The organism is Nocardia terpenica (assembly GCF_013186535.1).
Taxonomy (GTDB): Bacteria; Actinomycetota; Actinomycetes; order Mycobacteriales; family Mycobacteriaceae; genus Nocardia; species Nocardia terpenica.
The window spans coordinates 1,586,366-1,700,691 of the sequence record NZ_JABMCZ010000003.1 but is presented as its reverse complement, the minus strand read 5'-3'; the positions used below and the strand labels follow the sequence as shown (position 1 = coordinate 1,700,691).

General features: G+C 68.1%; 110 protein-coding genes, 1 tRNA gene and 1 other RNA gene (2 of these 112 running past the window's edge). 44 read left to right on the top strand and 68 right to left on the bottom strand.

Going from position 1 to position 114,326, the window contains the following annotated elements:
* From HPY32_RS29490 to HPY32_RS29480, 3 genes are all read left to right on the top strand, one after another.
* Positions 1–591, top strand: the 3' portion of a protein-coding gene (locus HPY32_RS29490; RefSeq protein WP_067577676.1) for an SDR family NAD(P)-dependent oxidoreductase. The gene continues 189 nt to the left of window position 1, outside the view; the window shows 591 of its 780 coding nt (coding positions 190–780); the start codon falls outside the window, past its left edge; its stop codon occupies positions 589–591.
* A 501-nt stretch (positions 592–1,092) separates the two neighbouring features.
* On the top strand, positions 1,093–1,578 hold the full coding sequence (locus HPY32_RS29485; RefSeq protein ID WP_067577674.1) for a hypothetical protein: 486 nt from the start codon (positions 1,093–1,095) through the stop codon (positions 1,576–1,578).
* On the top strand, positions 1,578–2,750 hold the full coding sequence (locus tag HPY32_RS29480) for a DUF6545 domain-containing protein (protein WP_067577672.1): 1,173 nt from the start codon (positions 1,578–1,580) through the stop codon (positions 2,748–2,750). Before HPY32_RS29485 ends, HPY32_RS29480 begins: the two co-directional genes overlap by 1 nt.
* A 475-nt stretch (positions 2,751–3,225) precedes the next feature.
* Here the strand turns inward: HPY32_RS29480 and HPY32_RS29475 are convergent, their stop codons facing one another.
* Together HPY32_RS29475 and HPY32_RS29470 are read right to left on the bottom strand one after the other, a co-directional pair.
* Entirely contained in the window at positions 3,226–3,645 is a 420-nt protein-coding gene (locus HPY32_RS29475) for a hypothetical protein (protein WP_156673816.1), read from the bottom strand.
* Entirely contained in the window at positions 3,590–4,300 is a 711-nt protein-coding gene (locus HPY32_RS29470; RefSeq protein WP_067577669.1) for a helix-turn-helix domain-containing protein, read from the bottom strand. The genes HPY32_RS29475 and HPY32_RS29470 overlap by 56 nt, the downstream gene beginning before the upstream one ends.
* A 340-nt stretch (positions 4,301–4,640) precedes the next feature.
* Between HPY32_RS29470 and HPY32_RS29465 the strand changes: the two genes are divergently transcribed.
* Complete coding sequence (locus HPY32_RS29465; RefSeq protein ID WP_067577667.1) at positions 4,641–5,453, top strand: helix-turn-helix domain-containing protein; 813 nt, start codon at positions 4,641–4,643, stop codon at positions 5,451–5,453.
* A gap of 730 nt (positions 5,454–6,183) precedes the next feature.
* Here the strand turns inward: HPY32_RS29465 and HPY32_RS29460 are convergent.
* The 3 genes from HPY32_RS29460 to HPY32_RS29450 all read right to left on the bottom strand — a co-directional run bounded on the left by HPY32_RS29460 (position 6,184) and on the right by HPY32_RS29450 (position 10,186).
* Positions 6,184–6,897, bottom strand: a complete 714-nt coding sequence (locus HPY32_RS29460; protein WP_067577665.1) for a coiled-coil domain-containing protein — start codon at positions 6,895–6,897, stop codon at positions 6,184–6,186.
* Positions 6,898–7,236: 339 nt separating this feature from the next.
* Positions 7,237–8,496, bottom strand: a complete 1,260-nt coding sequence (locus HPY32_RS29455) for a tyrosine-type recombinase/integrase (protein WP_171983103.1) — start codon at positions 8,494–8,496, stop codon at positions 7,237–7,239.
* Positions 8,497–9,448: 952 nt separating this feature from the next.
* Positions 9,449–10,186: a GntR family transcriptional regulator gene (locus tag HPY32_RS29450; protein ID WP_067577661.1), complete on the bottom strand. Its 738-nt coding sequence runs from the start codon at positions 10,184–10,186 to the stop codon at positions 9,449–9,451.
* Between the two features lie 518 nt (positions 10,187–10,704).
* Between HPY32_RS29450 and HPY32_RS29445 the strand changes: the two genes are divergently transcribed.
* The 4 genes from HPY32_RS29445 to HPY32_RS29430 are packed head-to-tail and all read left to right on the top strand — an operon-like array spanning position 10,705 to position 14,152.
* A complete protein-coding gene (locus tag HPY32_RS29445; RefSeq protein WP_067577657.1) occupies positions 10,705–11,025 on the top strand; it encodes a hypothetical protein in 321 nt (106 codons plus the stop codon).
* Entirely contained in the window at positions 11,022–12,713 is a 1,692-nt protein-coding gene (locus HPY32_RS29440) for a replication initiator (protein WP_082870516.1), read from the top strand. The genes HPY32_RS29445 and HPY32_RS29440 overlap by 4 nt, the downstream gene beginning before the upstream one ends.
* Positions 12,714–12,722: 9 nt before the next feature.
* Positions 12,723–12,899: an excisionase family DNA-binding protein gene (locus HPY32_RS29435; RefSeq protein ID WP_156673815.1), complete on the top strand. Its 177-nt coding sequence runs from the start codon at positions 12,723–12,725 to the stop codon at positions 12,897–12,899.
* The gene (locus HPY32_RS29430) at positions 12,899–14,152 is read left to right on the top strand and encodes a tyrosine-type recombinase/integrase (RefSeq protein ID WP_082870514.1); all 1,254 of its coding nucleotides are present in this window, start codon (positions 12,899–12,901) and stop codon (positions 14,150–14,152) included. Before HPY32_RS29435 ends, HPY32_RS29430 begins: the two co-directional genes overlap by 1 nt.
* 61 nt (positions 14,153–14,213) lie before the next feature.
* On the opposite strand, the gene HPY32_RS29425 is transcribed toward HPY32_RS29430, so the two are convergent.
* Positions 14,214–14,289: transfer RNA gene (locus HPY32_RS29425), tRNA-Ala, on the bottom strand.
* 129 nt (positions 14,290–14,418) lie between these two features.
* Between HPY32_RS29425 and HPY32_RS29420 the strand changes: the two genes are divergently transcribed.
* Positions 14,419–15,873: a DUF222 domain-containing protein gene (locus HPY32_RS29420; RefSeq protein WP_067577651.1), complete on the top strand. Its 1,455-nt coding sequence runs from the start codon at positions 14,419–14,421 to the stop codon at positions 15,871–15,873.
* A gap of 41 nt (positions 15,874–15,914) precedes the next feature.
* Positions 15,915–16,151, top strand: a complete 237-nt coding sequence (locus HPY32_RS29415) for a hypothetical protein (protein WP_156673814.1) — start codon at positions 15,915–15,917, stop codon at positions 16,149–16,151.
* A gap of 94 nt (positions 16,152–16,245) precedes the next feature.
* Here the strand turns inward: HPY32_RS29415 and HPY32_RS29410 are convergent, their stop codons facing one another.
* The 6 genes from HPY32_RS29410 to HPY32_RS29385 all read right to left on the bottom strand — a co-directional run bounded on the left by HPY32_RS29410 (position 16,246) and on the right by HPY32_RS29385 (position 21,889).
* Positions 16,246–16,950, bottom strand: a complete 705-nt coding sequence (locus HPY32_RS29410) for a DsbA family protein (protein WP_067577647.1) — start codon at positions 16,948–16,950, stop codon at positions 16,246–16,248.
* 111 nt (positions 16,951–17,061) lie between these two features.
* Positions 17,062–18,285, bottom strand: a complete 1,224-nt coding sequence (locus HPY32_RS29405) for an MFS transporter (RefSeq protein ID WP_067577645.1) — start codon at positions 18,283–18,285, stop codon at positions 17,062–17,064.
* A gap of 998 nt (positions 18,286–19,283) precedes the next feature.
* Positions 19,284–20,921, bottom strand: coding sequence for a phosphoglucomutase (alpha-D-glucose-1,6-bisphosphate-dependent) (gene pgm / locus HPY32_RS29400; protein WP_067577643.1), 1,638 nt, complete (start codon positions 20,919–20,921; stop codon positions 19,284–19,286).
* Positions 20,922–20,968: 47 nt separating this feature from the next.
* Positions 20,969–21,106, bottom strand: coding sequence for a hypothetical protein (locus HPY32_RS29395; RefSeq protein ID WP_156673813.1), 138 nt, complete (start codon positions 21,104–21,106; stop codon positions 20,969–20,971).
* Positions 21,103–21,507: a DUF190 domain-containing protein gene (locus HPY32_RS29390; RefSeq protein WP_082870512.1), complete on the bottom strand. Its 405-nt coding sequence runs from the start codon at positions 21,505–21,507 to the stop codon at positions 21,103–21,105. Before HPY32_RS29390 ends, HPY32_RS29395 begins: the two co-directional genes overlap by 4 nt.
* Positions 21,500–21,889, bottom strand: coding sequence for a CrcB family protein (locus HPY32_RS29385; RefSeq protein WP_067577641.1), 390 nt, complete (start codon positions 21,887–21,889; stop codon positions 21,500–21,502). The genes HPY32_RS29390 and HPY32_RS29385 overlap by 8 nt, the downstream gene beginning before the upstream one ends.
* Before the next feature lie 400 nt (positions 21,890–22,289).
* On the opposite strand from HPY32_RS29385, the gene HPY32_RS29380 reads away from it, so the two are divergent.
* The gene (locus HPY32_RS29380) at positions 22,290–23,534 is read left to right on the top strand and encodes a lipase family protein (RefSeq protein ID WP_067577639.1); all 1,245 of its coding nucleotides are present in this window, start codon (positions 22,290–22,292) and stop codon (positions 23,532–23,534) included.
* 264 nt (positions 23,535–23,798) lie between these two features.
* Here the strand turns inward: HPY32_RS29380 and HPY32_RS29375 are convergent, their stop codons facing one another.
* Positions 23,799–25,301, bottom strand: coding sequence for an MFS transporter (locus HPY32_RS29375; protein WP_082870511.1), 1,503 nt, complete (start codon positions 25,299–25,301; stop codon positions 23,799–23,801).
* Positions 25,302–25,428: 127 nt separating this feature from the next.
* Between HPY32_RS29375 and HPY32_RS29370 the strand changes: the two genes are divergently transcribed.
* Complete coding sequence (locus tag HPY32_RS29370; protein WP_067577637.1) at positions 25,429–26,103, top strand: TetR/AcrR family transcriptional regulator; 675 nt, start codon at positions 25,429–25,431, stop codon at positions 26,101–26,103.
* A 180-nt stretch (positions 26,104–26,283) separates the two neighbouring features.
* Positions 26,284–27,582, top strand: coding sequence for a D-arabinono-1,4-lactone oxidase (locus HPY32_RS29365; RefSeq protein ID WP_067577635.1), 1,299 nt, complete (start codon positions 26,284–26,286; stop codon positions 27,580–27,582).
* A gap of 2 nt (positions 27,583–27,584) precedes the next feature.
* Here HPY32_RS29365 and HPY32_RS29360 read toward each other — a convergent pair whose 3' ends face one another.
* Genes HPY32_RS29360 through HPY32_RS29350 form a run of 3 tightly spaced genes read right to left on the bottom strand, consistent with a single transcriptional unit; the run spans position 27,585 to position 28,992 of the window.
* Positions 27,585–28,142, bottom strand: coding sequence for a hypothetical protein (locus tag HPY32_RS29360; RefSeq protein ID WP_067577633.1), 558 nt, complete (start codon positions 28,140–28,142; stop codon positions 27,585–27,587).
* Positions 28,139–28,672, bottom strand: a complete 534-nt coding sequence (locus tag HPY32_RS29355; protein ID WP_067577631.1) for a DUF6286 domain-containing protein — start codon at positions 28,670–28,672, stop codon at positions 28,139–28,141. Before HPY32_RS29355 ends, HPY32_RS29360 begins: the two co-directional genes overlap by 4 nt.
* A complete protein-coding gene (locus HPY32_RS29350; protein ID WP_067577629.1) occupies positions 28,669–28,992 on the bottom strand; it encodes a hypothetical protein in 324 nt (107 codons plus the stop codon). Before HPY32_RS29350 ends, HPY32_RS29355 begins: the two co-directional genes overlap by 4 nt.
* A gap of 278 nt (positions 28,993–29,270) precedes the next feature.
* On the opposite strand from HPY32_RS29350, the gene HPY32_RS29345 reads away from it, so the two are divergent.
* Positions 29,271–29,498, top strand: coding sequence for a hypothetical protein (locus tag HPY32_RS29345; protein ID WP_067577627.1), 228 nt, complete (start codon positions 29,271–29,273; stop codon positions 29,496–29,498).
* Positions 29,499–29,556: 58 nt separating this feature from the next.
* On the opposite strand, the gene HPY32_RS29340 is transcribed toward HPY32_RS29345, so the two are convergent.
* A complete protein-coding gene (locus tag HPY32_RS29340; RefSeq protein ID WP_231951517.1) occupies positions 29,557–30,882 on the bottom strand; it encodes an MFS transporter in 1,326 nt (441 codons plus the stop codon).
* A gap of 113 nt (positions 30,883–30,995) precedes the next feature.
* On the bottom strand, positions 30,996–31,817 hold the full coding sequence (locus HPY32_RS29335; protein WP_231951285.1) for a helix-turn-helix domain-containing protein: 822 nt from the start codon (positions 31,815–31,817) through the stop codon (positions 30,996–30,998).
* 103 nt (positions 31,818–31,920) lie between these two features.
* Between HPY32_RS29335 and HPY32_RS29330 the strand changes: the two genes are divergently transcribed.
* A complete protein-coding gene (locus HPY32_RS29330) occupies positions 31,921–32,460 on the top strand; it encodes a YceI family protein (protein ID WP_067577622.1) in 540 nt (179 codons plus the stop codon).
* A gap of 253 nt (positions 32,461–32,713) precedes the next feature.
* Here HPY32_RS29330 and HPY32_RS29325 read toward each other — a convergent pair whose 3' ends face one another.
* The gene (locus HPY32_RS29325; protein ID WP_067577620.1) at positions 32,714–33,571 is read right to left on the bottom strand and encodes a LuxR C-terminal-related transcriptional regulator; all 858 of its coding nucleotides are present in this window, start codon (positions 33,569–33,571) and stop codon (positions 32,714–32,716) included.
* Between the two features lie 57 nt (positions 33,572–33,628).
* Here HPY32_RS29325 and HPY32_RS29320 point away from each other — a divergent pair, with 57 nt between their 5' ends.
* The 4 genes from HPY32_RS29320 to HPY32_RS29305 all read left to right on the top strand — a co-directional run bounded on the left by HPY32_RS29320 (position 33,629) and on the right by HPY32_RS29305 (position 37,681).
* On the top strand, positions 33,629–35,290 hold the full coding sequence (locus HPY32_RS29320; RefSeq protein WP_067577617.1) for an AMP-binding protein: 1,662 nt from the start codon (positions 33,629–33,631) through the stop codon (positions 35,288–35,290).
* Positions 35,287–36,987 carry an AMP-binding protein gene (locus HPY32_RS29315; protein WP_067577616.1) on the top strand — a complete coding sequence of 567 codons (1,701 nt, stop codon included), beginning with the start codon at positions 35,287–35,289 and terminating at the stop codon, positions 36,985–36,987. Before HPY32_RS29320 ends, HPY32_RS29315 begins: the two co-directional genes overlap by 4 nt.
* A gap of 66 nt (positions 36,988–37,053) precedes the next feature.
* Positions 37,054–37,245 carry a hypothetical protein gene (locus HPY32_RS29310; RefSeq protein WP_067577614.1) on the top strand — a complete coding sequence of 64 codons (192 nt, stop codon included), beginning with the start codon at positions 37,054–37,056 and terminating at the stop codon, positions 37,243–37,245.
* Between the two features lie 55 nt (positions 37,246–37,300).
* Positions 37,301–37,681 (top strand): VOC family protein, encoded by a 381-nt coding sequence (locus tag HPY32_RS29305; RefSeq protein WP_067577612.1) that lies wholly within the window; start codon positions 37,301–37,303, stop codon positions 37,679–37,681.
* Here the strand turns inward: HPY32_RS29305 and HPY32_RS29300 are convergent.
* Complete coding sequence (locus HPY32_RS29300; RefSeq protein WP_067577610.1) at positions 37,663–38,388, bottom strand: helix-turn-helix domain-containing protein; 726 nt, start codon at positions 38,386–38,388, stop codon at positions 37,663–37,665. The genes HPY32_RS29305 and HPY32_RS29300 overlap by 19 nt on opposite strands.
* Before the next feature lie 107 nt (positions 38,389–38,495).
* On the opposite strand from HPY32_RS29300, the gene mscL reads away from it, so the two are divergent.
* Both mscL and HPY32_RS29290 read left to right on the top strand, forming a co-directional pair.
* Positions 38,496–38,903: a large conductance mechanosensitive channel protein MscL gene (gene mscL, locus HPY32_RS29295; RefSeq protein WP_067577608.1), complete on the top strand. Its 408-nt coding sequence runs from the start codon at positions 38,496–38,498 to the stop codon at positions 38,901–38,903.
* A 185-nt stretch (positions 38,904–39,088) separates the two neighbouring features.
* Positions 39,089–39,475: a hypothetical protein gene (locus tag HPY32_RS29290; RefSeq protein ID WP_156673812.1), complete on the top strand. Its 387-nt coding sequence runs from the start codon at positions 39,089–39,091 to the stop codon at positions 39,473–39,475.
* A gap of 173 nt (positions 39,476–39,648) precedes the next feature.
* Here HPY32_RS29290 and HPY32_RS29285 read toward each other — a convergent pair whose 3' ends face one another.
* The 3 genes from HPY32_RS29285 to HPY32_RS29275 all read right to left on the bottom strand — a co-directional run bounded on the left by HPY32_RS29285 (position 39,649) and on the right by HPY32_RS29275 (position 42,862).
* Positions 39,649–40,677, bottom strand: coding sequence for an LLM class flavin-dependent oxidoreductase (locus HPY32_RS29285; RefSeq protein WP_067577602.1), 1,029 nt, complete (start codon positions 40,675–40,677; stop codon positions 39,649–39,651).
* Positions 40,678–40,811: 134 nt separating this feature from the next.
* On the bottom strand, positions 40,812–42,206 hold the full coding sequence (locus tag HPY32_RS29280; RefSeq protein WP_082870510.1) for an MFS transporter: 1,395 nt from the start codon (positions 42,204–42,206) through the stop codon (positions 40,812–40,814).
* 74 nt (positions 42,207–42,280) lie between these two features.
* Entirely contained in the window at positions 42,281–42,862 is a 582-nt protein-coding gene (locus HPY32_RS29275; protein WP_067577601.1) for a TetR/AcrR family transcriptional regulator, read from the bottom strand.
* 119 nt (positions 42,863–42,981) lie between these two features.
* On the opposite strand from HPY32_RS29275, the gene HPY32_RS29270 reads away from it, so the two are divergent.
* Complete coding sequence (locus HPY32_RS29270; RefSeq protein WP_231951284.1) at positions 42,982–43,869, top strand: TIGR03621 family F420-dependent LLM class oxidoreductase; 888 nt, start codon at positions 42,982–42,984, stop codon at positions 43,867–43,869.
* On the opposite strand, the gene HPY32_RS29265 is transcribed toward HPY32_RS29270, so the two are convergent.
* The 9 genes from HPY32_RS29265 to hutH form a co-directional block, all read right to left on the bottom strand.
* Positions 43,809–44,261 carry a methyltransferase domain-containing protein gene (locus HPY32_RS29265; RefSeq protein ID WP_082870509.1) on the bottom strand — a complete coding sequence of 151 codons (453 nt, stop codon included), beginning with the start codon at positions 44,259–44,261 and terminating at the stop codon, positions 43,809–43,811. The genes HPY32_RS29270 and HPY32_RS29265 overlap by 61 nt on opposite strands.
* Positions 44,262–44,603: 342 nt before the next feature.
* Positions 44,604–45,269, bottom strand: coding sequence for an ArsR/SmtB family transcription factor (locus tag HPY32_RS29260; protein ID WP_067577600.1), 666 nt, complete (start codon positions 45,267–45,269; stop codon positions 44,604–44,606).
* A 222-nt stretch (positions 45,270–45,491) separates the two neighbouring features.
* Positions 45,492–46,262 (bottom strand): intradiol ring-cleavage dioxygenase, encoded by a 771-nt coding sequence (locus tag HPY32_RS29255; protein WP_156673811.1) that lies wholly within the window; start codon positions 46,260–46,262, stop codon positions 45,492–45,494.
* A 72-nt stretch (positions 46,263–46,334) separates the two neighbouring features.
* Positions 46,335–46,688: a nitroreductase/quinone reductase family protein gene (locus HPY32_RS44950; protein WP_231951283.1), complete on the bottom strand. Its 354-nt coding sequence runs from the start codon at positions 46,686–46,688 to the stop codon at positions 46,335–46,337.
* Positions 46,689–46,752: 64 nt separating this feature from the next.
* On the bottom strand, positions 46,753–47,913 hold the full coding sequence (gene hutI / locus HPY32_RS29245) for an imidazolonepropionase (protein ID WP_067584282.1): 1,161 nt from the start codon (positions 47,911–47,913) through the stop codon (positions 46,753–46,755).
* A 20-nt stretch (positions 47,914–47,933) separates the two neighbouring features.
* Complete coding sequence (locus HPY32_RS29240) at positions 47,934–49,232, bottom strand: formimidoylglutamate deiminase (RefSeq protein WP_082870508.1); 1,299 nt, start codon at positions 49,230–49,232, stop codon at positions 47,934–47,936.
* On the bottom strand, positions 49,229–50,428 hold the full coding sequence (locus HPY32_RS29235) for an allantoate amidohydrolase (RefSeq protein WP_067577594.1): 1,200 nt from the start codon (positions 50,426–50,428) through the stop codon (positions 49,229–49,231). Before HPY32_RS29235 ends, HPY32_RS29240 begins: the two co-directional genes overlap by 4 nt.
* Positions 50,429–50,596: 168 nt before the next feature.
* Positions 50,597–52,249, bottom strand: a complete 1,653-nt coding sequence (gene hutU, locus HPY32_RS29230; protein WP_309247551.1) for a urocanate hydratase — start codon at positions 52,247–52,249, stop codon at positions 50,597–50,599.
* Positions 52,246–53,793, bottom strand: coding sequence for a histidine ammonia-lyase (gene hutH / locus HPY32_RS29225; RefSeq protein ID WP_067577592.1), 1,548 nt, complete (start codon positions 53,791–53,793; stop codon positions 52,246–52,248). Before hutH ends, hutU begins: the two co-directional genes overlap by 4 nt.
* Positions 53,794–53,882: 89 nt before the next feature.
* Here hutH and HPY32_RS29220 point away from each other — a divergent pair, with 89 nt between their 5' ends.
* The 3 genes from HPY32_RS29220 (at position 53,883) to xylA (ending at position 57,034) form a co-directional block, all read left to right on the top strand.
* Positions 53,883–54,677 (top strand): IclR family transcriptional regulator, encoded by a 795-nt coding sequence (locus tag HPY32_RS29220; protein ID WP_067577591.1) that lies wholly within the window; start codon positions 53,883–53,885, stop codon positions 54,675–54,677.
* Positions 54,678–54,780: 103 nt separating this feature from the next.
* Entirely contained in the window at positions 54,781–55,677 is an 897-nt protein-coding gene (locus tag HPY32_RS29215; protein WP_067577589.1) for a PE-PPE domain-containing protein, read from the top strand.
* Positions 55,678–55,861: 184 nt separating this feature from the next.
* Positions 55,862–57,034 (top strand): xylose isomerase, encoded by a 1,173-nt coding sequence (xylA, locus tag HPY32_RS29210; RefSeq protein WP_067577587.1) that lies wholly within the window; start codon positions 55,862–55,864, stop codon positions 57,032–57,034.
* Between the two features lie 119 nt (positions 57,035–57,153).
* On the opposite strand, the gene HPY32_RS29205 is transcribed toward xylA, so the two are convergent.
* Complete coding sequence (locus tag HPY32_RS29205) at positions 57,154–57,747, bottom strand: TetR/AcrR family transcriptional regulator (RefSeq protein ID WP_067577585.1); 594 nt, start codon at positions 57,745–57,747, stop codon at positions 57,154–57,156.
* Positions 57,748–57,845: 98 nt separating this feature from the next.
* On the opposite strand from HPY32_RS29205, the gene HPY32_RS29200 reads away from it, so the two are divergent.
* Positions 57,846–58,280: a DoxX family protein gene (locus HPY32_RS29200; protein WP_067577583.1), complete on the top strand. Its 435-nt coding sequence runs from the start codon at positions 57,846–57,848 to the stop codon at positions 58,278–58,280.
* A 123-nt stretch (positions 58,281–58,403) separates the two neighbouring features.
* On the opposite strand, the gene HPY32_RS29195 is transcribed toward HPY32_RS29200, so the two are convergent.
* The 5 genes from HPY32_RS29195 to HPY32_RS29175 all read right to left on the bottom strand — a co-directional run bounded on the left by HPY32_RS29195 (position 58,404) and on the right by HPY32_RS29175 (position 63,589).
* Entirely contained in the window at positions 58,404–60,002 is a 1,599-nt protein-coding gene (locus HPY32_RS29195; RefSeq protein ID WP_067577582.1) for an amino acid adenylation domain-containing protein, read from the bottom strand.
* Between the two features lie 287 nt (positions 60,003–60,289).
* On the bottom strand, positions 60,290–61,693 hold the full coding sequence (locus HPY32_RS29190; protein WP_067584277.1) for an amidase: 1,404 nt from the start codon (positions 61,691–61,693) through the stop codon (positions 60,290–60,292).
* A 34-nt stretch (positions 61,694–61,727) separates the two neighbouring features.
* Complete coding sequence (locus HPY32_RS29185; RefSeq protein ID WP_067577580.1) at positions 61,728–62,504, bottom strand: ABC transporter permease; 777 nt, start codon at positions 62,502–62,504, stop codon at positions 61,728–61,730.
* Positions 62,501–63,229, bottom strand: a complete 729-nt coding sequence (locus HPY32_RS29180) for an ABC transporter ATP-binding protein (protein ID WP_082870506.1) — start codon at positions 63,227–63,229, stop codon at positions 62,501–62,503. Before HPY32_RS29180 ends, HPY32_RS29185 begins: the two co-directional genes overlap by 4 nt.
* 12 nt (positions 63,230–63,241) lie before the next feature.
* A complete protein-coding gene (locus HPY32_RS29175) occupies positions 63,242–63,589 on the bottom strand; it encodes an ArsR/SmtB family transcription factor (RefSeq protein WP_067577578.1) in 348 nt (115 codons plus the stop codon).
* Here HPY32_RS29175 and HPY32_RS29170 point away from each other — a divergent pair.
* Positions 63,578–64,969, top strand: a complete 1,392-nt coding sequence (locus tag HPY32_RS29170) for an MFS transporter (RefSeq protein ID WP_067577576.1) — start codon at positions 63,578–63,580, stop codon at positions 64,967–64,969. The genes HPY32_RS29175 and HPY32_RS29170 overlap by 12 nt on opposite strands.
* A 33-nt stretch (positions 64,970–65,002) precedes the next feature.
* On the opposite strand, the gene HPY32_RS29165 is transcribed toward HPY32_RS29170, so the two are convergent.
* Positions 65,003–68,476, bottom strand: a complete 3,474-nt coding sequence (locus tag HPY32_RS29165; protein WP_067577574.1) for a serine/threonine-protein kinase — start codon at positions 68,474–68,476, stop codon at positions 65,003–65,005.
* Between the two features lie 288 nt (positions 68,477–68,764).
* On the opposite strand from HPY32_RS29165, the gene HPY32_RS44945 reads away from it, so the two are divergent.
* Positions 68,765–69,631 (top strand): serine hydrolase, encoded by an 867-nt coding sequence (locus tag HPY32_RS44945; RefSeq protein WP_156673810.1) that lies wholly within the window; start codon positions 68,765–68,767, stop codon positions 69,629–69,631.
* A 20-nt stretch (positions 69,632–69,651) separates the two neighbouring features.
* Positions 69,652–70,083 carry a type II toxin-antitoxin system Rv0910 family toxin gene (locus HPY32_RS44940; protein ID WP_067577572.1) on the top strand — a complete coding sequence of 144 codons (432 nt, stop codon included), beginning with the start codon at positions 69,652–69,654 and terminating at the stop codon, positions 70,081–70,083.
* Positions 70,084–70,141: 58 nt separating this feature from the next.
* Here HPY32_RS44940 and HPY32_RS29150 read toward each other — a convergent pair whose 3' ends face one another.
* The 5 genes from HPY32_RS29150 to HPY32_RS29130 all read right to left on the bottom strand — a co-directional run bounded on the left by HPY32_RS29150 (position 70,142) and on the right by HPY32_RS29130 (position 74,386).
* On the bottom strand, positions 70,142–71,008 hold the full coding sequence (locus tag HPY32_RS29150) for a metal ABC transporter permease (RefSeq protein ID WP_231951281.1): 867 nt from the start codon (positions 71,006–71,008) through the stop codon (positions 70,142–70,144).
* Positions 71,005–71,910 (bottom strand): metal ABC transporter permease, encoded by a 906-nt coding sequence (locus HPY32_RS29145; RefSeq protein ID WP_067577570.1) that lies wholly within the window; start codon positions 71,908–71,910, stop codon positions 71,005–71,007. The genes HPY32_RS29150 and HPY32_RS29145 overlap by 4 nt, the downstream gene beginning before the upstream one ends.
* Positions 71,907–72,815 (bottom strand): metal ABC transporter ATP-binding protein, encoded by a 909-nt coding sequence (locus HPY32_RS29140; RefSeq protein ID WP_082870504.1) that lies wholly within the window; start codon positions 72,813–72,815, stop codon positions 71,907–71,909. The genes HPY32_RS29145 and HPY32_RS29140 overlap by 4 nt, the downstream gene beginning before the upstream one ends.
* Positions 72,816–73,748, bottom strand: coding sequence for a metal ABC transporter solute-binding protein, Zn/Mn family (locus tag HPY32_RS29135; protein WP_067577568.1), 933 nt, complete (start codon positions 73,746–73,748; stop codon positions 72,816–72,818).
* An 89-nt stretch (positions 73,749–73,837) separates the two neighbouring features.
* Positions 73,838–74,386 carry a hypothetical protein gene (locus HPY32_RS29130; protein ID WP_171983102.1) on the bottom strand — a complete coding sequence of 183 codons (549 nt, stop codon included), beginning with the start codon at positions 74,384–74,386 and terminating at the stop codon, positions 73,838–73,840.
* A gap of 504 nt (positions 74,387–74,890) precedes the next feature.
* Between HPY32_RS29130 and HPY32_RS29125 the strand changes: the two genes are divergently transcribed.
* The 3 genes from HPY32_RS29125 (at position 74,891) to HPY32_RS29115 (ending at position 76,017) form a co-directional block, all read left to right on the top strand.
* Positions 74,891–75,181, top strand: coding sequence for a ribbon-helix-helix domain-containing protein (locus tag HPY32_RS29125; protein WP_156673808.1), 291 nt, complete (start codon positions 74,891–74,893; stop codon positions 75,179–75,181).
* On the top strand, positions 75,178–75,486 hold the full coding sequence (locus HPY32_RS29120; protein ID WP_156673807.1) for a type II toxin-antitoxin system PemK/MazF family toxin: 309 nt from the start codon (positions 75,178–75,180) through the stop codon (positions 75,484–75,486). Before HPY32_RS29125 ends, HPY32_RS29120 begins: the two co-directional genes overlap by 4 nt.
* A 138-nt stretch (positions 75,487–75,624) precedes the next feature.
* A complete protein-coding gene (locus HPY32_RS29115) occupies positions 75,625–76,017 on the top strand; it encodes a helix-turn-helix domain-containing protein (RefSeq protein WP_156673806.1) in 393 nt (130 codons plus the stop codon).
* On the opposite strand, the gene HPY32_RS29110 is transcribed toward HPY32_RS29115, so the two are convergent.
* The 3 genes from HPY32_RS29110 to HPY32_RS46860 all read right to left on the bottom strand — a co-directional run bounded on the left by HPY32_RS29110 (position 76,010) and on the right by HPY32_RS46860 (position 79,342).
* Positions 76,010–77,800, bottom strand: a complete 1,791-nt coding sequence (locus tag HPY32_RS29110; protein ID WP_171983101.1) for a UvrD-helicase domain-containing protein — start codon at positions 77,798–77,800, stop codon at positions 76,010–76,012. The genes HPY32_RS29115 and HPY32_RS29110 overlap by 8 nt on opposite strands.
* Positions 77,790–78,089 (bottom strand): hypothetical protein, encoded by a 300-nt coding sequence (locus HPY32_RS29105; protein ID WP_156673804.1) that lies wholly within the window; start codon positions 78,087–78,089, stop codon positions 77,790–77,792. The genes HPY32_RS29110 and HPY32_RS29105 overlap by 11 nt, the downstream gene beginning before the upstream one ends.
* A gap of 180 nt (positions 78,090–78,269) precedes the next feature.
* Positions 78,270–79,342 (bottom strand): IS630 family transposase gene (locus HPY32_RS46860; protein ID WP_444939652.1). Its coding sequence is split into 2 segments (ribosomal slippage): positions 78,270–78,805 and positions 78,805–79,342, totalling 1,074 coding nucleotides; the frame shifts between segments, so codons are not numbered across the junction.
* Positions 79,343–79,462: 120 nt separating this feature from the next.
* Between HPY32_RS46860 and HPY32_RS29090 the strand changes: the two genes are divergently transcribed.
* Together HPY32_RS29090 and HPY32_RS29085 are read left to right on the top strand one after the other, a co-directional pair.
* Positions 79,463–79,654 (top strand): hypothetical protein, encoded by a 192-nt coding sequence (locus HPY32_RS29090; protein WP_067577557.1) that lies wholly within the window; start codon positions 79,463–79,465, stop codon positions 79,652–79,654.
* Positions 79,655–79,656: 2 nt separating this feature from the next.
* Positions 79,657–79,863, top strand: a complete 207-nt coding sequence (locus HPY32_RS29085) for a hypothetical protein (protein WP_067584254.1) — start codon at positions 79,657–79,659, stop codon at positions 79,861–79,863.
* Between the two features lie 559 nt (positions 79,864–80,422).
* On the opposite strand, the gene ssrA is transcribed toward HPY32_RS29085, so the two are convergent.
* The 11 genes from ssrA to prfB form a co-directional block, all read right to left on the bottom strand.
* Positions 80,423–80,793: a transfer-messenger RNA gene (ssrA, locus tag HPY32_RS29080) on the bottom strand.
* 136 nt (positions 80,794–80,929) lie between these two features.
* On the bottom strand, positions 80,930–81,793 hold the full coding sequence (locus tag HPY32_RS29075; protein ID WP_082870500.1) for a DMT family transporter: 864 nt from the start codon (positions 81,791–81,793) through the stop codon (positions 80,930–80,932).
* Entirely contained in the window at positions 81,790–82,263 is a 474-nt protein-coding gene (gene smpB, locus HPY32_RS29070; protein ID WP_067577553.1) for an SsrA-binding protein SmpB, read from the bottom strand. The genes HPY32_RS29075 and smpB overlap by 4 nt, the downstream gene beginning before the upstream one ends.
* A gap of 58 nt (positions 82,264–82,321) precedes the next feature.
* Positions 82,322–82,561 (bottom strand): WLR motif membrane protein, encoded by a 240-nt coding sequence (locus tag HPY32_RS29065; RefSeq protein ID WP_067577551.1) that lies wholly within the window; start codon positions 82,559–82,561, stop codon positions 82,322–82,324.
* A 4-nt stretch (positions 82,562–82,565) separates the two neighbouring features.
* A complete protein-coding gene (locus HPY32_RS29060) occupies positions 82,566–82,784 on the bottom strand; it encodes a WLR motif membrane protein (RefSeq protein ID WP_067577550.1) in 219 nt (72 codons plus the stop codon).
* Between the two features lie 562 nt (positions 82,785–83,346).
* On the bottom strand, positions 83,347–85,386 hold the full coding sequence (gene recQ, locus HPY32_RS29055) for a DNA helicase RecQ (RefSeq protein WP_216676556.1): 2,040 nt from the start codon (positions 85,384–85,386) through the stop codon (positions 83,347–83,349).
* A 90-nt stretch (positions 85,387–85,476) separates the two neighbouring features.
* Entirely contained in the window at positions 85,477–86,382 is a 906-nt protein-coding gene (gene ftsX, locus HPY32_RS29050; RefSeq protein WP_067577546.1) for a permease-like cell division protein FtsX, read from the bottom strand.
* Positions 86,382–87,071 carry a cell division ATP-binding protein FtsE gene (gene ftsE, locus HPY32_RS29045; RefSeq protein WP_067577540.1) on the bottom strand — a complete coding sequence of 230 codons (690 nt, stop codon included), beginning with the start codon at positions 87,069–87,071 and terminating at the stop codon, positions 86,382–86,384. The genes ftsX and ftsE overlap by 1 nt, the downstream gene beginning before the upstream one ends.
* Before the next feature lie 89 nt (positions 87,072–87,160).
* Positions 87,161–87,328 (bottom strand): Rv3103c transmembrane domain-containing protein, encoded by a 168-nt coding sequence (locus tag HPY32_RS46955; protein ID WP_195143508.1) that lies wholly within the window; start codon positions 87,326–87,328, stop codon positions 87,161–87,163.
* Positions 87,315–88,145 carry a mechanosensitive ion channel family protein gene (locus HPY32_RS29040; protein ID WP_067584248.1) on the bottom strand — a complete coding sequence of 277 codons (831 nt, stop codon included), beginning with the start codon at positions 88,143–88,145 and terminating at the stop codon, positions 87,315–87,317. Before HPY32_RS29040 ends, HPY32_RS46955 begins: the two co-directional genes overlap by 14 nt.
* 124 nt (positions 88,146–88,269) lie before the next feature.
* A complete protein-coding gene (prfB, locus tag HPY32_RS29035) occupies positions 88,270–89,385 on the bottom strand; it encodes a peptide chain release factor 2 (protein WP_067577539.1) in 1,116 nt (371 codons plus the stop codon).
* Between the two features lie 94 nt (positions 89,386–89,479).
* Here prfB and hisN point away from each other — a divergent pair, with 94 nt between their 5' ends.
* From hisN to HPY32_RS28995, 8 genes are all read left to right on the top strand, one after another.
* A complete protein-coding gene (hisN, locus tag HPY32_RS29030) occupies positions 89,480–90,265 on the top strand; it encodes a histidinol-phosphatase (RefSeq protein ID WP_067577537.1) in 786 nt (261 codons plus the stop codon).
* A gap of 607 nt (positions 90,266–90,872) precedes the next feature.
* A complete protein-coding gene (locus tag HPY32_RS29025) occupies positions 90,873–92,264 on the top strand; it encodes an acyl-CoA dehydrogenase family protein (protein ID WP_373686679.1) in 1,392 nt (463 codons plus the stop codon).
* Positions 92,265–92,294: 30 nt separating this feature from the next.
* Positions 92,295–93,533 carry an acyl-CoA dehydrogenase family protein gene (locus HPY32_RS29020; protein WP_067577533.1) on the top strand — a complete coding sequence of 413 codons (1,239 nt, stop codon included), beginning with the start codon at positions 92,295–92,297 and terminating at the stop codon, positions 93,531–93,533.
* A 483-nt stretch (positions 93,534–94,016) separates the two neighbouring features.
* Entirely contained in the window at positions 94,017–95,675 is a 1,659-nt protein-coding gene (locus HPY32_RS29015) for an acyl-CoA synthetase (protein ID WP_067577531.1), read from the top strand.
* A gap of 146 nt (positions 95,676–95,821) precedes the next feature.
* Complete coding sequence (locus HPY32_RS29010) at positions 95,822–97,483, top strand: acyl-CoA synthetase (RefSeq protein ID WP_067577528.1); 1,662 nt, start codon at positions 95,822–95,824, stop codon at positions 97,481–97,483.
* Positions 97,484–97,549: 66 nt separating this feature from the next.
* On the top strand, positions 97,550–98,128 hold the full coding sequence (locus HPY32_RS29005) for a hypothetical protein (protein WP_082870498.1): 579 nt from the start codon (positions 97,550–97,552) through the stop codon (positions 98,126–98,128).
* 82 nt (positions 98,129–98,210) lie between these two features.
* Positions 98,211–99,677 carry a PepSY-associated TM helix domain-containing protein gene (locus tag HPY32_RS29000; RefSeq protein ID WP_067577525.1) on the top strand — a complete coding sequence of 489 codons (1,467 nt, stop codon included), beginning with the start codon at positions 98,211–98,213 and terminating at the stop codon, positions 99,675–99,677.
* A gap of 180 nt (positions 99,678–99,857) precedes the next feature.
* Complete coding sequence (locus tag HPY32_RS28995; RefSeq protein WP_067577523.1) at positions 99,858–100,568, top strand: DUF8020 domain-containing protein; 711 nt, start codon at positions 99,858–99,860, stop codon at positions 100,566–100,568.
* Between the two features lie 12 nt (positions 100,569–100,580).
* Here HPY32_RS28995 and HPY32_RS28985 read toward each other — a convergent pair whose 3' ends face one another.
* Both HPY32_RS28985 and HPY32_RS28980 read right to left on the bottom strand, forming a co-directional pair.
* Positions 100,581–100,820: a hypothetical protein gene (locus HPY32_RS28985; RefSeq protein ID WP_067577522.1), complete on the bottom strand. Its 240-nt coding sequence runs from the start codon at positions 100,818–100,820 to the stop codon at positions 100,581–100,583.
* A gap of 12 nt (positions 100,821–100,832) precedes the next feature.
* Positions 100,833–102,572, bottom strand: a complete 1,740-nt coding sequence (locus HPY32_RS28980; protein WP_082870497.1) for a sodium:solute symporter family protein — start codon at positions 102,570–102,572, stop codon at positions 100,833–100,835.
* An 841-nt stretch (positions 102,573–103,413) separates the two neighbouring features.
* Between HPY32_RS28980 and HPY32_RS28975 the strand changes: the two genes are divergently transcribed.
* Together HPY32_RS28975 and HPY32_RS44035 are read left to right on the top strand one after the other, a co-directional pair.
* Positions 103,414–104,946 carry a GGDEF domain-containing protein gene (locus tag HPY32_RS28975; RefSeq protein WP_082870496.1) on the top strand — a complete coding sequence of 511 codons (1,533 nt, stop codon included), beginning with the start codon at positions 103,414–103,416 and terminating at the stop codon, positions 104,944–104,946.
* Positions 104,947–105,013: 67 nt separating this feature from the next.
* Positions 105,014–105,385, top strand: coding sequence for a hypothetical protein (locus tag HPY32_RS44035; RefSeq protein WP_216676388.1), 372 nt, complete (start codon positions 105,014–105,016; stop codon positions 105,383–105,385).
* On the opposite strand, the gene HPY32_RS28970 is transcribed toward HPY32_RS44035, so the two are convergent.
* The 8 genes from HPY32_RS28970 to dpgD form a co-directional block, all read right to left on the bottom strand.
* Positions 105,362–106,123 carry a DUF6319 family protein gene (locus tag HPY32_RS28970; RefSeq protein ID WP_067577520.1) on the bottom strand — a complete coding sequence of 254 codons (762 nt, stop codon included), beginning with the start codon at positions 106,121–106,123 and terminating at the stop codon, positions 105,362–105,364. The two genes, HPY32_RS44035 and HPY32_RS28970, sit on opposite strands and share 24 nt — an antisense overlap.
* Positions 106,124–106,455: 332 nt before the next feature.
* Positions 106,456–107,688, bottom strand: a complete 1,233-nt coding sequence (locus HPY32_RS28965; protein WP_067577518.1) for an oxygenase MpaB family protein — start codon at positions 107,686–107,688, stop codon at positions 106,456–106,458.
* Between the two features lie 49 nt (positions 107,689–107,737).
* Complete coding sequence (locus HPY32_RS28960; RefSeq protein ID WP_067577516.1) at positions 107,738–108,811, bottom strand: threonine aldolase family protein; 1,074 nt, start codon at positions 108,809–108,811, stop codon at positions 107,738–107,740.
* A 404-nt stretch (positions 108,812–109,215) separates the two neighbouring features.
* Positions 109,216–110,373 carry an MFS transporter gene (locus HPY32_RS45805; protein WP_171983099.1) on the bottom strand — a complete coding sequence of 386 codons (1,158 nt, stop codon included), beginning with the start codon at positions 110,371–110,373 and terminating at the stop codon, positions 109,216–109,218.
* Complete coding sequence (locus HPY32_RS28950) at positions 110,370–110,939, bottom strand: cytochrome b (RefSeq protein WP_067584236.1); 570 nt, start codon at positions 110,937–110,939, stop codon at positions 110,370–110,372. Before HPY32_RS28950 ends, HPY32_RS45805 begins: the two co-directional genes overlap by 4 nt.
* Positions 110,940–110,947: 8 nt before the next feature.
* A complete protein-coding gene (locus HPY32_RS28945) occupies positions 110,948–112,012 on the bottom strand; it encodes a catalase family peroxidase (protein ID WP_067577512.1) in 1,065 nt (354 codons plus the stop codon).
* Between the two features lie 28 nt (positions 112,013–112,040).
* The gene (locus HPY32_RS28940) at positions 112,041–113,861 is read right to left on the bottom strand and encodes a thiamine pyrophosphate-binding protein (RefSeq protein WP_067577510.1); all 1,821 of its coding nucleotides are present in this window, start codon (positions 113,859–113,861) and stop codon (positions 112,041–112,043) included.
* A gap of 33 nt (positions 113,862–113,894) precedes the next feature.
* A protein-coding gene (gene dpgD, locus HPY32_RS28935) for an enoyl-CoA-hydratase DpgD (RefSeq protein WP_067577508.1) crosses the window boundary here: on the bottom strand, positions 113,895–114,326 show its 3' portion. It continues 369 nt past the right edge of the window; 432 of the gene's 801 nt are visible here — the last part of the coding sequence; its start codon lies off the right edge, out of view; it ends in the stop codon at positions 113,895–113,897.

The following is a 114,326-nucleotide window of genomic DNA, read 5'->3' as shown; positions in this document are numbered from 1 at the left end:
GCCGCCGACGATCTGACGAAGCTGCTGGACGTGGCGGGCCCTGTCGATGTCCTGATCGCCAATGCAGGACTACCCGCAGGTGGTCATGTGCTCGATTTCAATGTTGCAGAGCTCGATGAAGCCATAGCCGTCAATCTGCGTGCACCCATCATGCTGGCGCGAGGTGTGGCCGAGTCCATGCGTGCGAGGCGACGTGGCCACATAGTGTTCATGGGATCCATCGGCGGTCGGGTCCCGTCGGGCGACACGACCGTTTACAACGCGACCAAGTTCGGCCTTCGCGGGTTCGCCCTGAGTATGCGTCAAGATTTGCACGGTAGTGGGGTCGGCGTTTCGCTGGTCGAACCCGGATTCGTCCGCGAGGCAGGCATGTTCGCCGACAGTGGTGCGCGCCTGCCGCCGTGGTTCCGCACGGTGTCACCGGAACAGGTTGCCGCCGCGGTGGTCCGCGCAACCCGAGACGATGTCGCCGAGATCGTTGTCGCCCCCTTCGACCTACGGCTGGGCGTCACCCTCGGAACACTCGCTCCAGCACTCGCTTCCCGTCTCCAGCCCCTGCTCGGTGTCCGGCTCGACCCACCGAAAACGTGATCGCAACCAACTCGCTGCCGAAATCACCCTGCGCCAAGCCTGGCCCACCGCTTCTGGAAGATGATCGACACAAATCCAGTGTCGTAGGCGCCAGCACTAGCCACCCGATACCGCGCGGCGGTCGGACCCAGCACAGCATGAGGGCAGTTCCGGGCCAGGCTCATCGAGGCACCGCAACCGAAAGATGCTGCGGCGTGGCTGTAGTCGCGGGCCAGGTCACCGAAAGCTCGACGTATCAACAGAATCCCTTGGTGCCGGTTGGCCGGTTCGGTTAATCTTCGTTGTAGCGTTCAGCTATCGCCCGCCGTTGGATAGCAGCCCTGACCTGTCGCACTCGGTCCCGTCTACCCGACGGCACTCGACGTCTTCGCACGCCCAGCGGTGGGCACACCATGCTGCCGCAGGGGATATCCATATGAAAGGGCTGTTCGGTTTCAACACTCGCCGATAGGCGGTGCGCGACAAGGCCGAAGCCCTCGCTCGAGCAGGGTAAGGAGTGACATGCGTCTGTGGCGAAAGGTTTCCACGCGCGCCAGGTTGCAGAGGCTGGTCGATCGCCTCGACGATGCCTTGCCCGAGGATTGGACAGCTGAGGAGCTTTTCTCATCGGTCGAGCGTCTGCGGGGCCGACGTATCGAGCGCATCGCACTACCGCCGAGCTCCCCCGTCGGTCTGTGCGGGATGTGGCTGGCCTACCGCGACTACGATCTTCTCTTCCTGCGGAAGTCGGATGACCCGCACGATACGTTCCACGAACTCGGGCACATGCTGCTCGATCATGGTCAAGACTCGCCGGTCGTGGGGCAGCTGGCGACCTTGCTGGCGGGGGTCGAGCTGAATTACAGCGCAGCCAAAGTCCGGGCCTTCCGCGGCGGATCCAGCTACGACACGCCAGACGAGTACGAGGCCGAGCTGTTCGCGACGATGGTACGGGCCAGGGTTCGGTCCGGTGGTCCGCGTCGTGACGGCATGCTCAAGGTGTTCTGATGTGGCCCGCCGACAAGTCCCCGTCCTATATCACTGTGTCGGCCCTCGTGTTCATCCTCGTTCTCGCCGTCATACGGATCGGGTTGGTCCGACGTGCATCTCAGGCTGATCACCTGATCAATATCATGGCGGGAATCGCGGCCGTCGGCGTACTTTTGCGTGAGCCGGCCGTAGCCCGTCAGTTGGCGAGGTTCACACCGGGCGGCCTGCCGACCATTTTCGACGCATGGCATTGGACAACCGTGATCTCGTGGGCGACGGCGTTCGGGTTGTGGCTGCTGCGAGAATACGGTCCCGTCCGATACCGCCCCAGATACAGGCTGGTGTTGGCAGGTTCGGCGGGTATCGGCATCGTATTGCTGGTCTTGAGCAGCCCGGCGCGATCGCGAGGAATATCTATCGCGGACTACGGGGGCTGGCGTTATGGCGCCTATATCGCGCTTCTATCGGTGCTGCCGATAGTGGTTTCCGCTCTGATGTCCCGGACTCTGCTTGCGCTACGACAGCGCGCAACCACACGGCACGAACGCGTCGTGGTCCGGATCTTGTTCATAGTTATAGCTCTGAGTGTGCTCCCCGTGAGCTCACTCATACTCTTCGCGACACTGAACACTGTGGGGTTCAACGTCGAGATCGTTCGGCAGATGTATCGCTTCACATCCGATGGATTGGCTTCGGGCGAGCCGCAGCTGCTGTTCTGTGCAATATTGGGCGCTTCCATCGTCCCTTCCTGCACCCGAGCAGTAATGTGTCAGATCCGATTGTTTCGATTGCGTTCCTTGTGGCGAGAGCTCACCGCCGCTGCGCCCGAAGTCGTCTTGTCACTGAAGTGGGCGGATCGGTGGGGTGCCTCACCGGCGGAGCGGGTGGAACGTCGGCGCATCGAGATACACGACGCCGCGGAGATAATCGCCCGATTCACGCAACCGCCGCCAGTCGCCATTGACGAATTGATCACAGCCACCGTTCGCTCCGAGGACCGGAAACAGACTCGCGACGTCCTCGCCTTGATCGAAGCAGCTCGATGTCTCAGCCGCAACGACATGCCCTTCACACAGCCAGCTCCGCACGGGATCGTTGTCCCCGACGAGGACGTATTGCGTCGGCTATGGTCGCCTGCAAAACGCATTTTGCGCGCAGCAACCCGCCTTCCGCAACCAGTCCGCGTCTGACCCGTCTCATCCGTTCCACGACTCGCGTGGGGACTTGCCGCTTCCGAGATCCGATCACCCAGGTACACAAGTCGACGAATTCGGACACCGGGAAGAATGAAGTGAAATGAGTCGCCGTGCCCGCTCGCTGTGCCGGGCGCAATCCGGCCAGCTACCGCTCTCGGGCGCCACCGACAACCTACGACTCACAGCCTTCCCTGGCGTGCCGGGGTGCGTCGCGCCCTTACTGTAAGACCGGAATAAAATAACCTCTCGCTCGATATCTGCATATATTTCAGTCACAGACTTCAGAAACTTGATTCGTTCACGCTTCAGTGCGGACAAGTTTCATCCCGACCTTCCGCTGAATAGCAGCGTTGACGGTCGGCGCAACAGCTCCGAGGGAACGCTGATTCGCACCCCAAAAGGTGCGACAATGCCGACACCGCAAACCGCTGTCCAGCACGCCCCCGCAATCCGCGGTGCACAGCCGAGGTCAGAGCACGGATGGCAGCGAGTCAGAGTGTGCGATCGGTGCGGAATCGGCGAGGATAGCGATGATGGCTTTGATGCTGTCCAGATCCAGATCGTGGATCCGTCCGGCCAGATGGTGCAGTCCACGGTCGCGGATGAGAATGAGCACTTGGATGACAAGGTCCAGCCTTGTGATCTCGGGACTGTCTTCGGCTCTCAGATAGCAGGAGTCGACACCGAATTCGGCGCACACGGCCTCGCTGATGTCGCCCGCCAGACCTGCCGATCGCCCCGCTCGCGCATCGAGGAGGATTTGCGGGCTGACCACCCTCCCGACACGTTGTGATATCGCGCGGGCGACCTCGTCGGTGCTGCGTTCAGGCTGATCACGCAGGTGACGTAATTCGAAGAGCCTGTTCAGTTTCGTCTCGAGTGACAGCATCGGCGTGCCCCTTTGTGCGCGTAGCAAACAAGTCCGCATAGCGAGCCTGTTGTTCTTGTGACAACTCACCGGCGTACCCGAGCAACCACCGGAGATACGTCAGCTCATCCTGATCCTGCGGATCGTCGGCGAGCGGCGTTCGCGCAAGATGGACAGCGAGCAGGGTCTTGATGAATTGATCGTCGTGGCCAGCAGTTCGCATGCCCTCCACCTGGGCGGTAACCCACGCCCGCAACAGGCGATCAACGCTGCGTCCGATCTTCTGCCGCAGTACCAGCATCCGTTCATCGCCGCTGCCGGTGGCGAGCTTACCCAGCTCTCCATCGGCCTCGAGCAACTCCAGCATCGATTGCAAGGGGAACAAAACCGGAAACTCTCCGGTCGGCAAGCGCGGCGCCGGGGGTGGTGCCGGCGTTTCGCGCTCGATCGGCGCCTGGTCGTAGCGGTACATGTTGTAGACCGAGCCGTCCAGGTAGCCGTACATATCGTCCAGCTTCGAACAGGTTCTCTTCCGGGGAACCGATTCCCCGCTCTCGATGTTCCGCAGCGACGTATGCGACAACCCGATCATCTCGGCCGCCTTGCGCTGAGAGAGCCCACGCGCGGCGCGCCGCTCCTCGAGCATGCGCCCGTAGACCACTGTTTTCGTCTGCACTGGTGTGACCATAGATGCCTCGCAGGCTGAACGTGGACAGGTCCGTGTCCAAGTTTCGTGTGCCCCGATGGTGTGTTCCGGTTCCGGACACGGCGACGATCGCCGACCTCGAACCGGTTTGCGGACACTCTCATACGGTAACACACCAGGTTCGTCACAAGGTTTCCAAAACTGTTGCGTTTGGCATGTTCAGGCGATAGTCTTCGATGCCCAGCCGGTTCCACCGCCTCCGAGGGCGTGACCTTCCCGACCGTGTGTCCCGATGCAGACCCTCCCCGGCGTCGCGCCCGGTGTCCAGCGAGCACAGCATCCAGGCTTGCAAACCTAGAGGAGGAGAAGTATGAACGGGGAGTCCGCCATCAAAGCACGTCACCGAGCCCGACGATCCCCTCGTCGCCTCCCCGTCGACATCCCGCAACTGTCGACGTTTCTGTGGCAGGTCCGCAACGACCGCGGGTTCACCCGGATACGGGCCTACCGGCGCACCGGCGTCAGCGAGTCCTACATCACGCAGATCGAACAAGGACACCGGACACCCAGCGCAGACATCGTCGAGCAGTTCATCGCCGGCTACGACATGGACCCCGCGCAGACTCGACATGTCCGCGAACTGCTCGCGCCCCCAGTCGAATTGCCCTGGCCTGACGAAATCCGTGACCGTCTGACCTCGCAACAGCTCCAGGTCATCGCTGACCTCAGCGACCGCGATGTCCCGGCTGTCTATATCGACCCGCTCTGGAACATCCTGGCAGTCAACGACGCCATGCGAGCGTTCATGCCCTCAATCGTGAAGTTCGGCAACATCGCACGCTGGTGGATCAGCCCGGATGCCCAGAAGCTGGTTCTCGGGTGGGACGACGAGCTCGACTACGTCGCCGCCTCGATGAAGCCCGCGATGGGTCGCTACCGCGAATCGCAGCAGACCGCGCTGCTTCTGCGCCACCTGCTCCGCAACAAGCGCTTCCGGCAGCGGTGGATCAGCAGCGCACGCATCTGCTACGGCCGCGCCCCCGACGACCACCTCGCCTGGCGCGACCTGCCCACCAACCGAACATACGAGGCCAGCATGCACCGAGCGGAAATCTCCGACGCCCAAGATGTGCTGCTGTGCGCGGCTTTCGTCAGCGCACGTGACGAATCGGAGACGCCATGACAAACGCACCGTTCCGGCTCGATAGTTCACAGTGTTCACGGCACCCTGCCGTACCCTCATCGGCGGGTTTGTTCACCGAACACTGCCGCAGGATGACCATGGTCCGAAATGGTCTCCCGCCCAGCCCCTGACAATCACGATCGCCCGGCCGCGGCGCCGGATGCCTCGCAGCTGCTGACGTACTCGGTCGCCGAAGGGGCGCGCATTCTCCGCAAGAGCGAGCGCTGGTATCGGCGTCAGCTCGCTGCCAGGTTTCTCCCCGGTCATCGAGCGGGACGGACCTGGTTTCTCACCGAGTCCGACATCGCCACCGCCCTCGACGTCACCCGGGTGCCGTCCACGGCCGCGCGTCGCACACCGCCGCAGCAGCCCACACGGCCGGCCCGCCGCCGCAACCGGCGCCGGGCCCGCCCAATCCCTCCGCAGAGTGCATCGACCTAGCGGACTCCTGCGGTGCCGAGTTGTCTCGCACCGCAGGAACGGCATGGCCCGGACCGATCGCGAAATGCCATGGGCGTGCGGACGGGCCATGCCACCCTCAGTTTCAGCCATCCGCACTCTCCACGACGCATCTTCGGCGCACTCATCCTGCTCGGCATTCCAGACAAGCCATATAGATCGAATGCTCCGGTCACTCTCGCGTGACGGAGCATTCGCGCGAGGCGGCAAGCACAGCACAATATCCCGCCGAGCCCAACCATGCCTCGCAGCTACGGCTATCGGGGTGGTTTCATCCAGATGCCTCTCCACGCTCTCGGCGACTAGGACTCACGATTGCCTCGAGCATCTCGCTGATCTGTTCGCGGTGTTCGCGCTCGGAGCGGTCGGCCATCGCGCGGGCCGCTGTGATCGCCCGGGCGAATTCGATGTCCCGCGCCTCTATCGCGTGGTGGTGTTGCTGGACCTGTTCGTCCAACCGTGAACGCAGACTGGCATTCTCGGACTCGAGGCGCTCTGCACGACGGTGGGCAGCGTCGCGTTCGGCCTCGGCGCGGGACTGCGCCATCCGTGCGCTATCGATGTGAGCCCTCATTTGCCGCAAGGTCGCCTCAGCCTTTCGCAAGCGCTGACTTCGGTCGGACTCGACCGCAGCGATCCTTCGCGCGGCGTCGGCCTCGACCTCTCGGCATCGGGACTCGACCTCCTCCAGCCGTGCGATGGCCTCCGCGGCTTGTTCTGCCGCGTCCTCGAGTGCCGCCGTCGCCAGATCTCTCAACTCGAGCGCTTCGGCCAGCTGAGCCTCGACTGTGGCCAGGGCTTTCTGCGCGTCTAGTCGCGCCTGTTGTTCGAGCGTGATCCGACGAGTTGTGTCGAGTTCGACCTGCTCGATGTGGCGATCGATACTGGCAGGATCGATGACGTCGGCCAGCGCAGTCGCTGCCTCCACTGCTGTGGAGGCAAACTCGCCCCGTAGTCGCTCCAGGCGCTCGACGAGACTCGCCACCGTAACGACACCGTCGGTGACCGGTCGCAGCGGAGGTCGAGCCGCCCTGTCGCCCTGGGATTCGGCGTGGTCGGCTCTGCGGCGAAACGCGGTCTGCGGATTGTGATCGGGATTCTCGCAGAACTCTGTCGGGCGTCCCCGGCTCCCCTTCGTGCGGGAAGCGGTGGGAGCAGTGCAACCTGGGAACTTGCATTGGGATCGGCTGCTTCCGTCGCCAGCCGTGTCGACAGCCTTCAGCATGCGAATTCCGTTTCATTCCATTGCATTTCATTCCGTTCCAGCAACAGGTATGAAACGAAATGGCCTCCGGAAACAGTGGTTGGCGGGGCAGTGCACAGCTCATGCGACATGGGCATCTCCTTCCGCCACCGCGCGCACCCGCGGCACCCACAGGCGGGCCTTCGCCGTCGAAGCTCGGCTGGCAGACCTCAAGACGTGACTGTAGTGAAGCTCGGTGACCCTGGTCGATTCGTGTCCGGCGTCACGAGAAACGACGATCAGGTCGTCGCCGCGCTGCAGCTTCCACGAGATCATGGTGTGCCGCAACGTATACGGAGTGATCCGCTTCGCCAGCAGCGAGTGCACTGCCTTCCGGTACGTGGCCAGAAGGAACTCCGGGTCGGCCCCCTCCCAGCGCGCATGCCGACCGAACGGACCGAAGTGGCCCTTGGCCAGCCCATCCAATCGGCGCAGGGCAGGCTGAAAGGCGCGCTCGTACAACACTGAAGCCGTCACCGGGGTTCCGATCTTGGTCTGGAACAGCAACTCGCTCGAGGCCCGGTTCAAATCGATGAGCGCCAGTGTCTCCAACGGCACGTTGACCACCCGAAACCCGTGCGCCGTCTTGGGTTCACCCAGCTTCCGGCGACTCCCAAAATCCTTCCACGCCTTGGTGATGCTCACATCACCGGTGCAGCGGTCGATATCGCCGACCCGCAGCGCGCTCACCTCACCAGGACGCGCCATCGACATCAGCGCGAACTCGCACTGAGGCCGCCAGCGCTCACCGACGAGCAGGTCGAACAACTCCCATTCCCGCTCCTCGAAGATATCGGCCTCCTGCATACGCCAGGCCGGCAACCGCGTTGTCGCACACGGGTTGTACCCGATCAACGGCACCGGCCGCCGCCCTGCGGCCGAGTTCATCGCACCGCTGAGGAATCCGTGCTTGTTGTGCACCGTTTTCGGCGCATTGCCCTGCTCCTCGCTCAGATGCACCACCCAGGCGGCATCCATCTCCGGGGTGAGCGCTTCGAGCGGGAAGCCCTGTCCGAAGAAGGGTGTGATGTCGTTGCGGATGTAGCTGCGATACTTGCGCTGCATGTACTCACCAGCACGGCAGATCTCATCGACGTAATGGGTCAGCCAGTCGCTCAGCAATACGACTTGTGACCGTGCACCACGCTGGAACTCGAGGACCTTCAATGCTTCGTTGATGCCGATCGAGTCCACGAGGTCGCAGAAGCGTTGCGCCTCCGCATATTCGTCGAAGGTTTCCGACGTGTGCCGACGCTTGTTGTTCTCGTCGCGATAGTAGAACGGCACTTGCCACGCGACCGTGCCATCCGTTGTGCGGGTTCGCGCTTGGGGAGTGAGCATAGGCAGCCTCCATTCGGGAAGCGCCATGAGCAGTGCGAATCTGTCGCTACAGTCGCATCATCGTCACACACATCGGGTGACCGAATCCAGCCATGGTCACACAGTGGTCACACAAGAACTGCGACCGAGACCAGATCATTGCCCTGAGCTGGAGATTAATGAGTGGAGCTAAGGGGACTCGAACCCCTGACCCCCACACTGCCAGGAGTGCGCGGAAGCCGTGACCAGGGCAAACGCATCGCCAAATTGCATGATGTCGAAGTGCCCCCGATGCTCGACTGTCGTCGTCGTTGTCGTCGGGGGTGTCGTCATGCCCTTCGCGGATAGGTCGTCTATCCGCCCTGACTGCTCTTTGCCCATCTTCCTCATACTTGCCGCCCTCAGTGGAGGACGGGCGGGTCAAGGGTGCCGAAGGCATCGCGTGCGACGCGACGAAGGAGCGCCCTTGATGCGGTCGGCCGGAGCGAGACAATCTGAGTATGAGGAAGGTGGGGAACACCAACTCCGCCTCGATGGGGCCAACCTCGGGACAGTGACGGTTCTCGGTGATACTCGGGCGATTAGACCGGACCACGGCCAGTCGACCACGGCGGGAATCGACGGCTCGGATTCGACTGCGGAGGTCAGCCGGGAACGGCTCTCTCGTGCCCAGCACTGTGCGGTTGTTGCCAGAAGTGGGCAGAGAGGCCACGGCGAGCGTTGGGCCGCCTTCGCGGGCGCGGACGCGCCGACGCGCCGGGCGGCCGGAGCTTGCGGAGGCCAGTCCGGTGCGCGGGCGCAGCGCGGCTGCGCCTGGCGGCGCGCCAGCGCCGCCCTTGATCACATATAGCTCAATTCGGCAAACAGACTGCACACGATGTGCGGGGCTGCGAAGATACAAGAACGGCTGGGACTTCCGTCCGGCGGATGATGCGACGGAGGTCCCAGCCGTTCGGCTGTAGATGGGGGCCGGTTAGTCGAGCGAGTATTCAGCGCTGAGTTCGCGCCCTGGTCCGAGGTAGTCAATGGCGTACTCGGTCGGGTCGCCGTTCTGGTCCCAGTAGAGATTGGTCATGGTCAGGCACTGGGAATTCGGTTCAACGCCAAGGGTTTCGGCGATATCGGTCGGCGCTTCCCGAAGCGAGACGACATCACGGCGGGCTACAGCCCTGCGTCCGGTTCGATCTTCGATCAGACCGAAGGTCATCTTGGGAAGCGGGTCCGTGGACAGTAGCTCGGGCGCAGACTTGGCGAATTCGCCTGGTAGCCACGACGTGGAGATCGTGACGATTCCAAGGTCATCGCGGTACACACGTCGTCGGCGAACAACCTGTGTGCCTTCGGGAATGCCAAGGGACTCGGTGACGTCGTTCGAGGCGTCGGTTAGTTCGGAGCTAACAACCTCGACTGATTCGCCAGGGCGATAGCCGTTGCCAGTCGCTCGAAGCATCTGCAACCGGTCCGGTCCGGTGGTCTGCTTATGCGAGATGGATACGAATGTACCCCGTGGCGTACTGCGTACATACCCTTCGGTCCGTAGTTGATTGAGCGCCTTGGCGGCTGTTGCTGTGGCGATATTCCATCCGGCTGCGATCTCGGCGACCGATGGGAGCTTGGCTCCTTCGGACAGCTCGCCGTTCTTGATCATCACTCGAAAGTGGTCGGCGATTTGCAGGTACGGAGGGGCGGGCCGATCCAGGCTCGGTGACATCGGAGGGGCCTCCTAAGCATTAGCGTGCTAGCTGACATAAAAGTGTATCACCTGCGGGTTTCCAGAAAATGAACGAGTGTACTAGCTCACCGAGTCTGAGTGTGCTAGTATAGTCTCATCGGAGAAAGAGCCCAGAGCCCGGAGGGTCATCATGCAGGCATTTCAGCAACTTCAGTGGACAGAGGTGGAGCTTCGTCCGAGTCGGCTCAATGCGGCGGGGTGGTGCATGTGGTGCTTGGAGCTGGGTTGCCTCAAGGCCCGCTGCATTGAGCTGCATGAGTGTTCAGCCTGGGCGGTGTGCCCGGACTGCGACGGCTGCGAGTTCAGCGATATCGCTACCTCAACTCGGTGCCACTGCATGGGTGGCGTGATCGAGATGACTTCCGCTCCGCTGTCGGTGGTGCGTTGATCATGACTGACGTAGTGATGCCCGCTAGCTGGCTGTCTCCGGACCGGGAAATCCTGATCCGTACTCGCGAGTCGATGAGCCTGGGGCGCAAGGCGTGGGAGATGGCGGCATGATCACCCCGGCTCGCACTGTCCTGAAACTATTTCTCGCGCAACGGCATTGGCAGTCCTACGAGGCGTTCCGGATGGAGTGGAACAAGGCCGCTGCGACAGTAAAGCCAGCGTTACCGGCTCCGGCTGAGCGGACCTTCCGGCGCTGGAAGTCCGGGGGCCTGGTGGCTCCTGCGGCTGCGCGTCGTCGGGTGCTGGAGGTCATGTTCCCCGGCTACACCGCTGATCAGCTGTTCTCCCCGCTCCCTGCGCGTCGCGGCCTGCGGCCCCGGCACTGGGAGTCCCGTGGCCAGATTTCCCTTTTCGAGGTGGTTGCATGAGTGCATCGCTTGTGACAGAACTGGATTCGCGCCGTAGGACGGCAGCGGAACAGCGGGCTATCCCGAACATGCCCGAGATCGCCCAGAGCATGGCCGAACAGCATGGCGTGTGCGGGCGTCCCCTTCCGATGCGGTCCTTCGATCAGGTCACCGGGCTCATGAAATACGTTGGCGTGCCGTGCAAGTCGACACTCGAATGTGTGTGTCCGGCGTGTGCTCGGCGCGCTCTCGCCTTGCGGCAGCACCAGGCCCGTGAGGGATGGCACATCCAGGAGGAACCCGTGGACGACAAGCGCGAACCCACCCGTGAGGAGATCGAGATCTTCGAGGCCCGCGCGGCCCTGCAAGTCCAGTACGACCAGGCGAAGGAGGCGGGCGACGAACAGGAGATGGACGGCATTCGGGAGGTGGTCCAAGACCTGTATGCCGAGCTGCGTGAGCATGGCGTGAGAGGCCCGTTCCCGCCGCTGGACACCGAACCACCGACTGCCCGCAAGCGTTCGACCAGGCGGCGTCAGGAGGCCGAAGACCTGCCCCGCCAGAAGATCGCCCCGACCACCCTGGGGCGTGAGTACGCGGGCAAGTATCGGCCGTCGCTGTTCGTGACCTTGACCCTGCCCTCCTACGGCCGCGTCCACCCGGACGGGGCAGCGGTGAATCCGGACACCTACGACTACCGCCAGGCCGCCCGGGACATCATCCACTTCGCCCGGTTGTTCGACCGGTTCGTCCAGAACTACCGGCGGGCCTCCGGTCGGGACATGCAGTACTTCGCCACCGTGGAGCCCCAGCGCCGCGGAGCCCCGCACATCCACATGGGCATCCGGGGCACGGACCCGAGGGCGATGATCCGGCAACTCACCGAGGCCACGTACCACCAGGTGTGGTGGCCCCACTTCGACCAGGAGGTCTACACCCCCGGGCACATGCCTGTCTGGAACTACACCATGCAACGCTGGGTCGATCCCGACCAGGTGAACCCTGAGACCGGTGAGCCGGTACCGGTGCCGACATGGGACGAAGTCATGGACCTGATGGACTCGGTCGATGAGCTGGAACCCGCGCACGTAATCCGGTTCGGCAAGCAGGTGGACGTGAAGGGCATCCTCGGCGGGACGGAGGAGGCCAACCGGCATATCGGCTACCTGACCAAGTATCTGACCAAGTCCATCGGCGACGTCATCGAACCCCAGTCCGATCGTGCTGCCCGGCACTACGACCGGTTGCACCAGGAACTGTGCAAGACACCCTGCTCGCCCACGTGCGCGGTGTGGTTCCGGTACGGCGTGGTCCCCAAGGGCGCAACCGCGAAGACTCAGCCGGGCCGCTGCAAGGGCAAGGCCCATCGCCGCGAGACCCTGGGCCTGCGCGGTCGCCGAGTCCTGGTCTCACGCAAGTGGACTGGCAAGAACCTGACCGACTACAAGGCGGACCGAGTCGAGTTCGTTCGGCAGCGGCTCGCGGAGGCGGGCATCTCGAAGGAGGACATCAGCCGCTACCGGATCGCACCGTGTGAGCCGGGTGACCCGGACGTGCCACCCCGGGAGTTCCTGATCATGTCCATGGTCACGGAGAAGATGCGGCAACGCTCGGAGTACGACGTCGCCCGCATGGCTCAGGCACAAGATCAGGTTCCACGTGAAACCGTTGTGCCACAACAAGATTCGCCTGAAGTGGATGCGGCATAGGAGGTGATCATGAGCAAGTTCATGACCGTGCAGGAGGCGGCCGACGAACTGAAGGTCAGCACGTGGTCGGTGTACCGGCTGCTGTGGGACGGACAGGTCCAGTCGATCAAGGTCGGTCGGTGTCGCCGGATCGTGCGGCAGTCCTTCGATGCCTACGTGTCCGGGCTGATCGAGAGCGCTGCGTGATGGCCGAGAAGAAACCGCGCAAGCGCAACCCGAACGGCTCGGGCACGATCAGCACCCGGAAGGACGGTCGTGTCGAGCTGAAGTTGTTCGTGGACACTCCGGACGGCAAGCGCAAGCGGGTCAGTGTGTACGGCCGCACGTGGGATGAGGCAGACGCCGAACGTACCCGGTTGAAGGAGTTGCAGCGCAAGGGAATTCCCGTCGATGTGACCACCATGACGGTTCGCCAGTACATGGAGTACTGGCTGCGCGAGATCGCCGAACCCAAGATCCGGCGGACCACCTTCGCGACCTACGAGGGTGATGTCCGCCTGCACATCGTGCCGGGCCTGGGCCGCCACAAGCTCAAGGCGCTGAACAGCCGACACGTCCGGACGTTCATCACCGGACTGCGCGCCAAGTGCCAGTGCTGTTCCCAGGGCAAGGACGCCGGCCGAATCAAGCCCCGCTGCTGTGCGAAGTCGCCCGCCGAGTGCTGCCAGGATGCCTTGTCGATCAGCTCGATTCAACATGTGCTCCGGGTGCTCCGAGCGGCCCTCCAGGATGCCGTGGATGAGGAGCTGATCAGCCGCAATGTCGCACGAACCGTGAAGGTCGGAGGCAGCGGCGACTACAAGGTCCGGGCGTTCACGGCGGTGGAGGCCAAGCAACTCCTTCGGGCGGCTGAAGCGCATCGGCTCCATGCCCTGTGGGCAGTTGCACTGTCGATGGGGCTGCGTCGCGGAGAGGCGTTGGGCCTGAAGTGGTCCGATGTCGACCTGTCCGGCGGGCGGCTGGTCGTTCGGCAAGCCCTGCACCGCGTTGACGGCAAGCTGCGTCTCGAGGAGGTGAAGACCGAGGGATCCAATGCCACGCTCCCGCTGCCTCGTCCGCTCGTGACGGTTCTGCGGAATCACCGGAAGCAGCAGATGGAGGAACGATTCGCGGCCGGTAGCAGCTGGGAGGAATCCGGCCTTGTGTTCACCACGAAGTTCGGCAAGCCGATCGAACCGAGGAACGTCAACCGGATGTTCCATGCGTTGTGCAAGAAGGCGGGCGTGCCAGAGGTCCGGGTACACGATCTCCGGCACTCGTGCGCGACGCTGCTGTTCACTCAGCGCGTGGAGGCCGCGACCGTACAGCGCATCCTGCGGCATTCCTCGATCACGGTGACGACGGACATCTACATGGAGGTGATCGAGTCCGTGAAGCGTGATGCACTGGATTCGATGGGCATGCTGTTCGACTCGTCGGCCGACGACACCGCGCTGTGAATTGTCGTCAGATGTGTCGTCAAACGGCCGACTCGAAGAGGTGGAGAACTGCTGTTCTCCCTGGTGGAGCTAAGGGGACTCGAACCCCTGACCCCCACACTGCCAGTGTGGTGCGCTACCAGCTGCGCCATAGCCCCGTGTTCTGTTTTCTACCTTCGGGGTGCTCCCCGTTGGCTTGAATGAAGTTACACCATGCCCGGTTTCGCGGCCAAATCGCCTGGACAGTGGGGTGGTGGAACATGTGTTCGAAGAGTAGTATCGAACACATGTTCGACGGCGGAGAGCTTCAGGCGATGAGCGATGAGGGGCTGATCGACGCGCTGCGGCGGGCGCATGGGGCGGCGGCATTTGCGCAGGCGGCGGAGGTGCGGGCCGTGCGGGAGTTGCATCGGCGGCGGGGCGCGACTGCGGAGGAGGGGGGCCAGCGGGTCGGGGAGTTCGCGGCGGCCGAGGCTGCGGTGGCGGTGCAGATCTCCGAGGTGGTGGCGGCCGCGCTCATCGATATAGGACTGGGTCTCGATGGGCTGCCTGCGACGCGGGAGGCGTTCGGTGCGGGGCGGATCGATCTCGCTCGGGCGCAGGCGATCGTGGACGGCGTTCGGGGGCTGTCGGACGAGGCGCGGCGGGAGGTCGAGCCGAGGCTTGTCGAGGCGGCGGCTCGGTCTGATCCGGCGCGGCTGCGGCAGATTGCGCGGCGATGGGTCACCCGGCTGGATCCGGAGGCCGAACAGCGGCGGCGTGAGCAGCGCGAGGGGGATCGGGATGTGCGGATCCGGGCGGTGCAGGACGGCATGGCGGTCTTCGACGGCCTGCTGCCCGCGGTCGACGCCCAGACGGTTGCCATGCGCTTGCGGGAGTTGAGTTCGGGGGTGTGTGAAGCCGATCCGCGGACGATGCCGCAGCGGCGCGCGGACGCTCTCGTGGCGCTGGCCGACGGCTCGGGGCAGCTGCGCTGCCGGTGTGGCCGCGGCAGCGAATGCACCGCCCCCGACGCCACTTTCGAGATCCGCCGCCCCTTGGTCCAGATCGGCATCTCGGCCGCCACGCTGCTCGGCCTCCGCAACGACCCCGCCTTCCTCGCCGGATACGGCCCCGTCGACCCCGTCCTCGCTCGCCGAGTCGCCGAACATGCTCGGCTCCAAGTGATTCCGGAACACACGGAAGAGCCGAACGAGCCCGCCGAAGCCACGGAGAAGAAGCAGACCGACCAGGAGGACGAGTCGCACACCCGCCTGGAGCGCGAGATACGCGCGATAGACGGCCAATGCCGATTCCCCGGATGCACGATGCCCGCAGCGGCAGGCGATCCGGTATCCATCCGGCCGATCGAGAACACACGGGGCAGCGCATCGCCGAGGACGGACCTCGCGATCCTTTGCCCCAGGCACTACCGCTTGAAGGCATTGGCGGACAAGCGAAAACTGCGTTGGCGAGTGCATCGGCTCGATGCCGACCGAATGCAGTGGACCAGCCCCACCGGCGACGAGCACCTCACCGTCCGCGAAGGCGCGCGTTATCTGTTCCCCCACACCGACATCGACGCACCGGAGCCGCAATGGCCCTCCCCCACGACCTCCCCGGCACCACCGGAACCCGCCACGATCGATCCGGCGTACCCACTGGATCGCCCCGTGCTCTCCCGGGTTGCGACCATGACGCCGGAGGACGATCTCCCGCTCGCTTCCGGCTCGAAAACCCCGATCGCCGAACACCATTCGTGAACCCCCATGTCCACCAGCGACCACGAGGACACGGCACCGCCATGGAAGAACCGGACCGTCCCGTACCCCCGACGGTTATCGACGTCGGTGTGGAGCGCGAGCGGATCGCGGCCCTGGAGAAGATCCGGCGGCGATTGGAGTCCGAGCTGGACAAGGCCGAATCGGGCTGCGGATACGCGGCCATGGTGCGGCAGCTGCGCGACACCGTCAACGCCATCGCCGACGCGCGCAATCGGGTCTACGAGGCGCTGCTCAACGATGAGCCGGACGATGGTTAGCCCACGCGTTGCGGGTACGCCCGCAATCGAGGGGGTCGCACCCGGACGGCTGGGGATGCCGCCCGGGTGCGCATCACCACGAGGCGCCCTCGACCTACGAGGCGGCCTTGGCCACCCAACCGGAGTCGTTCACGTCGATCTCCTTGGCGCCGTCGAACACCGACGGCGTCTGGACCTTGCCGCCGAGCGCAGCGCGCAGCGCCTTCAGCGAGGCATCGGTGTGGTTGCGCGCCGAATCGACGCGATCGCCCTTGGCGATGCACTGCAGCACCTCCGCCGGCGCGCCCGCGTCCTTGGCGATCGCGGACAGCTGGTCGTTGCTCAGGTCGCCACCGCTCTCGCTGGGCTGTTTGGTGGTGAACAGCGCCGTATGAAACTTCGAGTACACCGGCCCGTCGCCATTGTCGGCGACGCACTCGTTGGCGGCGACGGCGCGCGTGGAGTAGTCCTTGCTCCCCGACTTCGGGTCGAGGAAATTCACCAGCCGGTACCGCACCGCCAGCTTGCCGGCGTCGACCTGCTGGGCCAGCTGCTGGCCGTAGAGGTGTTCCAGCGACCCGCATGCCGGGCACATCGGATCCTCGTACATGTCGATCGTCTTGGGCGCGTTCGGCTTACCCAGCACGATCGCGCCGTCCGAATCCAGCAGCGCGCTCACAGCCGGGTCGTGCACCGGGCCGTATCCTTCGCCCTGCACCTTGAGGTCGTGGTTGCTGTTCCAACGCACGACGAAGACCACGATCAGTACGATCACCGCCAGGGCCACACCACCGAGGGCGTAGGTGGTGCGGCTGGACATCGGTCGCGGTGTGTACTTCGATCCCGAGGAATTCACGGCCCCCACTCTGCCAAAGCACCGGCCACCACCGCGATTCGACACGGGCGTACCGGCCGGGAATGCGGCGCGGCGTCAGGCGTCGGCCGCGCGCGCACCGGCGTCGACGGGCGCGTGCCGCCGCAGCGGCTCGGGCACCACCAGCCAGCACACGGCGGCGATCGCCAGCAGGGCGCCGGTCACCGTCAACGCCACACCGAACGACACCCGCTGTGCCAGCATGCCGACCACGATCGGCCCGAGCACCGTACCCAGGTCGGCGGCCATCTGGAATCCGGCCAGCACCGGTCCGCCGCGCGCGTCGGGCCCGATCACGTCGGCCACCGTGGCCTGCTGGGCCGGGGTGAACATGCCCGAGCCCAGCCCGGCCACGAACGACGCCGCCAGCAGCCAGCCCAGGTTCGGCGCGGCCCCCAGCGCGACCGTGCCGACCGCGCACACCAGCGTGCCCGTGATCAGAAACGGCTTGCGCCCCAACCGATCCGACCATCGTCCCGAGGCGAACAACACCGCGGCGTTACCGGCGGCGAACACCGTCAGCGCCACTCCCGCCTCGCCGCGCGACTGCCCGAGCACGTCCACCACCAGCAGCGGCACCAGCGCCATGCGCACCCCGTACACCGCGGCGCCGTTGGCGAAGTTGGACCACAGCACGGCGCGGTACGCCGAGCGGTTCAGCGCCTGGCGGAATGTCATCACCCGCAGCGTGCCGGGTTTCTCGGGCGCGGCCAGCGTCGAGTTCCGCAGGCTCCAATAGACGACGGCGGTCGCGGCCAGCAGCGCCAGCGCGTAGATGACGAACGGCACCCGCAGCCCGAATCCGGCCAGCACTCCGCCGATCAGCGGACCGGCCAGCGAGCCGATGAGAAAGTTCGTCGCCCACAGCCCGGACACCCGGCCGCGCTGCCCAGGCGGCGACAGCCGAATCACCAGCCCCAGCGACGACACGGTGAACATGGTCGACCCGATCCCGCCGAGCGACCGCAGCACGATCAGCTCCCAGTAGCTCTGCGCCAGCGCACTCGCCCCGGTGGACAGCGCCACGACGAGCACACCGCTCAGATACACCGGCCGCTCCCCCAGCCTCTGCACCAACCGCCCGCTGACGGGGGCGAACACCAGGCGCATGAGCGCGAACGCGCTGACGATCGCCGAGGCCGCCGCCACCCCCACCCCGAAGCTGCGCGCGTACTGCGGCAGCACCGGCGCCACCAACCCGAACCCGACGGCGATCAGAAACTCCGCCCCCAGCAACATCCAGATCTCGACGGGCAATTGCCCGGGTCTGCGTCCACTCATCCCGCACGCCGTTCACTCACACCTGACCACAACCCATACCACCCGCAAGTATTTCCGCCCCACCCAGCAACCGGAGTCGTTTTCCCGCACACCGAGACCTGCTTGCTCGGCATAAAGACGACCACCCACCCACCGCAGCACACCCACCCGCTCGGCCCTCACCCCCGCATCGCCGACACGCAGCCAGACTGTCCGCTCACACCGCCGGTCCGCCCGAACCGGGCAACAAGAATGCACCTCGAAGGGCGCCGCCCACGCACAGCGCTACTGCTCGAGCCCGCGCCCCGCGACCTCCACCGCCCGCACCTACACCAGGTACTCGAGCCCATCAACAGCACACAGCCAAACCGTTCGCTCACAGAGGCGTCGCGCCCGACCTCGAAAATGCAACTCGGACAGTGCCACCCACCCGCAACGCCACCGCCCGAGCCCTACGGCCTCCTCTGCCACGACCCGCACCTACACCAAATACTCGAGCCCATCGGCGGCACGCAGCCAGGCGGTTCGCTCACATCGCCGGTGCACCCGGCCAGACATCGAGAACGCGCCTCGGACAGCACCACCCACACGCAACGCTACCGCCCCAACGTGCCCACGACCTCCACCGTCAGAGCCAGCACCCACTGGCAGATACTCGAGCCCGTCGACAGCACGCAACCAAGCCGGTCGCTCACACGCAGCACCACTGCCCCAGCGCACGCCCTACAACCTCCCCACCGCCCGCATCTACACCAGACACTCGACCCATCGACAGCACGCAACAAAGCCGCTCGCTCACACCGCAGTTGCGCCCGAACCCGGCACCGAGACCGCACTCGAACAGAGCCACCCACCCGAAGCCCTACCGCCCCAGCGCACGCCCACAAACCCCACCGCCCGCACCTACACCAGACACTCGACCCATCGACAGCACGCAACAAAGCCGCTCGCTCACACCGCAGTTGCACCTGAACCCGGCACCGAGACCGCACCCCGGACAGCACCACCCACCCGAAGCCCTACCGCCCCAGCGCGCGCCCCACGACCTCTTCCGCCACGGCCTGTACCTGTGCCAGATGTTCAGGCCCGTGGAAGGATTCGGCGTAGATCTTGTATTTGTCCTCGGTGCCGGAGGGGCGGGCGGCGAACCAGGCGTTCTCGGTGCTGACTTTTACGCCGCCGAGGGCTGCGCCGTTGCCGCGGGCGCGGGATTGGACGGAGGTGATGGGCTCGCCCGCTACCTCGGTGGCCACGATGTCGTCGGGGGTGAGAGCCGCGAGGCGTGCCTTTTGCTCGGTGGTGGCGCTGGCGTCGATGCGCGCGTACGCGGGGCTGCCGTAACGCTTTTCGAGTTCGGCGTAGCGGGCCGACGGGCTCTGGCCGGTGACGGCGGTGATCTCCGCGGCCAGCAGGGCCAGCAGGATGCCGTCCTTGTCGGTGGTCCAGACGGTGCCGTCCATCCGCAGGAAGGAGGCTCCGGCGCTCTCCTCGCCGCCGAAAGCCAGCGAGCCGGAGAACAATCCGGGCACGAACCACTTGAAGCCGACCGGCACCTCGTGCACCTGGCGGCCCAGCACGCTCACCACGCGGTCGATCATGGACGAGGTGACCGCGGTCTTGCCGATCTTGGTGAGCGCGTCCCAGCCCATCCGGTTGGCGATCAGGTATTCGATCGCCACCGCGAGGTAGTGGTTCGGATTCATCAGTCCCGCATCGGGAGTCACCACGCCGTGGCGGTCGGCGTCCGCGTCGTTGCCGGTGGAGATGTCGTAGTCGTCGCGGATGGCGACCAGGGAGGCCATGGCGTAGCGCGAGGAGGGGTCCATGCGGATCTTGCCGTCGCCGTCGAGGGTCATGAACCGCCAGGTGGGGTCGACGAACGGATTGACCACCTCGAGCTCGAGGTCGTAGCGCTGGCCGATCTCCTCCCAGTAGTCGACGCTGGCGCCGCCCATCGGGTCGGCGCCCAGGCGGATGCCCGCACCGCGAATCGCGTCCAGGTTCAACACGTTCGGCAGATCGGAGATGTAGTGGTCGAGGTAGTCGTACCGTTCGACGCTGGTGGCCAGCGCGTGCTGCAGGGTGGTGCGCCGGACGCCGGACAGGCCGCCGCGCAGCAGTTCGTTGGCGCGGGTGGCGATGGCGTCGGTGGCCACCGTATCGGCCGGGCCGCCGTGCGGCGGATTGTATTTGAAGCCGCCGTCGCGGGGCGGGTTGTGCGAAGGGGTGACGACGATGCCGTCGGCCTGATGCCGGGTGCCGCCCCGATTGTGGCGCAGCACAGCGTGACTCAGCACCGGCGTGGGGGTATAGCGGTCGCGGGCGTCGACAATGGCGGTGACCTCGTTGGCGGCCAGCACCTCGAGCGCGGTGGTCCATGCCGGTTCCGACAGTGCGTGCGTATCGCGCGCCAGATACACCGGGCCGGTGATGCCGCGGGTGGCGCGGTACTCCACGATGGCCTGCGTGACGGCCAGAATGTGGGCCTCGTTGAAGGCGCAGTCCAGGCTCGACCCGCGATGCCCGGAGGTGCCGAAGGCCACCAGCTGCGCCGGATCGGACGGATCCGGGATCCGGCTGTAGTAGGCCGTCACCAGGTGGGGAAGGTCCTCCAGGTCGGTGGCCCGGGCCGGTCTTCCGGCTCGATCGTGGGCCATGCTCGGGCCTCCTTTCCGTATCGACTGCGTCCGGCTCGTCATCAGGATCACGGCCACACCCACTGCACACCGCACGCACCGGCGTAGGCCGCGGTCATGCCCGTCGCGACGCCGACCACGAAGGTGCCCAGGGGGAATACCGTATCGAATCGCACCGACATCGCACGATCCGCCGGAGGCGTCATCGGTTCTCCCCGGCCTGCGGGTGCCACACCTGCACCGGCGATAACGCCACGGTCCCGGTGTCGAAGAGTTCGGCGTTGCGGGCGACGAAATCGCGTAGCAGCTCGGCATCGTCGATGATCATGACCATGACCGGTAAGTTCTCGGCCAGGTCGAGCATCCGGGTGGTATGGATACGCGAGGACACGCCGTAGCCCTCGACGCCGCGCCACACGCTCGCTCCGGCCAGTCCGCAGTCCCGGGCCCGCCGCACGATCTCGTGATAGCGCGGACGGTGCTTCCAGTGGTCGTCCTCGCCCAGCAGCACGGTCAGCCGTGCCGCCGTCCGCCACCGCGGATCGGGCTGCCACGCATCGGCTTCCGTGACGATACGAACGACGGGATCCGCCGCTTCCTCACTCATCACCTGCCCCCAATCGTCGTGCCGTCCCTGGTGTCCACCGTCCCCCGAAATATCCGCGTGCGGTACGTTTCGCATCCGATTCGAGCAGTTTACGAACCTTCGCGGACCGCGCGGAGAAGGTCGCGAAACCATCCAGCACACTCGCGCCGGGAAACGACCGCAGCAGCCGGTGCGCGACCCGCGACCCCGCGCCGCGAACCATCGGGACGCCGATCGCCGAACCGCCGGAGGCATTGGTGACGACGGTGGTCCGGAGAATCGGATTCGCTTGCGGCAGCCATATACTCACGCCGGAGCGCAGCGGCGTGCCGCGTCCGTCGCCGGGCGCGGCGATCGGCGGCGCCGAGGGCTCCGTCGCCCGGGCGCCGGCTCGCGGACTCACCTGCTCAACCTCGTGCCGAGAGCGAAACCCATCCGGTCATGCTAACCGCCAGCGACCCCTACCGGCGGTTCCGGGCGGAACCGCCCCCTGTCCTGCGCCGTGTCAGCGGGCGGCGGGGTCGGCATTGCGGCGCGGTGCTCGGGTGCGCGCCGCCGATGCTGGTGTAATTACTCGACCCAATATCTTTTGCTCGAAATTTGCTCGAGCGTAGTATTTGATACCGCGACAGACAGCTGCGGCCGTATCGGCGAGCGTCCGCTCGAGGCGGGGCCACCGCGGCGGAGGGCCCCACCGGCGCACCCGGACCCGGTGCCGAAACCCGATGGGACAACAGGACATCCGGCTTCACCCCACATCAAGCACGGCACCTCGCGGTACCGGCGGGAACACAGGAGTGACGATGACCCTACCTCGGGTTCTCTGCAGATCTCGGCACGGTGAGCGGCGGAAACAATGCGAATTACGCCGTATCGCAATAGTTGTGGCAGCCGCGACGACCGCGATTCTGACATCCGGGCTCGGCGGGGCGCCCGCCCATGCGGCGATATATCCGCTGCCCGATCCGGATGGGTTCTACGCGGCCCCGCCCAATATCGGCGACTACCAACCCGGCGATGTGGTGCGCAGCCGCCAAGTGCCCGCGGGTGGCTATCCGGGGGCGGTCGCCTGGCAATTGCTGTTTCGGTCGAGTAATTCCGCCGACCAGCCCATCGCGGCCGTGACGACGCTGCTGGTGCCCGGCGGTGTCGGCGCGAACCGCCCCCTGGTGTCGTATCAGCCATTCGTGAATTCCCTTGGGCTGCAATGTGCGCCGTCGCACAGCCTGTTCGACGGCTCGCTGCAGGAGGCGCCGGCGCTGAATCTGCTGCTGGCGCGCGGATGGGCGGTGGCGGTGCCCGACCATCTCGGGCCGACCAGCGCGTACGGCGCGGCCCGGCTCGGCGGCCGATTGACCCTGGACGGGATCCGCGCGGTGAAGCGATTCGGCCCGGCCGGACTGGGCGACAGCCCCGTGGGCATGGCCGGTTACTCCGGCGGCGGCATGGCGACCGGGTTCGCGGCCGCGCTGGCCCCGGAGTACGCGCCGGAGCTGCCGATCGTCGGCGTGGCCATGGGCGGGGTCCCGGTGAACATCGGCAAGCTGGCCCTGGACGTGGGCCGCGCCCCCAGCCCGCTGTTCGGCCTCGGCTTCGCCGCCGCGGTCGGACTCGAGCGCGAGTACCCGTCGGTCATGTCGCTGGACCACCAGCTGACTCCGGCCGGTCAGGAGCTGCGCGCCCGGCTCGCCAACGCGTGCACCAGCGAGATCATCAGTGCCGGTGCCAACCACAGCTTCTTCGACTTCCTCACCGGCAGCATCGATGACGTCACCGACGCGCAGATCCAGGTCCTGCACGAGAACAGCCTGGAAACCTACCCCGGCGTCCCCCGCGCTCCCCTCTACCAGTGGGCGGGCACCGCCGACCAGGTCAACCCCTGGCTGGCCCGCGACGTCGCGGGCCGCTACTGCGCCGCGGGCGACCGAGTCCTCTTCGATCTCATCCCCGGCGCAGACCACGGCACCGCCATCGCCCCCGGCGCCGCCAACGCCTACGGCTACCTCGCCGACCGCTTCGCCGGACTCCCGGCCCCTAGCAACTGCTGATCCCGGCCAAAAGCACGCCGGGATCTAGGAGAGAGGCGCGCCGGGGCGACGGAGAGAAGCACGCACCGAGACGACAGAGAGAAACGCGCACCGAGACGACAGAGGGAAACGCACGCCGGGACAACAGAGAGAAGCACACGCCCGGACAACAGAGAGAAGCACACGCCCGGACGACAGAGAGAAACGCGCCGGGATGACAAAGGTGCGCCCCCTTCCCCGAAAGGAAGGGGGCGCACCTCGTATTCGCTTGTTTACCAACCAGACTCAGTGGGCCAGTACCGGCTCGCCCTCGGCGGGGGCCGGGACCGTGTTGGGCATGAGTATTGCGGCGAGGGCGGCGCCGATCACGAAGATCGCGGTGGCCCACCAGAAGCTGGTGGTGTAGCTCTCGATTGCCGACTGCGCGATGGCGATCGGGATCGGCTGCCGGGTGGACAGGTAGTTCGTCGCGGCCGAGGAGGCGATGGTGCTCAGTAGGGCGGTGCCGATCGAGCCGCCGACCTGCTGGCTGGTGTTGACCATCGCCGAGGCGACGCCCGCGTCGTCGTGGTGCACACCGGCGGTCGAGCCCTGGAAGGCGGTCGACATCGCGCCACCGAGGCCCAGGCCCAGCAGGATCAGCGCGGGCAGGATGTGGGTGGCGTAGCCGGTGTCCAGGCCGATCCGGGTCAGCCAGGCCATACCGGCCGCGCCGACCAGGAAGCCCGCGGCCACGGTCACCTTCGGGCCGACCTTCGGCAGCAGGAACGACGGCACGGTGGTCGAGGACAGGATCATGGCCGCGACCATCGGCAGGAACGCCACGCCGGTGCGGATCGGCGAGTACCCGAGCGTCAGCTGCATGTAGTAGGTGAGGAACAGGAAGATCGCGAACATCCCGATGCCCATCACGAAGACGGTCATGTAGGAGGCGCCGCGGGTGCGGTCCAGCACCACGCGCAGCGGCAGCAGCGGGTGCGCGACCCGGGTCTCCAGCCACGCGAACACCGCGAGCAGCACCGCGCCGCCGATCAGGAAGGCCAGGGTGACCCCGTTGGACCAGCCGTGCGATTCGGCGTGCGAGAAGCCGTACACGATCCCGAACAGCGCGGCGCTGACCGTGATGGTGCCGGGGATGTCGAGCCTGGGCCGCACGGTCGTGGTGTGCTTGGCCAGCAGCAGCACCGCGCCCACCAGCGCGACGGCGGCGAAGACCAGGTTGACATACATTACCCAGCGCCACGAGGCCCACTCGGTGAGCGCACCGCCCAGCAGCAGGCCGAGCGCGCCACCGGTACCGGCGACCGCACCGAAGATGCCGAACGCCTTGGCCCGCTCGGACGGCTGGGTGAAGGTGACCGTCAGCAGCGACAGCGCGGCCGGGGCCAGCAGCGCACCGAAGACACCCTGCGCGACACGCGCGGCGACGAGCATTTCGAAGCCGTTGGCGGCGCCGCCCACGGCGGAGGCGGCGGCGAAGCCGACCAGGCCGATGATGAACGTGTTACGTCGCCCGAACAGGTCGCTCAGGCGCCCGCCCAGCAGCAGCAGGCTGCCGAAGGCGAGCGCGTAACCGGTGACCACCCACTGGCGGTCGGCGTTGGAGAAGCCGAGGGCGTGTTGTGCCTGCGGCAGTGCGATATTCACAACGGTCGCATCGAGCACGACCATCAGCTGGGCCACGCCGAGGACGGCGAGCACCCACCAGCGCAGGGCATGCGAGCCACGCCGGCCCGCTGATGACGGCGGTTTCGCCGTCTTCTTTTCGAGGTCGATCGCGGTAGTCATGGGTCCCCTAATCCGGAGGCTCGTTACGGGTACGTAAACGGAGGAGGTTTCTCCGCTTGATCAAGAAGCTACCACCATAACGGAGATAACGCCTCCGGTTAATCCCGATGCTTGTTAGCATGGGGGTGTGAATCACGCCACGACAGTGTCGCGACCTCGCCGTTTGCGCGCCGACGCCGCACGCAACCAACGCCGCATCATCGAGGCCGCACGCGATCTGTTCGCCGAACGCGGGCTGGAGGTCACCCTCGACGATGTCGCCGAGGCCGCCGGGGTGGGCGTGGGGACGGTGTATCGCCGCTTCGCGAACAAGCAGGAGTTGATCGTCGAGGTCTTCGACCGCAGCGTCGCCGAGATGGCCGAGGCGACGGAGGCGGCCTGCCGCAATCCCGACGTCTGGGCCGGGTTCAGCGAGCTGTTCGACTACTGCTGCACCCACATGTCCGCCAACCGCGGCTTCAGCGAGGTCCTGCTGGAGCTGCCCGATCCGATGGAGCGCTTCGCCTCGGTGCGCAGCCGAATCCAGCCGTCGATGGCCGCGCTCATGAACCGCGCGCATGCGGCCGGGGTGCTGCGCGAGGGCATCACGGCCACCGACTTCTTCTCCATGGTCAACATGGTCGAGTCCATCGCCGCCTTCGCCCGGCCGGTGAACCCCGAGGTGTGGCGGCGCTACATGGCCATCGTGCTGGACGGCGTCCGCTCCGACAGCATTCCGCGACAAGCGCTTACGGTCCCGCCCATGGCGGATGACGACGTGGACTGCGCGAAGGCCGCCGTGTTCGCCGCGCGCAAGCGATAGCCCGCGACCGAGCGATCGGCGCGTCAATCCCTCTGACATGCCCCGCCGCGCCACCCATGTGGCCGAATCGCGCGATCGGTGCTCATTCGATGCGCGAGACGCTACTCACAGTGCGCATTTCGTGATTTTCAACGCGCACGTTCGGTAGCGCGGGTCACAGGCATCGCCTATGTTGGACACATGACCAACTCGTGGCGGAACTGGGCCGGAGATCAGCAGTGCACACCGGCCGAGATCGCCGTGCCGCGCACGGTCGAGGAGGTGGCCGCCCTGCTCGCGGGCGCCGAGGCCACCGGTCGCACGGTCCGGGTCGCCGGTGCCGGTCATTCCTTCACCGACACCGTGCTCACCGACGGTCTGCTGCTGCGGCTGTCGGAGCTCGATCACATCCAGCGGGTGGACCGGGCCAGCGGACTGGTCCGGGTGGAGGCCGGGGCCACGCTCAACGCGCTCAGCAATGCCCTGCACCCGATCGGCCTGGCCTTCCCGAACCTGGGCGACATCGACGTGCAGACCGTCGCGGGCGCGACGGCCACGGGCACCCACGGCACCGGGGCCACCTTCCAGAATCTTTCCGCCGCACTGCATTCGGTGGAGCTGATGCTGGCCGACGGCAGCCGGGTGGAGCTGAACGAGGCATCGGACCCGGACGGCTGGCGCGCGGCGCGGGTGGGCCTGGGCGCGCTCGGGGTGGTCACCGCGGTCACGCTGCAGTTGGTGCCGTCGTTCGTGCTGGAGGGCGTCGAGCGCCCGGTGCCGGTCGAGGAGCTGCTCGCCGACCTGGACGAATACGTCGACGGCAACGAGCATTTCGAGTTCTACATGTTCGCCCACAGCCCGCTGGCGATGACCAAGCGCAACAACCGGGTCGAGCTGCCGGAGCAGCCGCGCGGCCGGGCGGTGGACTGGTTCGCCGACATCCTCATGTCGAACTACACCTTCGACGTGCTGTGCCGACTCAGTCGACTACGGCCGCAAGTGATTCCGTGGGTGCACCGCGGCGCGGCCTACGCGGGCAGCTACCGCCGTCAGGTGGACCGCTCCTACCGAGTGTTCGCCTCCCCCAGGCTGCTTCGGTTCACCGAGATGGAATACGCACTGCCGCGGGAACATTCGGTGGCCGCCATCCGGGAGATCAAGGAGGCGGCCGCCGGATTCGACACCCCGATGCCGATCGAGGTGCGCTGGGTGGCCCCCGACGACGCGTTCCTGTCCCCCGCGAGCGGCCGCGACACCTGCTACATCGCCGTGCACCAGTACCGCGGCATGGACTACGAGCCGTATTTCCGTGCCTGCGAGGCGATCTTCGACAAGTACCACGGCCGCCCGCACTGGGGGAAGCGGCACTTCCAGACGGCGGAGACGCTGCACACCCGCTACCCGGACTGGGAGCGCTTCCAGGAGGTGCGCCGACGCCTGGATCCCAAGGGGCGCTTCGCCAATGCCTATCTCGATCGCGTCCTCGGCCCGGTGGGCTGATCTCAACGCCGTTGCGCCAGGCGCACTTCCAGCGTGACCGGAATGGCGTCCACCTCCAGCGCCTGTCGCAGCCGCGGCACGGCGTGGGCGAGGATGCGGCGGCGCAGCGCGCGAATGTCGGCGTCGGGCACGGCGGTGACCACCAGGTGCAGCACGGGCGCGCGACCCGGGCCCGACAGCCACGCCTCGGCCGAGCAGACCCCGGCGTAGTCGCCGATGTCCGCGGCGACGGGACCGGCGACGGTGGGCGAATGGAGCACGACGGTATCGGCGCACTCCTCGGGGCGGGCGCGCCAGCGCGCCGGCGGCGGCATCCGGGTCACCTGGGCGCTCGCCCAGCGCAGGCAGGCCAGCCCGAGCACGGCGGCCAGGGCGACGATGACCCACAGCGCCCAGCCGGGCGCGCGCACCTCGCCGGGCAGCAGCGGCGATCGGGGATTCACCCAGGTCAACCGGCCGTAGTGGGCGGCCAGCGCCAGCCCGCCCGCCACGATCAGCAGCAGCCCGGCGACGGCGAGCAGGGCGCGATTGAGCCGGGACGGGCGGGGCCGCACCGTCATCGCAGGCTCCTGGTCCGGCGCAGCCGGGCGGACACCCGCGGGGCCGGGTGCGGCCCGATCCGGGTGACCCGCTCGTCCACGGCGGCCCGCACCGTCTCGGCCAGGTCGGCCGAATGCACCCGACCGATGCGGGCGACGACCCGAATATGCCTGCGGTGCAGCCGGATTCGTGCCGAACGCACGCCGTCGACCGACTGCGCGGCCTCGCGCAGCGCCCGATGCAGGCCGCGGCGGGTCACCCCGGCGGCGATCGCGTCGTGGTCGGCCAGCGGCACCACGGTCGGCCGCCCCGGCAGCACGGCCAGCGCCAGCAGCAGCACCCCGGTCACGACGGCGGCCGCACCCGCGCCGACCGGCCACGGGCCGTCCCAGGTGGTCGCGCGCAGGCGCCGGGCGATATCGGCGGAGGAGACGAATTCCAGTGCGCCGGTGAGGCGTTGGACCAGCACCATGATGACCGCCGTGCACAGCGCGACCAGCGTGAGCGCCAGCACGACCGCGGGTATCGCGCGCTGCGGGCGGCGTCTCATCGCGCCCGCCGCGGTAGGTCGGACACCTCGATGTGCAGGCGGCGGACCGGCAGCGCGAGGCGGTCCCGCAGCCGCGCCAGCACCTGCTCGCGGCAGACCGTGACGACCTGCCAGATCGGCATGGGGTAGCGGATCGGCAGGTGCAGCGTCACCGTGGCCGCACCGCCGGTGACCTTCACCCGGGCCCGCACGCCCGCGGCCACGCCGGTGATCTCCCGGGCGGCATCGGCCGCGATCCGGCCCGCGGCCTCGGCGTCGGCGGCGGCCGGCGAGTCGGGCAGCGGCGGGGCGGGCGCGAGGGCGGTCACGGTACTGGTCATCGAGCCTCCTCCGGATCGGTGCGGCGGATACCCCCGGGTGATAGCGCGACACATCATGCCTGCTCCGGGCCCTGAATCGAGGGATGCCGGTTGACATCGGCGAGCCGGAATCACAGGATGGGTGAGCGCGATCGTTGACTCGACGGTCGTCACGGAATTGGTTGCCGAAGCCTCTCGGCGAAGGCCGGGACACCGGCAGCGCTCCACGATACGACGGACGGATGCGCATTCCCGTCCCACACGCAGTTCGGACGTGACCTACCGACACGGAGGTTCGGATGTCTGACCGCAATCAGGGCCGAAAACCCGGCCAGATGGCCAACAAGGCCAAGCAGGGCATGAAAGACCAGGGCCAGCGCATGGACCGCGACTCCGACGACGCACGGCGTGATATGGACCGGCTCGGCGGCGGCATGAGGCGCGAAGGCCAGCAGGCCCGGTCGGATATGCAGAACATGGACGCGGACATGAAGAACAAGGAAATGAGGGAGAAGCAGCACCACTGACCCTGACGACGCGGCCCGCGGATCGACAGCGATCCGCGGGCCGACGCGTATCGGCCGGTCACGCCTGCGAGGACGCCGACTGCAACTGCCGCCCCATGGTCTCCGGCGCGCCCCACAGGCAGATCAGGAAGCCGATCGCGGTGAGGGCGGCGGCGTAGAGCATGGTGGCGCCCAGGCCCTGGTGGTGCAGCGACCACGGCAGCAGGTAGGTGCCCAGCGCCGCGCCGATCCGGCTCACCGAGGTGGCGACGCCGACCGCGGTGGCGCGGATGTGGGTGGGGAACAGCTCGTTCGGATAGGTCCAGTCCAGCACGTTGGGGCCGCCGCAGAAGAACGCGTAGACGCAGAGCATGGTGAAGGCCAGCATCGACGGCATGGTCGGCCAGACGCCGATGAACAGCGGCGGAACGACCATCAGGCCGAACGACCAGATGATCGTGGGGCGGCGGCCGATGGTGTCGATCAGCCGCATCGCGGGCAGGCAGCCGATCAGGAAGACCATGCTGATCAGCGCGGTGCCCAGGGTGTCCATCCAGGTGCCCGACGGCAGGCCGAAGGCGGCCAGGATCTGCGGGCCGAAGGTGAGCATCGCGAACAGCACGGCCACCTGGCACAGGAAGAATCCGCAGCAGAACGCGATGCGCTTCAGGTAGATCGGATTCAGCAGCTCCCGGATCGACCCGTGCCGAACCTCGTGGTCGACGTCCTCGACCAGGTCCTGCGGCCGGATCCGCACGCCGAGATACTTCTCGACCATGCCCGCGGCCTTGTCGGACCGGCCGTGCTGGGCCAGCCAGCGCGGCGATTCCGGGGCCGTGCTCTGCCGGAAGATCAGGAAGAACACGCACAGCACCGCCGAACTCGCCAGCTGCCAGCGCCAGCTCCCGTTGCCGCCGAAGGTCAGGAACAGATAGCCCACCACATACGCCAGGACCGAACCCGCATACCAGGCCACGATCTGGAACCCGAGCAGCCTGCCGCGCTGCTTCAGCGGTAGCCACTCGGCCAGCAATGAGGTGGCGATCGGATAGTCCGCGGCCACCGCCATGCCGAGCACGAAGCGCAGCACCACGATCAGCCAGGTGGACTCGACCCAGAACGACAGCACCGAGCAGGCCGCCATCACCACCAGGTCCGCCGTGTACATCACCTCGCGGCCGATCTTGTCGGTCAGCACGCCGAACAGCGCGCCGCCGACGAACATCCCGATCAGTGCTGCGGCGCCGATCAATTGGGTGTCGGTGGTGGACAGGTTCAGCTCGGCCGTCATGCCGATGAGGGCGGTGCCGACGATGCTCAGAATGTAGCCGTCCAGCAGCGGTCCGCCCGAGCAGGCGATCGTGAGCCGCTGGTGGAATCCCGTGAAAGGTGCGTCATCGATCACGGTGCTCAAATGCGCCAGCTCTCCTCGGCTACGGTATCGGCAAACGCGGAGGAACCTACTGGAGATGCCGCCGTCGATTCCAACGACACGCCGAAACCTCGACGTTTGTCACATTATTCGTTGACCAGACGCAGCCCGGGCGCATGAACGCGGCGGCGGTCGACCAGCCAGACCTGAACGCTCTGATCGGCGGCGGGATTGAGGGTTTCGATCTCCACCTCGACCTCGCCGCGCACCGGATGGTCGATGTGCACGGCGCCGGACAGTAATTCGGTCATCCGGTGCGCGCGCCAGCGGTGGGCGAACTCCGGGAACCGATCCAGATCCGCGACCAGCTCCCCGAGTTCGGCGTCCTCGGGCCACTGCGAGCGCGCCACCCGCAGCGTGGAGACGATCATGTCGGCGATCACGGACCAATCGTGCCAGCGGTGCGCCTCGGGGTGGGCGAAGAAGTAGCGGGCCAGATTGCCGCCGGGCTCGAGCGCGAAAAGGCCCAGCGGCTCGGCGAAGTCGCGCCAGGCCGGATTCCAGGCCAGCACGTTCAGCCAGCGTCCGGCCACGAAGGCGGGCGTGGGGTGCAGCGCGTCGAGCACCGCCCGGGTGGTCTCGGAAACCTGTTCGCGCGCTTGGCCGGACGACGGGCAACCGGTCGCGTGCTCCAGGCCCAGCGCCAGCTTGCCGAAGTGATGGCGTTCGACATCGTTGAGCCGCAAGGCGTCCGCGAGCGCGCCCAGCACCGCCAGGGAGGGATTGGTGTCGCGGCCCTGCTCGAGCCGGGCCAGATAGTCGACGCTGACGCCGGCCAGCGCGGCGACCTCCTCGCGCCGCAGCCCCGGGGTGCGCCGCCGACGCCCGGCCGGAAGCCCCACGTCCTCGGGCTGTAGCTGCCCGCGGCGGGCGATGAGGAACTCGGCGAATTCGGAGCGGGACGACACATCGCCATCCTGCCGCATTCCCGGCCCTGTTATCCGCGCCCTGTCAGTGCCAGGATAAGGGCGGTGTGGATAACCGGACCATGGTCCGGTAATACTGGACGACATGACCACTTCCGAACAGTCCACCCTGAAGACGGGCTCCTGGCCCCTGGACACCGCCCACTCCGCGGTCAACTTCACCGTTCGCCACCTGGGCATCTCCAAGGTGCGCGGGCGGTTCAACCGCTTCGAGACCACCTTCGTCGTGGACGAGTCGGGTGCGGCCACCGTGTCGGCCACCGTGCACCTCGACTCGTTCGACACCGGCAACGCGGACCGCGACGCCCACGTGCGCAGCGCGGATCTGCTGCACGTCGAGCAGCGCCCGACCCTGACCTTCACCGCCACCGAGCCGGTGCGCATCGCCGAAGACTTCCAGGTCACCGGCCACGTCACGATCGGCGACCAGACCCACCCCGTCACCCTCGACGTGGAGTGGGGCGGCATCCAGGAGTTCCCCGCCACCGGCGACCGCCACATCGGCTTCACCGCCACCAGCACCCTCAAGCGCACCGACTTCGGCATCGGCACCGCCATCCCTGCCGCCATGCTCAGCGACAAGATCGCCATCGAACTCGACATCCAACTCATCGAGCCCAAGTAGGCCCGGCGGGCCACCCCGGTCATCCCCGCGGGCAACCAGCCATCCCGGCGTGCCCCCCCGTTGTCCCGGCGTGCGCCCCGTTGTCCCGGCGTGCGCCCCGTTGTCCCGGCGTGCGCCCCGTCGTCCCGGCGTGCGCCCCGTCGTCCCGGCGTGCGCCCCGTTGTCCCGGCATGCTTTTGGCCGGGACCTTTGGGATTCCGCCGAAAGCACGCCGGAATGGCGGCGGCCGCGCACGCTCCAGGGACGGCGCCCCTCAGGGCAGCAGACCCAAGCGGCGGGCGCGCACGACGGCCTCGTGGCGGGTGTGCGCGCCGAGCTTGGTCATGGCGCTGCGCAGGTAGCTCTTCACCGTTTCCGGGCGCAGCGAGAGTCGTTGCGCCGCTTCGGCGTTGGTGCAGCCGAGGGCTATGTGGGCGAGGACGTCCAGCTCTCGCGGGGCGAGGGCGGGCGCCTCGTCGGACGTGGTCGGGCCGGACATCAGGCGGGCCAGTCGGTCGGACAGGTCGCGCAGGCGCAGCCGGGCGCGGGCGTCGGTGACGGTCTGCGCGATCGCGCGCACCTCGGCGTGGATGTCGCGCAGTTCCTCGGTCAGCACCGCGTCGGGGACGGCGGCGGGCGCGGTGGCGGTCTCCCGGAGCCGGATGCGGCGGTCGACCTCGTCGCGGATGGCCAGTTCCACCGCCAGCCGCCGCCCGGCCTGCACCACCAGATCGGCCGCGCGGTCGCCGACCGGACCGGCATCGCGGTCGGCCACGTACAGCACCGCGCGCGATTCGCCGCGCACCAGCACCGGCACCGCGACCACCGCGCGCAGGCCCTCGCTGAGCACCGGCGCGTCGTAGTCGTGCGTGATCGTCGAGTCCAGCCGATAGTCCGACACCGACGCGGGCCGCCCGGCGGCAACCGCCGCGCCGCCGAGTCCGGAGTTGGGCGGAACCACAAGCCCGCGCATGGCATTGGTCCGGGTGCCGAGGAATTGATTCAGCACCAGCGTGCCCGCGTGCACCTGCCCGCCGAACACCACCGGCATCCCCGACGCCGCCGCGACCTGCCGTAATTCGGCCCGCAGCGCATCGCTGTCGCGCGGCCGGAGCAGGTCTGCGGTGCTCATGTCGCTACCCCTTTCCGGGGGTGGTGGGTCGGCGAATGTGACGTGGATCCTATCGGAGTGAATTCCACGACGGGCCGGGCTCGACCGGCCAGCTATTCGCATGGGCTCTGGGATGTGCCGCTGCTGGGGGCCACGATCGGAGACGATCTCGATCGCGCGGTGGCCGCGCACGGCGAGCGGGACGCGCTCATCGATCGGGTCACCGGCGTGCGGTGGAGTTACCGCGAGTTCGGGGCCGAGGTGGACGCGGTGGCGCTGGGGCTGCTCGCGGGCGGCATCGGCAAGGGCGACCGGGTCGGCATCTGGGCGCCCAATCGGGCGGAGTGGACGCTGGTGCAGTACGCGACCGCCAAGATCGGCGCGATCCTGGTCAACATCAACCCGGCCTACCGCGCCCACGAACTACGATATGTGTTGCAGCAGGCCGGGATTCGATTATTGGTCGCGGCGCGGCGGTTCAAGACCTCGGACTACGCGGCGATGATCGAGCAGGTGCGTCCGGAATGCCCTGCGCTGCAACGGGTTGTCCTGCTCGACAGCGACGAGTGGACCGCCCTGGTGGCCGACGGCCGCGCGGGCGACGCGCGGCGACTGGCCGCGGCGCAGCGCGCGCTGTCCCCGGACGATCCGATAAACATCCAATACACCTCCGGCACAACGGGTTTCCCGAAGGGCGCCACGCTCTCGCATCACAATATCCTCAACAACGGCTATTTCGTCGGCGAACTGTGCGGATACACCGAGGCCGACCGGATCTGCATCCCGGTCCCCTTCTACCACTGCTTCGGCATGGTGATGGGTAATCTGGCCGCCACCAGCCACGGGGCGGCGATGGTCATCCCGGCCGCCGCGTTCGACCCGCGCGCCACCCTGGAAACCGTTGCGGTGGAACGCTGTACGTCGCTGTACGGGGTGCCGACCATGTTCATCGCCGAGTTGGCCGACCCGGATTTCGACTCCTACGACCTGTCCTGCCTGCGCACCGGGATCATGGCGGGCTCGCCGTGCCCGATCGAGGTGATGAAGCAGGTGATCGAGCGCATGGGCATGCGCGAGGTGTCCATCTGCTACGGCATGACCGAGACCTCGCCGGTGTCCACCCAGACCCGCCGCGACGACTCCCTCACCCAGCGCACCGCCACCGTCGGGCGGGTGGGCCCGCACCTGGAGATCAAGATCGTCGACCCGGCGACCGGATTGACCGTGCCCCGCGGCGCGCAGGGCGAGCTGTGCACGCGCGGATACTCGGTCATGCTCGGCTACTGGGACGATCCGGCCCGGACCGCCGAGGCCGTCGACGCCGGGCGCTGGATGCACACCGGCGACCTGGCCACCATGGACGACGACGGCTATGTCGCGATCACCGGCCGCATCAAGGACATGGTGATCCGCGGCGGCGAGAACATCTACCCGCGCGAGATCGAGGAGTTCCTCTACACCCACCCCGATATCCTGGACGCGCAGGTGGTCGGGGTGCCCGACGCCAAGTACGGCGAGGAACTGGTGGCGTGGATCCGCATGCGCGAGGGCGCGACGCCCCTGGACGCCGCCACCCTGCGCGACTACTGCGACGGCCGCCTCGCGCACTTCAAGATTCCGCGCTACGTCCACATCGTCGAGGAGTTCCCGATGACGGTGACCGGCAAGATCCGCAAGGTCGAGATGCGCGAGATCTCGGTGCGGCTGTTCGGCGCGAGCCAGACGGGAGAGTCCGCATGACCACCAATACCGACCGCTACCGGGCGGCGCGCGATCGGCTGATCGCGCTGGCCACCGACTACGACTCCGCGCGCGCGAGCTTCGAGTGGCCCCGGCTCACCGGCGTATTCAATTGGGCCACCGACTGGTTCGACGCGATCGCGCGCGGCAACGAGCGCACCGCGCTGTGGATCGTGGAGGAGGACGGGCGCGAGCGGCGGGTGAGCTTCGACGAGATGGCCCGGCGCTCCGACCTTGTCGCGGCCTGGCTCGCCGAACTCGGTGTGCGCAAAGGCGATCGGGTGCTGCTGATGCTCGGCAACCAGGTCGAGCTGTGGGAGTCGATGCTGGCGATCGCCAAGCTCGGCGCGGTCATCATGCCGACCACCGCCGCGCTCGGCCCGGCCGATCTGACCGACCGGATCGACAGGGGCGCAGTGTGTTTCGTGATCGCCAACGCCGCCGACACCGCGAAGTTCGCCGATGTCGGCGGCGAGTACACCCGGATCGCGGTGGGCGGCCCGGTCGACGGCTGGCACCGCTACGCCGAGGCGGACGCGGTCGCCGATCCCGGCCCGTTCACCGCGGTCACCGACGTCGACGATCCGCTGCTGGTGTACTTCACCTCCGGCACCACCAGCCGCCCGAAGATGGTGCAGCACACCCAGATCAGCTATCCGGTCGGGCACCTCACCACCATGTACTGGATCGGCGTGCGCCCCGGCGACGTGCACCTGGCGATCAGCGCGCCCGGCTGGGCCAAGCACGCGTGGAGCTGCCTGTTCGCGCCGTGGCTCGCCGAGGCGACCATTTTCGTCTACAACTACACCCGATTCGACGCCGCGGCGCTGCTGACCCAGCTGCACCGGGCGCGGGTGAACACCTTCTGCGCCCCACCCACGGTGTGGCGCATGCTGATTCAGGCCGATCTCGGCACCCGCCCGCCGGAGCTGCGCGAAATCCTCGGCGCCGGTGAGCCGCTCAACCCCGATGTGATCGCGCGGGTCGAAAAGGGTTGGGGGCTCACGATCCGGGACGGTTTCGGGCAGACCGAGACCACGCTACAGGTCGGCAACACCCCGGGGCAGCCGGTGAAGCCCGGCTCGATGGGCCGTCCCGCGCCGGGCGTGCCCGTGGTGCTGGTGGATCCGATCACCGGCGAACGCGCCGACGAGGGCGAGATCTGCCTGGACCTGAGCGAGCGTCCGGTCAACCTCATGACCGGCTATCTGCAGGACCCCGAACGCAATGCGGCGGTGCTGGCGGGCGGCTACTACCACTCCGGCGACGTGGCGACCCGCGACGCGGACGGCTACATCACCTACATCGGCCGCACCGACGACGTGTTCAAATCCTCCGACTACAAGGTGTCGCCGTTCGAGGTGGAGAGCGTGCTCATCGAGCATCCGGCGGTGGTGGAGGCGGCCGTGGTCCCGCAGCCCGACGCCACCCGGCTGGCGGTGCCGAAGGCGTACGTCACGCTGGCCGCGGGCTGGGAACCCGATCGCGAGACCGCCCGCGCCATCCTGGAATACGCGCGCGACCATCTCGCGCCCTACCTGCGGGTGCGGCGGGTGGAGTTCGCCGAGCTGCCGAAGACCATCTCCGGCAAGATCCGCCGCGTCGAATTGCGCCGCCGGGAGGAGCGGGCGCACGCGTCCGGGGACCCCCTCCACACCGAATACCGGTATGAGGATGTGATTCCGCCGACCGCCTGAGGGCGGATCGACCCCGTGTATGCCCGGATCCACCGTCTGTGTCACTACGACCGATAGGAGAATGCCGTGCTGGACACCCTCGAAAGCGCTACCGAATACGTGATCGCCGAATTGGAAGCCAAGGGCACCGCCACCCGCGAGGACTTCGATGTGCACGCCATCGTGGCGACCACCAGGGCGATCGCCGAGAGCTGGGACTTCCGCTCGATAGACCGCAGCACCTTCTGGAACATCGCGGCGGCGCACATCAGGTTCTAGGCACGGTGTCCGATTCCTTCAAGACCGCCGCCCGGCCCGGGCCTAGGTTCGAAGCATGACTGCACGATTGGATGTGATCGGCCTGGTGGTCGCCGACCTGGCGGCCTCCCGCACCTTCTATGAACGCCTCGGGCTCGAGTTCGGCCGGGACTTCGGCGGGCACGTGGAGGCCACGCTGCCCGGCGGGTTCCGGCTCGCTCTCGACACCGAGGACAATGTGCGCGGATTCCATCCGGGGTGGCAGGGTGGGGCGGGCCGGATCGGGCTGGCCTTCGGCTGCGACGACCCGGCCGCGGTGGACGCGCTGTACGAGGAGTTGACCGGCGCCGGGTACCACGGGGAGTTGAAGCCGTTCGACGCGGTGTGGGGGCAGCGCTACGCGACCGTGCACGATCCGGACGGCAACGGTATCGACCTCTACGCGGCGCTGTCCTGACCGGCGCGACCGACCAACTGCCGCAACGGTTTTCCGGCCAGCTCCCGCACCTCGCGGGACAGGTGCGCCTGATCGGCGTAACCGGCGCGAAAGGCGGCCTCGGCGAAGGGGATTCCGGCGTGGACGTGGGCCAGCGCCCGCTGTAGGCGCAGCACCCGCATCAGCATCTTGGGTCCGTATCCGAAGGCGGACAGCGAGAGTCGGTGCAAGCGGCGGACACCGAGCCCGAGTTCGTCGGCGGTGGCCGCCACCGAGGCGCCCGCGCGCAGCCGCCGCACCAGCGGCCGCAGCACGGGGTCCGGCGGCTCGGTCTCGGCGACGCGGCGGAACGCGAGCCGCTCCAGACCGGTGCGCGGGTCCGGCGCGGCCGCGACCAGCGCGCTCAGGGCGCGCACCCGGGCGGCGGGCCACAGCTCCGCGAGTTCGATTCTGCGATCCAGCAGTTCGTGCGCCGGGACGCCGAGCAGCGCGGGCGCGGTGCCGGGAAACAAGCGAATGCCCGCTATCGGGCCGTCGACGGCCGCAGCCCGATAGCCCCGGGTATCGGGTCCCGCCACCAGCAGCCGACCACCGACCCACAGCAGGTCCATGCACCCGTCGGGGAGTACCATCGCGTCCTCGTCGGGCCCCACCGCGCGGCTCCACACCACCGCGCCGTCCACCAGGCGCGCGGGGCGCTCCCGGTAGGGCTGCGGCATGGACTCCATGGCCCGAGACTACGTGTCCCGACCACAAGCCGGAGTGGTAGCTAGGTATTCGCCATGGCTAGACTCCGCCGGAGGTAAGCGAACACGATTCAACGAGGTGGCACGGCATGCTCAAAGGTTTCAAGGAATTCCTGATGCGCGGGAACGTCATCGACCTGGCCGTGGCGGTGGTCATGGGCACGGCGTTCACGGCGGTGGTGAAGTCGGTCACCAAGGGAATCGTGGAACCGCTGCTGGCCGTCCTGGGCGGAAACAGCCAGTTGGGCTTGGGTTTTCAGCTGGTTCCGGGCAAACCGGCCACCTTCGTCGCCCTCGGCCCCATCATCAGCGCCGCGATCGACTTCGTCATGGTGGCGGCCGTGCTGTACTTCGTGCTCATCCTTCCCATGAACACGGTCAAGCGCCGCTTCGGCGGCAAGAAGATCGCCGAGCCCACCCAGACCGAACTCCTGGCCGAGATTCGAGACCTGCTCGCGGCGCAGACCAGCGAGCCGAACGCCAAGCGCGCCGACTGACCCGTATCCACCGGTCGAACCTGCACCCGCGCCCACGCGGGTGGGTTACCCTCGCGGGCCGACGAGAGGTTGACGGCTCGACTCGGCGACACGGACGCTGACACGCCGGATGTTCCCCTCGTGCCGTAACACCGCCGGGACACGTCCCTATGACGTCTGCGACGTCAAACCTACAGAGGGAATCCATGCGCCGCATCGCCGTAACCTCGATCGTTTCCGCCGCCGCGGTCGTAGTGGCCGCGTGTGGTTCGTCGCCGAAGGAGAACGCTCCGGCGAGCCCCCAGCCGTCCACCGTATCGGCCGCGCCCGCGCAGCCGTGCCCGTTGCGGACCGAGCGCACGCTGCTGATCTGGCGCAAACAGCCGGGACAGCCGGATTCGGCGCTCCGCGTCGGCGATATCGACGCCGCCCATTGCGCGCCGACCCTGCATACCTGGAAGGACGGCGAATCGAAAGACGCCGGGCACTGCTCGAAAATCGCGTGGGCGGACGACAATCCGGGCTACAACGAGAACGCGCGCCCGGCCGCCCCACTCAACGAGGTCATCGCCGAGGTGGGACCGGCCTGCTAGGTCGACAGTCGGCCGATCGGGTCGATGCCGGTGAGCGCCGAGCCGATCGCCCACAAGGTGGCCCCTACTCGTCATCCCGGCGTGCTTTTGGCCGGGATCTCCTGCAGCAGTGTGGATTCCGGCCAAAAGCACGCCGGGATCAAGGGGGCTTTTCGACTCAGCAGGGATACCGATCACTGTGCGGAAACCGACTCTCCAGCAATCGGTTCCGCGGTGAGGTCGAGCGCGGACGCGGTCAGCTCTACCGAGCGGATGCGGTCGTCGATGGCGGTGGCGTGGTGGGCGGTGATCAGTTCGTCGGCGCCGATCGAGTCGGCGAAATCGGTGAGGTAGGAACGGATTTCGTCGGGGGTGCCGACCGCGGTGTACCTGGTCATGGCGGCCAGCTGCTGCCCCTGTGGGGAGGCGAGCAGGGCGTCGACCTCGGCGTCGGTGAGTTCGGGCCGCGCGGGGCCGCGCTGGATCATGCGGCGGGCCCGTTCCCGGTAGGCGACCGCGCGCTGCTCGTGCGCCACATCGTGCTCGGTCGCCGCGAAGACGTTCACACCGGCCATGACATAGGGCTCCGCCAATTGCTCGGAGGGGCGGAACGTTTCGCGGTAGACCGCGACCGCGTCGTGCAGCGCGTCGGGCGCGAAGTGCGAGGCGAACGCGTACGGCAGGCCCAGTTGCGCGGCCAGCTGCGCACCGAACAGCGACGAGCCGAGAATATACAGCGGCACAACGCCTTCCGCCCGCGGCACCGCCCGCACCCCGGGCACCCTCGAGTCCCCGCTCAGGTACCCGTGCAGTTCCAGCACATCCTGCGGGAACCGGTCGGCGGAGGTGTGATCGCGCCGCAGCGCGTACATGGTCTTCTGATCGCTGCCGGGTGCACGACCCAGCCCGAGGTCGATCCGGCCCGGGAACAGCGTCTCCAGCGTCCCGAACTGCTCGGCGATCACCAGCGGCGAATGGTTGGGCAACATGATGCCGCCCGCGCCCAGCCGGATGCTCGCGGTGTGCTCGGCCACATGCCCGATCAGCACGCTGGTGGCGCTGGAGGCGATGGTCCCCATGTTGTGGTGCTCGGCATACCAGACCCGGCGATAACCGGTGCGCTCGGCGGTCTGCGCCAAGGCCACGCTGTTGGCGAAGCTGTCCCGCGCGGTCTGTCCGGGGGCGATGGTCGCCAGGTCGAGGATGGAAAGCGCCAAGGGCATGCCGACGCTGCCTTTCGGTATCGGTGCGATCGATGTCATCGGATGACAGCGCGTCCGCACCCCTGGCCATTCCCGAGCAGAGTCGGCCCGGCGGGTGATCGATCGCTCAGCCGCGCTCGAGGAGGTCGGAGACCCTACGGTCGCGAGCCCGATGGCGCGAGCAGCGGAGCGGGCCGAGCCGAGGATTTGCGGAGGCCGATCGCAACGGCCGGAATTCCGAGCAGTGGCAGCACGGCGGCCACATACATCGCGGCCTGGATGTCGTGGGCGGCCGCCGCGATCGCGGTGAGAACCGCCAGCCCGACGGCACTGCCCACATTGCGGGCGGTATTGGCCGTTCCGGCGGCGATACCCTGCTCACTGCCGTCGATATCGGTTGCGGCGGCGGCGAATTGGCCCACCCAGGTGAGCCCGCTGCCGAGCGCGGCGAGGGCCAGGCCGGGCAGCACCGCCGCGTACCCCGCATTCGGCATCAGGCCCGCCGCCAGCACGGCGGTACCGAGCGCATACAACGCCAGGCCGACGAGCAAGGTGCGCCGGACCCCGAGCCGCGACACGATCCGCCCCGCACCGCGGGTGCTGACCATGGTGATCACGGTGAACGGCAGGAACGCCAATCCCGTTGCCAGAGCGGAGTATCCGTGCCGATCCTGTAGATCGATCGTGAGCAGGTAGAGCAGTCCACTCAGCAATCCCTGCGACAGGAACATCACCACCGCGGCGGTCGACAGAAACCTGTTGCGGAGCATGCCAAATCGCATCAGGGGTGCGGCAGTGCGCATTTCGACTACCACGAAAACCGCGAGCAGCACCGATCCCACTGCGGCACAGGCTATTACAGACATCGAGCCCCATCCGGCATCCGGTCCCTGCACCAGCGCGCCGACCAGCAGCAGCACGGCCGACGTCACGAATACCGCACCGGGAACATCCAATCCGCGCCGCGCGGCGGACGGGACATCCGGCGGCAGGCGGAATGCGGCGACCACCGCGGCAATACCAGCGATCGGCACGGTGACCGCGAAGACCGCCGACCAGCCGAACAGGCTGGTGAGCACCCCGCCCAGCAGCGCCCCGAGCGACAGCCCGGCCGCCCCGACGCCACCATTGATCGCCTGTGCCCGATTCCGTTGCGGCCCAGGCTCGAACAGCGTGTTGATCAACGCCTGCGCCGCCGGAAACAGCACCGCCGCACTCACCCCCTGCGCGGCCCGGGCCGCGATCAGCATCCACGGCGCCACCGCCAGCGCACCGACCAGCGAGGACGCCGCGAACCCCGCCATACCGGCCACGAACATGCGCCGCCGCCCCAACAGATCGGCCAGGCGGCCGCCCAGCAGCACGAAACCGCCGTAGGCCACCACGAACGCGCTGATCACCCACTGCCCGGACGCCCCGGAGAAGTGCAGGTCGCGGGCGATGGCGGGCAGCGCGACGAACACGATGTTGTAGTCGACGGTAATGATCAACTGGGCAATCGCCAGCAGTATCAGCACACCGCCGCGGCGCGCCGTGGCCGTCGATGTCATGGGAATCCCCTCCAATTTGACAGATCGGTACAAAACATGGGCGAAAGAAAACCCCGCGACCGCGGGGTGGGAAATCAGCAGAGTCCGGCGATGAGCGCGTCCACCGTGTCCTCCAGGGCGCGCGGATCGGGAGCCGCCTTGGCCAGCACGAGCAGCCCGTAGTAGCCGCTCATCACCGCGGTCGCCAGGACCCGCGCGGGCCGATCGGTGCGGATTTCCCCGGCCCGCTGTCCCGCGGTGAGCACATCTGTGAGGGCGTTCTCGAGCCGGGTGAACGAGCGCCGCGCCAGCGCCACCGCCGCCGGATCGCTCCCGGCCAGCTCGACGACGGTATTGCAGGCCAGGCATCCGCGCCGCTCGGGGTCCTCGGCGATCCGTCCGACGCCCTCCAGCATCAGACGCCGAATCTTCTGCGGCGCAGTCCCTTCCCCGTCGAGCCGCCGGATCTGCCCGTTCTCGCCCCGCGCGTGATACCGCTCGAGCGCCTGCTCGAACAGATGATGCTTGCTGGTGAACGCGTGATAGAGACTGCCCCGCCCGAGCCCCGTGCTGTCGATGAGATCGGCGGTCGAGGTCGCGGCATACCCCTTGCTCCAGAACGTCTGCATGGCCGCCTCGACCGCGTCATCGGGCTGAACCTTCTTCGGACGCGCCATGTTCCGACTGTAGCGAGTATTTTACTGATCTGTCAAAAACTCCATCGCGTCTCGACGACGCGCGTTGTCGACGGATAAATATCTATGGTCCGCGCAGTCGATCGGCTACCGTGCACGGTGTGGAAGATCGAAATGCGCTGACACCGCGTCCTTTTCGGTTCGCCGTCGGGTTCTCCGCCGCGGCCTCGCGCGCCGAGTGGCGGGACAAGGCACGACGGGCCGAAGACCTGGGCTTCGACGTGGTCCAGGTTCCCGACCACCTGGGCCTGACCTCCCCCTTCCCCACGGTGGTCGCCATGGCGGAGGCGACGAACCGCGTGCAGGTCGGAACCATGGTCCTGAACGCGGGCTTCTACCGGCCCGCCCTGCTGGCCCGCGACGTCGCCACCGTGGACCAACTCACCGACGGCCGATTCGAATTCGGCCTGGGCGCCGGACCGGATTTCGCGAAGCCCGAGTTCGAGGCCGCGGGCCTGCCCTTCCTCGGCGCCCGGCAGCGCATCGACTACCTGAGCACCACCATCGCCGAGATCCGAGCCCTGCTCACGAGCGACCATCAACCACCGGTCCACCGCCACATCCCACTCCTGGTGGCCGGACGCGGAGACCGCCTGGTGCGAGCGACCGCCGGACACGTCGACACCCTCGCCCTCGCCGGTGTCCCCGTCGATTCCGATATCGCCTCCGAAGACGAGGGCACCGCCGCCCTGGCCCGCCGCATCGATTTCGTCCGCGCCGCCGCAGGCTCCCATTTCCCCAACCTCGAACTGGGCCTGACAATCCAAGCAATAGACCTGGGCCACAACGCCAACCTCACCCTCCCCCGCAAATTCAACCCAGACCTCTCCGACCACCAACTCCGCTACCTCCCCGGCGTCCTACACGGCTCCCCCACCACCATCGCCGACACTCTCCAGCACTACCGCCACACCTACAACGTCACCCACTACTCCATCAACGAAACCGACATGTCATCGGTCGCAAAGGTGATCGAACAGCTGCGGTGAGCCTGCACGGCCAGCATGGTGGGAATCGGGACGCCACCTTCGACGAAATCGTCGAGTACAAGCCCATTGTCGACGAAGATCCGGAGCAGCCGGGGCAAGGGCAGATGGGTAGCCCGCACCTTCCGAACCACGGGCAGACGATTCACCGCATACCGCAACATCCCACCGGACAGATCAACCCCGACAGGCTCCCACCCCAACTCACGTATCCGTGCGGCAAAAACCCCAGTGCCACAACCGATATCCAGACACGGCCCAACCCCACCCCCCAACCACTCCTCGAGCGCACGCACAATTCCCAGCGGGTCCCCACCATCCCGCTGCACCCGTCGACCAGCAAGAAACGTGCGCTCATACCATTCAGCGATCTCGTCATACGCGGCATGTGTCATTGCTCGATCAGAGCACCACACCCTCACCGGATCGATAAGTTCAGCTACGAGCCGAACCCCATCCGGGCCGATACCGATAGCACCCCGTCGCCTTGTGTGGAAGTGCGCAGCCGCTAGAACATGGCCGTCAGTGTAGGTGTAGCCACGAAGATCGGTGGGTATGCGAGTCCCGTCGGCCTTCCGGCACAAGGCAAATCGCTGATCGGGCAACAGGATTGAGGGCACACCGCGCTGCGGCGCTCATCGAGAGCCGTATTCGCAGAATCACCAACAGAACTCGCGCCAGATCTTCGCAGTCGGCGTAGACGTGATGGCCACCCTGCCCAGCGCCGTACGCCCACTTCAATCCTCCTGGCCCATCAGCCCTGACGCTTTCCGAGGACCGGCCTCCGAGGCGGCGCGGACATCGAGTTCGGGGAGGATGTGCACGACGAGGCTGACTCGCTCGGCTCCCTCCGGGGTGTCGGCCGCCGTTTCGAGCGACTCCTGCCGGTAGCGGGCGATGACTTCCCCCAGTTCCGCACGCAGAGCGATGGTTTCCGTGGGTGTGAGCCACAGGACATAGTCGCTCATATCGAAGCTGTCCCGCCATTCGCGGGGCATGGTCTGGAACTCGTTCAGCGTGCGTTGAGCGCTGAGGTTGTGGATGGCGGCGATGGTTTGGAGGAAGGCGAGGACGGCCTCGGGATCTCGCTCGGCCATCTCGGCGGCGTCGAGCTGCGTCCTCTGATAAACCGGACGCCACCAGCGCTCACGCGCATTGCCGCGCTCGGTGTCCTCCTCGACGAAACCCGCCGCGCCGAGCTGACGTAGGTGGTAGCTGGCCGTACCGGAATTGACGCCGAGCCGTTCGGCGAGGCGGGTAGCCGTCGAAGGACCGTACTTCCGCAGCAACCCCACCGCCTGCACGCGGACCGGATGCGCCAACGCGCGCAACCCCTTGGCATCCAGAACAACCGCTGCCGCTTCGGATTTCGGATCATCCGGACCCACGCCCCTATCAGTCATACCGAGCACTGTAGACCACAAACAGTTCTTCGCAAAGACTTCTTCGCGAAGAACTGTTTGGAGTCCAAGGACGTGATTCCCTCGACCGGCTTCCCGGTCTCGGACTCACCGAGGACACCACGACTATCGAATCCGCCTGTGGCGCTTGCCCCTACCGGTCGCCAGACCCTCTTGGGAACCGAGGATCTGTCCTTCATCTTCGGCCGGTGGCGAGGGTTGCGGTTACATGGGCTGGATGCCGAGGTTGATTGTGGCGTTGAGGCCGGTGGGGAGGGAGTTCGGGTTTATCTGGGAGACGGTCAGGATTGAGTCGGCGCCGTCCTGTTGGGTGTAGACGTCGTCTTCCTCGTTGTGCCAGCGCCGGTAGTTGTGCTGGTTGTACGGGGCGAGGGTGGTGACCTGTTCGGTGAGCGGCTCGCTGAAGTACAGCTGGCCGGTGTGGAGATAGTTGCTGCCTCCGTTGGCTTTTACCTTGATATGGATGTGGACGGCACGGCCGTAATACCAGCCGGGGAACACGGTGCGAAAACTCACCGTGCCGTCGTTGCCGGTGAATTGCACGCCGCGCATGAAGGTTCCGTCGTCCGGGGGCGGCGGGAGCGGCGGTCCGTCCGGACCGTTGGGCGACTGATCGGTGAAATTGGAGTAGAAGCCCATGGCGTCGCAGTGCCAGACCGCCACCATGGCATTGACCATCGGCAAGCACGACCCGACGTCGATCAATGTCATCCGCAGGTTCAGCGGAAGACCCGGCTTGCCCTCGGCGATGTCGCTCCGCACCGGTTCGTTGTCGACGAAGTACGGACCTTCGATTTCTTCCGGCGAAAGTATTGTCGAACAGGTCGACTCGGCGGTCCGGGCGGTAGAGGAGGCCCTACCCATCACCGACGCGGCGACCGCGGAGATCCCCGCGGTACCAATCACTCCGAGAACTCGTCGTCTGTTCGACCGAGGTTGTTGTACGTTCATAACAAAAATATAGAAACCGTGCATAACACCCACGGTCGTATCGAGCGTCAGTAGGGGTTTCCATATGGAAATACTCTCTCGGGCTCGCCGAGCCGCTTATTCGCGGATGCGCTCCAGTACGACGACCGGGATCTGTCTGCCTGCGGCGGCTTCGAATTCGGCGAACTTCGGGACGAGCGCTATCTCTTTCGCCCAAATCCGCTCGCGCTCAGCGCCTTCGGTGAGCCGGGCCACGGCCTGCACCGTCTGCGTGCCCACCTCGACCGTAACCCGAGGATTCGCCATAAGATTGCGACACCACGCCGGGTGCTGCGGGCTGCCGCCATAGTGGTGCACCAGGATGAGCGGCATGCCCCGCTCGCCGAAGCCGGGCATCCGGGGCGGAATCGGGCGGCCCGCAGCGAAATCGGCGTCGCTGCTCCACGCCGCGTACCCGGCATTGGCCCGCACCTCCGCGATGATCCGGTCGTTCCAGCTGTTTATGTCGGGGACCGGGGCCTCGCCGGCGGCCCGGTCAGACCACCTGTTCGCCGCGCTGCCAGACCGCCCAGGTGAGTGGGATGCCGGGGCGGTAGGCCAGGTGGACGGTGGAGGGGGCGTCGAGGATGTGGACGTCGGCGCGGGCGTCGGGGCGGAGCACGCCAACCGCGCCCTCGGCGTTCAGGTCTCGACCCAGGGCCAGTGCGCCGCCCGCGGTGGCCGCCCAGATCGCCTCGGAGACCGACAGTTTCATTTGCAGGACCGCGGTGGCTATGCAGTACGCCATCGAGGTGGTGTAGGAGCTGCCGGGATTGGCATTGGTGGCCAGGGCGATTCGCGCGCCCGCGTCGAGGAGGCGGCGGGCGGGGGCCAGCGGCTGGCGGGTCGACAGGTCGCAGGCGGGCAGCAGGGTCGCCACCGTCGTGGACGCGGCCAGGGCCTCGATATCGGTATCGGTCAGGTAGGTGCAGTGGTCGACGCTGGCGGCTCCGTGCCGCACGGCCAGCCGCACGCCGGGGCCGCTGCCGAGTTGGTTGCCGTGCACGCGCAGCCCCAGCCCCCGCGCCCGTCCGGCGGCGAGGACGCGGGCGGACTGTTGCTCGTCGAAAGCGCCTGTCTCGCAGAACACATCGATCCAGCGGACGTGACCGGCGACGGCGTCCAGCATCGGCCCGCACACCAGATCCACGTACTCGTCGGCGGACAGCTCGGGCGGCACCACGTGCGCGCCCAGGAATGTGACCTCGTCGGCGACCTCGGACGCCAATGCGGCACAACGCTTCTCGTCGGCCACCGTAAGCCCGTAGCCGGTCTTGGTCTCCAGATACGTGGTGCCCTGCCGCAGCGCCTCGTACCGGAGCCGCCGCAGTGTGGTGGCCAGGTCCGTGTCCGAGGCCGCGCGGGTGGCCTCGACCGTGGTGAGAATGCCGCCCGCGGAATACGGTTCACCCGCCATGCGGGCGCCGAATTCCGCGGTGCGGTCGCCCGCGAAGACCAGGTGGGTATGGCTGTCCACCCAGCCCGGGAGCGCCGCCCGGCCCTCGGCGTCCACGCGCCGGTCCGCGGCGGGCGCTTGCGCGGCCGGGCCGATCCAGCGCACCACGTCGCCCTCGAGGATCAGCGCGGCATCGCGCAGGGTGCCCCATTCCTCGGTGTTGGTGGTGAGTTCGCCGATGCCGGTGATGACGGTTGTCACCGGCGCGGTGCTGCCGTCGGTCAGTGCCACAGTGCTCCGATCTCGCGGTCCAGTGCTTCGGCTACGTCGGGAACGGTCCGGTGTACGCGGTCGCGAACCACCCAGCGGCCCGCGATCATCACATCGGTGATATCGGAAGCCGTTGCCGCGTACAAGATCCCAGGTCCGTCGGAACCGGCGGTGCGCGGCGAGGCGGTATCGACGTGCACCAGGTCGGCGGCCGCGCCCACGGCGAGGGCGCCGACCTCGGGCCAGCCGGATGCCTCGTGCGCGGTTGCGGCGGTGTGCAATTCGGCGACATCGAAGCGGCCACGCCGCCCGCTGGCCAGCCGTTCGTGTAGTTCCAGGGCGCGGGCCTCGAACCAGGGGTCGACGATCGAGTGGCCGTCGCTGCCGAGGCACAGGCGGACCCCGGCGTCGGCGAGGGCGCGGCCGGGGCCGATGCCGTCGGCCAGGTCCGCCTCGGTGCTCGGGCACAGTGCGGCCCAGCAGCCGCGCAGCGCGGCAATGTCCTCGGGGGTGAGGTGCGTGGCGTGCACGGCGACCGTCTGCGGCGTCAAAGCCTCTGCGGCGGAGAGCAATCCGGTGGGCGTGCAGCCGTAGTAGGCCAGGCACTCCTCGTTCTCGCGCGGCTGCTCGGACAGGTGCACGTGCAGCGGCCGATCGGCCGCGGCGCGCACCACGATCGGTAGCTGCTCGGCCGGGACCGCCCGCACCGAGTGGATCGCGGCCCCGGTGCGCACGAGATCGCCGGTGGGGCGGAATGATTCGAATCGTTGCGCCCATGCCTCGGCATCGCCGTCGTCGAACCGCTCCTGCACGACCTCGGTCGGCTTCCCGAAACCGCCTGCCACATAACAGACATCGAGCAGCGTCAGCCGAATCCCGACCTCCTCGGCCGCCGCGACCAGGGCGTGGGAGAATTCGTTGGGATCCGCGTACCGCCGCCCTCGCCCCGGATGGTGCAGGTAGTGGAACTCGGCCACGCTGGTGTACCCGGCGCCCACCATCTCGGCGTATACCGCCCGCGCGAGCCGATAATACGAGTCCGGCTCCAGCTTCCCCGCGACGGCATACATTCGCTCCCGCCAGGTCCAGAAGCTCCCCCGGTCATCGTGCGTCCGCCCCCGCAGCGCACGGTGGAAGGCGTGCGAATGGGTATTGGCGAATCCGGGCACGACCATCCCGGAAAGCACCGTGCCGCTGGGTTTCACGCCGATCTCGACCGAATCGATGACCCCGCCCTCGATATCGATCCGCACGCCTTCGGCAACGCCTCCGGGCAACCACGCCCGCCTGCACCAATAGGTCGCCGTCATCCGGCAAGCCTCTCCAGCACCCGCGCCAATTCCTGTGCCCCATGGTCGATATCGGCGGGCTCGGCGAATTCCTCGGGCGAATGGCTGATCCCCGAGGGATTGCGGACGTAGAGCATGGCGGTCGGGACGTACGGGGCGAGGACGGCCGCGTCGTGGCCCGCGCCGGTGGGAAGGACGGGAGCGCCGCCCAGCAGCTCGGTGAGGCGGTCGCGCAGGACCGGATCGAAGGCGGCGGTGCCCTCGTAGGACTCCTCGCGGACCTCCACCGCGCAGCCCTCCAGTTCGGCTGCCGCCCTCGCCTTCTCGGTGATCTCGGCGACCAGGCCGTGGACGCTGCCGGGTTCGGGTACGCGGGCATCGAGCCACACGTCGACGCGGGAGGCGATCACATTGGTGCCGCCCGGCGTCGGCACCAGGCGGCCCACCGTCGCCCGGGCCTGCGGGGTGGCGGCGGCCAGGCGGCGCACCGCCGTGATCATCTCGGCGGCGGGCAGCATGGGGTCGCGGCGGTCGTCCATCAGCGTGGTACCGGCGTGATTACCCTGGCCGGTGAAGCTGAACCGCCAGCGACCGTGCGCAATGATATTGCTGCCCACCGCGATCGGCGCATCCAGGTGAACCAGTCCTCTGCCCTGCTCCACATGAAGCTCCACGAAAGTGCCGATCCGGCCGAGGGTTTCGCTGTCCCGGCCGAAGTGCCCCGGCTCGAATCCGGCGGCGCGAGCGGCCTCGGCGAGGGTGGTGCCGTCGGCGTCGCGCAAGGTCAGCGCCCGCTCGGGCGCCAGCGTGCCGGTCAGCAGCCGTGAGCCCAGGCACGGCACCCCGAATCGACCACCCTCCTCCTCGGCGAAAACCACCACCGCCAGCGGCCGCCGCGGCGAAAAGCCTTGCGCGCGCAGAATATCCACCGCCGCCAGCGCACTCACCACGCCCAGCGGCCCGTCGAACGCGCCCCCGCCCGGCACCGAATCCAGATGACTCCCGGTCACCACCGCATCCGGCCCCGGCTCCCCCAGCCAGGCCCACATGTTGCCGTTGCGATCGACCTCCACCCGCAGCCCGCGCTCGCTCGCCGCGGCCATGAACCACTCCCGCAGCTCGAGTTCCGCCGACGCGAAGACATGCCGCGAATACCCGCCCCGAACCGAATCGGCCCCCACCCGCTCGATCGCGGCCAACATCTGGTTCGCGCTCATGCCTCCACCTCGCTAGCGCTCGGCTCCGGCATGACCAATGGGATAAACGGCTCCGGCACGGCCACCGGGACACGTGCCCCCACCACGGCCACCGGGACACGTGCCCCCACCACGCCCATCGAGCCACGCGAGAAGAACGCACGCTCGCACATCACCGTTCTCCGCTCATCACTTGTCCCACAGCGGGATCCGGACCCCACGGTCGCGGGCCACGGTTTCCGCCTCCGGGTAGCCCGCGTCCACGTGCCGCAGCACGCCCATGCCGGGGTCGTTGCTCAATACCCGCTCGATCTTCTGGGCCGCCAGGTCGGTGCCGTCGGCCACCGTGACCTGGCCCGCGTGGATGGAGCGGCCGATGCCGACGCCGCCGCCGTGGTGGATCGAGACCCAGGTGGCGCCGGAGGCGGTGTTGACCAGGGCGTTCAGCAGGGGCCAGTCGGCGATGGCGTCGGAGCCGTCGGCCATGGCCTCGGTTTCGCGGTAGGGGGAGGCGACCGAGCCGCAGTCGAGGTGGTCGCGGCCGATCACGATGGGAGCCGACAGTTCGCCGCTGGCCACCATCTCGTTGAAGCGGAGACCGGCGCGGTGGCGCTCGCCGTAGCCGAGCCAGCAGATGCGGGCGGGCAGGCCCTGGAAGGCGACTCGCTCACCGGCCAGGCGGATCCAGCGGGCCAGGGATTCGTTCTCCGGGAACAGGTCCAGGATGGCGCGATCGGTGGCCGCGATATCGGCCGGATCGCCCGACAGCGCCGCCCACCGGAACGGCCCCTTGCCCTCGCAGAACAGCGGCCGGATGTAGGCGGGCACGAAACCCGGGAAGTCGAAGGCCCTTTCGTAGCCGCCGAGCTGCGCCTCGCCGCGAATCGAGTTGCCGTAGTCGAACACCTCCGCGCCGCGGTCCTGGAAGCCCACCATCGCGGCGACGTGCTCGGCCATGGATTCCCGTGCGCGCCGGGTGAATTCGTCGGGCTTGCGGCGGGCGTAGTCGTCCCAGTCGTCGAGACCGATGCCGACCGGCAGATAGGCCAGCGGATCGTGCGCGGAGGTCTGGTCGGTGACGATGTCGACCGGTACCTCGCGGCGCAGCAGCTCCGGAAGCAGTTCCGCGGCATTGCCGATCACCCCGACCGACAGCGCCCGCCGCTCCCGCTTGGCCGAAAGCACCCGCCGCAGCGCGTCATCCAGATCGTCGGCGACCTCGTCGAGATACCGGGTCTCCACCCGCCGCCGCGCCCGCGCCGGATTGCACTCGATACACAGCACCGCACCGCCGTTCATGGTGACGGCCAGCGGCTGCGCGCCACCCATGCCCCCGAGTCCCGCGGTGACGGTGAGGGTTCCGGCCAGGCTGCCCCCGAATCGCTTGGCCGCCACCGCCGCGAACGTCTCGTAGGTACCCTGCAGAATGCCCTGGGTGCCGATGTAGATCCAGGACCCCGCGGTCATCTGCCCGTACATGGTCAGCCCGGCCGCCTCGAGCCGCCGGAACTCGGGCCAATTCGCCCAGTCCGGAACGAGATTGGAGTTGGCGATCAGCACCCGCGGCGCCCACTCGTGGGTGCGCAGCACGCCGACCGGCTTGCCCGACTGCACCAGCAGCGTCTCGTCGGTCTTCAGGTCGGTGAGGGTGCGGCTGATGGCCTCGAAGCTGGGCCAGTCGCGGGCCGCCTTCCCGGTGCCGCCGTAGACGACCAGATCCTCCGGCCGCTCGGCCACCTCCGGATCGAGGTTGTTGTGCAGCATGCGCAGCGGCGCCTCGGTCTGCCAGCTGCGGGCGGTCAGGGTCGTGCCGCGGGCGGCACGCACGGAGGGAGTGATCACAGCGACACCTCGCGATCGAGTACGGAATTGACTGCGCCGGAACGGATCAGGTCGACCACCGCGGCGATGTCGGGGGCCAGGTGGCGGTCCGGCTCCGGCCCGGGCACCCGCCCGCGCACCAGATCCCGCACCGCGCCGGTCACCGGCGACGGCTCCAGCGGGGCACGGAAGTCGAGAGCCCGTGCGGCGGTGAGCAATTCGACGGCCAGAACGGTGGTCAGGCCGTCGACGGCTCGGCGCAGCTTGCGGGCGGCCGACCATCCCATGGACACATGGTCCTCCTGCATGGCGCTGGAGGGAATGGAATCCACCGAGGCGGGCACCGCGAGCCGCTTCAGCTCGGAGACGATGCCCGCCTGGGTGTACTGGGCGATCATGTAGCCGGAGTCCACGCCGGGATCGGCGGCCAGGAACGCCGGAAGACCGTGGGAGCGATGCACATCCAGCATCCGGTCGGTGCGGCGCTCGGCGATGCTGGCCATGTCCGCGACCGCGATCGCGAGGAAGTCCAGCACGTAACCGACGGGGGCGCCGTGGAAATTGCCGTTGGATTCCACCCGGCCGTCGTCGAGCACCACGGGATTGTCGATGGCCGAAGCCAATTCGCGCTCGGCGACGGACTCGGCGTGGGTCAGGGTGTCGCGGGCCGCGCCGTGCACCTGCGGCGCGCAGCGCAGCGAGTACGCGTCCTGCACCCGCGGGCAGTCCTCGCCGCGGTGGCTGGCCACGATCGCCGAACCGGCCAGCGCCGCCCGCATGCGCGCCGCCGAATACGCCTGCCCCGGATGCGGGCGCAGCGCGTGCAGGTCCGCGGCGAACACCCGATCGGTGCCGAGCAGCGCCTCCACGCTCATCGCGGCGGTCAGATCGGCGATGTCGAACAGCCGCCGCAGATCCGCGACGGCCAGCAGCAGCATGCCGAGCATGCCGTCGGTGCCGTTGGTCAGCGCCAGGCCCTCCTTCTCGGCCAGCACCAGCGGCTCGATCCCGGCCGTGGCCAGCGCGGCGGCCGCCGGTATCGGCACACCGCCCGCGCCGAAGACCGAGCCCTCGCCCATCATCGCCAGCGCCACCGCGGCCAGCGGCGCGAGATCGCCGGAGCAGCCGAGCGATCCGTACTCGGGCACGATCGGCACCAGTCCGCTGTTGAGCAGCCGGGCCAGGGTCACGGCGGTCTCCGGCCGCACGCCGGTGTGACCGCTCATCAGGGTGCGCAGGCGCAGCAGCATCATCGCGCGCACCACCTCCGGCTCGACCGGCGTGCCCGCGCCCGCGGCGTGCGAGCGGATCAGCGACCGCTGCAGGTCGATGCGGCGCTCGGGCGGAATGTGCCGCAGCGCCAGCGCGCCGAACCCGGTCGACACCCCGTACGCCGGCGCGCTGCTGTGCGCCAGGTCGTCGATGTGACGGCGCACCGCGGCCAACCGATCCAGGGCGTCGTCGGCGAGGGTCACCTCGACACCATCGCGGGCGACGGCCAGGACCTGCTGCGCGGTCGGCGGGGTCGCCCCGACCAGCACCCGGTCGATTCCGATTCGAGTCATGCAGCTATTCCATCCGGTCGCGGCCCCCGGATCGAGCGACCCCCGCGGGAATGTGTCTGAAATATCAGACAGTTGCTACCGTTGTGCCCGTGGGCACCAGCAGTGACGTACCGGGACTGCGTCGCGGCCTGCAGGTGCTGGGCCTGCTCGCCCGGCGCGCCGGACCGGTTCCGGCCGCGGTCGTGGCGCGCGAGCTCGGCCTACCCCGGTCGACGACGTATCACCTGCTCAACGAGCTGCTGACGGCCGGTTACGTGACCCACCTCCCGGCCGAGCGCAAGTACGGGCTCGGCATCGCGGCCTTCGAGCTGGGGTCGGCGTATCTGCGGCACGACCCCCTGGAGCGGGTTGCCCTCCCGCTGCTGCGCGGCCTGGTGGATGCCGTGGGGGCGACGGCGCACCTGGGCATCCTGCACGGCAACGAGTCGCTGTATCTGCTCGAGCAGCGCCCGCCCCGGCCGCACACGCTCGTCACCGATGTGGGTGTGCGGCTGCCCGCGCACCTGACCGCCACCGGGCGCGCCGTCCTGGCGCATCTGACCCGGCCGCACGTGCGGGCGCTGTTCCCGGGTCCGGTCGCCTTCCCGATGCGCACCGCGCGCGGCCCGCGCAATCTCGTGCAGTTGCGGAAACTGTTGCGCGCCGAGGCCGAACGCGGCTGGGCGGTCGAGGACGGGTATGTCACACCGGGTTTCGCGACGGTGGCCGAGGCGGTGTTCGACCACGGCGGCCGCCCGATCGCCGCGGTGGGTGTGACCGTGCGCCACCACTGTCCGGACGAGTCGATCGAATGCGGACAGACCTGGCCGGATCTCGCGGCGCAGGTGCGCGGCACCGCCGCCGCGCTGACGGCCACGCTGGGCGGGCGGCGGCGCGAGAAGTGAAAGCTTCCGGACCGGAGCATGCATCGAACAGCACTCGGATCGAACCTGATTCGAGTACCGCCCTACTCGCGCCGCGACATCGGTGACGGCGCACGCTCGACGGGTGGCTCAACATACTCTCTTCTGCGTTCCGGGCACCTGGGAAGCCGTCGCCGCGGCCGACAAGCTGGGGCGAATCGAGCCGGGCACCGAGATCGGCATGCTGACCGGTGTCACCGACCTGCTCGACCGGCGGGTGTTCGACGTCGTCTACGTCAACTATCCGGGCAGTGTCGGCCCGGTGCCGGGTGGCGGCGAGGGGCTGCTGGCGGCGCTCGGCCAGCCGTCCTATCGGGACTCGCGCGACAGCGGCGTCGCCGAGCTGATCCGGCTGATCCACGCCCACGAGGGCAGTTTCGGCATTCTCGGCTACAGCCAGGGCGGGGCGATCGCGTCGCTGGTGGGCCGCGAGCTGGTATCCGGCAGCCTGACCGACCGGGTCGGCGACTGCCGCTGGATACACACCTTCGCCTCGCCGCACCGCGCGCCGGGGCACACCTTCCCGCTCGGCAATCGCCTTGCCGGACAGGGTGTTTCCGGTGATCCGATCCTCGACACCGGCGGCATCGACTGGTTCGACTACTGCCTGCCGGGCGACCTGTACGGCGACGCGGACCTGCCGGAGACGTATCTGCGGATGTCCTACGACCTGGCGACGGAGCTGTCGCTGGTCGATCCGTTCACGGTGTTCGCCACCGCCGCGGACAGCCTGCTGCGCGGGCGATTACGCGACGCGATCGCCGAACTCGCCGAGGACCCGGCCCATCTGGTGCCCAAGGTGGCCACCACCGCCGCGACCCTCGCGGCCTTCCTGCAGAACTTCCCGCACGACAAATACGGCGTGCGCGAAATAATCCCGGGCACAACCGCCCTGCGCCATTCGGCCAACCACCTGAGCTTCTGGGGCCCGCGCGGCATCGACGCCGAGCGGCAAGCAGCATTGACGCTGATGCCCCGCTGACAACGGCTCCCGGCATGCTCACCAACCTTGGTCCCGGCATGCTCACCAACCACGTTCCCGGCATGCTCACCACCTTGTTCCCGGCATGCTCACCACCTTGTTCCCGGCATGCTTTTGGCCGGGACCCACCGGGTAGCGAACCAAACCGCAACGTCGCGGTGGTCGGCTAAGTCATAGTGGACCCATGCCCGACCGCTACACCCCCACGCCCGCGGACAAATTCACCTTCGGCCTGTGGACGGTCGGCTGGGTGGGTCGCGATCCGTTCGGCGATCCGACCCGGCCGCCACTGGACCCGGTGGCGGCGGTGGAACGGCTGGCCGAGCTCGGCGCGCACGGGGTCAGCCTGCACGACGACGACCTGATCCCGTTCGGCGCCACCGATACCGAGCGTGCGCGGCTGATCGCTCGGTTCCGGGACGCGCTGGCGTGGACCGGGCTGGCGGTGCCGATGGCGACGACGAATCTGTTCACCCATCCAATGTTCAAGGACGGCGCGTTCACCGCCAACGACCGCGACGTGCGTCGTTTCGCGCTGCGCAAGACGATCCGCAATATCGATCTCGCGGCCGAGCTGGGCGCGCGGACCTATGTCGCGTGGGGCGGGCGCGAGGGCGCGGAAACCGGTGCGGCCAAGGATGTTCGGCTCGCCCTGGATCGGCTGCGGGAGGCGTTCGATCTGCTCACCGAATACGTGGTACGGCAGGGCTACGAGCTGCGCTTCGCGATCGAGCCCAAGCCGAACGAGCCGCGCGGCGATATCCTGCTGCCCACCATCGGCCATGCCTTGGCCTTCATCGCGGAGCTGGAGCGCCCGGACCTGGTGGGGCTCAACCCCGAGGTCGGCCACGAGCAGATGGCCGGGCTCAATGTCGCGCACGGTATCGCCCAGGCGCTGTGGGCGGGCAAGCTGTTCCACATCGACCTCAACGGCCAGGCGGGCATCAAGTACGACCAGGACTTCCGTTTCGGCGCAGGCGATCTGCGGCAGGCATTCTGGCTGGTGGATCTGCTCGAACGCGAAGGATACGACGGGCCACGCCATTTCGATTTCAAGCCGCTGCGCACCGACGGCATCGACGGCGTCTGGGAATCCGCCCGCAACTGCATGCGCAACTACCTCATCCTGAAGGAGCGCGCCATCGCCTTCCGCGCCGATCCGGAAGTCCAACGGGCGCTGCGTGATTCGCGACTGCCGGATCTGGCCGAGCCAACCGCGCCCGACGGGCTGAGCGGGCTCCTCGCCGATGCGACCGCCTATGAGAAGTTCGACGCCGACGCGGCAGGGCAACGATCCATGGCCTTCGAACGCTTGGACCAACTGGCCCTCGAGCACCTACTCGGCGTACGGCCCTAAGCAAGTTCCCCTCGTCATTCCGGCGTGCTTTTGGCCGGAATCCACTGGTACGCAGTAGGTTGCGATGGATCCCGGCCAAACGCACGCCGGGATGACAGGGCGACATCACAGCGCCGATCTCAGTAGCCGGCCCGTCCGGCCTCGGGCACAGCACCGACGAAGTCGATAGCGGCGACCATCCGGCGGGCCAGAACCTCCGGATCACCGCCCCCCAGACCCGAATCGGCGAGCGCTCCCTCCCGCCACAGCGACGCGAACCCGTGCACCAGCGACCATGCGGCGAGTTCGGTGGCCGGGCGGTCGTGCTCGCTGACACCCAAACTCGCCACCCCCGAACGCAATTCGGTGCCCGATCGCTCGTTGGCGGCGCGCAGTCGCTCGTCGTCCGAGCGCAGCAGATCGTGCCGGAACATGACGTCGAAATGGCCCGGGTGGTCGCGGGCGAAGCGGATGTAGGACACCGCCATCTCGCGGAAATCGCCTGCGGCGGAGCGTAGTTCGGCGGCCAGCAGGTCGAAGCCCTCGATGGCCAGCTCGGTCAGCAGGCCCTGGCGGTTGCCGAAGTGGTGCGCGGGGGCGGCATGCGAGACACCGGCCCGCTGGGCGAGGGCGCGCAGCGAGACGGCGTCCACACCGTCGGCGGCGATCTGCTCGGCCGCCGCCCGCAGCAGCACCGCGCGCAGGTCACCGTGATGGTAGGCGCTCTTGGTCACGCCTCGATCGTCCCGCAGAATCTAGACGTTGACAAGTTACCTGCTCAGACCTAATCTAGCCATCGTCAAGATTCGCGCTGCCCCTCCAGGAGCCCCCGATGGCACCCCTCGTCGTTCTCGTCGCCGTCACCGGACTGACCCGGCTGGCCGGATGGTTACACCTCGCCGACTGGCTCGATTCGTGGCCCCACGCCGCCCGCCTGGGCCTGGCCGCCATGTTCACCCTGACCGCCACCGCCCACTTCGCACCACCGCTGCGCAACCAGCTCATCGCCATGGTGCCACCCCGCCTCCCCTCCCCCGCGGCCCTCGTCACCCTGACCGGCATCCTCGAATTCGCCGGAGCCGCAGGACTTCTCATCCCCCCAACCGCCCCCACAGCGGCCACCTGCCTGGCACTCCTCCTACTCACCATGTTCCCCGCCAACATCCACGCCGCCCGCGCCCAGACAGGCATGCACCACACCACCCTCCCCCTCCGCACCCTAGAACAAACCCTCTACCTCGCCCTATGCATCCTGACCGCCCTCTGACCACCACCCCGGCGTACTACCACCCACCATCCCGGCGCGCTACCACCCATGATCCCGGCGTGCTTTTGGCCGGGATCTCCCGACAGATTCCGGCCAAAAGCACGCCGGAATCACATGATTGGCTCAGGACGAGTAGCAGGCGGAGGCGGCGGGGCGGGCGTGCAATTGCTCCAAGGCTCGGCGCTTCAGTAGTGCGCGATCTTGCTTTCCGTTGCGGTTCAGCGGGATTCGTCGCAGGCGGACGAATCGCCCTGGGACATAAGGCTCCGGGAGTCGGGCGGACAGGTGCGCGCGCAGGCGTTTGCACAGGGCATCCGGATTTCCTTCGGTGGCAGGCTGAATCCATGCGACGAGGCTGATGTCGGCCCCGTCGTCGACGGCCACCACCACGGCCGCGACCACGTCGGGGGAGGCCAGCAGGTGATGTTCGATCTCGCCCGGCTCGACGCGCTGGCCCGAGATCTGGACCTGGTCGTCGATGCGGCCCAGGAATTCCAGTTCGCCGTCGACCATTCGCACCCGATCTCCGGTGCGGTACAACCGGTCCACCGAGGATCCGGGCAGGGCGTCGACGAAGGCGCGGGAGGTCAGTTCGGGGCGGCCTAGGTAGCCGCGGGACAGGGGAATGCCGCCGATGTGGAGTTCGCCCTCCGCGCCGGGCGGTACCGGCAGGCCGTCGTCGCCGAGGATGGTCAGCACGCAGTTGTCGATCGGGCGGCCGATGTAGACGCGGTCGACCTCGCCGGGGGTGGGCGGGCAGGTCCAGGCCGTGACGTCGATCGCGGCCTCGGTGGGGCCGTACAGATTGTGCAGGGCGGCGGGCAGCGTGGCGACGAAGTTGCGCGCCACCCCGGCGGGCAGCGCGTCGCCGCTGCAGAACACGTGGCGCAGCGTTGTGCAGCGGGCCGCGTCCGGCCAGCGCAGGAACTCCCGCAGCGCGGACGGCACGAAGTGGCACACGGTGATCCCGTGCGCGGCAATGGCCGCCGCCACCGCCACCTGGTCGCGATGGTGGTCGGGGGCCAGGAATACGCAGCGCGCGCCGGAGATCAACGGCAGGAACAGTTCCCAGCCCGAGACGTCGAAGGTGATCGGCGTCCGCTGCAGCACCCGGTCGTCCGCGCCGATCCCGTACGTGTCACGCATCCACACCAGCCGGTTGCACAGCGCCGCGGACGGCACCGCGACGGCCTTCGGGGTGCCGGTGGAGCCGGAGGTGAACAGCACCTGCACCGGATCGTCGGCCGCCACCGCGGGCAGCGGATCGACCCGCTCGGCATCGGGCGCGGCGGGCACATCCACGGTCCGCAGCCCGCACAGCTCGGCGATCGCGCGCCCGCCCCCGGCCACCACCGCCACCGCGCAGTCGGCGCCGCGGACCATCTCCCGGGTGCGCACCGACGAATCCTCCGGATCCACCGGCAGATACGGCACCCCGGCCTTGAGCACGCCGAGCAGCGCGACCTGCAGCCCGAAGCCGCGCGGCACCGCGACGGCCACCGGCCGGTCCGGCGGCGCGGTGCGGCGCAGCATCCGGGCCAGCCGGTCCGACCGCAGTTCCAGGTCGCGATAGGTCAGCGTCCCGGCATCGTCGGTGGCCGCCACGGCGTCGGGTCGACGCCGCGAGATGGCCCGGATCAATCCCGGCAGTCCCTCGGGAAAGCTCCGGTGCTCGACGCGTCCACGCAACTCCGCCGTGGCCACCGAGTTCTGCTGCAACACAAAGCCTCCATGCGCTAGCGATACGACCGGCACGTTAGAGCGGAAACGACCGGCCCCGAAACTGTTATGACGCAACGTTTACGACATGGAACTATTCGGTGCCGGAAGCATCGATGACGGGAAGAAATTTCCGGCATGCCCAGCGCATGCCCGTTTTGCCGGTGTCGTGCCACGTTTTGCCGCCGAGGAATTCACCCGCGCCCGGCGCACGGAATACTTACGGATTCCATGCGCCTGTCACGGTTGCCACCGGGCGGTGACGCGACTCACATTCGCGCAGGTGAGGGCTACTCCGCGGTGATCGACGGGAACGGCTGCGCGGCCTCGAGGGTGTAGGCCGATTCGAGCAGCGTGCGCTCGTCACCGCGAGCGGCCGACAGCATCACACCGATCGGCAGGCCCTCGGCGGTGCGGCCCATCGGCAGCGATACCGACGGCGTCCCGGTCGCATTGTTCACCGGCGTGAATCCCGCATACCCCATGAGCCGGTCCAGCGTGGTGTCGAAAGGCTGTGTGGGCGAGAGATATCCCAGTTTCGGCGTGGTGTGGGCAACCACCGGCGAGAGAATCACCTCGTGCCGGTCGAAGGCGCGGGCGTAGATCGCCGACGTCGCGAACAGCCGCCGCAGCGCCCCCGGCGTGCGAATCAATCGGGCGCGGTGCCGGTTTCGCAGGCCCCGGGTGAACGGGTCGACCCGCCGCGGATCGAATCCCTTGCCGAAGGCCGACTTTCCGGTGGTGACGAGCAGGTCCGCGAGAAACGTCCAGTACTGCAGGAAGTCGTCGACGAACCCCGCGCCGACCGGCGGCGCGATGGGCTCCACCACGTGCCCGGCGTCCTCCAGCAGCGCGGCCGCCCGCTCGACGGCCGCGCGCGTGGGCTCGTCGACCGTCCCGATCGGCGTATCGATCAGCAGCGCGACGCGCAGCCGCCGCCGGGCGGGCCCGAGCACCAGGCCGATCGGCGGCAGTTTCGGGTTGCGCCAGTGGTTTTCGATGGCCGCCAGATAGTGCGCGGTATCGCGCACGGTGCGGGTCACCACGTTCTCCGACACGATGTTCAGCGGCATGGTCCGCCCGATCGCGCCGACGACGTGGCGTCCCCGGGTCGGTTTGAGCCCGACCAGCCCGGCGGCCGCGGCGGGAATGCGGATCGAGCCGCCGCCGTCGGTGGCGTGCGCGATCGGCACCACCCCGGCCGCCACCAACGCCGCGCCGCCGCCGGTGGAGCCGCCCACGGAATAGTCGGTGTGCCAGGGGTTGCGGGCGGGCTCGTCCTCGGCGAACTCGGTGCTGGCATTGAGCCCGAACTCCGGCAGCCGGGACTTGCCCAGCACGGTCACCCCGCTGCTCAGCGCCTGCCGGGCGTAGGCGTCGTCCCGCGTGGCGGCATAGCGCGGCACCGCGCGGCTGCCCTGCGAGGTCGGCATCCCGACCAGGTCGCTGTGATCCTTGATGAAGGTCGGAATTCCGTACAGGGCAGCGCCTTTGTCCGCGCAATAGCGGGGGGCGTCGAAGACGTCGTAGGCGACGGCCCGCAGCACGGGGTCCACCCGCCGCGCCCGCGCTATCGCCGCCTCGGCCAGTTCCTCGGCGCTCACCGCGCCGGTCGCCACCAGTTCGGCGAGCGCGCCGGCGTCGTGTGTGCCCAGCGCGTCGTCGGTGAACGCGTGTAGTCGTGTCCCGGTCATGGTCACCTCCGAAACCCATTGTGGCCGTGTGCCGTCAGACCGGCAGCACAACCAGCCGCTGCGCGTCGTCGAACAGGTAGCGTTCGGCGACCCGGGCGGAGGCCAGGGCAGCGAGCGCGGCGGCGGCGAGCAGCATGTACATCACGACGATCTGGTAGCGGATGGCGGTGAGGGGGTCGACCCCGGCCAGGATCAGACCGGTCATCGCGCCGGGCAGGCTGATCAGGCCCACCACCTTGGTGGCGTCGATCGAGGGCAGCAGTGCGGTGCGCAGCGCCGACCGCCGATACGGCAGGAAGGCCTGGCTCGCCGGGAGCCCGAGGCACAGCCGCGCCTCCACCGCGGGCCGGGCCTCGCGGGCGTCTTCGCGCAGGCGCCGCAACGCGACTCCGGTGGCCTGCATGGCGCCGGAGACGATCATGCCGCCGACCGGCACCACCACCCGGGACTGGGCGGAGATGACGCCGAGCAGCATGAGCCCGCCCAGGGTGAGCACCGAGCCGAAGGCGACGCCGATGGTGGCGGCCCGAATCGCGTGCGGCAGACCGGCTCCGCGCCGCCCGGCCACCTGACCGGCGATGACGATCATCAGCACCACCCAGCCCAGCGCGCCCGGTAATCCGGTGTGGCGGAACAGGACCAGCAGCACCGCGCCGACGGCGACCAGCTGGACCCCGGCCCGCGCGGCCGCGATCACCAGTTCCCGGGTCAGGTGCAGGTGCTGGCGGTAGGCGATCAGGGCCGCGACCGCCACGAGCACCAGCGAGGCCGCCACCCCGCTCCAGTCGGGCACCGAAAGACCTTGCGTCATTGCGACTTCCGTTCGTTCGAGGACTGCTCGCGGTCGTCGGAGGCGCCCAGGCGCGACAGCCTGCCGCGCTCCATCAGCAGAATGTCGTCGGCCGCCGCGCCCACGAAACCGCTGTCGTGGCTGACCAGTACGACGCCGCCGCCTGCCGCGGTGTGGGCACGGATCAGGGCGACGATCGCCGCCGCCGACTCCTCGTCCAGGGCGGAGGTCGGCTCGTCCAGCAGCAGGATCTCCGGTTCCACCGCGAGCCCGCGGGCGAGGCAAACCCGTTGTGCCTCACCGCCGGACAGCTCGCCGCAGCGGCGATGCAGGAAGGTGTCCGGCAGTCCGGCGCGGGCCAGCAGCGCGGTGACCTGCTCCACGCCGAGCCCGGGGCGGCCCACCCGGACCTCCTCGGCGACGGTGTCGGCCACCAGCACCGGCCGCTGCGGCACCAGCCCGACCCGGCGACGCAACTCCAGCACGTCGAGGTCGGCGATCGGCACGTCGTCGAGCAGAATCCGGCCGGAATCGGGCTCTCCCAACCGATTCAGCAGCCGCAGCAGCGTGGTCTTCCCGGCCCCGCTGGGCCCCACCACGGCCGTGCAGCGGCCGCTCGGGAAGACGGCGTCCACGTCGACGAGTACCGGACCCGTGCCGTGACTCACCGCGACCCGGTCCAGAACGATGCTGTGCACGGCCCCACCCTGCCGCAGATCGGGCGGCGGCGCATCAGGACGGTCCATGACGCCTCCTTCTCAGTCGTGCTCGGGCAGATCGCGCACGTGATGCTCGGCGGCATTGAGCGCCTCCACCAGCAGCCGCCGCACGTGACCGCCGCGGGTGCGGTAGCGCATGCGGCGGCCGTCGCGGCGGCGGGCCACCAACCCGGCGAGCTCCAGCTTCGCCAGGTGCTGGGACACCGCGGGCCGGGCCAGCGCGACCCGCTCGGCGACCGTGCCCACATCCAGTTCCTCGCCGCTGAGCAGCCACAGCAGCCGCAGCCGGGTGGGATCGGCCAGCATCCGCAGCGCGGTCGACGCGGCCTCGACCAGTTCGACCGGCGGCAGCTCCGACCACTGCGCACTACTATCATGTGCGTACATAAGCACCAATTATGCGCTCGCCCCGAGACGAAGGAGCCTCCGGTGTCCCTGTTCGGCAACCGCGACTACCGGCACTTGTTCACGGCGCAGCTGTCGGCCCTGTTCGGGACCGGGCTGACCACGGTCGCGCTGGGGCTGCTGTCCTATCGGCTGGCCGGTGCCGACGCGGGCGCGGTGCTCGGTACGGCCCTGACGGTCAAGATGGTCGCGTACGTGACCGTCGCGCCGCTGGCGGCCGCGCACGCGGGCCGGGTGCCGCGCCGGTTGATGATGGTGACGCTGGATGTCGTACGGGCCGCGGTGGTGCTGGCGCTGCCGTTCGTCGATCAGGTGTGGCAGATCTATGTGCTGATCGCGGTGTTGCAGTCGGCCTCGGCGGCGTTCACGCCCACCTTCCAGGCCGTCCTGCCCGACATTCTGCCCGGCGAGCGCGACTACACCGCGGCGCTGTCGGCCTCGCAGCTGGCGGCCACCATGGAGAGCCTGCTCAGCCCGATGCTGGCCGCGCTGCTGCTCGGCGTCGTCGGCTTCGGCTGGCTGTTCGTCGGCACCTCGATCGGCTTCCTGGCCTCCGCGGCGCTGGTGGTGACGACGCGAATTCCCAACGCCACCCGCACCGTTCGCACCCGCGCCCGGGACCGCACGCTCGCCGGGCTGCGGATCTTCCGGGCCACGCCGCGGCTGCGCGGGGTGCTGGGCGTGAATCTGGTGGTGGCCGCGGCCGGTTCGGTGGTCATGGTCAATACCGTGAACTACGTGCGCGATCGGCTCGGCGGGTCGCAGGCGGATGTGGCGGTGCTGTTGGCCGCCAATGGTTTCGGGACCATGGTGGTGGCGCTGGCGCTGCCCCGGATACTCGGCCGGGTCGGCGAGCGGCCGATACTGCTGTCCGGTGCGGGCACGCTCCTCGTCGGCCTGGCGGCCGCGATCACCCTGTCGCACTTCACGATCGGCGATCGGCAGTGGGCGGCTGCGCTGGCGGTGTGGGCGATCATCGGGATCGGTACCGGCCTCGCGCTCACCCCGATCGGCCGGGTGCTGCGCCGATCCGCGCAACCCTCGGACCGCCCCGCCCTGTTCGCCGCCCAGTTCTCGCTATCGCACCTGTGCTGGCTGATCGCCTACCCCATCGCCGGATGGCTGGCCACCGCAATGGGATTCACCGCCGCCTGGGTCGTCCTCGCCGCCCTGGGCCTGGCCGGATTCGCGACCGCAGTACGCTGCTGGCCCGGCCGCGATCCGGAAATCCTGGAGCATGTGCACCGCGGGGCGGTCGATCCCGCACACGTTCGCGATGCGGTGAGTGTGGGGACCGGTTACCGGCATGCCCACGCCTACGTGATCGATGGTGACCACAGGCATTGGCCCGCAATGGTTTAGGCCGCCTCCGCTTCCACCTCGATTCCGGCGTGCTCAGACCGCCCGGACCGCGTCGGCCTCGACGAGCGCGGCCAGGAAATCCTCGGGAACATCCGGCCATTCGGGCCGCCATCGACCCGACAACCGATCGGCACGCAGCGCGGCCAGGGTCCGCACCACATCCGGACCGCCGTCGAGAAGGTAACGGACCAAACCGAATTCGGCGCACCGCGCGGCGACCCCGGCGGCGACGGCCTTCGCCTGCGCGGTCCGCCCGGCGGCGGTCAGGCAGGCGATGAACAGGCGGCGGGCCTCGAGCAGTTCGCGCGGCCGGTCCACCATTTCGAGCAGGTCGACCCACTCCTGCGCCCACGTGCAGGCCAGGGCGGTCCGTTCCGGTCGGTGTTCGGCCAGCAGCAGGCGGATGGCGGTGAATTCCTCGGACAGCACCGTGAATTCGTCGGCGGCGTCCAGGGGAATGCGGCGATCGGCGTAATCGAGCACCGGCAGCGGCCCGTACTCCGGATGCGGCGGCAGGCCCAGCCGCAACCGCTCGTTCTCGATCTCGATCCGCAAGCGCGGCAACGACATCGCCCGCGCCACCCGGGCGCCCTCGTTCAGCCTGCGCACCGCCGCCGATCGGTCGCCGCGCAGCGCCTTGATGCGCGCCCCGACCACATACCGGGCCAGCTTGAAATCGACGATCCCGGCCTCCGGGCCCAGCGTGTACCCGGCGTCCAGCAGTCGTTCGGCCGCGGCGACCTCCCCGCGCTCGTACAGCAGTTCCCCGAGCAGCGCCCCGGCCAGCCGCCCGGCGTAGGAGTGCGAAAACCCGGAGTGCTTGGCCAGTTTCAGCGCCTTGCGAAAGTACTGCTCGGCCTGCGGGACATCCATCCGCAGGTTCGCCGCGATGCCCAGGAAGCACAGCGCGTTGATCTCGTTGTAGGAGCCGGTGTTTCGCCGCAGATACGGCGCGGCCCACTCGTATCGGCGCAGCGCCTCGGCCATGTCGTAGCGGTAGGCGGCGGCGTAGACGGCGACATTCGCCGCGATGCCCACCACGTAGGGCGGCAGTTCGTCGGCGTGCGCGAAACAGGGCGCGAGCAGATCGTCGATGCCCGCCAGCACGTCCGCGCGCAGGCTCACCACACCCCGGGCCGCGGCCGCCTCCACGCGCAGGATGGTGGTGTCCGCGGTCTCGGCCCGCAGCAGCGATTCGGCCAATCGCAGTGCGCGCCCGCCCCGTTCGATCCGATTGAGCAGGATGTCGGCCCAGGCCAGCGTCAGTTGCAGCCGCGGGCGGGACTCCACGACCGGCGCCGGCAGCTTGCCGACCAGGCCGAGCAGGGTCGCCGCCTGCCCGTGTTCCAGCAGCGACATGCCGTCGCGCTCGACGACCTCGACGGCGTGCGCGTCGTCCCCGGCGCGCAGCGCGTGGTCGACCGCCTCGCTCACATCGTGATGGTCGGCGAACCAGCGCGCGGCCGTACGGTGCAGTCCGGCAATGCGTTCGGGCTGTTCGCGCTCGAGCCGCTGCCGCAGGAACTCCGCGAACAGGTGCTGGTAGCGGAACCAGTGCTCATCGTCGAGGCGGCGCAGGAACAGATCGCGCCGCTCGATCCGCTCCAGCACGGCCTGTCCGTCCGCGACCCCGGCCAGCGCGGAAGCCAGGTCGCCGCAGAGGCGTTCGGTGATCGAGGTGGCGAGCAGGAAGTCCAGCAGCTCCGGTTCCAGTGTGGCGAGCACGTTTTCGGCCAGGAACTCGCCGATCACGTGATGGCGCCCGGTGAGCTGGCCGATCAGCTCCTCCGGACTCTCGCTCTCGCGCAGGGTCAGTGCGGCCAGTTGCAGCGCGGCGATCCAGCCCTCGGTGGATTCGGTGAGCTCGGCGACATCGTCGTCGTCCAGCGGCAGCCCGGTCCGGCCCACCAGGAAGGTGTGCGCCTCCTCGGCGTCGAAACGCAGTGCCGTGGCGTCGATCTCGACCAGCTCGTCGCGCGCCCGCATCGAACTCATCGGCAGCCCGGTGCGACTGCGGCTGGTGACCACCACATGCACTGCGGGACTGCAGCTCTCGACCAGGTAGCGCAGCGCGGCGACGGTCGCGTCGGAGCCGATCCGGTGCCAGTCGTCGATGATCACCACCAATTCCTCACCGCGCCGGTCGATATCGTTGATCAGCGAGGTCAGCACGTACCGTTCGGCCTCGTCGCCGTGCTCCTCGAGTACCGCGCCGAGCTCGCGCGCCAGCGCCGGGCGTACCACGCGCACCGCCTCGATCAGGTGCGACAGGAACCAGATCACGGTGTTGTCGTCGTCGTCCACGGTCAGCCACGCCACCGCGACTCCCTCGGCGGTGAGCTCGCGAAACCACTGCGCCGCCACGGTGCTCTTGCCGAATCCGGTGGGGCCGTGCAGGACAGCGAGTCGGCGCTCGCGACCGCGGCGCAGCGTGTCGAGCAGCCGGACGCGATCGACCAGCGTCGGAGTCGGGGGCGGCGGCCGGAATCGGGTGGCGGGCACGGGCGGGGTGCGGGTCGGCTGGGTCGCGAGCAGATCGGCCGTCGAGCGGCGCTCCGGCCCGCCGGGGGTGGGCGCCGAGTGCGCGATGACCGGTTCGGACACCGGATGCGGGACGGGGAGCTCGGTGGGCGCCAGGCCGTGCCGAACCTGGATCTCGCGCAGCGCCTGTCCGAATTCCGCCGCCGAGGTCGGCCGGTCGCGCCGGTCGCGCGACATGGCCCGCTCGATCGCGGTCGTCATGTCCTCCGGGAGCCCGGCCCCGCCCAGGTCCGGGGTGGGCAGCTTGGTGATGCGCAGGAACTGCGCCACCAGTTGTTCGCCGCTGCGGCGCTCGAAGACCGCGTGGCCGGTGGCCGCGCAGAACAGCGTGGCGGCGAGACCGTAGACGTCGGCGGTCGGGTCCGGGGGGTGGCCTTGGAGCACCTCGGGCGCGGTGAAGGCCGGGGAGCCGGCGACGGTCCCGGCGGTGGTGACGAAACCGCCTGTCAGGCGGGCGATTCCGAAGTCGGTCAGCTGCGGCTCACCGTACTCGTCGAGCAGGATGTTGCCGGGCTTCACATCCCGGTGCAGCATGCCGCGGCGGTGCGCGGTCTCCAGCGCCCCGGCGATCTTGACACCGATGTGCAGCGTGTCCTGCCAGCCGAGGGGCCCGAAGTTGTGCACCCGCGCCTCCAGCGAGCCGTGCGGGTGGTGCTGCATGACGATGTACGGCCGCCCGGTGGGCGTGGACCCGATCTCGAAGACGCTCACGATGTTCGGGTGACCGCACAGCTTGCCCATCGCCAGCTGCTCGCGGACGAAGCGCTCCGTGTTCTCCGAATCCAGGTCCGCGGTGAGCACCTTGACGGCAACGATACGGTCGAGAGCGGGCTGGGCACAGCGGTATACGACTCCGAAGCCCCCGCTCCCGATCTCGACGGCGTCGGCGAATCCGGCAGCGCCGAGTTCTGCCGCGAACCCCCTGATCAGGTCGCGTTGCGTGGACAGTGGATGGATGTGCGCCACGACGACCTCGATACAACCTTCGGCCAGTTACCTTTCAGGATATTCGGACCAACCGGATTTCGGGGCCCGTTGTTCCCGCGGGCTCCGGACGAGGGGGACGAAAGCGGCGCAGCAGCTGTCAGCTATCTAGTAGCTCGTTCTCGAGGTTTACTCAGGGCTGCAGGCTTTCTATAAGGAGTGAGTACGATTCCCGCCCTTCGTTGGTGGCCGGTCCTGGCATGTTGCCTTGGCGCCACAACTGTTTCGGCGCTGGTCGCCGCACCGGTCGCGATGGCGAAAGTGCATGTTGTGCATGCTCAGGACGCCCCGGCATCCGCCACGGATGCACCGCCCTCGCTGGCGGTCATGCCCGCCGCGCCCCCTCCGCAGGTACAGATACCGTTCGGTCCGACGCTGAAACCGGCTGCGCCGCCGCGGCTCTCGGCCACCGACCTGGCTCAGCAGATGGTGGCGGCCATCGACGCCGCCTCGCCGGGAACGCGGGTGGGAATCGACGTGGTCGACACGAATACCGGCGCGGTACTCGCCAGCGTCGACGCCGACCAGCAGTTCTACACCGCGTCGGTGGTGAAGCTGCTGATCGGGATCGATGCGTTCGAAGGGCAGGGCTGGCAGCCGGATTCGCTGACCACGGACCAGGTGCAGCGCATGCTCTCGGCCAGCGACGACGACATCGCCGACGAGCTCTGGGACATCAACGGCGGCAACGCGATCGTGGACCGCATGATCTCCCGGATCGGGCTGACCGGTACGCAACCGCCGGACGATCCCGCGCAGTGGGGCGAAACGTTGACCACCGCACAGGATGTCGTGGCGGTGTACCGGTATCTCACCACCTCGGTGCCGCAGCCCGCGCGCGATCTGATCGTGAACGCCCTGGTCGATGTCACGCCGGTGGCCGCGGACGGGACCGACCAGTATTTCGGCATCCCCGATGCGCTACCCACCGCGGGGTGGGCGGTGAAACCCGGTTGGATGTCGCTGGATTCGTCGACCACCCTGGACACCACGGGCCTGGTCGGCGCGAATGCCGCTGCGCCCCTGCACTATGCGGTGGTGGTGCTCAGCGCCCAGCCCGCCGGGGTGGACTGGGGCACGGGCGGCGCGGCGCTGACCGCCGGGGTCGCGGTGCTCCGCGGCCGCCTCACCGCCTGAACGGTCGGTATCATGCACCCGTGGCGAAACTGAAGGTCTCCGTCGACGTGCCGATCTCCCCCGATCGGGCATGGTCGCACGCATCGAATCTGCGTGAGCTGGACCGCTGGCTGATCATGCACGAGGCGTGGCGGGGTGAGGTTCCGGCGGACCTCACGGTCGGGACCGAACTGGTCGGCGTCGCCTCGGTGAAGGGCCTGCGCAATCGGGTGCGCTGGACGGTGCGCACCGCCGAGCCACCGAAACGACTGGTGCTCAGCGGATCCGGCAAGGGCGGCACCAAGTTCGGCCTGGAACTGCTGGTCGCGGCCAAGGGTCCCGGCGCGGAGGTCACCGTCGATATCGACCTCGGTGGGCGGCCGCTGTTCGGACCCATCGGCGCGGGTGTCGCGCGGGCGCTCAGGGGGGATATCGACCGGTCGCTGCATCGGTTCGTCGAGCTCTATTCCTGACCTTCTTGCAGGCCGCCCCCGCGCTGGCCACCGTGGTCGCGCGACGACGCGGGTGCGCTCAGGCGTGGACTGCTTCGGATCCGGCATGGGTGCGAATTCGATTGCGGCGGAAGCGGGTCAGCAGGGCGGCGAGCAGATAGCCGCCCGCGGCGACGGCCATGATGGTGAAACTGGCCGGGGCCTTGGGGATGGCGTAGGACAGCACGATGCCCGCCCACACCGCGGCGACCGCCAGCCCGGCGGACAGCCAGAACGCGGCCCACGGCCGTGCGGTGAGCCGGGCGGCGGTGGCGGCCGGGGCGGCGAGCAGCCCCAGCACCACGACGGCGCCGACGATCTGGGTGGCCTCGGCGACGGTGACGCCGACGACGGCCAGGAACACCGCGCCCACCATCCGGACCGGCACGCCCACCGCCCGGGCGACCGCGGGATCGATGGTGGCGAACAACAGCGGCCGCGACACGATCACCAGCACGATCACCGCGCCCGCGCACACCAGCGCGGCCGTCCACGCCCCGGCGGCACCGATCCCGAAGATGCTGCCGAACAACACGTTCACGTTGGCGCTGCCGTTCGCGGTGCTGCGATGGGTGGTGTAGAAGGTCAGAAACAGCACGCCGAGCCCGAGGACCCAGGAGAAGAACGATCCGATCGCCACATCGTCGGAGCCGCCACCCCCGCCGAACCCGAGCGCGAACCCGGCGACCACCGTCGCGGCGAAAAGGCCGAGCCACGGGTTGATTCCGGCGGCGAGGGCGGCCATGGCACCGGTATACGCGACGTGCCCCAGCGCATCACCGGCGAACACCTCCCCGCGCAGCACCACGAAATATCCGGCCAGGCCGCACAATACGGCGACGGCCGTCCCGGCGATCAGGGCGTGCACGATGAACTGGTGAGACAGCATGGTGGACAACGCATTCACGCGACGATCACCTCCGCCTCGGCGACGGGCGGCGCATGCCTGCGCGATCGCCGGTCGGACCAGGCCCGGCCACCGATCGCGAGCAGATAGATCGCGAAAGCGAAACTACTGACCCAGAATCCGATCGGATACGGCGAGAAGAACGCGAATCCCATTCCCACCCAGGTGACGACGAGCGCGATGAGCACCGACAGCGCCACCCCGAGGCCGGTGCGGCTGGTGAGCCGATGGGCCGCGGCGGCCGGGGCGACCAGCAGCGCGAAGACCAGCAGACTTCCCGTGACCTGGCTGGTGCCCGCAGCGGCGATACCGAGCAGCAGCACGAACAGCGCCCCGACCAGTGGCACCGGAACACCGTGCGCGGCGGCGGTTTTCGCATCGATCGACGCCCACAGCAGCGGCCGCCCGATCGCCAGCAGCATCAGCAGGCACACCACCGCCGCGACCAGCAGCACCGTCACCTGACGATCGGTCACCCCGGTGATGGTCCCGAACAGCAGATTCGTCAGCCCGGACAGAAACCCCTTGTAGAGGCCGACGAACAGCATCCCGGCGGCCAGGGCGAACGCCTGCACCGTGCCGATCACCGCCGACTGCTCACCCGTGCCCCGCGATCGCGCCGAGGTCGGCAGCACCGCGATCACCAGTGCCGCACCGATGCAGGCCGCGAAATACCCGTAGCCCGAGGCCATTCCGAGCCAGGTGGCCGCCGCCGCGCCCGGAAAGCCGACCACCGCCAGCGTGTGCCCGGCGAAGCTCTCCCGCCGCAACACCATCACCCAGCCCACCGCACCGGCCACCACCGCGACGATGGTGCCCGCGCGCACGGCATTGACCATGAACGGGTAGGCCAGCATCGCCCGCACGTCCTCGACCAGATTCCAGGTCGCGATCGGGTTCATCGCCCCTGCCCCGCAACCGGATTCGCGACGGCGTGCTCGGCGGGCACATCGGGCTGGCCGACGACGACCAGCCGCCCGGCGCTGTCGCGCAGCACCTCGATCGGGATTCCGTAGAGGGCGCTGAGCTTTTCGCCGGTGATCACCTCCTCGGGCGCACCGCTGACCGCCGTGCCCCGCGCGACGTACACCAGCCGATCCAGGTACGGCAGAATCGGATTCACGTCGTGGGCGACCATCACCACCGCGACCTGCTCCCGCCGGCAGATGTCGCGCACCAGCGCGCTGATCCCCGCCTGGCTCGGCACGTCCAGGCTGTCGAGCGGTTCGTCGAGCAGCAGCAGCCGCGGCCGCCGCACCAGCGCCTGCGCGATGAGCAGCCGCTGCTGCTCACCGCCCGAGCACTGCCCGATCGGCCGATGCGCGTACCCGCTCGCGCCGACCAGCTCGATCACCTCGCGCAACCGCTCCTCCCGCGCCCGAAACCGTTCGGGCGACAGGATTTTCGACAGCCACGGCAGCGAGGTGCCCCATCGCGCGCCGTCCAGGCCGAGCCGCACGATATCGATGCCGCGAATGCGCACGCTGGCATCGAACGCGCGCCGCTGCGGGAGATAGCCGACGGCGGCATTGCGCCGCCCGGGCCGCGCGCCGAGCACCTCGACCGTTCCCGCGATGGTCGGCGTCATCCCCAGAATCACGGTGAGCAGCGTGGATTTTCCCGCGCCGTTGGGTCCGAGCACGGCCACGAATTGACCGGGCCGCACCTCGAGCGCCACGTCCGACCAGATCCGCCGCCCACCGACCGCGGCCGAAACATCCTGCAGCGCAACGATCGGCTGCACATCGAGCAGTGCCTGTGCATCGGCCGCGAGTCCGGCGCTCGCGCGGGTGTCCGTGCCGGTCATCTACTTGCCGGTCGCCTGATGCAGGGCGTCTTCGAGGGCCTGCAATTGCGTGGACTGCCAGTCCTCGAAGGTGGCGTCGGCCGGGGTCAGGGTCTCGGTCACGGTCGACACCGCGATGCCCTGCTTCTTGGCCGCGTCGACCTGCGCCTGCACGTCGGGGGTGCTGTTCTGGCTGTTGTAGATGTAGACCTTCAGCGCCTTGGTGGCGATCTGCTGGTCGATCGTCGCCTTGTCGGCGGGCGAGGGGTCGGTGCCCTCGCTGATCGCCTTCAGAAACTCCGGCGGCGTCAAGAGCTGGAGCCCCAACGCGTCCGACAGCGGGCTGACGATGGACTCGCTCGCGCCGACCGGCGTGCCCGCGTACCTGGTCTTGATCTCGGAGATCAGGCCGCGATACCTGGCCAGGCTCACGGTGTTCAACTTGGTCCGCTGCTGGTCGAAGTATGCGGCGTCGGCCGGGTCGGCCTTCTTGTAGCTGTCGGTGATCGCGTCCACGACCTTGGCCACCGAGTCCGGCGAGTACCACTGGTGCGGGTTGCCGTCGTCGGGGATGCCGAGCTGCTTGCCGACCGTCAGCACGGTGCGATCGCCGCTCGGATTGGCGGCGACCACCTTGTCGATCCAGGCGTCGTACCCGATCCCGTTGGCCAGCACCACCTTCGCGCCCGCCACCGCGCGCGCATCGGCCGGAGACGGTTCGTAGGAGTGCGGATCGGTATCCGGATTGGTGATGATGCTCGTCTCGTGCACCCGGTCCCCACCGAGCTGCGCCGCGATGCTCCCCCACGCATTGATCGTCGCCACCACCTGAAGCTTCCCACCGGCCGCGGACGAGTTCGGCGACGACGTGCTACACCCGGTCGCCATCGCAACGAGCACCCCCACCCCCGCCACGGCCCCCATCAACCTCTTGCTGTACCCCGGTCGAGCCATCGTGCGAACCCTCAGATCTTGAAACTGGAAACCATTGTCAACAATGTAGCAGGGCGATCACGAGCGGGCGAGACGAGCGAGCGGTACTTCTACACGGAATCGGGCACGCAGCCCGACCCCTGCCCCGCCCCACCCGTTCCCGCAGCTCCCGCCAGCTTTTTCTCCGCCCGCAACACCGCCTCCTCGATCTCCAGCTTCCGCACATAGAAGCGCTCGAGATCGCCCTCACCCCCACACCCCGCCATCAGCCCACCCACATCCTTCAATTCCAGCACCTTCACCACCGCGGCCCAGTCCCGCCGAATCTTCTCGTCCCCACACAACTTCTTCAGCGAATACCGCCCCGCATCCGCACCCCCCTCCGGCGCGGCCTCCCCCTCGGAAAAGACAATCCGCTTCGCGTCCTCATAAGGATTCCCCGCAAACACGACCACCGACGCCTCGAATATCTTCCACCACTTCCCAATCCCCCCATCCGAAAACTCCGGCCCCCCACAAGCCGCCGCCCACACCGCCGCCACCCGCCCGCTATACCGAGCATCCCGCCCCACCGCCACCTCAGCCTCCCCCACCATCCGCAACGCCTCCTTCCCCTGCGGAACAGCCCCCGACGGCGAAACCCCCGGCGCAGCAGTCACCGACACCCCACCCACCACCCCGGCCCCAACCCAAACCACAACCCCCACCCCGAATCCCACAATTCTCCGAACCCATCCCAAGCCACCCATCAGCACCTCTCGTCAGCCCCCACCTGAGATTCCCGGCCAGCATAGATTCGACAATCGACAGCATCACGCGACCAGACCGCGTGTCCACACACTTTCATTTCGATGACAAATCCCGGAGAAATAGCGCGCGGAATCGAGGCCTTGATATGAAAAAAGGCCCAGCCCCTCGGGACCGGGCCTTCTCAGTGGAGCCGCCGGTGAATCGAACCCTTTTCGAATCTCTAGCACGACCGGGGATGTTTAGCAAATGCGCTGGCAGACCCCGGTTTTCCTCCACTCCCATATCCGAACATCCATTCGGTTCATGCGCGATTTGTGCTCAAAATGCGCTCACGGGTCAGCCTCGTGGAGCCTCGGACCGCTGTACACGACAGCGTTGCACACATGTTGCACACACTAACTACACTGGACCCCGTGACCACCAAGACCCGCAAGCAACCCGCCAAGCCCAGAAAGAAGCCCACGAACCCGATCACCGCCCCCATCGGAGCCACCACACCCAGAAGCACCACAGGCATCCGTTTGAGTCCCTCAGATCAGGCCCTGCTGGCGAAGCTGACGCACCCGGGGGAAACCAAGGCCGATGTGATCCGTCGTGCCTTGCACGAGTTGGAACGTCGCGAATGGGTGCTAGCTGCGCAGGAGGATGCGGAACGCATCGATGCCAGTGGTGAGGATTTGAACGACGAAAGCGATGCCTGGTGATCCGTGCAGCGATTCATCAAATCGATCTTGGCAACAATGATCGGGGGCGCGAACAGCGCGGCCGACGCTACGGCATCGTGTTGTCCGAAATCGATTGGTCCATGGTAACCGTGGTTCCCACGTCCACGAACGCTCAGCCTTCGCGGTTTCGTCCCGAGATCGAGTTGATGGGGAAGACCACACGGCTACTAGTGGATCAAATCCGTTCGCTGGACACCAAATACGTGCATGATCTGGTCGGGTATCTATCTCAGGAGGAGATGGGCCGTTTGGAGCGGGCGACGAGGCTGTACCTCCGTCTATAGCAACCGTGGAAAGAAGTAGGGCCGCTCACGGAGCGGCCCCTACTCTCGTCTCTGGCGACCTGTACGGGGATGACCTCGACAAGATCGGGCCCGCGATGGGTGCTGCTCTGGGCCTGTCTGCGTAGAAGTGTGCTCAAAATGTGCTCACCAACCCCCGAGGGGGTCGAATCTGGGCAAGAAAAAAAGGACCCTGACCTGGGATTTCAGGCCAAGGGCTTGGTGGACATGGCGGGAATTTACTCGAACCGGACCGATCTGCTCGATGACTTCGCTGAGCTGCGGAGACGCCTCCAAGCAAGCGGACCGCGCCAGTCGAAGCCGTCGCCAGCGCCGAGATCGTCGGGCGGGCCGAAGAAGCAACTGGCCTCCGACGAGGCAGCGACGATCGTCGCCAAGTACGAAGCCGGCGCGTCGATGGCTCAGCTGAAGATGGAGCACCACATGGCCAAGCGAACCGTGGCGAAGGTGCTGCGGGAGGCCGGAGTGGTGGTTCGGCCGAGGGGTGGCCAGCATAGGAGATCCGCTAGTTGATTAGGGCATACGTATCGACTTCGATGTACTCAACGGGGAGCTGGGCACCCTCAAGGATCGCTCGCAGAGTCTCAAGATGCCGCAGCGGCGTTGCGAGGACTAAAAGCCGACGGGCCCTACTTGCGCCCACGTACAGCACACGCTTCGCTTCGCTCGTATCGGGCGAACGCCACAGGTCGAGGATGTGTTCACGATTCCCTTTTGGAGAATCCTCGATCTCAAGAAGCACCGCGTCGTACTCGCCGCCCTTCACTGCATGAATATGAGAGGCAGGAAGGCTCGTAACATTCTCCGCACAGGTGAGGGCTTTCTTCCAGAAACTCCAGTCAGAAGTCTCTAACGCCCTAAACCGAGTAGAAAGTTGCTTAACTGGAATCGTCGCATTAGAAAGTTCAGAGCCAATAACCTCCCTGACCGAAGCGACCGCCGCCTCAGAGTTATCCCAGTCGCGGGAAGCCGAGACCAGCGCGGCGACAATCATTCGAAGTTGACCCGGCTCCAGGCCAGCTAACTCGATTCTCTCTTTCCTGGTAGCGGCTTTGGTGTTACCCGGAAACCTCAGTGAATCGAGGACGATCTGTTCAGTGCTCGCAATCGCATCACTTCGCATGCTCGCACTCTTTCCACTGCGAAGGATCGCGATGTTTCTAACTAATCTGGATGAACACTTGGTCGCATAGTTCTCCATGCTGAACTGTCCAGAAAGCTCTCTTGCCCCTTTGCGAGTCGCAGCTAGAACAAGTCTTTCTGTTTCCTCTATGGCCAGTTCACCTGCTAGCCGTTCGAAATTACGGCGCGCGAACTCGTGGTCCCCGGCGACAACATAGACCGACTCTGCATGTCGATTGTCTGGAGATGAGCTGCGCATGGAGATTATAGGGTCCCTACTTATCGATCGCAGGCTTGAGACCAGGCCGCAAATAGCCGGAGATGACCTGTAATTCTCGCTCAGCGTTACTGTCTGATCTGCCAACAGTCGGGACCTGTACTCCACGTAGGAAGACGGAGAGGCATGACGGAACTCATAGATTGCCTGGTCGGGATCAGATACAACAACTACTCGTATACCGAGGGACTCTAGGGAACCAATGATTTGATGGTCTACTATTGAACAGTCCTGAAACTCGTCAACAATTATTTCCTCGAACCTCGATGCTAGTCGAGAACGAAGCCAGGCGTGACGGTCATCGCGAAGCACAGAGCGCGCTTTGATACGCGATTGATCCGGATCATAGATCCCGCTGGTCACATATTCGACAATTCTCCTACTAGCAAACTGGACTAAACTGCTGGGCGACAGCCCTTTCTTCGCCAGCTCGCTCACATATCGCTTATCCACCAACGGAGCACTTTCCGGGTATGCAAGCACTCCAGTGGAATTGACGTGAAAGCTTCCCAACGAAAGGCCAGCGCCACCCACGTCCTTGTGTCGAACGAATTTCAGATCATCCGGAAGCTCATCCCAGGAATCGACATAGCGCGGGCTTCTCCCCAGTTCTCGCATAACTACCGGAGTCACCAAGTAGCGCCGGATAAACTCATCCAACGTACCGATGAAGTTCGGTGCTTGCGCCAAATGCGGACGGTTCCCGCACCGAGTATTCGCTTCGCTGATAGCCGCATTTGTGAAGGACACCAGCGCGACGCCGCGTAGACTCTGTTCAGCAACGGACTGATATCTGGCAACGATTGCTCGAGTCTTCCCGGCCCCGGGGCAAGCCTCGATCAAACGAATCTCCGGCCGCAGTGCCGCTTGCTGAGCTTGACTGAGTTCAGTTTCCACTACCCACCCCGGCCTCTCGATCGCCTCCGCTGTCTGGCGGGGACGGCAACGAAGTCACATCGGAGAAGAGTGAGTCGATGGCCTCCTCAAGGTACGACGGCAGTGACACGGCTGGTGCGCTGCCATCACTCTGCTCTGCAAGCGCTTCGCAGACTATCTGCGCAAAATCGCCTTTCCCGAGGTCGATGTCGCCTTCCTTCTTCTTGATTGCCTTCGCGAAAGTAGCAGCACGAACTCCTGAATCGGCTCCCAGTCCAGCGAAAAGCTCGTCCCACTTGCCCCCAGACAAAGGGTGCATCCTCACATATGCATCGCGCAGGAGTGACTCATTGTGCACTTGCGAAAATAGCTCGGCTTCAAAAGTAGTGCCACCCACATAGATGTCGAGCCGAAGGTCATCAGGGAAGAGATTTTGGTATCGGCTCTTACGTTGATCTCCCTGTCTACAGAGGCTGATTTCGTGTTGTCGTCATGATCGTTTCGGGGTGGGTGTGAGTCCGGTTGCGGTGAGGCAGCCGTCGATCAGGTTGGGGTGGTAGCCGATGCGGTGCAGGTCGCTGCGCACGATGCGCATGAGGTGGTCGGGGTCGGTGATGATGCGGTTGGCCAGCCGGCCTCGCCGCAGTAGTGACCAGATGCCTTCGGTCGGATTCAGATCGGGCGCGTAGGCGGGCAGTTGGTAGACAGTGAGCCAGTCGTGGCCGGTGACGAATCGGCGCATGCCGGCGGTGAGGTGGGTGTTGAGGTTGTCCCAGCAGACCACGATCGGCCCGCCGAGTTGCCGGTGGGCGGCGATGAGCAGGTCCCGGTAGTCGGTCCAGGCGAAGCTCTTCCTGCCCGAACTATTTCGGTCGTGCCGATACGGTCGCCAGATCAGCCGGGACCGATGGCCGGGCTTGTAGCAGGTCAGCGCGGCGATCGATATCCGGCGGGTGGTTCGGCCCCGGACCCGCACGATCGGGGTGTGCCCGCGTGGCGCCCAGGTCCGTGCGGTCGGCGGCGTCATCGTGAACCCGGCTTCGTCTTCGAACACGACCCAGGCTCCGAGCGCCGCCGCGGCGGTTTTACGTGCGGCCACACGTCCTTCACCCACGTCGCGACCGCCGCGTCGTCGCGTTCGACCGCCCGGCGGGCAGGTTGCTGACGGCTCCACCCGTGCCGGTGCAACAACAACGACACCCCCTTGATCGTGTAGGAGATGTGGAACCGGCGCCCGATCACGGTCTTGATCCTGGCCAGAGTCCATTTCTGGTCCGGCCAGCCGTGCTCGGCCGGGCCCTTGGCCAGCTCGTGTTCGAGTACCTGGAACTGTTCGTCGGACAGCAACGGCAGCGACGCGGGGCCCTTGGACCGCAACGCTTCCCGCCCCGCCGATCCCCACGCCTGGCGCCACCGTTGCACCGACCGCACGCTGACTCGCAGCCGGTGGGCGATCACCGCATTGTCCTCGCCCCGGGCGAAAGCGTCCGCGGCTTCCAGCCGCAACCGCTCCCGCAACATCCGTCGCTCGGCGGTCAGCCCACCGCCTTGCGGATACCGCACCCACCAGATGTACCCCACCCACCAGCCACGGCCGTCAAGCCCAGCGACAACACGAATTCAGCCGCTGTAATGCCACGTTGACCCGCCGAAAGTGGCCAAATGCCAAGGGAGGCAAGGGAAATGCAACCACGCCACATTCACATCGAGAGCGGTGAACTTAGGCTCGACTACCAGGCATCGGCCGAACAAGCCAAGAATGTCGCGGAGGAACTGGCTCGCCGTGATTACACGGCACTGGGGCTCACGGTGACCATCGACGACAATGTGGCCGTGGATCTGCCACCCCTGCCGTGTGGCGAGCTGTGGGAGTGATTGTGTCCCAGTCAGATCCCTTGCCCTACAAGAACTATGTCCATGCCGACGGCAAGCTGGCGGAGTTCATGTGTCAGGTGTACTTGATGGACCTGACCATCGAGCGAGCACGGGAACTGCGGCATATCCACCGTTTCCATCACCCGGACGAATGTTTGGTCCATTTGGCGGCGACGTATCTCTTGCTGCTGAGCGAAGGTGATTTCTAGGCCAGCATGCCCTCGTCCCTGGTTCTCATCCTCTGGCCCGCCTCGGTGTTCTTCATCGCAATGCTGAGCTTCCGGGGTGGTATGTGGTGGAAGGGAATCTACCAACACGGCAGGCATGAATTCACTCCTGGCCAGTGTCACGGTGACGAGTCGGAGGCATACCAGGACGACTTGGATGATGACGCTGCTTGGATGATGCGACAGCCGGCCTCTGCGCCGGAGGGTTGGATGGACACTGAGGCGACCACGGACGAACTACCCTACGCCGATCAGGATCACGAACAGAACATCGGTGACGCTGTAGCGGGGATGGATTCTCCGCCGGCCGAAGCCAGAGCTGTTCGATGGTGGAGCGATGATGAGGACACGGCGGTTCTACCGCGGATACAGGATATTGTGCCTCCTACGCGGGCGACGCCTATTCGTCGGCCGCCTTGGGTGAGCAGGGGGTCTCCGTAAGGACTATGACAAGGAGTAGTGCCATGAGGGCTGTAGAACGAGAAAGGCGGTCCTACCGTCTCCGAGGTCCTTTCGGACCCCGGTTCGAGTAAGACCGCCTTGGTGGAGCTGCCGGGAATCGAACCCGGGTCCTCCGCCGCTTCTTCAGGGCTTCTCCGTGTGCAGTTCGCTGTGTCTCTGCTCGGATCTCTCGGTCACGCGAACAAGCCGAGATGACGATCCCAGTCGCTGTTTGGTGTCCCGTCCGACTCCGCGACCGAGGCGGACGGTAGAGCCCTCTAGCTGATGCCAGGGACCGGGTCGAGGGCGAACCCGGGCTGACAGACACGCTCTACTGCTTAGGCAGCGAGAGCGTAGTCGCGCTGATGAGAATCGGCGCTTATTAGGTTGCAGCGACGCTCACGGTGGTCTCCTGCCTGCACCGACACGCTTCCCCTGAATCGACGTACGCAGTCGAAACCGTTCAGCCCCGTCTCGTCACCGATTCAGATGACCCCGGCTTGTGACCGGGCTATTCATCTTAACATCATCCGTCACTCGATTATTTCACCGGGTCCGGCACCGGCGCGGCGGGGTGCCGCCGACAAGTGTTCGGGCGCACCGGCTTTCAGGCGGTCGCGATGAGGGCGACCGAGCCGAGGGCCAGGACCATGCCGATCTGCTGCAGCGGGCCGACGCGCTCGCCGAGCAGCACCATGGCCAGTAGCACGGTGGCCGCCGGGTACAGCGAGCCGATCACGCTCACCAGCGACAGCATCGAGCCGTGGAAGGCGTAGAGCATGGCCACGTTGGCGATCACGTCCAGCACGCTCACGTACACGGCCAGGCGCAGTGGCTTGCCGGTCGGGGCACGGAAATGCCCGGTCGCCAGCGCCGCCACCCACACCACGACGGTCGCGGCCAGACGCGACGACACCAGCGGCCACAGCCCGCCCGAACCGGCCGAGGAGTGCAGGAAGACGAACGCGAACCCGAACGCGATGCCGGAGCCGACCGTGAGCAGCGCCACCCGCCGGTCGAAGCGCAGTTCGCGGCCGCCGGTGATCTCCTCGGTCACGTCGTCCGGCGATTCCTTGCTGACCAGCACGACCGCGATCAGCGCGCACACGATGCCGACGTAGGCCGCCGGGTTGGCGCGCTCGCCGGTGACCAGCCCGATGATGACCGGGATTCCGGCCACCAGCACCGCGGTCAGCGGTGACACCACCGCCATCGGACCGGTCGCCAGCGCCGCGTAGAACCACCACACCGCCAGGCCGCTGGCCACGCCCGCGGCGGCGCCCCAGCCCAGCGCGGCCGGGTCGGGATGCCCGCGGACCAGGGGCACGAGCAGCAGAATGAGCAGGACGGACAGCGGATAGGAGACGATGACGATGCGCAGGGCCGCGACCCGGCGCGAGGCGACACCGCCGACGAAATCGCTCACCCCGTAGCCGAGGGCCGCGATCAGCGCCAGGACGATCGCCGTCACCGCATGCCCTTCACCCGCCGGCCGAGCTCGCGCGTCACCTCCCGCTCCGCGGTGCGGCGGGCCAGATCCTGGCGTTTGTCGTAGTCCTGCTTGCCCTTGGCCAGCGCCAGTTCGACCTTGACCTTGCCGTCGGAGAAGTACATCGACAGCGGCACCAGCGTCTGGCTGCTCTCCTTCGTCTTGCCGGTGAGCTTGTCGATCTCGCGGCGGTGCAGCAATAGTTTGCGGGTACGTCGCGGCGAGTGGTTGGTCCAGGTGCCGTGCCCGTACTCGGGGATGTGCAGCCCGCGCAGCCAGACCTCGCCGTCGTCGATGGTGGCGAAGGCGTCGACCAGGGACGCTTTCCCCTCGCGCAGGCTCTTCACCTCGGTACCGACCAGCGCGACCCCGGCCTCATAGGTCTCCAGGATCGTGTAGTTGTGCCGCGCCCTGCGGTTGGTGGCGATGGCCTTGCGCCCGGTCTCCTTCATAACGGTCAAGGATAATTGCCGGGAGCAATGGATTATTCCGCGCGTTGCCGGTCGGCAGCTAGGCCGGGCGGATCTCGAGGTAGAGGACGAAGACCGCGATCCACACGATCGTCAGCACCACGGTCGACACCCGCGGCCGCCCGAGCGCGCGCCGGGTGTGCGGGCGCAACCAGCCCGCATCGACCGAGCCCTCGGTGACCCGCCCGACGAATGCCTCGACATCCGGGGTGTCGCCGGATCCGGGATCCGACTGATCGCTGCCGCCGTCGCCGCGCTGCGAGTCGTGATGATGGGTCACGGGCCTATCCCCCCGGCCGCACCTCGAGATAAAGCACGAATAGCGCCACCCACCCCGACAGCAGCAGCACCGTGGACAGTCGCGGCCGCCCCAGCGAGCCGCGCCACCGTCTCTTTGATGCCGGTAGCTCGGCGGTCCGATCGATGACCGCATCCGCAGGCATCGAGCCGCCCCCGCGCGCGGGCAGACCGTCCCCCGGGATCAGTTCGTCGTCGCCGACCATATCGACACGGTACCCACATCGATCGCCTCGATAAACGCAGTTCAGACCACTTGTTACTCAAGGGAGTCGGTAGGCCCCGGCCAAAAGCACGCCGGGGCCAGGGAGAATCTGCACGCAGAGGCCAGGGAGAACCGGCACGCAGAGGCCAGGGAGAACCGGCACGCAGAGGCCAGGGAGAACCGGCACGCAGAGGGCAGGGAGAACCGGCACGCCCGGGACAGGAGGATCGGCACGCCCGAGACAGGGTGAACCCGCGCACCGGGTGAACCGGCATGCCGGAGACAGAGACGAACCTGGCGGGGCGGCAACTCGCTATCGTTCTGGCACCCTAGCCTCGGCGTCCGGCTCCTTTGGCCCTGGCGTTCTGTTACCTCCTGTGGTCCTGCCGTTCTGCTGACCCCCTTTGGTTCTGGCGTTCTGGCAGCTTCCGTGGTCCCTGGCGTTCTGGCAGATCCTCTGGTCCTGACGTTCTGATAGCCCTTTGGTCCTGGCGTTCAGAAACCCCTTTGGTCCTGGCGTTCAGAAAGCCCATTGGTCCTGGCGTTCTTTTGGCCAGGGCCGATCAGTACCCGTCGTCCGGTGGGGGCTCGTAGTCCCAGTCCGGTGGGGGTTCGTGACTCCAATCGGTTGGGGCGGGATCGGGGGTGGTGGATGCGCGGGGTGAGGTGGGGCGGGGTTGGGTGGGGGTGGAGCGGTCGAATCGGGAGGAGCGCGGGGGTGGGGGTGAGGTGGTTTGTGGGGCGGAGCTATTGGCCGCGACCACCTCGAGCACGCCCTCGCCGTATTTGCCGCGTTTGCTTTCGCCGATGCCGCTGATGGTGCCGAGTTCGGTGAGGGTGGTGGGTTTGCGGGTGGCGATTTCGCGGAGGGTGGCGTCGTGGAAGACGACGTAGGCGGGGACGCCCTGTTCCTTGGCGGTCGCGGCGCGCCAGGCGCGCAGGCGCTCGAACAGGTCGGTGTCGCCGGGGGCGAGGTCGGCGGCGGCGAGGCGGGAGGTCTTGGCGCGCGGGGCCTTTGCGACCTTGGCGCGTTCGGGCTCGCGGCGCAGGGCGACGGTGCGGCCGGAGAACAGGACCTCGTTGCTGGCCTCGGTCAGTACCAGCACGCCGTACTCGCCGTGCACCGCGAGCAGGCCCTGGGCGAGCAGCTGGCGGATCGTGCCGCGCCATTCGACATCGCGCAGCTCGGTGCCGATGCCGAATACCTTCAGCTCGTTGTGCTTGTGCTGCAGCACCTTCGGATTGGACTTGCCGATCAGGATGTCGACGATGTGGCCCGCGCCGAAGCTCTGCCCGCGCTCGCGCTTGAGCCGCAGCACGGTGGAGAGCACCTTCTGCGCGGCGACGGTGCCGTCCCAGGACTCCGGCGGATTCATGCAGGTGTCGCAGTTGCCGCAGGGCTCGCCGGGCTGGCCGAAGTAGTTCAGCAGTTGGGTGCGGCGGCACTGCACGGTCTCGCACAGCGCGAGCATGGCGTCCAGGTGCAGCTGCAGCTGGCGGCGGTGCGCGGCGTCGCCCTCGGAGTTGTCGATCAGGCGGCGCTGCTGCACGACGTCGTTGAGGCCGTACACCATCCAGGCCGTGGACGGGAGTCCGTCGCGGCCCGCGCGGCCGGTCTCCTGGTAGTAGCCCTCCACCGATTTCGGCAGGTCGAGGTGGGCGACGAAGCGCACGTCGGGTTTGTCGATGCCCATGCCGAAGGCGATGGTCGCGACCACCACCAGACCGTCCTCGCGCAGGAAGCGCGCCTGGTTGGCGGCACGGGTGCGGGCGTCGAGCCCGGCGTGATACGGCAGCGCCTCGACGCCGTTGCGGCTGAGGAACTCCGCCGTCTTCTCCACCGAATTGCGCGACAGGCAGTAGACGATGCCCGCGTCGCCGGGGTGCTCGGTGTTGATGAACGACAGCAGCTGCTGGTCGGGCCGGTTCTTGGGCTCGATGCGGTACTGGATGTTGGGGCGGTCGAAGCCCGCGACGAAATGCCTTGCGCCGGTGAGGTCGAGGCGCTCGGCGATTTCCCTGCGGGTGTTCTCGGTGGCGGTGGCGGTGAGCGCGATGCGCGGCACGTCGGGCCAGCGCTCGTGCAGCATGGACAGCGCCAGATAGTCGGGCCGGAAGTCGTGGCCCCACTGTGAGACGCAGTGCGCCTCGTCGATGGCGAACACCGACACCTTCGCCCTATCCAGCAGCTGCACCGTCGATTCCAGCCGCAGGCGCTCCGGGGCCAGGTAGAGGATGTCCAGCTCGCCGGACAGCAGTTGCGCCTCGACCGCGCGGCGCTGGTCGGGGAACTGGGTGGAGTTGAGGAACCCGGCGCGCACGCCCAGGGCGGTGAGCGCGTCGACCTGGTCCTGCATGAGGGCGATGAGCGGCGATACGACCACACCCACGCCCGGCCGCACCAGCGCGGGGATCTGGTAGCACAGCGATTTGCCGCCGCCGGTGGGCATGAGCACCAGCGCGTCGCCGCCCGAGACCACCTGTTCGACGATCTCGCGCTGTAAGCCGCGGAAACTGTCGTACCCGAAGACGCGCCGTAGAACCTGGTGCGCCGCATCGGTTTTCGCGCCGGACGCAGACTGGTCGGTCGCCGTAGCAAGCATCTCCGGGGAACTCACGCCCGCCATCCTACGGATGTCCCCGGGGCCTGCGCCGCCTTCTCCCGGCACTCGCACCCTTTGCGTGGGAACCAATCAATTCCGCACGTAATACCGCAGCGTCCCGTAAGCCGTTGCGGCGGCGAAGATTATGCCGACCGGGATGATGTAGATGGCGGCCAGGGCGATGTCGTTGTCGGTGAGGCGGGGGACGACGCCGCTGTCGGTGAAGGCGCCGAGGGCGTGGTTGATCACCAGCGGGCGGGCGATGAACAGGCTGCCCACGGCCAGGGCCGAGCCGATCAGGGCCGCGATCACCGCCTCCAGCAGGAACGGCAGCTGGGTGTACCAGCGGGAGGCGCCGACCATGCGCATGATGCCGACCTCCTCGCGGCGGGTGAACGCCGCGATCTGCACCATGTTCGCGATCAGCAGCAGGGCCGCCACCGCCTGCAGCGCCGCCAGCCCGAAGGCCGCGTTGCGCAGGCCGTCGAACAATCCCACCAGCCGGTCCACGAAATCGCGGTCGCTGTGCACGGATTGGACGCCGGGCCGGGTCTGATAGTCCTTCATGATCTGCGGATACCGCCCGGGATCGCTCATCTTGACCCGGAACGACGCGGGCAGCGTCGTGTTCTGGATCATCTGCACCATCTCCGGCTGATCCTTGAAGGTGACCTCGGTGGCCTCCTTCTTGGCGTCGGCGCTGTTGGTGAACTGCACGCTCACCACGCCGTCGTGCTGCTTCAGATCCGACAGCAGCGCCTTGCACGCATCCTGCGTGCAGTCGGTGTCGGTGGCCGAGATGTCGGGCGTCAGGAACAGCCGGATCTCCAGCCGCCCCAGGAACATGTCCTCGGTCTTCTTGGTGATCTGCACCGCGAGCAGACCGCCGCCGAGCATGGCGAGCGAGACCGCGGTGGTCAGGATCATCGCCAGGGTCATGGTGACATTGCGGCGCAGGCCGGTGAGGACCTCGCCGATCAGGAAGCTCGCGCGCATTACCGGCCCACCCCGTACACGCCCATGGCCTCGTCGCGCAGCACCCGCCCGCGGTCGAGCTCGATCACCCGCCGCCGCATGGCGTCGACGATGTGGTTGTCGTGGGTGGCCATCAGCACCGTCGTGCCGGTGCGATTGACCCGTTCCAGCAGCGCCATGATGTCCTGACTGGTATCGGGATCGAGATTGCCGGTGGGTTCGTCGGCCAGCAGCACCAGCGGCCGGTTCACGAAGGCGCGCGCGATCGCGACGCGCTGCTGCTCACCGCCGGACAGCTCGCTCGGTAACCGATCGGCCTTGCCGGACAGGCCCACCAGATCCAGCGCCTCGGGCACCGCGCGGGCGATGAACTTGCGGTTCTTGCCGATCACCTCGAGCGCGAACGCCACGTTCTGCTCCACCGTCTTCTGCTGCAGCAGCCGGAAGTCCTGGAAGACACAGCCGATGCGCTGGCGCAGCTTGGGCACGCGGCGGCCGGGCAGCCGGTCCACCCGGTAATCGGCGACGTGCACCTCACCGGCGGTGGGCCGCTCCTCCTTCAGCAGCAGCCGCATGAACGTCGACTTGCCCGACCCGGACGGTCCGATGATGAAGACGAACTCGCCCTTCTCGATCTCGACCGAAACACCGTCCAGCGCGGGCCGCGTCGAGGTCTTGTAGGACTTGGTGACGTTCCGCAGGGTTATCACGAGCAGCCAGTGTAGCCAGCGACGAACCGGCACCCCGCCCGCCCGCACCGGCGCGGGCGAAGTGTCTCATTCGGGTCATCGCGCGCGGCTCATTTGGCGGGCGCGGGCGTATGCTGCGATTTCGGAATGATATTCGCGACCGGGCTGAATGCGGGAGCGTGCTGCCCCGCGGGTGTGGTGGGCCGGACGAACAGGTACACAACGAATGTCGCGATCCAGACCGTGAGCAGGATCGCGGTCGATCTACGCGTTTTCACTCATGCCCTCCCGGCGCAGGGCCGCGGCCACCCGCACCCGCAACTCGCGCCCCACTTCGAACTGCTTGCCCGGCAATGTGCGGGCAACCATACGGATATTCATCTGGTCGACCGTCAGATCCTCGAGACCCATCACCGTGGGCTCGTCCAGCAGCAGCGATTTGAGCGTGCGATCCTGGAACGCCTTGGCCCCCACGTCGTGCAGGATTTCGTTGATCTTGTTGATATCGGCAGTCGCCTTGACCGGCACATCGATCGCGGCGCGCGCCCAATCCTTGGACAGATTGGTGACTTTCACGATCTGGCCGTTGGGCACCGTGATCACCTCGCCGTCGGCATTGCGCAGGGTGGTGATCCGCAGCGTGACGTCCTCGACGGTGCCCTCGGCGGGCTCGGACTGCCCGGTGACGGCGATGCGCACCACGTCGCCGAATCCGTACTGCCGCTCGGTGATCAGGAAGAAGCCCGCCAGCAGGTCCTGCACCACGCGCTGGGCGCCGAAACCGATCGCGGCACCGAGCACCGCGGCGGGGGCGACCAACCCGCCGAGCTCGAATCCCAGACGCTTCAAGACCTCCAGCGCCACCAGGAAGTAGCCGAGGCTCAGCACCACCCAGGTGATGACCTGAGCCAGGGCGTGCCGGTGCTTGGCCGCCTCCGACCGCACAAGCGAATCGCTGCTCTGGAATCCGGCGTCGATCCTGCGGGTGATCCGATCGCGCACGAACTGAACGACGCGACCGAACAGCACCGCGCCGATCACATACAGCACGATTTCCAGGCCGCCGGAGCGTAACCAGGCGAGGTCCTCGGTCATTGCGGCGGAGGCGAGCGTCGTGATCACCGGCACACCTTTCCCGGTGTGAACCGGGTACCACCGCAATTGATTCCGCCGACCGAATACACGCCAGCCAGGCTACTACGCCAGGCGGAAGGAATCGCTACTCGTCGCCCTGGCGCATCCGCCACCGGATGCCCTCCTCGATGAAGGCGTCGATATCGCCGTCGAGGACGGATGTGGGGTTGTTGACCTCGTAGTTGGTGCGCAGATCCTTCACCATCTGGTAGGGGTGCAGCACATAGGAGCGCATCTGGTTGCCCCAGGACGCGCCCTCGGTGGTCTTGAGCGCATCCATCTGGGCGCGCTCCTCCTGACGCTTGCGCTCGAGCAGTTTGGCCTGCAGCACGCGCATGGCCGAAATCTTGTTCTGCAGCTGCGATTTCTCGTTCTGGCAGGTGACCACGATGCCGGTCGGAATGTGGGTGATGCGGACCGCGGAGTCGGTGGTGTTGACGCTCTGGCCACCCGGACCCGAGGAGCGGTACACGTCGACGCGGATCTCCGATTCGGGCACGTCGATATGGTCGGTGGTCTCTACGACGGGCAGCACCTCGACCTCGGCGAAGGAGGTCTGGCGGCGGCCCTGGTTGTCGAACGGGCTGATGCGCACCAGCCGGTGCGTGCCCATCTCCACCGACAGGGTGCCGTAGGCGTAGGGGGTTTTCACCGCGAAGGTGGCGCTCTTGATGCCCGCCTCTTCGGCATAGGAGGTGTCGTAGACCTCGACCGCGTACTTGTGCCGGTCGGCCCAGCGCAGGTACATGCGCATGAGCATCTCGGCCCAGTCGGCGGCGTCCACGCCGCCCGCGCCGGAGCGGATGTTGACCAGCGCCTCGCGCTTGTCGTACTCGCCCGACAGCAGGGTGCGCACCTCCATCGCCTCCACATCGGCGTGCAGGGCGGCGCGTTCGGCGTCGGCGTCGGCCAGGGCGGCGGTGCGGGCCTCGCCCTCCTCGTCCTCGGCCAGCTCGTACAGCACCGGCAGGTCGTCGAGGCGCTGGCGCAGCTCGGTGACGCGGCGTAGTTCGTTCTGCGCGTGCGACAGTTCGCTGGTGACCCCCTGCGCGTGCTCCTGGTCGTTCCACAGGTCCGGGTCGGCGGCCTGCTGCTCGAGTTCGTCGATGCGGCGGCGCAGCTCGTCGATATCGAGCACCGACTCGACCGTCTTCAGGGTGGTGTCGAGTTCGGCGAGATCGGCGGAAACGTCAGGATGCACGATGGTCCAATCTACCGGTCGGGGCCGATCCGGCGAAATATGCCGAGGTCAGCGGGATTCGCGCGGCAGGGTACCGCTGGTGTTGACTGTCCGCGTGACCGAGTACCCCAGCGACCTCGCCCTCGCCCACCGGTTGGCCGACGCGGCCGACGCGATCACCCGCGCCCGGTTCGGGGCGCTGGACCTGCGGGTGGACAGCAAGCCGGACCTCACTCCGGTGTCGGACGCGGATCTGGCGGTGGAGCAGGCGCTGCGCGCGCTGCTGGAACAGGAGCGGTCCGGCGACGCGGTGCTCGGCGAGGAGTTCGGCGGCGCGGCCGAGTTCACCGGCCGCCAATGGGTGATCGATCCGATCGATGGCACCAAGAACTTCGTGCGCGGGGTGCCGGTGTGGGCGTCGCTGATCGCGCTGCTCGAGGACGGCGTGCCGGTGGTGGGTGTGGTGAGCGCCCCGGCGCTGGCGCGGCGCTGGTGGGCGGCGGCCGGTGCGGGCGCCTGGACCCGGTTCGAGACCGCGGAGCCGCGGCGGATCGGCGTCTCGGCGGTGCGCGAGCCGGGCGCGGCCAGCCTGGCCATTTCCAGCCTGTCCGGCTGGCGCGACCTGGGCCGTCGCGACCAGCTGATCGCGCTCACCGACGAGGTGTGGCGCACCCGCGGCTACGGCGACTTCTTCGGCTACTGCCTGCTCGCCGAGGGCGCGGTCGACATCGTCACCGAACCCGAGGTGTCGCTGTGGGACCTGGCGCCGCTCGACATCCTGATTCGCGAGGCCGGTGGGACATTCACCGCATTGGACGGTGCGGCGGGGCCGCACGGCGGGAGCGCCGTGGGCACCAATGGGCTGCTGCACGATGCGGTCCTGGCTCGCCTGCGCGCCTGACCCGACACGCCGTGCCCCGGCGCGCCTCGGAATCGTCTGCGTTTCAACGGTTTCGGTCGGTGCGCTGACGTAAGGTGGGCACACCTCCGGCCGAGGGGCGGTGGACTTGGTCCACACACCGCGCCCAGGAGGGAGGTGATGGGGAATGGCGAAACATCGCCGACCGAAGAGCAAGGCCCCGGTCGACTACGGCATGGTCTTGGCAGGCACTGCCGTGATCGCCGGGGCGCTCATACTGGTCCGCTGGTTTATCCAACGGGCTAGCTGACCCATCAAAGGTGGGGCGTCGGAACAGACCCGGCGTCCCACCGCCAGCATCACTCACGTGACCACTCGATGGTACTCGACTCCGAACGACACAGACAGCGTTCAACGCACCCAATGGATTACGGATCGCTCGGCCCCGTCGGCCGGTAGGCGTCCGACAAGTCGTTACGCATTCTCCGCACGCGGCAATACCACGGTGAACGGCATGTTCACCCGGGATGTGGCACCGCCACGTTCGCCGTGTGTATGCTGCCGCTCGACGGCGTTCTTACTCTGGAGTAAGATAGTGTTACTCGAAAGTAAGATGCTGGGACGGATCACCCACCACCCGAGAAGACTGGTGATTATGAGCACTCGAGACACCGCAACGAAGCGACGTCCGGATTCCGCCGTCGGGCTGAATCCGCAGAAGCGCGATTGGATGGGCGCGGCCATGCGGGTCATGACGACCATCACGGGGTCGGAGCTCGCCGAGAAGTACAAGCTGCGCAAGCCCATCGAACGGCTCACCTACGAGGGCACCAAGACCGGGTTCCGCACACTGGGCGCGGCCACCCGCGCGTTCAACCGGGTGTCCGGCGGCGGCAAGCCGAAGCGCCTGCCCGCCAACGAATCCCGCACCAAGGACTACTTCGACCTGACCCCCACCGACGATCAGAAGATGATCGTCGAGACGGTCCGCGAGTTCGCCGCCGAGATCCTGCGCCCGGCCGCCTACGAGGCCGACGGCGCGGCCAAGGCCCCGCGCGACCTGCTCGAGCGCGCCGCCGAGCTGGGCATCACCCTGATCAATGTGCCCGAGGAGCTGGAGGGCGCGGCCGCCGAGCGTGGCGCGGTCACCAATTCCCTTGTGGCCGAGGCCCTGGCGCACGGCGATATGGGCCTGGCGCTGCCGATCCTGGCGCCCTCGGGCGTCGCGGTAGCGCTGTCGCAGTGGGGCACCGACGCCCAGCAGCAGACCTACCTGGGCGCGTTCACGGGTGAGAACGTGCCGCAGGCGTCGGTCGTGATCAGCGAGCCGCGGGCGCTGTTCGACCCGTTCGCGCTGCAGACCAAGGCCACCCGCTCGCCCAGCGGCTACCGCCTCAACGGGGTGAAGAGCCTGGTCCCGGCCGCCGCCGACGCCGAGCTGTTCCTCGTCGGCGCCGAACTCGACGGCCGCCCGGCGCTGTTCATCGTCGAGTCCGACACCCCGGGCGTGGTCATCGAGGCCGACCCGGCCATGGGCCTGCGGGCCGCGGGCCTGGGCCGGTTGATCCTGGACAATGTCGCGGTCTCCGCCGACGCGGTCCTGGGCGACGGCGACGCCGTCCAGCGCGCCGAGGAGTACGCCGACGCGGTGCGGCTGGCCCGGCTGGGCTGGGCCTCGCTGGCCGTCGGCACCGGACAGGCCGTGCTGGACTACGTGATTCCGTACGTGAAGGAGCGCGAGGCGTTCGGCGAGCCGATCGCCCACCGGCAGGCGGTCGCGTTCATGGTCGCCAATATCGCCATCGAGCTCGACGGCCTGCGGCTCGTGACCCTGCGGGGTGCGTCACGCGCGGAGCAGGGACTGTCGTTCGCCCGCGAGGCGCAGCTGGCTCGAAAGCTGGCCGCCGACAAGGGCATGCAGATCGGCCTGGACGGTGTGCAGTTGCTCGGCGGTCACGGCTTCACCAAGGAACACCCGGTCGAGCGCTGGTACCGCGATCTGCGTGCCATCGGCGTCGCCGAAGGTGTCGTCCTCGTCTGATCCGGCCCGACTTCGTAACGGAGAACTTCCATGATCAATCTCGAACTCCCCAAGAAGCTGCGGGCCAGCGCCAATCAGGCCCACCAGGTCGCCTCGGAGATCTTCCGGCCGATCTCGCGCAAGTACGACCTCGGCGAGCACGAGTACCCGGTCGAGCTGGACACCATGGCCGCCATGGTGGAGGGCCTGGCCGACTCGGGCGCGCAGGACATCTCCGGCGCCACCGGCGGCCGCAAGGCCAAGGAGGGCGCCGCCGAGCCGGACGCACACGCCACCGAGCTGCTCGGAAACTCCAACGGCGGCAATATGTCCGCGCTGATGAACGCCCTGGAGACCTCGTGGGGCGACGTCGGCCTGATGCTGTCGATCCCCTACCAGGGCCTCGGCAACGCCGCCATCGCCGCGGTCGCCACCGACGAGCAGCTGGAGCGGTTCGGCAAGGTGTGGGCCGCCATGGCGATCACCGAGCCGTCGTTCGGCTCCGACTCCGCCGCGGTGTCCACCACCGCCGTGCTCGACGGCGACGAGTGGGTTCTCAACGGCACCAAGATCTTCGTGACCGCGGGGTCGCGGGCCACGCACATCGTGGTGTGGGCGTCGGTCGACAAGACCAAGGGCCGCGCCGCCATCAAGTCGTTCGTAGTGCCGCGAGATGCCAAGGGCCTCACCGTCGCTCGCCTCGAGCACAAGCTCGGCATCAAGGCGTCCGACACCGCCGAACTCCGCCTCGAGGACTGCCGCATCCCGAAGGACAACATCCTCGGCAGCCCGGAAGTCAACGTGGAGAAGGGTTTTGCCGGGGTCATGCAGACCTTCGACAACACCCGCCCCCTGGTGGCCGCCATGGCGGTCGGCGTAGGCCGCGCCGCCCTCGAGGAACTCCGCACCATCCTCACCGACGCGGGCGTCGAAATCTCCTACGACACCCCCGCCAACAACCAGCACGCCGCCGCCGCGGAATTCCTTCGCCTGGAAGCGGATTGGGAAGCGGCCTACCTGCTGTCCCTCCGCGCCGGCTGGATGGCCGACAACAAGAAGCCCAACTCCCTGGAAGCCTCCATGTCCAAGGCCAAGGCGGGCCGCATGGGCACCGACGTCACCCTCAAGGCCGTAGAACTGGCAGGCCCGCTCGGCTACTCCCAGCGCACACTGCTGGAGAAGTGGGGCCGAGACTCGAAGATCCTGGACATCTTCGAAGGGACACAGCAGATCCAGCAGCTGATCGTGGCCCGGCGGGTGCTGGGGCTGTCGAGCGACAAGCTGAAGTAGATCGGGTAAAAGGGCGCTGGGTGGGCGGCGTCCGGCTACAATGGCGGAGTCACGAGAGTGATGTTGGTGGTGGGACGCCGCTGCTACGACCCCCCACCGGGTGGGCTACCTAGCCCGCAACCAGCGGACCAGGGTTATGAGCGCCCCGGCGATGACGGCAGCGATTGCAAGCACGATGCCGTAATCGACCGGGGCCTTGCTCTTTGGTCGGCGATGTTTCGCCATTCCCACCCACCTCCTTCCTGGGCGCGGCGTTTGGACCACGTTCACCGCCCCTCGGAAGGAAGTGCCGCCAGGATAAGCAGGCGCGCTTCGGTTTTCGCGCATAATCGCAAATTTGTGCGAGTTCTGCGGCGTGTCAGGGTCGACACGGCGGTCGCCGGTTTGGCCGGATTTCTGTATCCCGGGTCACACTCGCGCTGCTACCGTCCGGTATACGCCGTCGATCGGCGGCGGTTCACGCTCGGGGCACGGAGGTGGGCCATGGCGGGCTCGGTCCTACAGGGGTTGCAGCGCAGGGTGATTCATACGGCGGAGATCGTCCAGGGGCTCAAGGTTTTGCGGGAGCGTCGGGTGGTCGATCTGGGTAGTCCGCTGGAGACGGTGCGGACGGCGCAGGAGGTCAGGGTGCTCGGGCCGCAGGCGTCGGCGGTGCGGCATGCGGCGCGGGTGTGGCCGGAGCGGACGGCGGTGATCGATGAGCGCGGCGCGCTCAGCTTCCGGCAGCTCGACGAGCAGTCCACCGCGGTCGCGCACGGCCTGCGGGGCTTGGGCGTCGGCCCGGGGACCGTCGTGGGCATTCTCGCCCGCGACCATCGCGGGCTGCTGCTGGCGATGGTGGCGGCCGGAAAGCTCGGCGCCCGCCTCGCGCTGATGAATACCGGTTTCGCCAAACCGCAGTTCGCCGAGGTGTGCCAGCGCGAGCAGGTCAGGGCGGTGCTGCACGACAGCGAATTCGTCGGACTGCTCGACGCGGTGGCGCCGGAGTTGCCGCGGGTGCTCACCTGGGTCGACGAGGGCGCCGAATTGCCCAGCGGGGCAACGACCCTCGATGCGCTCATCGCCTCGAACCCCACGACCCCGTTGGCGCTGCCCGAGCGGCCGGGCGGATTCGTCATCCTCACCAGCGGCACCACCGGCCTGCCCAAGGGGGCGGCGCGCAATCGGGCGACCCCGCTGGGCACCGCCCAGATCGTCGACCGCATCCCGTTCCCGGCGCGGGGCACGGTCATGATCGTGTCGCCCCTGTTCCACAGCACCGGCCTGGCCAGCTGGATGGTCGCCACCGGCCTCGGCAACACCACCGTGCTCACCCGCCGCTTCGATGCCGGGCGAACCCTGGCTCTCATCGCACAACACCGCATCGAGATGCTGGTCGCGGTGCCGACCATGCTGCACCGCATGGTCGAACTCGATCCGGATGTCCGTGCGCGCCATGACCTTTCGTCGCTGCGCACCATCCTGGTGGCCGGTTCCGCCCTCTCCCCCGAGCTCACCGTGCGCGCCACCGAGGCGTTCGGGCCGGTGCTGCACAACCTGTACGGATCCACCGAATGCGCGGTCGCGACCGTCGCCACGCCGCGGGATCTGGCGCTCGCGCCGGGCACCGCGGGCCGCTCGCCCGTCACCTGCGAGGTGGCGCTGTTCGACGATCGGGGCCACCGCGTCCGCGGCCGAAATGTCACCGGGCGCATCTTCGTTCGCGCGGGCGGGCAGTTCGAGGGCTATACCGACGGCCGCACCAAGCAGATCATCGACGGCTACATGTCCTCCGGCGATGTCGGCCACTTCGATGAGCACGGCCTGCTGTTCGTCGACGGCCGCGACGACGACATGATCGTGTCCGGCGGTGAGAACGTCTTCCCGCAGGAGGTGGAGAATCTGCTGCTGGAGCGCCCCGACGTCTTCGACGCCGCGGTGGTCGGCGTGGACGACGCCGAGTTCGGCAAGCGCCTGCGCGCCTTCGTCGTGCCCGAACCGGGCACCGCCGTCCCCGACGCCGAGGAGATCCGCGCCCACGTGAAGGCCAACCTGGCCCGCTACAAGGTGCCCCGCGATGTGATCTTCATCGACGAGCTGCCTCGCAACGCCACCGGGAAACTGCTGCGTAGGCAGCTCGTGGAATTCGAGATCACCCCGTAGGACGACCGGCCGGTTATAGAGGTACCGTCGGTTACAGAGACTCGAACCACACCTCACCTGCACTGCTTGCTAGGGTTAGCAGCGCACTGGATCTCGACGTTGCGGTCCGCCAGCCCCCGCCGGCGGGATCGCGGAAGGTTGTACCTATGTCAGCTGTCCTTCCGTCTTCAGCGAGCGCCGTCCTCCGCAAGGCCGGAGATATGGCTCTGGGCGTCAATGCCATGCGCAAGCGCGGGCTGATCAATCCGCTGCGCCCCGATCACGCGGTGCGCTCGGCGCTCAATGTCGGCAAGTTCGGGCCCTTCGCGGGCGTCATCATGCATGCCGCGCAGACCTCCCCGAACGCCGCCGCCATCGTCGACGAGCGCGGGGAGCTGACCTTCGGCGAGATCAACGCGCAGTCCAATCAGCTGGCCCGCGGCCTGGCCGCGCAGGGGCTGCGGCAGGGCGATGTGGTGGCGGTGCTGGCCCGCGATCATCGCGGCATGGTGCTGAGCCTGACCGCCACCGGCAAGCTCGGCGTGCGGGCGGTGCTGATGAACACCGGCTTCGCCAAGCCGCAGCTGGCCGACGTGGCCGCCCGCGAGGGTGTGAAGGCGGTACTGCACGACAGCGAATTCGTCGAGCTGATGAGCGCCATCCCGGCCGACATTCCGCGCATCCTCACCTGGGTCGACGAGAAGGACGGGGTGGATCCGTCGATCCCCACACTGGACTCGCTGCGCGAGGGCCGATCCCCCGACGCGGTCGCCGCGCCCGAGAAGCCGGGCGGCATGGTCATTCTCACCAGCGGCACCACCGGCACCCCGAAGGGCGCGCCGCGGGAGAAGGTGAGCCCGTTCATCTCGGCGCAGCTGCTGGATCGAATTCCGTTGCCGCGCAACGGGTCCATGGTGGTCGCCGCGCCGATCTTCCACGCCACCGGGCTGTCGCAGTTCACCCTGGGACTGGCGCTGGGCAATCGGATGATCTTCCAGCAGCGGCGTTTCGACCCGGAGCGCACGCTCGCCAATATCGAGCGGTACCAGGCGTCCTCGCTGGTCGTGGTGCCGACCATGTTGCAGCGCATGCTGGATCTGCCGCCCGAGACGCTGAAGAAGTACGACATGTCGTCGCTGCGGATGATCTTCGCCGCCGGTTCGGCCATTCCGCCGGACGTGGTGTCCCGCAGCCTCGACTACTTCGGCGACGTCCTCTACAACGTGTACGGGTCGACCGAGTGCGCGGTGATCTCGGTCGCCGGTCCCGAGGAACTGCGCATCGCGCCGAACACCGCGGGCCGCCCCCCGGTCGGCATTCGGCTGGCACTGCTCGACGAGAAGCGGCAGCGAATCACCACACCCCACGTGACCGGCACGATCTTCATCGAGAACGCGCACTCGTTCAAGGCCTACACCGACGGTCGCACCAAGGAGACCGTCGACGGCATGATGTCCTCCGGCGACGTCGGCCACTTCGACGAACACGGCCTGCTCTACATCGACGGCCGCGACGACGACATGATCGTCTCCGGCGGCGAGAACGTCTTCCCCCAGGAAGTCGAACACCTCCTCGCCGACCGCCCCGACATCCTCGAAGCCGCCGTCATCGGCGTCGACGACCACGACTACGGCAAACGCCTGCGCGCCTTCGTCGTCCCCGGCCCCGACTCCCCCCGCGACGCCCAGGAAATCAAGGACTACGTCAAAGCCAACCTCGCCCGCTACAAAGTCCCCCGCGACGTCGTCTTCCTCGACGAGCTCCCCCGCAACGCCACCGGCAAACTCCTACGGAAACCGCTGGTGGAGATGAATATCGACGATCAGTGATTCCCTGGCAAATTGCTGAGATCGCCTGAAAATACGCCGTAAATCATCGGCTATCATCGGCGCGTGATGATCGATTCCGGCCGGTCCCCGGGCCGCACCGCCGCGCAGGCGCGGTCGCGCCGGGCGGCGGTCGCGCGGTTCCGCGGGGGGTCGGCCGGATCGGTTTCGGGTGCGCTGTCCATTGCCGCGCACGGCTGGGCCTCGGGCGGCATGCCGCTGGAATCCGGCACGCTGGCGCTGCTGGTGGCCGCGTGCACCGTGGTGGGCGCGCTGGTGTCCGGCGTCGGCCCGCTGCGCAGCACCGTGTGCGGGCTGATCACCGCGCTGGTCGGCGGCCAGTTGCTCGGGCACACCACCATGTCCGTCGGCATGATGCACATGCAGCACGGCAAGTCGATGTGGACACCCGCCATGCTGGCGGCCCACCTGGTGGCGGCCGTCTGCGCCGCCGTCGTCATCCTCGGCGCCGAGGCCGCCTATCGGATCGGGACCGCGGTGCTGGCCCGGGCGCTCCCGGTGCTGCGCGGCACCCCGGCCATCGCCGGGCCGCTGCTCCGAATCACCCACCGCGACCGGGTCATTCTGCGCGTCCTCGCCGCCGACACGCTCCGCACCCGCGGCCCGCCCGCTCTCGTTCGAGTCTGAATTCTTCCAACACCCGGGCGCACGAAGGGTTTTCGTGTGCGCCCCGGGTGTCTCTCGAACCAGGAGCACCACCGATTTGAGCATGACCGATATCCCGGTTGCGGGCGCCCCTGTGCCGCAACCGGTCCCGGAGTCGTCCGGGGCGCGGCGATCCGCCGCACGCACTTCCTGGCAGGCGCTGGCCATGCGCCTGCATTTCTATGCGGGTGTCTTCGTGGCGCCGTTCATTCTCGTCGCCGCCGTCACCGGCGCGCTGTACGCGATCTCGCCGACGCTGGAGTCGGTGGTGAATCGCGACCTGCTGCATGTGGATTCGAACGGTCCGGCGCGGCCACTGGCCGATCAGATCGCGGCCGGTGTGGCCGCGGAGCCGAATCTGTCGCTGGTGGCGGTCGCGCCCGCGCAGCACGCGGGTGACACCACCCGGGTCCTGTTCGCCGATCCGTCCCTCGGGGAGTCCGAGCGGCGCGCGGTCTTCGTCGACCCCGTGACCGCGCGGTCCGTCGGCACCAGCGTGGTGTACGGCAGTTCCGGCTCGCTGCCCCTGCGCACCTGGATCGACGTGCTGCACAAGGATCTTCACCTCGGCCAGGCCGGTCGCCTCTACAGCGAGCTGGCCGCGTCGTGGCTGTGGATCGTCGCGCTGGCGGGGCTGGTGATCTGGGTGCGCCGGGTGCGCTCGCGCCGGGAACGCCGCGGGGCGCGCTGGCTGGCGTGGCCGGATCGGTCCCGCACCGGGCGCAGCCGGGCGCTGAACTGGCATGCGGCCGTGGGCATCTGGATTCTGCTGCCGCTGCTGTTCCTGTCCGCGACCGGCATGACGTGGTCGACCCACGCGGGCGGGCACATCGATCGGCTGCGCCAGGAGCTCAGCTGGACCACGCCGACGGTCGACACCAGGCTGCCGGACGCGACCGGTCCCGCCGTGCCCGCCGGTGGCGAGCACGACCACCACGGCGGCGGCCCCGCGATGAGCATGCCGGTGTCCGCCGACCGAGCGGCCCAGGCGGACAAGGCGTTCGCGGACGCGCGCGGCCACGGCATCGACGGTCCGGTGGAGATCGCCGTCCCGGCGGCGGACGGCACCGCGTTCGTGGTGAAGGAGCGCCGCCTGCCGGGCGTGCTCACCCAGGATTCGATCGCCGTCGACGGCCGCACCGGCGACGTGGTGGACCTGCTCCGCTACGCGGACTGGCCGCTCATGGCCAAGCTCAGCAACTGGGGCATCCAGTTGCACATGGGCCTGATGTTCGGGGTGGCCAATCAGCTGCTGCTGTTGCTGACGATGGTCGCGCTGATCACCGTGATCGCGCGCGGCTACCTGATGTGGTGGCGGCGCAGGCCCACCCGGGCCGACGGCTCGTTCGCGCTCGCCAGGGGCCCGCGCCGCGGTGTGCTGCGGCGGACCCCGGTGGCCGTGCTGGCGCCGCTGATCGCGGTGACCGTGCTGGTCGGCTGGTTCGCCCCGCTGATCGGGATCAGCCTGGTCGGCTTCCTGATCGTGGACGTGCTCGTCGGCCTGTTCCAGCGCAGGCGCGCCACCGCCTGAGTCCGGCCCGTCGCCGATGACGGACTTCGGATTACCCATCGGGTGCGGGCACTCGCGAAATCCGGTCGCGATCACGCGAATTCGGTGACCGGAGCCGAAAGCCCCCTTGCGCTACCCATTTCAGCGCACACAGCACCTATCCAGCAAATACCCACTGTCCCATACGAAAGAAGACTCCCGATGAGGTTCGACAAACTCGCCGCCACCGGCATCCTCGCCGCCACGGCCATCGCCGCCACCGCGGGGACCGCCACCGCCGCGCCTGCCCTTCCCCGTCATCCCGGGATCGATTACCAGGCAACAGTCATCGACCAGTCCGCGGTCATTCGCACCGACGCCGGGTCGATGACCGCGGACAACGGGATCTTCACCATCAATGCCCCCGACGGGCGCGCGGTGGCCGGGATTCCGCTGGAATTTCGCGTCGACGACTTCGCCTTCCCGATCCAGGCCGAAATCCACGACCGCACCGCCACTCTCACCCCGCGGTTCGATCGCGCGCACGCGGTCTACAAGCCGGTGGACCTGCCCGTCCGGCCCGTCTCGCGCTGGAAGACCCGCGAGGACCGCGAGCAGGCCGCCTGGGACCGGATGAACAGCACGATCGGCCTGGGCGCCACCATCGGCACCCTGGTGGGCGGCATCGGCGGCGGCGCGGTCGGCTGCGTGCTCGGCGGGCTCGCGGTCGGTGCGGGCGCGACGCTGGCGACCGGCATTATCGGCGGGCTGTTCTCGTTCCTACCCGGCGCGGTCGTCGGCTGCCTCGCCGGTGCGGCCGCCCTCGGCGCGCTCGGCACCCTCGCCGGTCAGATCTTCATCACCGCGCCCTTCACGATCGCCGCCGTGGCGCAGTATTTCTCGACGATCAACGAGCCGTTCAGCCCGGAGTAGCGGCCGTGGTGGTTACTCCGCCGGAGTCTCCGCCGCTTCTGCCGCCTGCGGCGGTTTGACCGGGCGCAAGACGACCCAGGCGAGGAAGGCGGCGGCGACGACGAGCATGCCGATGCCCGCCCACAGGTTGGTGTTCCAGCCGCCGGCGCGGGCGCGCTCGGCGGCGACGTTGTGCACCAGGCCGGTGACGACCAGGATCACGCCGTACAGGCCGAGCAGCGAGCCGACGATGGTGCGGATGTCGAAAAGCATTGCGTTACTTCCTTATCCGACGAGGACGTTGAGCGCGATCACGATGACCAGCCCGATCCCGGCCAGCAGCACCGGGCGCTGGTACCAGGGCAGCGAGGCGGCGTCGGGATCGTTGAGCTGTGCCTTCGGCGTCTCCGAGTAGACCAGGCCCACCAGTTCGGCCGCGGGCTTGGGTGCGGTGAACTGACTGACCACGACGCTGAGCACGATGTCGACCACGAACGCCACACCGGCGGCGACGAAGCTCGAGCCCTGCCCGGACAGGTGGAACGCGCCCGCCTTGTCGAGGATGAAGACGACCACCGCCGACAGCGTGCCGAACACCAGGCCGACCCACCCGGCCGTCGCCGTCATCCGCTTCCAGAACATGCCGAGGATGAACGTGGCGAACAGCGGCGCGTTGAAGAACGAGAACAGCGTCTGCAGGTAGTCCATCATGTTCGAGAAGTTCCCGGCGATGAACGCGGTGCCGATCGCGATCACGGTCGCGCCGACGGTGGCCAGGCGGCCCACGGTCAGGTAGTAGTGGTCCGGCTTGTCCTTGGCCACGTACTGCTGCCACAGATCGAAGCTGAACACGGTGTTGAACGCGGAGATGTTCGCGGCCATACCGGCCATGAACGCGGCCAGCAGACCCGCCAGCGCCACGCCGAGCAGGCCGTTGGGCAGCACGTCCTTCATCAGGTACAGCAGCGCCTGGTTGTAGGTGACATCGCCCTTGCCGGTGGCCTTGTACTCGGCGACCTGCGGCACGATCAGCGCGCTGATCATGCCCGGGATCACGACGATGAACGGAATGAACATCTTCGGGAAGGCGCCGATGATCGGCGTGCGGCGGGCCGCGGAGATGGAGTGCGTGGCCAGCGCGCGCTGCACCTCCACGAAGTTCGTGGTCCAGTACCCGAACGACAGCACGAAGCCCAGGCCGAACACGATGCCGATCACCGACAGCACATTGCTGCCGAAGCCGCTGAGCTCGTTGCCGGGCCAGGAGTGCAGCTGCTGCGCGCCGTCCGGCATCGTGTGCAGCTTGTCCTTCAGTCCGCCGATGCCGCCCACGCGGTGCAGGCCGACCAGGGTCAGCGGCAGCAGCGCGGCGACGATGACGAAGAACTGCAGCACCTCGTTGTAGATCGCCGCCGACAGACCACCGAGCGTGATGTAGGAGAGCACGATCACCGCGGCGACGATCACCGACACCCACAGCGGCCAGCCCAGCAGCACGTTCAGAATGCTGCCCAGCAGATACAGATTCACGCCGGCGATGAGCACCTGGGCGAGCGCGAAGCTGATCGCGTTCACCAGGTGTGCCCCGGTGCCGAAGCGCCGCCGCATGAATTCCGGCACGCTGCGCACCTTGGAGCCGTAGTAGAACGGCATCATCACCACGCCGAGGAACAGCATGGCCGGGACCGCGCCGATCCAGAAGTAGTGCATGGTCGGCATGCCGTACTGGGCGCCGTTGGCGGACATGCCCATGATCTCCACCGCGCCCAGGTTGGCGGAGATGAAGGCCAGGCCCGTCACCCACGCCGGGAGCGAACGGCCCGACAGGAAGAAGTCGATACTCGACGACACCCGCTGCCGGGCCAGCAGGCCGATGCCCAGGACGAAGACGAAATACAGTGCGACGAGGACGTAATCGACGGGTGCGGCGTCCAGCCGCAAAGTGGTGCCTTCGGCTAACACGTGCGGCGTACCCCCTGCCAACACCGAATCGATCAGTCCTGGGGGCTCAGCAGCGGGCGGCATTCAGCTCTCCTGTCGAGAAACATCATCGGATGACCGGTCGGGATACTAGCGGCTTGTTAGCGCTCACAGGAGTGGTTCGACCGGTCCGTTTTGCCGCGTCCCGGTGAAAGGCCCGATATCGACCAGCGAACCGCTCGCCGAGCGCGGCGCGCGGAGTCTACCCATACGGGAGCGCGCAGAGGCGGCGCGGGAGGGCGTGATTCGTTCCGTCCGGAACGAATTCCCCTGTCGCAGCGGCGTTTTGGCGCACGACACTCCTCCGAAATGCGACACTGGGTCGCCACGGAAAGGACCCCGACATGAACACGCCGAGACGACACGCGCGGAGAGCGTGTCCGGTTTCGGGGCCACCCGCCCGATCCCGGGAGACGGGTTGTCAGGGGTGCAAGCAATCACCCGGCAAGTATTACCGATGGCCGAATTCGCCGGGGCCGCAACCTCTCCGCCGACCGCATGGTGCAGGAACCGGAGGGCAAGCCCCGAATTGCGCGGGCCCGTACCGCCCGGCGGGATCCCGCCATCGACCCGGACCCCGGAGCGGAAAAGTTTGCAGCACGCTTTCCGCAACACGCGCGGCGCACCACGATCTACGATGCAAGATTCCCCTTCGCGGCCTCGAGTACGCGACAAGGACCCCGTCTTCGTGCCATGATCAAGTCGGTTGTCCAGGTCTCGGGGCCGTACCCGTGGGCCCCGGCCGGGACATCTGTTCGTGCAACATCTCCCGGTACTCGGTCGGCGCGACACACCCCGAGCATCGGGTGAGCGTGGGGGTCGCGCGGCGTTCACGGATCCGCGGCGCGGCCGAGTTCATAGGGGACGGAGCGGACAAGGGGGGCTGATGGCACTCGAACAGCACGCGATCGGCGTCCGGCATCTGTTCGGGCGACCGCTCGGAAACTGGTGGCACACCGCATTGTCGGTGGCCGCCGCGACAATCGTCGCGACACCGTTGTTCGTCGGCTCGCGCTCGGCGGCGCTACTCGCGCTGGGCACGGTCGCGACGGCGACACTGATCATGATCGGCATCGGCGTGCGGCGGCACCGCCCGCCCGCGCCGGCGTCCTGGTATCTGCTGGGCGCCTCGTCGATCCTGTTCGCCGTGGGCACGGCGATGCGCATCGTCACCAGCGATCACGCGCATCCGCTGGACGATGCGGCGACGCTGGCCGGCTACGTCGGGGTGGGCGTGGCGGCGTATCTGTGGCTGTGTCCCCGGCGGGCCAGCTACCCACCGGACGTCATGCTCGACTCGGCGCTGATCGGGCTGGGCTCGCTGCTGGCGTCGTGGATGTTCCTCATCTCGCCGGTGCTGCACGCCACGCACACGCCGGACCGGGCGACGGCGCTGGCGATCGTCTTCCCGCTGCTGGACGCGGGGCTGCTGACGTTGGTCACCCATTCGATGGTGACGGCCAACCGCTCGGAGGTCTCGCTGCGCCTGGTGCACGTGAGCGCGCTGGCGGTCGTGGTCACCGATGTGCTGCACAATCTGGCCACGGCCGGAACCATCCACATCGACCACCGGGTGCTGCTGGCGCCGACGCTGTTCGCCTATCTGGCCATGGGTCTGGCGGCGCTGCAGCCGACCATGACGGCCCTGGGCGGGCCGCGGCAGATCCATCCGCATCGGTCCCGGCAGCGGGCGAATGTGATCGCGGTGGCGCTGGTCGTGGCGTCGCTGGTGCCCGCCGTCGGCACGCGGTTGAGCGCCCTCGACCGGATCGTGGTGTCGGCGCTGCTGGCGTGCCTGCTGATCGGGGTGCTCGCGCGCAGCGAGCGGGCCATCGTGCGCAGCGCGCGCAGCGAACGCCGCGCCCAGTACCAGGCCGACCACGACATGCTCACCGGCCTGCTGAACCGGTCGGCGCTGCTGCGCGCACCGGCCCGCGACCAGGAGCGCTGGACCGGGCGGCCGGTCTGCCTGCTGTTCATCGACCTCGACGGGTTCAAGACGATCAACGACAGCTACGGACACGCGGTCGGCGACGAGCTCATCGCCAATGCCGCCGCCCGGATCCGCCGCATCATCCGCCGCGACGACATGGCGGCCCGCTACGGCGGCGACGAATTCGTGGTGCTGGCGGACGGCGGGCGGCAGGAGGCCGAGCAGCTGGCCGAACGCCTGCTGGCCACCTTCACCAAGCCCTTCGAGCTCAGCGTCGGCGAGGTGCGGATCGCGGCCAGCCTGGGCATCGCGTGCAGCGGCCCGCGCAGCGCCGACGCGACCGTCTACGACCTGCTCCGCGAGGCCGATTCGGCGATGTACCACGCCAAGGAGTACTCGCTGGGCTACGCCTTCCACGAAGACGTCCGCCACCGCGGGCACACCGACCTGTCCCACTGCCGCTGGCCCCGCGAACAGGCGGTCTAGGTCCCGGCCAAAAGCGCGCCGGGATGGCCAAAAGCGCGCCGGGATGACGGAGGGCCAACGCGCCGGAATGACGGAGAGCTCGCGCACCGGAATGACGAAGGGCTCGCGCACCGGGATCACGAAGGGCTCGCGCACCGGGATCACGAAGGGCTCGCGCACCGGGATCACGAAGGGCTCGCGCACCGGGATCACGAAGAGCTCGCGCACCGGGATCACGAAGAGCTCGCGCACCGGGATCACGAAGAGCTCGCGCACCGGGATCACGAAGAGCTCGCGCACCGGGATCACGAAGAGCTCGCGCACCGGGATCACGAAGAGCTCGCGCACCGGGATCACGAAGAGCTCGCGCACCGGGATCACGAAGAGCTCGCGCACCGGGATCACGAAGAGCTCTTGTCATTCCGGCGCGGAATCCTCAGTCGGTCAGCTCGTCGAGTAGTTTGCGGGCCTGTTCGAGTTCGGCTTGGAGCTGTTCGACCTTGGCGCGCTGGCTGGTGCGGACCGACTCCAGGATCGAGTCGACGACCTCGGCGACCTCCGGGTGCAGGAGCTTGGCGGCCTGGGCGACCGCGGCGCCGGAGACGGGCAGGCCGCGGACCGTGCGCTTCTTGCCGTTGACGACGTCGACGGTCCACTCGCCCTCGGTGGTGCCGGAGAGGGTGACGGTGACCTCGGGGGCCTTGGGCTTGCGGGCCGCGGCGGACTTCGCGGGCTTGGGGGCGGCGCCGCTCGGCTTGGCGGCGGGCTTGGGGGCGGCGTCCGCCGGTTTGGCGGGCGAATTCGGTTCGGCGGCGGCGGGTTTCGCCGGTTCCGGGGTGGGCGCGGGCGTGTGGACGGTCGGCGGCATGGTCACTGCGGTGTCCTTCCTGGTTGCCGTTGTCTTTTTCGCGGTGCTCGATTTCGCGGCCGCGGCGGGCTGGCGCCGGGCCGGTTTGGTCAGCGTGACTTCGGTGGGCGAGAACGACAGCACGTCTTTGGATCCGGTCGGCCGCACCTGGAGGAAGTCTCCCTCGGAGGGCTCACCGAGCGCGACCACCTTCCCGGAACGGCCCTCCGGGATGCCGACGGCGGCGGCGGTGAACCACACCATGGGTGGGCGGCCGCCCGCAATATCCGCGGCGATCTGCCGAATCTCGGTGTCGGACAGCGGTTGTGGCTTCGTTCGACGGGACGACATGGGTGCACTCCGGGCGGGCTCGTTGACATCTGCGTGTCAAGAGCATGCCCCATCGCACCGACAAGTCCACATCGCCCGGTTCGCACCGATCCCACCATCCGCGTTGGCAAATATTGGGCTACATCAATGTTCGGTCCTGCTCGCGGTTCTCGATCGCCTCGGTGAATCGTAGGCGTTGACGAGGTGGCGTGCGATGGGTTGCGTGAAACAGCCTCGGCCGCGCGGGCGTCCGAGGCTGGTAGCGGACCGGAACGGATGCAGACACGCCGATTTCGCATCGCTCCAGCAACACTCGGCGTGTGCCCGCGACGACGGCGCGGGCGCGGCGCGACTCAGGCCGCGTCGCTCACATGCCGCACGGATTCGCCGATCACGGCCTGTTCGTCGCCGACGAGCAGGCGCAGGAACTCCTCCTGTTCGCGCCGCCCGCGCGCGGCGGCCCGATCGGCGCCGCCCGGCAGCAACAATGCCGCGCCGCTGTGGGCCAGATTCACCGGGATGCGCAGCAGCGGATACCACGGCGGCATATAGGCGGGCAGCCCGAGCCGCCGCATGGCCTGCGGGCCGAGGAAGGCGCTCGCGATGGACAGGTGCTGGGCGCGTGCGATGCGCCCGCGCAATCCGGGCATGCTGCGGAAGTGCCAGCCGAGCGGGTCGTCGCCCATCGGCATCGCCAGCTGCAGGGTGGTCTCGTCGGGGTTGGTGATCGCGGTCATGCAGTGGTACAGCAGCCGCACCGCATCGCGAAAACCGTTGGGCAGCCATTCGTCCCGCACCCCGATCAGCCAGCCCACGTACCGGGTCAGGTGCGCGGCCGCGTCCAGATCGGCCCGGGTGGGCACGATGCCCATCGGCATGGCGCCGACGAACGGCGAGATCAGCGCGCCCACCAGCGTTGCCGCCATATCCGTCTGGTTGATCGGCACGCCCCACTCGGCGGTGTCCCAGTCCGGCAGCGCCGCGACGTGCCGCCGCACGAAGGCGTGGATGAGCCGCACCCGGATGGTGGAACGGTAGCCCGGCCCGAGCGGCCGCATGCCCTCCTCGGAGCTGACGTCCAGCGCCCACTGCAACGTCTCGGCGAAGCGCTTCGCCGGGCCCTTCTCCAGCGCGCCGGTGCGCACCAGGGTCTTGTTGAAGCCCGAGGCCAGGTATCCGCCCAGCAGCGCGACGTCGCGGGCGATGTACAGTCCGTCGGCGCCGCCGGCCCGGAACACCCGCTCGGCCCGGCGAATCTTGGCCCAGTCCACCCACTCCGGCACCGTCTCGTAGCGAACGAAGAACTCCCGCAACGGTTCCGGCGCCTCGGGTACGGAGGCGATGCCCGCGTGCAGCGCGCGCTCGAACAGCGGGCGGGTCCGGTCGGAGCCCTCGGCGCACATCCAGTCCACGAGGCGATCCATCGGCTCGTCACCGACCAGCAGCGCCTCCCCGAGGACCCGCCACTGCCGCGGAGAGGGCTTGCCGATGCCCATCAGCAGGGCGAACGGACGCAGGCCCGGGACCTTGCGCGGAGAATCGGGGTGCCTGCGGGGAATGGCCGGGGACGCAACCGTGGGATTCATCGCGGCTCTCCTTCGAGCGGGGTTATGAAATAATGTAGGCCGCTTTCTATCATTGCGTCAACGGTCGCGCGGCGCTCGCCTCCTCGGCCAGTGCGGCGACGAAGGCGTCCACGTCGTCCGGGGTGGTGTCGAAGGAGCACACCCAGCGCACGACGCCGGTGTCCTCGTCCCAGACGTGGAAGAAGTAGCGCTTGCGCAGCCGGTCGGTGACCTCGGGCGGCAGCGCCGCGAAGACCTCGTTGGCCTGCACCGGGTAGGCGATCCGCACGCCGTCGACCCGGCCCGCGGCCACGGCCAGCCGGGTCGCCATGGCGTTGGCCCGGGTGGCGTTGCGCAGCCACAGATCCCCGCCGAGCAGGGCCTCGAGCTGCACCGAGACGAAGCGCATCTTCGAGGCCAGCTGGGTGGACGACATGCGCAGGTATTCGATGTCGTGGATGCGGTCGGTGAGCGCCACGACGGCCTCGCCGAGCATCAGCCCGTTCTTGGTGCCGCCGAAGGACACGATGTCCACGCCCGCGTCGGTGGTGCACGCGCGGAGCGAAACGCCCAGGTGCGCCGCGGCATTGGCGATGCGGGCGCCGTCCAGGTGCACCAGCATGCCGAGGTCGTGGGCGTGCCGGCAGAGCGCGCGGATCTCCTCGACGGTGTAGCAGGTGCCGAGTTCGGTGCTCTGCGTGATCGAGACGGCCAGCGGCTGGGCGCGGTGCGCGTCCCCGCGGCCCCACGCCTGTCGATCGATCAGTTCCGGGGTGAGCTTCCCGTCGGGCGTCGGCACCGGGTAGATCTTGATGCCGCCCACCTTCTCCGCGGCGCCGCATTCGTCGCTGTTGACGTGCGCGGTCTCGGCGCTGATCACCGCACCCCAGCGCGGCAGCAATGCCTGCAGCGCAACGACATTCGCGCCGGTGCCGGTGCACACCGGGTACACCCGCGCTCCCTCCCCGAAGTGCCGGGCAAAGGTCTGCCCCAGCGCGACCGTGTAATCGTCGGCACCGTAGGCACTTTGATGCCCGCCATTGGCAACGGCCAGCGCCGCCAACACCTCCGGATGAATTCCGGCCCAGTTGTCGCTGGCAAAACTACGGGCAGCGGGATCATGGCGACGAACAACTTCGGTCATGATCGCACCCTATCGCCGCCGATGACGGTGCGGTGGGCCGAAGGTCGCCGCGGGGTCCCGGCCAAAAGCACGCCGGGACCAAGGAGTAATCGCGCGCCGGGACCAAGGAGTAGCCGCGCGCCGGGACCAAGAAGTAGTCGCGCGCAGGACCAAGAAGTAATCGCGTGCCGGGACCAAGGAGTAGCCGCGCGCTGGGACAAGGGAGCCGCACGTCGGGACGAAGGAGCCGCGGACCGGGACGAGGAAGCCGCGGACCGGGACGAAGGAACCGCGGACCAGGACGAGGAAGCCGCAGACCAGGACGAGGAAGCCGCAGACCAGGACGAGGAAGCCGCAGACCAGGACGAAGGAGCCGTGGGCCGGGATGGGACGGAGCTGCGCGCTGGGGTCGGAGGGGGCCGGGGTTATCGGTTGCGGGGGACGGTGGTGGCTTGGAGGGTGGTGGCGGTGGTTAGTAGGAGGAGGGCGGGGGGCCAGGTGGTGGTGAGGGTGTGGAGGAGGCCCAGGAGGGCGGGGCCGGTGGCGGCTATGAGGTAGCCGATGGATTGGGACATGGCGGCCAGGGCGGCGGCGTGGGGGGCGTCGGGGGCGTGTTCGGATTGGAAGGACAGGGAGAGGACCAGGCAGATTCCGGCGCCTATGCCGATGGTGAGGACGGAGACGGCGGCTAGTTTCGGGGCGCAGGCGAGTAGGAGGAAGCCTCCGGCGTTCAGGAGGGACGCGGATACCGCCAATGCCCGGGGGGTGGCGCGGGTGCGCAGCAGGGGCACCGCGTTCACGGCGAGCAGGCCGAGGATCTGGAAGGCGAACAGTGCGAATCCCGAATCCCGAGCGGAGATTCCCTGGTCGTGCAGGATGCTCGGCAGCCAGGCGATGGTGGCGTAGAAGCCCAGCATCTGCAGTCCGGTGAACAGCGACACCCGCCAGGCCAGGGCCGAGCGCCACGGCAGCGGCGCGCGGACCGGTGCGGCGGCGGCCGGTGGTTCGCGCCGCCGATGCCGCGACCAGATCAGCGCCGCCAGCACGGCCGGAATCGCCCAGCACGCCAACGAGGTTCGCCAGCCGCCGGGCAGCACCGCCGCCAGCGGCACCGCGATCCCGGAGGCCGTCGCCGCGGCCGCCGTCATGGCCGTGACATAGCGCGCGGTCGCCGTCACGATCCGCGGCCCCGGCACCTGGGCCCGCACCAGCGCCGGAAGCAGCACATTGGCGAAGGCGATGGCGGCGGACGCGATCACGGTCCCGGCGAACAGCAGCGGCACGCCGGGCACCGAGCGCAGCAGCAGCCCGGCGGCCACCCCGGCCAGGGCCGGTCCCAGCAGCCGCCCCGGGCCGACCCGCACCGCGCGGGCGGCCAGCGGGGAGACCGCGGCGAAGGTCAGCAGCGGCAGCGCCGTCAACACCCCGCACCACGCGGCCGACAGCCCGGTCCCGGCCGCGATGGCGGGCAGCAGCGACCCGACGCCGGTCAGGCCGCTGCGCAGCGTCACCCCGACGCACACGATCGCGACCACGAACCCGACGGTGGGGGCGCGGTCGCGCACGAGCGCCGGAACGCTCATCGCCGATGGGCCGCGACCCGACGCTCGCCGCCGAAGGTCATGCGCCGAATCAGGGTGTCGCGCAGCACCAGCGCGTGGAACACCACCGCGCAGATGTGCGCGGTGAAGGCGGCCAGCAGCGCGTAGGCCAGGAACTCGTGCACGGTCCGCAGTGTGGCGTACAGCTGGGCGTCGACGGGCACGATGGCCGGAATCCGCAGCCCGCCCAGCACGTGGATCGGAATCCCCGAGGACGACACCAGGCACCAGCCCACGATCGGCTGCGCCAGAAACAGCGCGTACATGAGCAGTTCGGAACCGTTGGCCACCAAGCGTTCCGGCCTGCTCAGCGGATCGTGCCGCCGCGGCGGCCGATGCAGGACCCGATTCCCGATCCGGATCACCGCCAGCACCAGGATCACCAGGCCGAGGGTCTTGTGGACGGTGAGCAGCCGCCCGTAGTCGCCGTACGAGCCGACCAGCGCGCCGCCCACGAAGATCATGGCCACGATCGCTATCGCCATGAGCCAGTGCAGGATTCGCGCCGTCACGCCGAAGCGCTCGGGGCGGGCGACCTCGTCGCGCACCGCCGTCATCACGCCTCCTCCGCGACGACCGCGCCCGGCGCGGTGGGCTCAGCGCTGCGGCGGCGGAACGATTCGGCGTAGGCGGCCGAGCGCGCCGCGAGCAACGGATCGTCCGAGGGCGCCAGGCCGTCGGGCAGCACCAGCGGATCGAAGGCGACCGCCTCGACATTGCCCACCGCCTCGGTGTGCACCCGGTCCACCACGACGGTGCCGACCGCGATCCGGCGGCGGTCGTCGGGCCACGGCTTGGTGGCGTCGTGGGTCGGGTCGACCCCGGGCACCCCGACCACCAGCACCAGCGTCCACCGCAGCGGCCCCGCCGCGATCCGCCGGATCAGCGGCGCGAAAAGCCCTGCCCCGCCATTGTTTTCCGCCGAGGGCGCGGTCTCCGGCTCCAGATGCCAGCGCACCGGGACCCGCCGCCCGTCGTGCGCGATGCACTCGAAGGCATTGAGCCCGTAGAAGGTCGAGCCGACGAACCCGGGCGCGGGCGGGGTGCGGCCGATGATGTCCAAGGCCGCCGCCGTCTCGGGATGGGTCGCCAGGTGCTGCTTCATCTTCTCCGGATCGGGCTTGCCGGTGGCCGGGTCGGGCGCGAATGCCGTTGTGCGCGTGTAGAAGTCCTCCGGCGTGGCGTCGAGGAACACCGGCACGTTCACCATCGCCATCCGCCACTGCTCGCCGCCGGGCAGGAACAGTTGCAGCCCGAGCCCGCGCGGCGCGGTCGGATCGTCCGGCATGTGTGGGTTACCGCCGCCGAGGGAGAACCGCCCGGCGAGCCGGTAGCGGCCCGGCCGGAACGCCGACGCCTTCGACAGCTCCGCGCCGCTGCCGTTGCTGTCGAAATACCCCGACACCGCAACGCCTTTGGCGTGGTTGCGGCGGTATCCGGGGAAGTGCCCCCCGGCGGCGGCCTCCAGGCGATCGACCATGCGCCACGCCGTCAGCCGCCACGGCCCCACGATGTCCTCGCTGACCAGGAATCCGCCGATCCCGGCGAGGCCGACGCCGAGCACGGCGGCGGCCCCCAGCAGGGTGCGGCGATTCAGCGGTACCCCCGACCTGTCGGTCATTGCTCTCCCCTCGTTCGGTTCTCCGGTGTCACGGCGGGCCCATCGCGCGCAGCCGCCGCACCTCGTCCACATCGATGCCGGGCTTGCCGACCAGCAGCATGTCCGTCGGCGGGGCGGCGCCCACCGAGGGATCGACCCGGATGTCGATCACGTACGGCTCGCCGTCGGAGACCACCTTGAGCCCGTGTTCGATGGCGTCGCGCAGCTTGCGCCCGTCGGAGACCACCTCGCCGTCGATGCCGAAGGTGGCCGCGATCTGCGCGAAGTCCTGCACCGGCTGGCCGAGTCGCAGATACCAGGCGTCGTGCGCGGGCCGCCAGCCGTACAGCGCCTCGATGGATTGCAGCCCGTTGATCAGCGACTTGTACTCGTGGTTGTTCATCACCAGATACAGCACGGGCAGGTGGAACTTCCGGGTGGTCCACCAGGAATTGGTGTGGAACAGCGCCGAGCCGTCGCCCACGATGTCGACCACCAGCCGCTCCTGCCCCACCGCGAGGGCGATGCCGATCGAGGCGGGCAGCGAAAAGCCCAGCGCGCCACCGGATGTGCAGAAGTAGGCGTCGGGATGGTCGTAGTGCAGCACCTGCTGAATCGTCGGCGACACCGCGAAGTCCTCGTTGACGATGGTCAGCGGCCGGCGCAGCGTCTGCTGCAATTCGGCGAGGACCATCGGCACCTGGAAGTCCGGGATCGGGGCCTCGTCGTCGCCCGGAAAGGCTTGCGCCGCGGTCGAGAAGGCCGTGGCGCGCTGTGCGTCCAGCATCAGGATGCGCTGATTGCGGGTACCGGCCACGGTTTCGTCGTAGCCGGGATGCTCGACGACGGCGTCGATGATCAGCGGCAGCGTCATCTTGATATCGCCGAGCACCCCGACGTCGGCGAAGTGGTTCTTGCCGATCTCCCACGGATCGTTGTGCAAGGTCACCTGGGTGAGCCGGTCGGGAATGATCGGCCCGTCCGCCCAGCGGAACACCAGGACCTGCGCCTGCGAGTTCACCCCGATCTGGAACAGGACGTCGAAGTCCCCCAGCTGCTTGTGCACGCCGTCCTGGGTCGGCATGAGCTCCCCCTGCCAGTGCGGCAGGTCGTTCGGATAGTTCATCCGGCTGGCCTGGTTCTCCGAATACACCGCCGCGCCGAGCAGATTCGCCAGCTGCTCGATCTCCGGCCAGGCGCCCGCCTCGCCGACGCCGTCGCCGACCAGCAGCGCCGGATTGCTCGCGCGGGCCAATCGGTCGGCGACGGCGGAGATTCCGGCCGGGTCGCCGGTGGAGCGGTGCGCGATGCGGGTGAACCGCCCGTGGTCCGGCGTGGTCGGGCTCTCCACCAGGAAGTTCCACGGGATGGCCAGGAACACCGGCCGCAGCGGCGGCACCGACAGCTCCTTGAAGGCCCGCTGCAACACCAGCGGCAGTTCGTCGATGGTGCGCACCTCGTGCGCCCACTTGGCGTATTGACCGGCGGTGCGCACCAGGTCCGACCCCAGGATCGGTTCCTGGCTCAGCAGGTCGCTGTGCTGCTGACCGCAGAACACGATCAGCGGGATATTGGAACGGTAGGCGTTGAACAGGTTGTCGATGATGTTCGCGGTGCCCGGGGTGACGTGCACGATCGCCGCGCCCGGCCGCCCGGACATGCGGGCATAGCCCATGGCGGCGCCGACCGCGATGTTCTCGTGCAGGCACGGAATGTAGGACACCCCGTTGGCGGGCACGGTGGTTCCGTCGATGAGCGGAATCTCGTGTGTGCCCGGCACGCCGAAGGCGTATTCGACCCCGGCCTCGCGCAGGTAGTCGAAGACCAGGTCGCGGCCGAGCTTGCGATGGCGGGTGATGGATGTGGTCATGATGGTGTCTCTCGGGTGAATCGGTGGCCGCCGTCAGCGGCCGGTCCAGATCGGCGCGCGCCGCTGCGCGAACGCCCGGGGACCTTCCTCGGCGTCGGCGGACCGCATGCGCAGGCTTTCCCAGTGATAGGTGCGGGCGAAGGCCACCGGCAGCGGGTCGGTGAGCGAGGCGGCGGCCGCCTCCTTGATGGCGCGCAGCGACAGCGGCGCGCACGCCAGCACGTCGGCGATCCAGCCGTCCACGCACCCGTCCAGGTCCTGCGGCTCGACCACCTCGTTGACCAGGCCCAGTTCGGCCGCCCGCCGCGCCGACATCCGCCGGCCGGTCAGCAGGTGGCCCATCGCGATCCGGTACGGCGCCTGCCGGGGCAGGCGGAACACGCCGCCCGCGCCCGGGATCAGGCCGAGCCGCGCCTCGGTGAGGCCGAATTCGGCGTCGCTGGACGCGATCACGATGTCGGCGGC

Bases quoted from the DNA above. Each gene is read 5' to 3' on its own strand.
- HPY32_RS29415 (WP_156673814.1), top strand. From the start codon at position 15,915: ATGGAAGAACCGGACCGTCCCGTACCCCCGACGGTTATCGACGTCGGT.
- HPY32_RS29405 (WP_067577645.1), bottom strand. From the start codon at position 18,285: ATGAGTGGACGCAGACCCGGGCAATTGCCCGTCGAGATCTGGATGTTG.
- HPY32_RS29375 (WP_082870511.1), bottom strand. From the start codon at position 25,301: ATGACTACCGCGATCGACCTCGAAAAGAAGACGGCGAAACCGCCGTCA.
- HPY32_RS29325 (WP_067577620.1), bottom strand. From the start codon at position 33,571: ATGAGCACCGCAGACCTGCTCCGGCCGCGCGACAGCGATGCGCTGCGG.
- HPY32_RS29040 (WP_067584248.1), bottom strand. From the start codon at position 88,145: ATGACCGAGGACCTCGCCTGGTTACGCTCCGGCGGCCTGGAAATCGTG.
- HPY32_RS29200 (WP_067577583.1), top strand. From the start codon at position 57,846: ATGGCACCCCTCGTCGTTCTCGTCGCCGTCACCGGACTGACCCGGCTG.
- HPY32_RS29450 (WP_067577661.1), bottom strand. From the start codon at position 10,186: ATGTCACCGAGCCTGGATCGGCCCGCCCCTCCGTACCTGCAAATCGCC.
- smpB (WP_067577553.1), bottom strand. From the start codon at position 82,263: ATGAAGGAGACCGGGCGCAAGGCCATCGCCACCAACCGCAGGGCGCGG.
- HPY32_RS29010 (WP_067577528.1), top strand. From the start codon at position 95,822: ATGTCAGCTGTCCTTCCGTCTTCAGCGAGCGCCGTCCTCCGCAAGGCC.
- HPY32_RS29140 (WP_082870504.1), bottom strand. From the start codon at position 72,815: ATGACCGGCACGGACACCCGCGCGAGCGCCGGACTCGCGGCCGATGCA.
- ftsX (WP_067577546.1), bottom strand. From the start codon at position 86,382: ATGCGCGCGAGCTTCCTGATCGGCGAGGTCCTCACCGGCCTGCGCCGC.
- HPY32_RS29255 (WP_156673811.1), bottom strand. From the start codon at position 46,262: ATGCACGGTTTCTATATTTTTGTTATGAACGTACAACAACCTCGGTCG.
- HPY32_RS28940 (WP_067577510.1), bottom strand. From the start codon at position 113,861: ATGACCACATCCATCACCCGCCATCGCAAGCTCGGCCGCGACCTGGTC.
- HPY32_RS44035 (WP_216676388.1), top strand. From the start codon at position 105,014: ATGACGGAGAGCTCGCGCACCGGAATGACGAAGGGCTCGCGCACCGGG.
- HPY32_RS29280 (WP_082870510.1), bottom strand. From the start codon at position 42,206: ATGACATCGACGGCCACGGCGCGCCGCGGCGGTGTGCTGATACTGCTG.
- HPY32_RS29285 (WP_067577602.1), bottom strand. From the start codon at position 40,677: ATGCCCTTGGCGCTTTCCATCCTCGACCTGGCGACCATCGCCCCCGGA.
- HPY32_RS29380 (WP_067577639.1), top strand. From the start codon at position 22,290: ATGACCCTACCTCGGGTTCTCTGCAGATCTCGGCACGGTGAGCGGCGG.
- HPY32_RS29480 (WP_067577672.1), top strand. From the start codon at position 1,578: ATGTGGCCCGCCGACAAGTCCCCGTCCTATATCACTGTGTCGGCCCTC.
- HPY32_RS29355 (WP_067577631.1), bottom strand. From the start codon at position 28,672: ATGAGACGCCGCCCGCAGCGCGCGATACCCGCGGTCGTGCTGGCGCTC.
- HPY32_RS29475 (WP_156673816.1), bottom strand. From the start codon at position 3,645: ATGCTGTCACTCGAGACGAAACTGAACAGGCTCTTCGAATTACGTCAC.
- HPY32_RS29115 (WP_156673806.1), top strand. From the start codon at position 75,625: ATGTGCTCACCAACCCCCGAGGGGGTCGAATCTGGGCAAGAAAAAAAG.
- HPY32_RS28995 (WP_067577523.1), top strand. From the start codon at position 99,858: ATGAGGTTCGACAAACTCGCCGCCACCGGCATCCTCGCCGCCACGGCC.
- HPY32_RS29465 (WP_067577667.1), top strand. From the start codon at position 4,641: ATGAACGGGGAGTCCGCCATCAAAGCACGTCACCGAGCCCGACGATCC.
- HPY32_RS28945 (WP_067577512.1), bottom strand. From the start codon at position 112,012: ATGACCGACAGGTCGGGGGTACCGCTGAATCGCCGCACCCTGCTGGGG.
- HPY32_RS28975 (WP_082870496.1), top strand. From the start codon at position 103,414: ATGGCACTCGAACAGCACGCGATCGGCGTCCGGCATCTGTTCGGGCGA.
- HPY32_RS29330 (WP_067577622.1), top strand. From the start codon at position 31,921: ATGACCACTTCCGAACAGTCCACCCTGAAGACGGGCTCCTGGCCCCTG.
- HPY32_RS29435 (WP_156673815.1), top strand. From the start codon at position 12,723: ATGAGCAAGTTCATGACCGTGCAGGAGGCGGCCGACGAACTGAAGGTC.
- HPY32_RS29420 (WP_067577651.1), top strand. From the start codon at position 14,419: ATGTTCGACGGCGGAGAGCTTCAGGCGATGAGCGATGAGGGGCTGATC.
- HPY32_RS29275 (WP_067577601.1), bottom strand. From the start codon at position 42,862: ATGGCGCGTCCGAAGAAGGTTCAGCCCGATGACGCGGTCGAGGCGGCC.
- HPY32_RS29185 (WP_067577580.1), bottom strand. From the start codon at position 62,504: ATGACGCAAGGTCTTTCGGTGCCCGACTGGAGCGGGGTGGCGGCCTCG.
- HPY32_RS28960 (WP_067577516.1), bottom strand. From the start codon at position 108,811: ATGACCGAAGTTGTTCGTCGCCATGATCCCGCTGCCCGTAGTTTTGCC.
- HPY32_RS29090 (WP_067577557.1), top strand. From the start codon at position 79,463: ATGCAACCACGCCACATTCACATCGAGAGCGGTGAACTTAGGCTCGAC.
- HPY32_RS29390 (WP_082870512.1), bottom strand. From the start codon at position 21,507: ATGAGTGAGGAAGCGGCGGATCCCGTCGTTCGTATCGTCACGGAAGCC.
- HPY32_RS29260 (WP_067577600.1), bottom strand. From the start codon at position 45,269: ATGACTGATAGGGGCGTGGGTCCGGATGATCCGAAATCCGAAGCGGCA.
- HPY32_RS28970 (WP_067577520.1), bottom strand. From the start codon at position 106,123: ATGTCGTCCCGTCGAACGAAGCCACAACCGCTGTCCGACACCGAGATT.
- HPY32_RS29290 (WP_156673812.1), top strand. From the start codon at position 39,089: ATGCGCCGCATCGCCGTAACCTCGATCGTTTCCGCCGCCGCGGTCGTA.
- HPY32_RS29060 (WP_067577550.1), bottom strand. From the start codon at position 82,784: ATGGTCGGCGACGACGAACTGATCCCGGGGGACGGTCTGCCCGCGCGC.
- HPY32_RS28980 (WP_082870497.1), bottom strand. From the start codon at position 102,572: ATGCCGCCCGCTGCTGAGCCCCCAGGACTGATCGATTCGGTGTTGGCA.
- HPY32_RS29315 (WP_067577616.1), top strand. From the start codon at position 35,287: ATGACCACCAATACCGACCGCTACCGGGCGGCGCGCGATCGGCTGATC.
- HPY32_RS29235 (WP_067577594.1), bottom strand. From the start codon at position 50,428: ATGAGCGCGAACCAGATGTTGGCCGCGATCGAGCGGGTGGGGGCCGAT.
- HPY32_RS29395 (WP_156673813.1), bottom strand. From the start codon at position 21,106: ATGACGCCTCCGGCGGATCGTGCGATGTCGGTGCGATTCGATACGGTA.
- HPY32_RS29430 (WP_082870514.1), top strand. From the start codon at position 12,899: ATGGCCGAGAAGAAACCGCGCAAGCGCAACCCGAACGGCTCGGGCACG.
- HPY32_RS45805 (WP_171983099.1), bottom strand. From the start codon at position 110,373: ATGAGCGTTCCGGCGCTCGTGCGCGACCGCGCCCCCACCGTCGGGTTC.
- HPY32_RS28965 (WP_067577518.1), bottom strand. From the start codon at position 107,688: ATGAATCCCACGGTTGCGTCCCCGGCCATTCCCCGCAGGCACCCCGAT.
- HPY32_RS29005 (WP_082870498.1), top strand. From the start codon at position 97,550: ATGATCGATTCCGGCCGGTCCCCGGGCCGCACCGCCGCGCAGGCGCGG.
- HPY32_RS29410 (WP_067577647.1), bottom strand. From the start codon at position 16,950: ATGTCCAGCCGCACCACCTACGCCCTCGGTGGTGTGGCCCTGGCGGTG.
- pgm (WP_067577643.1), bottom strand. From the start codon at position 20,921: ATGGCCCACGATCGAGCCGGAAGACCGGCCCGGGCCACCGACCTGGAG.
- HPY32_RS29015 (WP_067577531.1), top strand. From the start codon at position 94,017: ATGGCGGGCTCGGTCCTACAGGGGTTGCAGCGCAGGGTGATTCATACG.
- HPY32_RS29135 (WP_067577568.1), bottom strand. From the start codon at position 73,748: ATGGCTCGACCGGGGTACAGCAAGAGGTTGATGGGGGCCGTGGCGGGG.
- HPY32_RS29000 (WP_067577525.1), top strand. From the start codon at position 98,211: ATGACCGATATCCCGGTTGCGGGCGCCCCTGTGCCGCAACCGGTCCCG.
- HPY32_RS29145 (WP_067577570.1), bottom strand. From the start codon at position 71,910: ATGAACCCGATCGCGACCTGGAATCTGGTCGAGGACGTGCGGGCGATG.
- HPY32_RS29180 (WP_082870506.1), bottom strand. From the start codon at position 63,229: ATGGACCGTCCTGATGCGCCGCCGCCCGATCTGCGGCAGGGTGGGGCC.
- xylA (WP_067577587.1), top strand. From the start codon at position 55,862: ATGCCCGACCGCTACACCCCCACGCCCGCGGACAAATTCACCTTCGGC.
- HPY32_RS29360 (WP_067577633.1), bottom strand. From the start codon at position 28,142: ATGACGGTGCGGCCCCGCCCGTCCCGGCTCAATCGCGCCCTGCTCGCC.
- HPY32_RS29350 (WP_067577629.1), bottom strand. From the start codon at position 28,992: ATGACCAGTACCGTGACCGCCCTCGCGCCCGCCCCGCCGCTGCCCGAC.
- HPY32_RS29170 (WP_067577576.1), top strand. From the start codon at position 63,578: ATGTGCGTACATAAGCACCAATTATGCGCTCGCCCCGAGACGAAGGAG.
- mscL (WP_067577608.1), top strand. From the start codon at position 38,496: ATGCTCAAAGGTTTCAAGGAATTCCTGATGCGCGGGAACGTCATCGAC.
- HPY32_RS29300 (WP_067577610.1), bottom strand. From the start codon at position 38,388: ATGGAGTCCATGCCGCAGCCCTACCGGGAGCGCCCCGCGCGCCTGGTG.
- HPY32_RS29440 (WP_082870516.1), top strand. From the start codon at position 11,022: ATGAGTGCATCGCTTGTGACAGAACTGGATTCGCGCCGTAGGACGGCA.
- HPY32_RS29175 (WP_067577578.1), bottom strand. From the start codon at position 63,589: ATGTACGCACATGATAGTAGTGCGCAGTGGTCGGAGCTGCCGCCGGTC.
- recQ (WP_216676556.1), bottom strand. From the start codon at position 85,386: ATGCTTGCTACGGCGACCGACCAGTCTGCGTCCGGCGCGAAAACCGAT.
- HPY32_RS29345 (WP_067577627.1), top strand. From the start codon at position 29,271: ATGTCTGACCGCAATCAGGGCCGAAAACCCGGCCAGATGGCCAACAAG.
- HPY32_RS29240 (WP_082870508.1), bottom strand. From the start codon at position 49,232: ATGACGGCGACCTATTGGTGCAGGCGGGCGTGGTTGCCCGGAGGCGTT.
- HPY32_RS29190 (WP_067584277.1), bottom strand. From the start codon at position 61,693: ATGACCGGGACACGACTACACGCGTTCACCGACGACGCGCTGGGCACA.
- HPY32_RS29485 (WP_067577674.1), top strand. From the start codon at position 1,093: ATGCGTCTGTGGCGAAAGGTTTCCACGCGCGCCAGGTTGCAGAGGCTG.
- HPY32_RS29445 (WP_067577657.1), top strand. From the start codon at position 10,705: ATGATCACCCCGGCTCGCACTGTCCTGAAACTATTTCTCGCGCAACGG.
- HPY32_RS29265 (WP_082870509.1), bottom strand. From the start codon at position 44,261: ATGACACATGCCGCGTATGACGAGATCGCTGAATGGTATGAGCGCACG.
- HPY32_RS28985 (WP_067577522.1), bottom strand. From the start codon at position 100,820: ATGCTTTTCGACATCCGCACCATCGTCGGCTCGCTGCTCGGCCTGTAC.
- HPY32_RS29020 (WP_067577533.1), top strand. From the start codon at position 92,295: ATGATCAATCTCGAACTCCCCAAGAAGCTGCGGGCCAGCGCCAATCAG.
- hutH (WP_067577592.1), bottom strand. From the start codon at position 53,793: ATGACTCGAATCGGAATCGACCGGGTGCTGGTCGGGGCGACCCCGCCG.
- HPY32_RS29455 (WP_171983103.1), bottom strand. From the start codon at position 8,496: ATGCTCACTCCCCAAGCGCGAACCCGCACAACGGATGGCACGGTCGCG.
- HPY32_RS29305 (WP_067577612.1), top strand. From the start codon at position 37,301: ATGACTGCACGATTGGATGTGATCGGCCTGGTGGTCGCCGACCTGGCG.
- HPY32_RS29365 (WP_067577635.1), top strand. From the start codon at position 26,284: ATGACCAACTCGTGGCGGAACTGGGCCGGAGATCAGCAGTGCACACCG.